Annotated in this window: 100 protein-coding genes (2 of these 100 cut by a window edge); 39 read left to right on the top strand and 61 right to left on the bottom strand. The window is 62.5% G+C overall.

The window, feature by feature from the left end; all coding sequences use genetic code 11:
- Nucleotides 1–1,308 carry the 5' portion of a diguanylate cyclase gene (locus R3175_RS00780; RefSeq protein ID WP_318941600.1) on the bottom strand. The gene continues 501 nt to the left of window position 1, outside the view, so 1,308 of the gene's 1,809 nt are visible here — the first part of the coding sequence; its start codon is at nt 1,306–1,308; the stop codon falls past the left edge of the window.
- 592 nt (nt 1,309–1,900) lie between these two features.
- On the opposite strand from R3175_RS00780, the gene R3175_RS00775 reads away from it, so the two are divergent.
- On the top strand, nt 1,901–3,787 hold the full coding sequence (locus tag R3175_RS00775) for a sensor domain-containing phosphodiesterase (RefSeq protein WP_318941598.1): 1,887 nt from the start codon (nt 1,901–1,903) through the stop codon (nt 3,785–3,787).
- Here R3175_RS00775 and R3175_RS00770 read toward each other — a convergent pair whose 3' ends face one another.
- Nucleotides 3,788–4,546, bottom strand: a complete 759-nt coding sequence (locus R3175_RS00770) for a pseudouridine synthase (RefSeq protein ID WP_318941597.1) — start codon at nt 4,544–4,546, stop codon at nt 3,788–3,790. It abuts the gene before it with no gap.
- A gap of 215 nt (nt 4,547–4,761) precedes the next feature.
- On the opposite strand from R3175_RS00770, the gene R3175_RS00765 reads away from it, so the two are divergent.
- The 8 genes from R3175_RS00765 (at nt 4,762) to R3175_RS00730 (ending at nt 15,364) form a co-directional block, all read left to right on the top strand.
- The gene (locus R3175_RS00765; protein ID WP_318941595.1) at nt 4,762–5,535 is read left to right on the top strand and encodes an ABC transporter ATP-binding protein; all 774 of its coding nucleotides are present in this window, start codon (nt 4,762–4,764) and stop codon (nt 5,533–5,535) included.
- A 10-nt stretch (nt 5,536–5,545) separates the two neighbouring features.
- Complete coding sequence (locus R3175_RS00760) at nt 5,546–6,472, top strand: iron-siderophore ABC transporter substrate-binding protein (protein WP_318941593.1); 927 nt, start codon at nt 5,546–5,548, stop codon at nt 6,470–6,472.
- Nucleotides 6,462–8,474 carry a Fe(3+)-hydroxamate ABC transporter permease FhuB gene (gene fhuB / locus R3175_RS00755; RefSeq protein ID WP_318941592.1) on the top strand — a complete coding sequence of 671 codons (2,013 nt, stop codon included), beginning with the start codon at nt 6,462–6,464 and terminating at the stop codon, nt 8,472–8,474. The genes R3175_RS00760 and fhuB overlap by 11 nt, the downstream gene beginning before the upstream one ends.
- Nucleotides 8,461–9,222, top strand: a complete 762-nt coding sequence (locus R3175_RS00750) for a (2Fe-2S)-binding protein (protein WP_318941591.1) — start codon at nt 8,461–8,463, stop codon at nt 9,220–9,222. The genes fhuB and R3175_RS00750 overlap by 14 nt, the downstream gene beginning before the upstream one ends.
- A gap of 325 nt (nt 9,223–9,547) precedes the next feature.
- Nucleotides 9,548–11,173 carry a methyl-accepting chemotaxis protein gene (locus R3175_RS00745; protein ID WP_318941589.1) on the top strand — a complete coding sequence of 542 codons (1,626 nt, stop codon included), beginning with the start codon at nt 9,548–9,550 and terminating at the stop codon, nt 11,171–11,173.
- Nucleotides 11,174–11,355: 182 nt separating this feature from the next.
- On the top strand, nt 11,356–13,062 hold the full coding sequence (locus tag R3175_RS00740; protein WP_318941588.1) for a neutral/alkaline non-lysosomal ceramidase N-terminal domain-containing protein: 1,707 nt from the start codon (nt 11,356–11,358) through the stop codon (nt 13,060–13,062).
- 329 nt (nt 13,063–13,391) lie between these two features.
- Complete coding sequence (ilvG, locus tag R3175_RS00735) at nt 13,392–15,098, top strand: acetolactate synthase 2 catalytic subunit (RefSeq protein WP_318941587.1); 1,707 nt, start codon at nt 13,392–13,394, stop codon at nt 15,096–15,098.
- Nucleotides 15,095–15,364, top strand: a complete 270-nt coding sequence (locus R3175_RS00730) for an ACT domain-containing protein (RefSeq protein ID WP_318941586.1) — start codon at nt 15,095–15,097, stop codon at nt 15,362–15,364. Before ilvG ends, R3175_RS00730 begins: the two co-directional genes overlap by 4 nt.
- Nucleotides 15,365–15,404: 40 nt before the next feature.
- Here the strand turns inward: R3175_RS00730 and R3175_RS00725 are convergent, their stop codons facing one another.
- The 7 genes from R3175_RS00725 to R3175_RS00695 all read right to left on the bottom strand — a co-directional run bounded on the left by R3175_RS00725 (nt 15,405) and on the right by R3175_RS00695 (nt 24,467).
- A complete protein-coding gene (locus R3175_RS00725; protein ID WP_318941585.1) occupies nt 15,405–17,570 on the bottom strand; it encodes a TonB-dependent siderophore receptor in 2,166 nt (721 codons plus the stop codon).
- Between the two features lie 175 nt (nt 17,571–17,745).
- Nucleotides 17,746–18,777 (bottom strand): proline racemase family protein, encoded by a 1,032-nt coding sequence (locus R3175_RS00720; RefSeq protein WP_318941584.1) that lies wholly within the window; start codon nt 18,775–18,777, stop codon nt 17,746–17,748.
- Between the two features lie 115 nt (nt 18,778–18,892).
- The gene (gene mmsB / locus R3175_RS00715) at nt 18,893–19,786 is read right to left on the bottom strand and encodes a 3-hydroxyisobutyrate dehydrogenase (protein WP_318941582.1); all 894 of its coding nucleotides are present in this window, start codon (nt 19,784–19,786) and stop codon (nt 18,893–18,895) included.
- A 60-nt stretch (nt 19,787–19,846) separates the two neighbouring features.
- Nucleotides 19,847–20,926, bottom strand: coding sequence for an enoyl-CoA hydratase/isomerase family protein (locus R3175_RS00710; protein ID WP_318941580.1), 1,080 nt, complete (start codon nt 20,924–20,926; stop codon nt 19,847–19,849).
- A 36-nt stretch (nt 20,927–20,962) separates the two neighbouring features.
- A complete protein-coding gene (locus R3175_RS00705) occupies nt 20,963–21,742 on the bottom strand; it encodes an enoyl-CoA hydratase (protein ID WP_318941579.1) in 780 nt (259 codons plus the stop codon).
- A 43-nt stretch (nt 21,743–21,785) separates the two neighbouring features.
- Nucleotides 21,786–22,952: an acyl-CoA dehydrogenase family protein gene (locus R3175_RS00700; protein WP_318941577.1), complete on the bottom strand. Its 1,167-nt coding sequence runs from the start codon at nt 22,950–22,952 to the stop codon at nt 21,786–21,788.
- Between the two features lie 24 nt (nt 22,953–22,976).
- On the bottom strand, nt 22,977–24,467 hold the full coding sequence (locus R3175_RS00695; RefSeq protein ID WP_318941575.1) for a CoA-acylating methylmalonate-semialdehyde dehydrogenase: 1,491 nt from the start codon (nt 24,465–24,467) through the stop codon (nt 22,977–22,979).
- 159 nt (nt 24,468–24,626) lie between these two features.
- On the opposite strand from R3175_RS00695, the gene R3175_RS00690 reads away from it, so the two are divergent.
- The 8 genes from R3175_RS00690 (at nt 24,627) to R3175_RS00655 (ending at nt 31,545) form a co-directional block, all read left to right on the top strand.
- Nucleotides 24,627–25,502: an AraC family transcriptional regulator gene (locus R3175_RS00690; RefSeq protein WP_318941574.1), complete on the top strand. Its 876-nt coding sequence runs from the start codon at nt 24,627–24,629 to the stop codon at nt 25,500–25,502.
- Between the two features lie 279 nt (nt 25,503–25,781).
- Nucleotides 25,782–26,780, top strand: a complete 999-nt coding sequence (locus tag R3175_RS00685) for a zinc-dependent alcohol dehydrogenase family protein (RefSeq protein ID WP_318941572.1) — start codon at nt 25,782–25,784, stop codon at nt 26,778–26,780.
- Nucleotides 26,781–27,129: 349 nt separating this feature from the next.
- Nucleotides 27,130–27,552 (top strand): SRPBCC family protein, encoded by a 423-nt coding sequence (locus tag R3175_RS00680; protein WP_318941571.1) that lies wholly within the window; start codon nt 27,130–27,132, stop codon nt 27,550–27,552.
- Between the two features lie 487 nt (nt 27,553–28,039).
- Nucleotides 28,040–28,348 carry a hypothetical protein gene (locus R3175_RS00675; RefSeq protein ID WP_318941569.1) on the top strand — a complete coding sequence of 103 codons (309 nt, stop codon included), beginning with the start codon at nt 28,040–28,042 and terminating at the stop codon, nt 28,346–28,348.
- A gap of 189 nt (nt 28,349–28,537) precedes the next feature.
- Nucleotides 28,538–29,185: a hypothetical protein gene (locus tag R3175_RS00670; protein ID WP_318941568.1), complete on the top strand. Its 648-nt coding sequence runs from the start codon at nt 28,538–28,540 to the stop codon at nt 29,183–29,185.
- Between the two features lie 147 nt (nt 29,186–29,332).
- Nucleotides 29,333–30,049 carry a YebC/PmpR family DNA-binding transcriptional regulator gene (locus R3175_RS00665; RefSeq protein WP_318941566.1) on the top strand — a complete coding sequence of 239 codons (717 nt, stop codon included), beginning with the start codon at nt 29,333–29,335 and terminating at the stop codon, nt 30,047–30,049.
- 136 nt (nt 30,050–30,185) lie between these two features.
- The gene (locus R3175_RS00660) at nt 30,186–30,761 is read left to right on the top strand and encodes an NnrU family protein (protein WP_318941564.1); all 576 of its coding nucleotides are present in this window, start codon (nt 30,186–30,188) and stop codon (nt 30,759–30,761) included.
- A 67-nt stretch (nt 30,762–30,828) separates the two neighbouring features.
- A complete protein-coding gene (locus R3175_RS00655; protein WP_318941562.1) occupies nt 30,829–31,545 on the top strand; it encodes a glutamine amidotransferase in 717 nt (238 codons plus the stop codon).
- Between the two features lie 62 nt (nt 31,546–31,607).
- On the opposite strand, the gene R3175_RS00650 is transcribed toward R3175_RS00655, so the two are convergent.
- The 5 genes from R3175_RS00650 to R3175_RS00630 form a co-directional block, all read right to left on the bottom strand.
- Nucleotides 31,608–34,052 carry a metallophosphoesterase family protein gene (locus R3175_RS00650; RefSeq protein WP_318941560.1) on the bottom strand — a complete coding sequence of 815 codons (2,445 nt, stop codon included), beginning with the start codon at nt 34,050–34,052 and terminating at the stop codon, nt 31,608–31,610.
- Nucleotides 34,053–34,334: 282 nt separating this feature from the next.
- Nucleotides 34,335–34,676, bottom strand: coding sequence for a zinc ribbon domain-containing protein YjdM (locus R3175_RS00645; RefSeq protein WP_318941558.1), 342 nt, complete (start codon nt 34,674–34,676; stop codon nt 34,335–34,337).
- Nucleotides 34,677–34,837: 161 nt separating this feature from the next.
- Entirely contained in the window at nt 34,838–36,046 is a 1,209-nt protein-coding gene (locus tag R3175_RS00640) for a M48 family metalloprotease (protein ID WP_318941556.1), read from the bottom strand.
- A 194-nt stretch (nt 36,047–36,240) separates the two neighbouring features.
- Complete coding sequence (locus R3175_RS00635) at nt 36,241–37,365, bottom strand: patatin-like phospholipase family protein (RefSeq protein WP_318941554.1); 1,125 nt, start codon at nt 37,363–37,365, stop codon at nt 36,241–36,243.
- A gap of 110 nt (nt 37,366–37,475) precedes the next feature.
- A complete protein-coding gene (locus R3175_RS00630; protein WP_318941552.1) occupies nt 37,476–37,871 on the bottom strand; it encodes a DUF2784 domain-containing protein in 396 nt (131 codons plus the stop codon).
- A gap of 115 nt (nt 37,872–37,986) precedes the next feature.
- Between R3175_RS00630 and R3175_RS00625 the strand changes: the two genes are divergently transcribed.
- Genes R3175_RS00625 through R3175_RS00615 form a run of 3 tightly spaced genes read left to right on the top strand, consistent with a single transcriptional unit; the run spans nt 37,987 to nt 41,092 of the window.
- Complete coding sequence (locus tag R3175_RS00625) at nt 37,987–38,664, top strand: TetR/AcrR family transcriptional regulator (RefSeq protein WP_318941551.1); 678 nt, start codon at nt 37,987–37,989, stop codon at nt 38,662–38,664.
- Nucleotides 38,661–40,157 (top strand): NAD(P)/FAD-dependent oxidoreductase, encoded by a 1,497-nt coding sequence (locus tag R3175_RS00620; protein WP_318941550.1) that lies wholly within the window; start codon nt 38,661–38,663, stop codon nt 40,155–40,157. The genes R3175_RS00625 and R3175_RS00620 overlap by 4 nt, the downstream gene beginning before the upstream one ends.
- Nucleotides 40,154–41,092 carry a patatin-like phospholipase family protein gene (locus tag R3175_RS00615; RefSeq protein ID WP_318941548.1) on the top strand — a complete coding sequence of 313 codons (939 nt, stop codon included), beginning with the start codon at nt 40,154–40,156 and terminating at the stop codon, nt 41,090–41,092. The genes R3175_RS00620 and R3175_RS00615 overlap by 4 nt, the downstream gene beginning before the upstream one ends.
- 8 nt (nt 41,093–41,100) lie before the next feature.
- On the opposite strand, the gene R3175_RS00610 is transcribed toward R3175_RS00615, so the two are convergent.
- The 8 genes from R3175_RS00610 to R3175_RS00575 all read right to left on the bottom strand — a co-directional run bounded on the left by R3175_RS00610 (nt 41,101) and on the right by R3175_RS00575 (nt 46,823).
- On the bottom strand, nt 41,101–41,532 hold the full coding sequence (locus R3175_RS00610) for a GFA family protein (protein WP_318941547.1): 432 nt from the start codon (nt 41,530–41,532) through the stop codon (nt 41,101–41,103).
- Between the two features lie 72 nt (nt 41,533–41,604).
- Complete coding sequence (locus tag R3175_RS00605; RefSeq protein WP_318941546.1) at nt 41,605–41,931, bottom strand: TfoX/Sxy family protein; 327 nt, start codon at nt 41,929–41,931, stop codon at nt 41,605–41,607.
- The gene (locus tag R3175_RS00600; RefSeq protein WP_318941545.1) at nt 41,924–42,316 is read right to left on the bottom strand and encodes a VOC family protein; all 393 of its coding nucleotides are present in this window, start codon (nt 42,314–42,316) and stop codon (nt 41,924–41,926) included. Before R3175_RS00600 ends, R3175_RS00605 begins: the two co-directional genes overlap by 8 nt.
- 59 nt (nt 42,317–42,375) lie before the next feature.
- Entirely contained in the window at nt 42,376–43,035 is a 660-nt protein-coding gene (locus R3175_RS00595) for a class I SAM-dependent methyltransferase (RefSeq protein WP_318941543.1), read from the bottom strand.
- A 23-nt stretch (nt 43,036–43,058) separates the two neighbouring features.
- Nucleotides 43,059–43,595, bottom strand: coding sequence for a copper chaperone PCu(A)C (locus tag R3175_RS00590; protein WP_318941542.1), 537 nt, complete (start codon nt 43,593–43,595; stop codon nt 43,059–43,061).
- 65 nt (nt 43,596–43,660) lie between these two features.
- A complete protein-coding gene (locus tag R3175_RS00585) occupies nt 43,661–44,770 on the bottom strand; it encodes a dihydrolipoamide acetyltransferase family protein (protein WP_318941541.1) in 1,110 nt (369 codons plus the stop codon).
- Entirely contained in the window at nt 44,767–45,744 is a 978-nt protein-coding gene (locus R3175_RS00580; protein ID WP_318941539.1) for an alpha-ketoacid dehydrogenase subunit beta, read from the bottom strand. The genes R3175_RS00585 and R3175_RS00580 overlap by 4 nt, the downstream gene beginning before the upstream one ends.
- Complete coding sequence (locus R3175_RS00575; protein WP_318941537.1) at nt 45,741–46,823, bottom strand: thiamine pyrophosphate-dependent enzyme; 1,083 nt, start codon at nt 46,821–46,823, stop codon at nt 45,741–45,743. Before R3175_RS00575 ends, R3175_RS00580 begins: the two co-directional genes overlap by 4 nt.
- 199 nt (nt 46,824–47,022) lie before the next feature.
- On the opposite strand from R3175_RS00575, the gene R3175_RS00570 reads away from it, so the two are divergent.
- The 3 genes from R3175_RS00570 to R3175_RS00560 all read left to right on the top strand — a co-directional run bounded on the left by R3175_RS00570 (nt 47,023) and on the right by R3175_RS00560 (nt 50,578).
- Nucleotides 47,023–47,475: a YaiI/YqxD family protein gene (locus tag R3175_RS00570; RefSeq protein WP_318941535.1), complete on the top strand. Its 453-nt coding sequence runs from the start codon at nt 47,023–47,025 to the stop codon at nt 47,473–47,475.
- A gap of 79 nt (nt 47,476–47,554) precedes the next feature.
- Nucleotides 47,555–49,363, top strand: coding sequence for an ABC transporter ATP-binding protein (locus R3175_RS00565; protein WP_318941533.1), 1,809 nt, complete (start codon nt 47,555–47,557; stop codon nt 49,361–49,363).
- Nucleotides 49,364–49,456: 93 nt separating this feature from the next.
- Entirely contained in the window at nt 49,457–50,578 is a 1,122-nt protein-coding gene (locus R3175_RS00560) for a PQQ-dependent sugar dehydrogenase (RefSeq protein WP_318941532.1), read from the top strand.
- Here R3175_RS00560 and R3175_RS00555 read toward each other — a convergent pair.
- Nucleotides 50,572–50,985, bottom strand: a complete 414-nt coding sequence (locus tag R3175_RS00555; RefSeq protein WP_318941531.1) for a GFA family protein — start codon at nt 50,983–50,985, stop codon at nt 50,572–50,574. The two genes, R3175_RS00560 and R3175_RS00555, sit on opposite strands and share 7 nt — an antisense overlap.
- 140 nt (nt 50,986–51,125) lie before the next feature.
- Here R3175_RS00555 and dkgB point away from each other — a divergent pair, with 140 nt between their 5' ends.
- Nucleotides 51,126–51,935 (top strand): 2,5-didehydrogluconate reductase DkgB, encoded by an 810-nt coding sequence (gene dkgB / locus R3175_RS00550; protein ID WP_318941530.1) that lies wholly within the window; start codon nt 51,126–51,128, stop codon nt 51,933–51,935.
- Nucleotides 51,936–51,942: 7 nt separating this feature from the next.
- Here dkgB and R3175_RS00545 read toward each other — a convergent pair whose 3' ends face one another.
- Nucleotides 51,943–52,713 carry a glutathione S-transferase N-terminal domain-containing protein gene (locus R3175_RS00545; RefSeq protein WP_318941529.1) on the bottom strand — a complete coding sequence of 257 codons (771 nt, stop codon included), beginning with the start codon at nt 52,711–52,713 and terminating at the stop codon, nt 51,943–51,945.
- 112 nt (nt 52,714–52,825) lie between these two features.
- Complete coding sequence (locus R3175_RS00540; RefSeq protein ID WP_318941528.1) at nt 52,826–53,299, bottom strand: sterol desaturase family protein; 474 nt, start codon at nt 53,297–53,299, stop codon at nt 52,826–52,828.
- A 443-nt stretch (nt 53,300–53,742) separates the two neighbouring features.
- On the opposite strand from R3175_RS00540, the gene dacB reads away from it, so the two are divergent.
- Nucleotides 53,743–55,221 (top strand): D-alanyl-D-alanine carboxypeptidase/D-alanyl-D-alanine-endopeptidase, encoded by a 1,479-nt coding sequence (dacB, locus tag R3175_RS00535; RefSeq protein ID WP_318941527.1) that lies wholly within the window; start codon nt 53,743–53,745, stop codon nt 55,219–55,221.
- A 63-nt stretch (nt 55,222–55,284) separates the two neighbouring features.
- Here dacB and R3175_RS00530 read toward each other — a convergent pair whose 3' ends face one another.
- Genes R3175_RS00530 through R3175_RS00510 form a run of 5 tightly spaced genes read right to left on the bottom strand, consistent with a single transcriptional unit; the run spans nt 55,285 to nt 59,894 of the window.
- Nucleotides 55,285–56,055 (bottom strand): SDR family oxidoreductase, encoded by a 771-nt coding sequence (locus R3175_RS00530; RefSeq protein WP_318941526.1) that lies wholly within the window; start codon nt 56,053–56,055, stop codon nt 55,285–55,287.
- Nucleotides 56,056–56,066: 11 nt separating this feature from the next.
- Entirely contained in the window at nt 56,067–56,756 is a 690-nt protein-coding gene (locus R3175_RS00525) for a histidine phosphatase family protein (protein WP_318941525.1), read from the bottom strand.
- Nucleotides 56,756–57,820, bottom strand: a complete 1,065-nt coding sequence (locus R3175_RS00520; RefSeq protein WP_318941524.1) for a phosphotransferase family protein — start codon at nt 57,818–57,820, stop codon at nt 56,756–56,758. The genes R3175_RS00525 and R3175_RS00520 overlap by 1 nt, the downstream gene beginning before the upstream one ends.
- Before the next feature lie 31 nt (nt 57,821–57,851).
- Complete coding sequence (locus R3175_RS00515; RefSeq protein WP_318941523.1) at nt 57,852–58,667, bottom strand: SDR family oxidoreductase; 816 nt, start codon at nt 58,665–58,667, stop codon at nt 57,852–57,854.
- A gap of 18 nt (nt 58,668–58,685) precedes the next feature.
- Nucleotides 58,686–59,894, bottom strand: a complete 1,209-nt coding sequence (locus R3175_RS00510) for an acyl-CoA dehydrogenase family protein (protein WP_318941522.1) — start codon at nt 59,892–59,894, stop codon at nt 58,686–58,688.
- A gap of 123 nt (nt 59,895–60,017) precedes the next feature.
- Here R3175_RS00510 and R3175_RS00505 point away from each other — a divergent pair, with 123 nt between their 5' ends.
- On the top strand, nt 60,018–60,923 hold the full coding sequence (locus R3175_RS00505) for a LysR family transcriptional regulator (protein WP_318941521.1): 906 nt from the start codon (nt 60,018–60,020) through the stop codon (nt 60,921–60,923).
- A 13-nt stretch (nt 60,924–60,936) separates the two neighbouring features.
- Here the strand turns inward: R3175_RS00505 and R3175_RS00500 are convergent, their stop codons facing one another.
- Complete coding sequence (locus R3175_RS00500; protein ID WP_318941520.1) at nt 60,937–61,293, bottom strand: hypothetical protein; 357 nt, start codon at nt 61,291–61,293, stop codon at nt 60,937–60,939.
- A 177-nt stretch (nt 61,294–61,470) separates the two neighbouring features.
- Here R3175_RS00500 and R3175_RS00495 point away from each other — a divergent pair, with 177 nt between their 5' ends.
- Nucleotides 61,471–62,631: an isocitrate/isopropylmalate dehydrogenase family protein gene (locus tag R3175_RS00495; RefSeq protein WP_318941519.1), complete on the top strand. Its 1,161-nt coding sequence runs from the start codon at nt 61,471–61,473 to the stop codon at nt 62,629–62,631.
- Between the two features lie 156 nt (nt 62,632–62,787).
- Nucleotides 62,788–64,047 (top strand): aspartate aminotransferase family protein, encoded by a 1,260-nt coding sequence (locus R3175_RS00490; protein WP_318941518.1) that lies wholly within the window; start codon nt 62,788–62,790, stop codon nt 64,045–64,047.
- A gap of 244 nt (nt 64,048–64,291) precedes the next feature.
- Here R3175_RS00490 and R3175_RS00485 read toward each other — a convergent pair whose 3' ends face one another.
- Complete coding sequence (locus tag R3175_RS00485) at nt 64,292–65,272, bottom strand: D-2-hydroxyacid dehydrogenase (protein WP_318941517.1); 981 nt, start codon at nt 65,270–65,272, stop codon at nt 64,292–64,294.
- Nucleotides 65,273–65,443: 171 nt separating this feature from the next.
- Here R3175_RS00485 and R3175_RS00480 point away from each other — a divergent pair, with 171 nt between their 5' ends.
- The 4 genes from R3175_RS00480 to R3175_RS00465 all read left to right on the top strand — a co-directional run bounded on the left by R3175_RS00480 (nt 65,444) and on the right by R3175_RS00465 (nt 68,309).
- Complete coding sequence (locus tag R3175_RS00480) at nt 65,444–66,667, top strand: pyridoxal phosphate-dependent aminotransferase (protein WP_318941516.1); 1,224 nt, start codon at nt 65,444–65,446, stop codon at nt 66,665–66,667.
- A 10-nt stretch (nt 66,668–66,677) separates the two neighbouring features.
- Complete coding sequence (locus tag R3175_RS00475) at nt 66,678–66,869, top strand: CPXCG motif-containing cysteine-rich protein (protein ID WP_318941515.1); 192 nt, start codon at nt 66,678–66,680, stop codon at nt 66,867–66,869.
- A 129-nt stretch (nt 66,870–66,998) separates the two neighbouring features.
- Nucleotides 66,999–67,553 (top strand): DUF1439 domain-containing protein, encoded by a 555-nt coding sequence (locus R3175_RS00470; RefSeq protein WP_318941514.1) that lies wholly within the window; start codon nt 66,999–67,001, stop codon nt 67,551–67,553.
- A 60-nt stretch (nt 67,554–67,613) separates the two neighbouring features.
- Nucleotides 67,614–68,309, top strand: a complete 696-nt coding sequence (locus tag R3175_RS00465) for an esterase/lipase family protein (RefSeq protein WP_318941513.1) — start codon at nt 67,614–67,616, stop codon at nt 68,307–68,309.
- A gap of 114 nt (nt 68,310–68,423) precedes the next feature.
- Here the strand turns inward: R3175_RS00465 and R3175_RS00460 are convergent, their stop codons facing one another.
- The 5 genes from R3175_RS00460 to R3175_RS00440 form a co-directional block, all read right to left on the bottom strand.
- A complete protein-coding gene (locus tag R3175_RS00460; RefSeq protein ID WP_318941512.1) occupies nt 68,424–69,521 on the bottom strand; it encodes a fatty acid desaturase family protein in 1,098 nt (365 codons plus the stop codon).
- Between the two features lie 355 nt (nt 69,522–69,876).
- A complete protein-coding gene (locus R3175_RS00455; protein WP_318941511.1) occupies nt 69,877–70,542 on the bottom strand; it encodes a response regulator transcription factor in 666 nt (221 codons plus the stop codon).
- A 39-nt stretch (nt 70,543–70,581) separates the two neighbouring features.
- On the bottom strand, nt 70,582–72,525 hold the full coding sequence (acs, locus tag R3175_RS00450; protein WP_318941510.1) for an acetate--CoA ligase: 1,944 nt from the start codon (nt 72,523–72,525) through the stop codon (nt 70,582–70,584).
- Nucleotides 72,526–72,877: 352 nt separating this feature from the next.
- Complete coding sequence (locus R3175_RS00445) at nt 72,878–74,413, bottom strand: fatty acyl-CoA reductase (protein ID WP_318941509.1); 1,536 nt, start codon at nt 74,411–74,413, stop codon at nt 72,878–72,880.
- A gap of 316 nt (nt 74,414–74,729) precedes the next feature.
- Nucleotides 74,730–76,070: an AAA family ATPase gene (locus tag R3175_RS00440; RefSeq protein WP_318941508.1), complete on the bottom strand. Its 1,341-nt coding sequence runs from the start codon at nt 76,068–76,070 to the stop codon at nt 74,730–74,732.
- Between the two features lie 347 nt (nt 76,071–76,417).
- Here R3175_RS00440 and R3175_RS00435 point away from each other — a divergent pair, with 347 nt between their 5' ends.
- Both R3175_RS00435 and R3175_RS00430 read left to right on the top strand, forming a co-directional pair.
- A complete protein-coding gene (locus tag R3175_RS00435; protein ID WP_318941507.1) occupies nt 76,418–78,403 on the top strand; it encodes an HDOD domain-containing protein in 1,986 nt (661 codons plus the stop codon).
- Nucleotides 78,404–78,433: 30 nt separating this feature from the next.
- A complete protein-coding gene (locus tag R3175_RS00430; RefSeq protein WP_413231695.1) occupies nt 78,434–80,602 on the top strand; it encodes a putative bifunctional diguanylate cyclase/phosphodiesterase in 2,169 nt (722 codons plus the stop codon).
- 22 nt (nt 80,603–80,624) lie between these two features.
- Here the strand turns inward: R3175_RS00430 and R3175_RS00425 are convergent, their stop codons facing one another.
- The gene (locus R3175_RS00425; protein ID WP_318941505.1) at nt 80,625–81,461 is read right to left on the bottom strand and encodes a transporter substrate-binding domain-containing protein; all 837 of its coding nucleotides are present in this window, start codon (nt 81,459–81,461) and stop codon (nt 80,625–80,627) included.
- Between the two features lie 356 nt (nt 81,462–81,817).
- Between R3175_RS00425 and R3175_RS00420 the strand changes: the two genes are divergently transcribed.
- Together R3175_RS00420 and R3175_RS00415 are read left to right on the top strand one after the other, a co-directional pair.
- Nucleotides 81,818–82,471: a class I SAM-dependent methyltransferase gene (locus R3175_RS00420; protein ID WP_318941504.1), complete on the top strand. Its 654-nt coding sequence runs from the start codon at nt 81,818–81,820 to the stop codon at nt 82,469–82,471.
- Between the two features lie 52 nt (nt 82,472–82,523).
- Nucleotides 82,524–83,531, top strand: a complete 1,008-nt coding sequence (locus R3175_RS00415; protein WP_318941503.1) for a DUF2156 domain-containing protein — start codon at nt 82,524–82,526, stop codon at nt 83,529–83,531.
- On the opposite strand, the gene murI is transcribed toward R3175_RS00415, so the two are convergent.
- A complete protein-coding gene (gene murI, locus R3175_RS00410) occupies nt 83,509–84,348 on the bottom strand; it encodes a glutamate racemase (protein ID WP_318941502.1) in 840 nt (279 codons plus the stop codon). The genes R3175_RS00415 and murI overlap by 23 nt on opposite strands.
- The gene (gene nudC, locus R3175_RS00405; protein ID WP_318941501.1) at nt 84,345–85,151 is read right to left on the bottom strand and encodes an NAD(+) diphosphatase; all 807 of its coding nucleotides are present in this window, start codon (nt 85,149–85,151) and stop codon (nt 84,345–84,347) included. The genes murI and nudC overlap by 4 nt, the downstream gene beginning before the upstream one ends.
- Before the next feature lie 164 nt (nt 85,152–85,315).
- On the opposite strand from nudC, the gene plsB reads away from it, so the two are divergent.
- Complete coding sequence (gene plsB, locus R3175_RS00400) at nt 85,316–87,781, top strand: glycerol-3-phosphate 1-O-acyltransferase PlsB (RefSeq protein ID WP_318941500.1); 2,466 nt, start codon at nt 85,316–85,318, stop codon at nt 87,779–87,781.
- Between the two features lie 20 nt (nt 87,782–87,801).
- On the opposite strand, the gene R3175_RS00395 is transcribed toward plsB, so the two are convergent.
- The 7 genes from R3175_RS00395 to ppc form a co-directional block, all read right to left on the bottom strand.
- On the bottom strand, nt 87,802–88,608 hold the full coding sequence (locus tag R3175_RS00395) for a class I SAM-dependent methyltransferase (protein ID WP_318941499.1): 807 nt from the start codon (nt 88,606–88,608) through the stop codon (nt 87,802–87,804).
- The gene (locus R3175_RS00390; RefSeq protein ID WP_318941498.1) at nt 88,608–88,955 is read right to left on the bottom strand and encodes a UDP pyrophosphate phosphatase; all 348 of its coding nucleotides are present in this window, start codon (nt 88,953–88,955) and stop codon (nt 88,608–88,610) included. Before R3175_RS00390 ends, R3175_RS00395 begins: the two co-directional genes overlap by 1 nt.
- A gap of 120 nt (nt 88,956–89,075) precedes the next feature.
- Nucleotides 89,076–89,873, bottom strand: coding sequence for an undecaprenyl-diphosphate phosphatase (locus R3175_RS00385; protein ID WP_318941497.1), 798 nt, complete (start codon nt 89,871–89,873; stop codon nt 89,076–89,078).
- A 30-nt stretch (nt 89,874–89,903) separates the two neighbouring features.
- Nucleotides 89,904–90,614: a tRNA (adenosine(37)-N6)-threonylcarbamoyltransferase complex dimerization subunit type 1 TsaB gene (gene tsaB / locus R3175_RS00380; RefSeq protein ID WP_318941496.1), complete on the bottom strand. Its 711-nt coding sequence runs from the start codon at nt 90,612–90,614 to the stop codon at nt 89,904–89,906.
- A 14-nt stretch (nt 90,615–90,628) separates the two neighbouring features.
- Nucleotides 90,629–91,282, bottom strand: coding sequence for an adenylate kinase (gene adk, locus R3175_RS00375; RefSeq protein ID WP_318941495.1), 654 nt, complete (start codon nt 91,280–91,282; stop codon nt 90,629–90,631).
- 230 nt (nt 91,283–91,512) lie between these two features.
- A complete protein-coding gene (locus tag R3175_RS00370) occupies nt 91,513–92,883 on the bottom strand; it encodes an HDOD domain-containing protein (RefSeq protein WP_318941494.1) in 1,371 nt (456 codons plus the stop codon).
- An 85-nt stretch (nt 92,884–92,968) separates the two neighbouring features.
- Nucleotides 92,969–95,611: a phosphoenolpyruvate carboxylase gene (gene ppc / locus R3175_RS00365; protein WP_318941493.1), complete on the bottom strand. Its 2,643-nt coding sequence runs from the start codon at nt 95,609–95,611 to the stop codon at nt 92,969–92,971.
- 83 nt (nt 95,612–95,694) lie between these two features.
- On the opposite strand from ppc, the gene R3175_RS00360 reads away from it, so the two are divergent.
- The gene (locus R3175_RS00360; RefSeq protein WP_318941492.1) at nt 95,695–95,928 is read left to right on the top strand and encodes a hypothetical protein; all 234 of its coding nucleotides are present in this window, start codon (nt 95,695–95,697) and stop codon (nt 95,926–95,928) included.
- A gap of 75 nt (nt 95,929–96,003) precedes the next feature.
- On the opposite strand, the gene R3175_RS00355 is transcribed toward R3175_RS00360, so the two are convergent.
- From R3175_RS00355 to cysM, 5 genes are all read right to left on the bottom strand, one after another.
- Nucleotides 96,004–96,348 carry a pilin assembly protein gene (locus R3175_RS00355; protein ID WP_318941491.1) on the bottom strand — a complete coding sequence of 115 codons (345 nt, stop codon included), beginning with the start codon at nt 96,346–96,348 and terminating at the stop codon, nt 96,004–96,006.
- Between the two features lie 131 nt (nt 96,349–96,479).
- Nucleotides 96,480–97,337: a nucleoside triphosphate pyrophosphohydrolase gene (mazG, locus tag R3175_RS00350; protein ID WP_318941490.1), complete on the bottom strand. Its 858-nt coding sequence runs from the start codon at nt 97,335–97,337 to the stop codon at nt 96,480–96,482.
- On the bottom strand, nt 97,334–99,571 hold the full coding sequence (gene relA / locus R3175_RS00345; protein ID WP_318941489.1) for a GTP diphosphokinase: 2,238 nt from the start codon (nt 99,569–99,571) through the stop codon (nt 97,334–97,336). The genes mazG and relA overlap by 4 nt, the downstream gene beginning before the upstream one ends.
- Before the next feature lie 59 nt (nt 99,572–99,630).
- Nucleotides 99,631–100,962, bottom strand: coding sequence for a 23S rRNA (uracil(1939)-C(5))-methyltransferase RlmD (rlmD, locus tag R3175_RS00340; protein WP_318941488.1), 1,332 nt, complete (start codon nt 100,960–100,962; stop codon nt 99,631–99,633).
- A gap of 65 nt (nt 100,963–101,027) precedes the next feature.
- Nucleotides 101,028–101,921: a cysteine synthase CysM gene (gene cysM / locus R3175_RS00335; protein WP_318941487.1), complete on the bottom strand. Its 894-nt coding sequence runs from the start codon at nt 101,919–101,921 to the stop codon at nt 101,028–101,030.
- Between the two features lie 259 nt (nt 101,922–102,180).
- Between cysM and R3175_RS00330 the strand changes: the two genes are divergently transcribed.
- Nucleotides 102,181–105,048: a response regulator gene (locus R3175_RS00330; RefSeq protein ID WP_318941921.1), complete on the top strand. Its 2,868-nt coding sequence runs from the start codon at nt 102,181–102,183 to the stop codon at nt 105,046–105,048.
- Nucleotides 105,049–105,058: 10 nt separating this feature from the next.
- On the opposite strand, the gene pdxJ is transcribed toward R3175_RS00330, so the two are convergent.
- The 9 genes from pdxJ to R3175_RS00285 form a co-directional block, all read right to left on the bottom strand.
- Nucleotides 105,059–105,799: a pyridoxine 5'-phosphate synthase gene (pdxJ, locus tag R3175_RS00325; RefSeq protein ID WP_318941486.1), complete on the bottom strand. Its 741-nt coding sequence runs from the start codon at nt 105,797–105,799 to the stop codon at nt 105,059–105,061.
- Between the two features lie 10 nt (nt 105,800–105,809).
- The gene (gene recO, locus R3175_RS00320) at nt 105,810–106,517 is read right to left on the bottom strand and encodes a DNA repair protein RecO (RefSeq protein WP_318941485.1); all 708 of its coding nucleotides are present in this window, start codon (nt 106,515–106,517) and stop codon (nt 105,810–105,812) included.
- A gap of 7 nt (nt 106,518–106,524) precedes the next feature.
- Nucleotides 106,525–107,442: a GTPase Era gene (gene era, locus R3175_RS00315; protein ID WP_318941484.1), complete on the bottom strand. Its 918-nt coding sequence runs from the start codon at nt 107,440–107,442 to the stop codon at nt 106,525–106,527.
- Entirely contained in the window at nt 107,442–108,131 is a 690-nt protein-coding gene (rnc, locus tag R3175_RS00310; RefSeq protein ID WP_318941483.1) for a ribonuclease III, read from the bottom strand. Before rnc ends, era begins: the two co-directional genes overlap by 1 nt.
- On the bottom strand, nt 108,128–108,517 hold the full coding sequence (locus R3175_RS00305; protein ID WP_318941482.1) for a DUF4845 domain-containing protein: 390 nt from the start codon (nt 108,515–108,517) through the stop codon (nt 108,128–108,130). The genes rnc and R3175_RS00305 overlap by 4 nt, the downstream gene beginning before the upstream one ends.
- Before the next feature lie 28 nt (nt 108,518–108,545).
- Complete coding sequence (gene lepB / locus R3175_RS00300; RefSeq protein ID WP_318941481.1) at nt 108,546–109,352, bottom strand: signal peptidase I; 807 nt, start codon at nt 109,350–109,352, stop codon at nt 108,546–108,548.
- Between the two features lie 9 nt (nt 109,353–109,361).
- Nucleotides 109,362–111,164: a translation elongation factor 4 gene (lepA, locus tag R3175_RS00295; protein WP_318941480.1), complete on the bottom strand. Its 1,803-nt coding sequence runs from the start codon at nt 111,162–111,164 to the stop codon at nt 109,362–109,364.
- A gap of 148 nt (nt 111,165–111,312) precedes the next feature.
- Nucleotides 111,313–114,039 (bottom strand): EAL domain-containing protein, encoded by a 2,727-nt coding sequence (locus tag R3175_RS00290; RefSeq protein WP_318941479.1) that lies wholly within the window; start codon nt 114,037–114,039, stop codon nt 111,313–111,315.
- Between the two features lie 151 nt (nt 114,040–114,190).
- Nucleotides 114,191–115,343: the 3' portion of a DegQ family serine endoprotease gene (locus R3175_RS00285; RefSeq protein ID WP_413231704.1), read on the bottom strand. 221 nt of this gene lie beyond the right edge of the window; the window shows 1,153 of its 1,374 coding nt (coding positions 222–1,374); its start codon lies off the right edge, out of view — the gene reads right to left on this strand; it ends in the stop codon at nt 114,191–114,193.

Below are 115,343 nucleotides of genomic sequence, written 5' to 3'. Positions count from 1 at the left end.
GTTCTTCAGGCCAGTCAGGCTGTCGGTGGCGCTCATTTCCATCAGCCTTGCATTCAGTTTCTCCAGATCCCGGGTCCGCTCTTGCACCCGATCTTCCAGCAGACTGTTAGCTTCACGTTGAATCCGGAGGGATTTCTCCTGTGCCCGCCTGGCCTTACGTTCTTCCATCAACAGGCGTTGCTGAGCCTGAAAGGCGGTCTTTTTCTCCCGGTTGAGCCGATCCGCCAGGGCAACGGACAGCAGGATCACCCCCAAGGCGGACCCGATCTGCGTGGCGTTCTCGGTCAGGAAGTGACGGGGCAGCACCGTGAACTTGCTCAGCGCCAGGACAATGCCGCCAAACAGCATGAAGACCCACGCCACGGTGTAATAGCGCGCGGCCGGATCCCGGCGCATCAGCCTGATCACACTCATCAACAGCATCATGCCACAGCCCAGGGTGGCCAGGGTGATGGTGGGTAAGATCAACAGACGGTAAGGCGTGATCCAACCCGCCATGGCAAACAGCCCGGCAACCGCTATGCCCGCCTGGGTTATCCGGCACAGCCAGTAATGGCTCTGCGGATTGACGCTCAGGAAGCGCAAGGTGAAGGCGCCGCCAAACACCACCACCAGGTTCAGGAAAACGATGATGGCCTGATCATTCCAGCGAGTCGCATTCGGCCAGAGGTACTGGAACGCCAACCCGCTGAGGCTGGCAATGAACAGGGGCATGGCCGTGATGTAGCCCACGTAATACAGGAAACTCCGCTCCCCGACGGCCATGAAGACGAACAGGTTGTAGAGAATCATCACCAGCACGATGCCAAAATACAGGCCTTCAAACAGGTTGCCGGCCTGGTCCGAGGCGTGGAAGGCCTCCTGCCGCCACAGGGTCAACGGAACCTGCATGGAACTTGTGGTTTCCACCCGGAGAAAGAGCGTCTGCACCTGGTTTGGCGGCAACAACAGCGGCACCAGGAAATTACGGTGCAGAACCGGGCGTTCATAGAAAGGCTGCTTGTCCCCCAGCCGCCAGGACTTGCGCAGTTCCCCGCCATTGACAAGATACACATCCACCTGGTCGAGAACCGGGTAGGCAATTTCCAGATAGGCAGACGCCTCCAGGTTCCCCCCGTATTGGACAGCAACCCGAAACCAGTAGGCCTGGTCGCCATAACCAAAACTGAGGTGGTCGGAACCGTTCTTCTGCCACTGATCATCGGAGAGTGCCCGAACCTGTGCCAGCGTCAGACCGCCGGCCGGCTCCACCAGATAATCCACCGATTTCACAACGTCCATCCGCTGGCTGTGGGGTTGCCAGGTCACGGGCGAAGCCTGGGCATGCAAGCCCCCCAGAAGACTCAGGATAAGACAAAGTACTGGCCTGATTGCAGCCACCGTGAGAGCACCTCTGACGCTTATTATTGTATTGACCCCCGAACCTGCGTAACGATCATTGCAGAGCGGCCCGCCTCACAATTCAGCCACCGGGTGGTAATCACAGTATGCGACAACCTGGCCTGAACTGCTGCCCATAAAGTAAAAAGATTCAAATATATAACAAAACACTACAGAGCAATTCGGTGACAAACCACATTGCCCGGTTACTCCCCGGTCAATTGGACAGGCCCAAAACCTGTTGCCATTATTAAGGAGCCTTTGCATATTTTCGCTTCGCCGCTGTGTGTTCTGAAGGCTGTCGCTGCAGGTGATTCACCACCGATGCGGCTCACCACCAGTAAGCCTGGGCTACGCGTGGATTGCCCCTGGCAAGAGCCGCAAGCCAGCAGAAGTGGCTTTCAGGGCGTGCCCTTCGGGGCTTCAAGAGCTGACCCGGAGATATGCAAAGGCTCCTTAAACAAACCAGGTCGGTCCGTATTACCAGCAACCTGTTAACCCGGAGCGGCAACCACCCAACATGTCAGACAGCCGAATCTTTACCAGCTTTCATGAAAAGCTGATGATGCTCAGTCACAGCACTGACTTCATCAATGAGCGCCGTGACCGGAAACTGGCCGCATTGGCCGAACTGTGCGCCGAAGCGCTGGGGATCGAGCGGGTGAGTGTCTGGCTGTTGAGTCATGGTCACGATCGGATAACCTGCGAGTACCTGTTCGACGAGAGTCTGCGGAAGGCCGGCGCCGCCGAGTATGATCCGACCGAACCGCTAATCCTGTATCGGAACGATCACCCCCGTTATTTCGAACTGCTCGGCAAGGCCAGGCTGATCGACGCCTCCAACGCCCGGGAAGACCCGGCCACCCTGTCCTTCCGGGACAACTACCTGATCCCCCTGGGCATCCATTCCATGCTGGATGCCCCCATCTTCGACGGGGCACGGCCCAGCGGCGTGATTTGTCTGGAAAGCCTGCGACCGCACAACTGGACCCTGCCCGAGCTGTCCTTCGTGGTGGCGGTCGCGGATACCATCAGCCTGATCAATACCCACGAGGCGTGGCTCGACTCCAAGCGCAAGCTCGACTACATCACCCATTTTGACAGCCTTACCGGCCTGGCCAACCTGAACAGCCTCCGTGACCGTATGGGCTACCTGGTCAGCAAGGCCCGGCACCTGAATCACAGCGCCTTCCTGCTGGTGTGGGTAGACCTGGACCGGCTGAAGGCCATCAACGACGGCCTGGGGCCCCAAGTGGGTGATGCGGTCATTGCCGAAACCGGGCGACGTCTGAGCGAGCTGAAGCTGCCGGGCAAGGACCTGCTGGCCCGCATAGGTGGCGACGAGTTCGCCCTGATCCTCGATAGCGCGGCCCAGTCAGAGGCGGTGGACAGGATATCCGATCGCATTCGGCGGGAAATCCAGCGGCCCCTCAAGGTCCATGGCCAGCAACTGACCCTCAGTGCCAGCCTGGGCATCTGCGAGTACCCGACCGACGGTGACGATGCCGAGTCCCTGCTACGAAGCGCCGAAGCGGCCATGTACTGTGCCAAGCAGCAGGGCCAAAGCCAAGCCTGTCGCTTCGACACCTCAATCCAGGCCACCGCCCGCTCACGCTTCGCCCTGGAACGGGAGCTCCGGCAGGCCATACACAACGACACCCTGAACGTTTACTACCAGCCGATCTACAACGGCGACGCCAGCGCCATGGTCAGTGCGGAGGCGCTGGTGCGGTGGGAGCACCCCGAACGGGGCTTGCTGTCACCGATGGAATTTCTGGAGGTGGCGCGCGGGGCCGGTCTGATGTACGAGCTGGGACGCTGCGTGCTGCGACGGGTCTGCCTGCACCTGCAGCAGGCCCGGTCACGGCACGTCCAGATGCCGGTGATCACCGTCAACCTGGCGGCGGAACAGGTGCTGAAGCCGGAGCTGCCCGACGACATCAACGCCGTCTGTAAGGACTTCGGGGTATGCCCCAGCACGCTGCACTTCGAGGTCACCGAAGACGCCATCCAGGGGGACTCCAATGCCTTGCGCACCATACTGAAAAGACTGGTCAAAGCCGGTTCGGAGCTGGCCATTGACGACTTCGGCACCGGCTACTCGTCGCTGTCCCGCCTCAAAGCCCTGCCGTTCTCCAAGATCAAGATCGACCGCTCCTTCATCATGGACCTTCCGAACGACGAGGACGACTGCGCCATTACCCTGTCCATCATCGGGCTGGCCAAGGGGTTGGGACTGTCCGTCGTGGCAGAGGGGGTGGAAACCGAGGCCCACGAGCAGTGGCTCCAGGCCCAGGGATGCCAGTTCCTGCAAGGGTATCGTTACAGCCGGCCAGTGCCGTTTGCGACGTTGCTGGAACGGTTTATCTTCAACGCCCGTGTTCCCATCGCGCCCTACCGCGATTAGTCAGCTCGACACCAGCGCCGCCCTGCCGCCGGGAAAGATGTCCAGCACCTGTTGGAAACTGGCCTCCGGCGCGGCTTCAATGCTGAACCATTGACCATCCACTGGGTGACGGAAGGCTATTCTTACCGCAGCCAATAACAGACGGCCCTGCCCATAGCGCTGTGCGAAATAGCGGTTATGACGGCCACGGCCGTGGTTGGCATCGCCGATGATGGGGTGGCTGATGTGTTTCAGGTGCCGACGCAGCTGATGCTTGCGTCCGGTTTTCGGGGATAGCTCCACCAGCGCATAACGGCTGGTGGGGTAGGTCTCGATGGCCACCGGCAGCTCAGTGGTGGCCAGGGTACGGTACAGCGTCCGGGCCTCCCGCACGGTTTGCTCGTGGTCTTTGAGACGCCGGTCCTCAGGCTCGTCCTTCAGGGGATGGTCAATTTCCCCACAGGCCTGGGGCCAGCCCCTCACCACCGCCAGGTAGGTCTTGTCCACCGCTCCGGCCATCATCTGCTGCCCCAGGACACGGGCGATTTCGGGATGACGGGCAAATACCAGCACCCCCGAGGTGGGTCGGTCCAGACGGTGAACCGGGTACACATGCCGCCCCCGGTTCAGGGCCCGTGCGAACTGCAGGGCAAACTCAGTCTCGTGGCGATCAATCGGGCTGCGATGCACCAGCAGACCCGCGGGCTTGTGCACCACCAGCAGGGCATCGTCCTGGTACAACAATGTCAACGGATTGTGGGGAGGAGTCACGGTGGCCATCCGGGGGTTCCAGTGAAGATCCGGCTATCTTAAGGGTTTTCCCGAAGCCGCCCAATCCTCGCCGTCACGACGGCGTTATTGATAATTGTTCGCATTTTTATTAACCTCCTCACCTTGTTAGGCGAGCATCGCTACAACTCTGGCCCACCCCTGGTTCCCAGAACGTCTCAGCGGCTCCCTGGCATTCCATTTAGCCCGTTTCGGTGGGATTGCCCATGTCACATTTTTTCCAGATTCGCGAACTCGGCGTCGATATTGGCTCAACGCCCATTCTCCGTGACCTCAGCCTCGACTTCCATGATGGCCAGGTAACGGGCCTGCTGGGCCACAACGGCTCCGGCAAGTCCACCCTGCTGAAGGTGCTGGCCCGCCAGTTGGAGCCCTCCCGCGGGCAGCTCACGGTCAATGGCGACGATTTCCAGTCGCTGGGGCAACGGGATTTCGCCAAGCTGGTGGGCTACCTGCCCCAGTATCCCCCGGCCACCGACGGCCTGACGGTTCGCGAACTGGTGGCGCTGGGGCGCTACCCCTGGAAAGGCCCCCTGGGCCGTTACCGGGACGAAGATCACCGCATCATCGACCAGGCCATTGCCGACACCGGGCTGGAAACCTTCCGCCACCGCTGCGTCGACACCCTGTCCGGTGGTGAACGCCAACGGGCCTGGATTGCGATGTTGCTGGCCCAACAGACCCGCTGCCTGCTGCTGGACGAACCCATCTCGGCCCTGGACGTGCTCCATCAGGTGGAAACCCTGCGGCTGATTCACCGGCTGGCGGAACAGCGGGCGTTAACGGTGGTGATGGTGCTGCACGACGTGGACCTGGCCGCCCGCTTCTGCGATCGGCTGGTGGCGCTCAGGGGCGGCGAGATCAACGCCGACGGGACGCCGGACGAGATCATGAACGAACCAACCCTGGAGTCCATCTATCGGGTTCCAATGGGGGTGATGGAGCGGGCACCAGGCCAGTGGGTGTCCTATGTCTGCTAGGAACCAAACGATGGCCATGGCATTGCTCAAGTCCGCTTCACTGTTGTTGCTCACCCTCGCAACCGGCCTGGCGCAGGCTCAAACCTGGCACCACGAACGCGGCACCATCACACTGGAACAGCCCCCACAACGGGTGGTGGCGCTGAACTGGGCCGCCACCGAAGCCCTGCTGCTGCTGGACATCACCCCGGTGGGCGCGGCGGACAAGGACTATTACAGGGTCTGGGTGCAGGAGCCCGAACTACCTGACAGCGTGGCCAACGTTGGCACCCGCAGCTCCCCCAGCCTCGCCGCCATCAGCGAGCTGCAACCGGACCTGATCGTCACCAGCGGGCAGCTGGCTCCAGCCTATGAGCAGTTGCAACGCATCGCCCCCACTTACGTGATCAGCGTGTACGACGAAGGGGTGGTTCCCAGTGAGCAGGCCACCACCATGCTGAAAACCCTGGGCCAGATGTTCAACCGCGAATCCCGGGCCGAGGCTGTGCTGGCCGGGATCAGCGCCAAACTGGCCGCCAACCGCGAACGCCTGGCAGCTGCCGGCCTGACCGACAAGCCGGTGGCCATCGTCAACTTCATGGATGATCGTCACGTTCGGGTCTACGCACCCAATGGTCTGCTCCAGGCCGGGCTGGAGGGACTGGGCCTCAGCAACGCCTGGACCAGCGATGGCAATTTCTGGGGATTTTCCCTGGTGGGCCTGGAGGCCCTGGCCCCACTGGGAGATGCCCGGCTGGTGGCCATCTCCCCGACCCCACCGGGGTTGAGTGAGCAGCTCAGCCGAAGCCCCTTCTGGACGCACCTGCCCATGGTTCGCAACCGGGAGGTCTACCAGATCAACCCGGTCTGGACCTTCGGCGGTGTCCACTCCATCAGCCGCCTGGCGGACGAACTGACCGATCAGCTACTGCAGGGCGGGGGCAGCAATGTACGCTAGCGAGCCCCCCATCCGCCCCGCCAGACTGCCGGCCATCGCCCTGCTGATCTGGGCCACAGCCCTGGTGGCCTCCAGCCAGCCCTGGCTTGGCGAGCTTTCCGTACCCGCCATGCTGTCGGCGCTGTGGGCCCCGAACACCAGCAACTTCAGCGAGCTGGTGGTGCATTACAGTTGGGCGCCCAGACTGGCCATGGCGGTGTTGATTGGCGCCGGGCTGGGGCTGGCCGGTGCCGTACTGCAACAGGTGCTGCGCAACCCCCTCGCCTCCCCCACCACCCTCGGCGTGGAATCCGGGGCACAACTCGCCATTGCAGTCGCCACCATGTACCTGCCCGGTATCCTGGCCTTCAGCCCGGACCTGATCGCCGTGGCCGGCGGGGTCACCGGCACCGGACTGGTGATCGCCCTCACCTGGCGCCTGGGCTTCTCCCCGGTAACCGTGATTCTCGCGGGCATGGTGGTCAGCTTCTTCCTGGGCGCCGTCAACGCCGCGTTCATGCTGTTCCACGGCGAGTTCCTGGGCAACCTGTTCATCTGGGGCGCGGGCTCGCTGGTGCAGAACGACTGGTCCCAGTTCCAGAGTCTCTGGCCCCGGGTGGCGCTGTTGAGCATCGCCATGATTCTGTTGATGCGCCCGCTCCAGCTACTGCAGCTTGGCGCCGACAACGCCAAGGCGCTGGGCGCCAGTGTGACCGCCCTGCGCTTTCTGGCACTGGCCCTGGTAATCGTCCTGACCGCCAGCGTGGTCAGCCGGGTCGGGGTGATCGCCTTCGTCGGACTGGCGGCACCGGCCCTGGCCCGCCTGCTGGGTGCCCGAACCCTGCAGCAGCACCTGCACTGGAGCACCCTGTTTGGCGCCGGGCTGTTGCTGTTGTCCGATGCCCTGGCACAGTGGGCGACGGCCTGGTCCGCCGGCGACCTGGTACCCACCGGCACGGCCACGGCCCTGATCGGCGGTCCCATCTTGCTGATGGCTCTGCGTCACCTGAAGAACGATGATCACATGCCCGGCCAGGCATCCGGCCCGGCCAGCTTCAATCCAACCCGGACGCCGCTGCTGCCGGTACTGGGCGTCATCGGACTGCTGCTGGCCGTGGTCGTCATTCTCGCCATGTCCTGGTCACCCTCTCTCTCCGGCTGGCGCTGGACGCCGTTCAGCGACTGGCCCGACGCCTGGGACTGGCGCGGTCCCCGCTTCCTGGCAGCGGTGACCGCCGGCCTGGTACTGGGCGTGGCCGGCACCCTCATCCAGCGCCTGACCGGCAATGTCATGGCCAGCCCGGAAATGCTAGGTATCAGCAGTGGCGCCGCCCTGGCCATGGTGGTGCTCACCCTGCTGGGCCTCAATCCGGGACGGGGCGGTCAGTTGCTGGCCGGTGCCGCAGGGGGGGCGCTGGTGTTGGCCCTGCTGTTCCTGCTCTCCCGTCGTCACCGCTTCTCCGGTCATCAGCTACTGCTGGGCGGGGTTGCGATCTATGTCTTCATGGACGCGGGCATTCGCATGGCACTGGCCGGAGGCGGCACCGAGGCGATGAAACTGCTGAACTGGCTCTCCGGCTCCACCTGGCTGGTGACCGACCTGGAGGCCATTGGCCTGGCTGCGGTTGCGTTGGTGTTGGTGGGCCTGACGGGGCTCAGTCAGCGGGTCCTGACCATTCTCCCCTTGGGCGAGGCCACCACCCAGGCCCTGGGCATCCCGGTGGCACCGGCACGACTGCTGATTCTGCTGCTGGCCGCCCTGCTGACCGCCGCCGCGACCATCATCATCGGCCCGCTCAGTTTTGTGGGCCTGATGGCGCCGCACCTGGCCCGCATGCTGGGCCAACAGACTGTGGGACGACAGATGCTGATTGCCGGCCTGGTGGGCGCCGTATTGCTGGGGCTGGCGGACTACCTGGCCCGGGTGGTGCTGTTCCCGAACCAACTGCCGGCGGGCATTCTCGCCGCCATCGTGGGCGGCACCTACTTCCTGTGGGGACTGAGTCGTCATGAACGCGGCTGAACCTGTCCTGTTCGAACCGCCCCGCAACCCTCTGGCCAGCTACCGTCTGCTGCTGGAACAGAGCGGTTGCGACCGTGACCTGTTGCGGCCTGAGCCCCAATCCACCGCGGGTAAGCCGGGAAAGTCAGTGGTGAGTCTGGCGAACATCCTGGTACATCCCGAGCGCTTTCGGCTCCTGTTACAGGGGGCCGCCGCCCGCCAGGGCACGGACACCCGGACCCTGGCCTCCGTACTCCATCAGAACCTGGCCCTGCAGGTGATCGGCCCATTGGTGGTCGACCTGTTCCTGGATCATCAAACCACCCTGGCCCAGCCGGCGTCGATCTGGCTCGAGCTGGGTGACAGCTCTGGCCAGTGGCATTTTGAACGCAGCGGCGACCTGGTGGGAGAGAAAGTCTTCACCGAGCGAACCGCGGCGCAGGCCAGGGACTGGTACCGGACCTTCCGAAAGGACCTGGGGGTGAGCGCCGGGGCCTACTGGAGCAGCACCGGCCTTGCCTTTTGCGCCCCCTACTCGGCGCTGTACAACCTGGCGCCCCCCGACGCCTTGTGCCGACAAGCCACCGACTGGCTGGCACGGTTCGATTGTGATGCGAAACGCTTTATCGACTGGATCCCGTTCAGCTTCAACCAGCAGGCCTGCGCCATTCCCCAGCGCCGGGGCTGCTGCCAGAAGTACCGCCTGCCTGACGGCGCTTACTGTGGTACTTGTGGCATCTACCGCAAGGAACGTCTGCAACCGCGCTAGCCGGCAGGCCCGACGACCGGTGGTGCCGGCTAACCGGCCACACCGAACAGCAACACCACGCCAACAACAAAGGTCGCCACCCCCAGGCCGATGGCCGCCAGTTTGAGTCCCTCCAGTACCTCGGCATCCGTTGTCATCGCTCCCTCCATTAGATCAATCACCGATGGAGCCCCAAACACTAAATGATAACCATTATCAACTGCAAGTCATTTTAGGCACCGTTACAAATGTCACACAAGCGTCACATTTAACCTACTGACTACAAATATACTCATGGTAGGTTGTTCAACTTTTTCCACCGACCGACCCTCCGATGGAGACGCCCATGAACTGGTATTCACGCAGCATTCTCAATCGGGTACTGACCATTGTGCTAGCGGCCAACCTGGTTGTGGCGGCTGTGGCAGCGTTCTACTTTTCATACTCGCTGCAGGCCAAGGACGATTACGACCATCTCGCCGGCAGACAAATGGTCAGCGCCCTGGAGGCCCAGGACATCCTGATCACCTTCAAGACCCAGGTCCAGGAATGGAAGAACGTCTTGATCCGCGGCGCTGACCCGGACCAGTTGTCCAAATACTGGGGCCGCTTCCAGGAACGGGAGGCCGAAATTCAAGCCCAACTGGCTGAGCTGATTCCCCAACTGGAGACCCCGCAGGCGATCGCACTGATGTCCGAATTTCAGCGGGCCCACCAAACCATGGGGACCGCCTACCGGCGGGGATACCAGGCTTTTGTGGATGCCGGTATGGACGTGTCCGCCGGCGATCGGGCCGTCGCGGGCATCGATCGCGAGCCGGCCAAGCTGATCGATGAAGCCGCAACGGCAATCCGCAGCCAAACCCTGGCCGAAGCCGGGCGGATCAGCACGAATGTGGCCACCAACACCTGGCGGGTGGGCGTCATCCTGCTGCTGGCAATCGCCCTCGGCACCGTCGCGTGTCTGCTGGTGCTGATGCGTGCGGTAATCAAGCCAACCCAGACCATGACGGCTCAGCTGCAGCAGCTGAGCAACGGTGATCTGTCGGAGCGGGTGACCCTGGAGCGTGAAGACGAACTCGGCCAACTGGCCGAGGCCGCCCGTCGACTGCACGACTTCCTGTCCGCCACCGGGCGACAGATGACCACCACCGCGGAACAACTGAAGCACACCCGCGACATCATCTCCGGCAATGCCGACAAGGTCTCGTCGCAATCCAGCGACGCGCACCTGCGCATCGACCAGGTGGCCACGGCCATGAACGAAATGTCTGCCACCGCCCAGGACGTGGCGCAGCACGCAACCTCCGTGGCCCACCAGGTGCAGGAAACCTCCCAGCAGACCAGCCAGGCCGACCAGGAAATCAACCGGGCCATGGACAGCATGACCCGACTGGCCGAGCAGATCCGCACCTCGGCGGAAACGGTCAACCAACTGGCCGAAGACGGCCGCCGGGTCAGTGATGTGATGAAGGTGATCCGTGAAATTGCCGACCAGACTAACCTGCTGGCCCTCAACGCCGCCATCGAAGCGGCCCGTGCAGGGGAAGCCGGCCGGGGGTTCGCCGTGGTCGCGGATGAGGTGAGAAACCTGGCCGCCAAGACTCAGGATGCCACCGTGGAGATCGACCGGATCGTCGAGGCCATCGCCTCCGGCTCCCGGGACGCTACCGAGTACATGCAGGCCAGTGAGATCGTGACCCAGGAGACCACCGATGCGGTGTCCACGGTGCGGGAAACCCTGCTCAGCATCAATCGCAGCATGGCCAGCGTCAGTGACGCCACCACCCAGGTGGCCACCGCTGCGGAAGAGCAGACCAGCGTGAGCGAGGACATCAACCGCAACATCACGGAAGTGGCGGATATTTCCGGGCGGATGAACCAGGCCGCCAGCGAGAACCAGAAGACCGTGCCGGAACTCGACCGCATGGCGGGCGAAGCGGAGGGCATCGCCGCCCGCTTCCGCCACTGATCCCTGCAAACCAATGAGTCGTTACCCACCGGGGCGGACAGCCAGTCCGCCCCGCTCCTTCCAGGACCGACTGCTCCACCAGGCCGATTGGGCCGATCCCACCCCATATAGTGACTAGTTATCACGTTTGATTTACTGTGACCAACGCCCATTCGAAAGGACAACAACAGGATAGCGCCACTATGTACACTGCCGGTTGGAGCAAACGGGAAATGGTCCTCACCCCCCGGGGCTACGCCATGCACGGCTATGGCCAATGGCATCACAGAGCCTTCGGCAGCCAGTCCCCGCTGTATAGCCGGGTCCTCTACCTTGAGGATCGGCACGGCAAGGCACTGATCTTCTGCTGCCTCGACCTGGGCTACATCACCCATGCCATGCGTTCGGGCATTGTCGAACGATTGGCTCAGCAACTGGGCGACACTTTCTGTGAAGAAGCCCTGGTGCTCACCTGCACCCACACCCATTCCGGCCCTGGTGGCTGCAGCCACGAGGCGCTCTACAACCTGGTGACGCCAGGTTACGTGCCCGCCCACGTCGAGGCTATCGTGGCGGCCACCACGGAGGCGGTCAGCGAAGCCCATCAGTCAGCCTCTGCCACCGAGATCAGTTTCGCCGAAGCGCAATTCGCGCCGGAGACGCCGGTGGCCTGGAACCGGTCGGTGGCGGCCTACAACCGCAATCCGGACGTGATCCAACGGAACGCCCGCAGCACCCACCTGGCCCTGGACCGCACCATGCCGGTGATTCAGTTCCGACGCCAGGGTCGGACCGAAGCGCTATTGTCGCTGTTCGGCGTCCACGCCACCTGCGTGGGCAGCCGTCAACACCGCTACGACGGCGACAACAAGGGCTATGCCGCTGCCGAAGCGGAAGCCCGGCTCGAGCGTGATGGCGCCCAACGCCCCGTCGCCATCTTCGCCCAGGGTACCGCCGGCGACGTTTCCCCCCATTACCATGGCCCAGGCGACGCCAGACGGCGCCGGCGACTGCGGGGACACGCCGAGTACGCCTACGCCCGTCGTAATGGCAGTTACCAGACCGACCTGGCCTTCCAGGCCCTCCAGCGAAGCCAGATGCCGGTCAGTGATACGGGAATCGACGCCCTGCTGAGCTACCTGGACTTCTCCAACCGACAGGCCGATTCCCGGTTCGCCAACGGCGTCCACGAGGCCTACACCAGCGAGCCCTGTCACGGGGTCGCCTTCTTTGCCGGCGCTCCCATCGATGGCCCTGGCCTGCCGGCTCCGCTGGCAGCGGGCGCCCGCTGGCTGGCGCGCCGGCTGCGCAAGCGGCGGCTCAAGGGACCGGACCGGTCCCGTTATCAATCCCTCTACCGGTCCCAGGGCGGCAAGGACATTCTGCTGGAGGCCGGAAGCAAACGGATCCTGGGCATGCCGCTCACCCGACTGAAGCTGCCGGATCTGGCCGACCCGACGGTGGCGGAACTGAAACGCCAGGCTCGCACCGGCGCCATCGACCGCAGCGCCCTGGTGCCATCGGTACTGCCGCTCCAGATCGTCATCCTCGGCCAGTTGGCCCTGGTGTGCTGCCCGGGCGAATTCACCACCGTGGCCGGGGCCCGGGTGCGGGACACCGTGGCCCACGCCCTGGCCGGCACCGGTGTCCAGCAAGTGCTGATCTGCACCTACTGCAATGACTACATGGGCTACGTCACCACCCGCGAGGAATACCAGCTGCAGCGCTACGAGGGCGGGCACACGGTGTTTGGCCAGTGGACCCTGGCGGCTTTCCAGAGCGAGTTCGCCCGGCTCGCCGCTGAGCTCAACAAGCCCGGCTCCCAGCGGAGCTACGACCGGACCACACGGCCCGAACCTGCGCCAGCGGAGGAGCTGGCGTTGCGTGCCAACCTGACGCCACCCCGTTGAGGCCCTGGCAACAAATTTTCCTTCGAGGTCAAAAAAAACTTGAAAGCCTGTCACGGCGTGGGGTAAATTTTCGCCATTGTTGTCCAATTACTGTTGTTAACCGATTACAACCGAAGCCCGTAATTCCATGAACTTCAACGCTGTCATCGTCCTAGTGAAGCTTGTCCTGGTGGTCGTGGTGCCATCCGGGGGCTTTTGCGTGGACGAGCGGGTGAGATAGCGACAACACCTGAACCGAACACCCAAAGCCCCCGGCATCGAAAGATCCCGGGGGCTTTTTTTTTACCCGGGAAAAAGCATCGCTGCCAACGACGATTTAAGGAACTGACATGAACGGCGCACAACACATCCTCGAGGCGTTCCAACGCCACCAGATCGATACCGTTTTCGGCTACCCCGGCGGCTGCATCATGCCGCTGTACGATGCCCTGGTGGACTCGGAGGCTGTAGAGCATGTGCTGTGCCGCCATGAACAGGGTTGCGCCCTGGCCGCGGATGGCTACGCCCGCGCCAGTGGCCGGCTGGGGGTGTGCATCGCCACCTCCGGCCCCGGTGCCACCAACCTGATAACCGGCGTGGCCAATGCCCACCGTGATTCCATCCCAATGCTGGTGATCACCGGCCAGGTCCCCTCCGCCCTGATCGGCACCGACGCTTTCCAGGAGACCGACGTACTCGGCATGGCCCTCGGCATCGTCAAGCACAGCTACCTGGTCACCGAGGCCGACGACTTGCCCGCCATCATGGAGGAGGCCATCACCCTGGCCCAGCATGGTCGCCCCGGTCCGGTCTGGGTGGACATCCCCAAGGACGTATTACTCCACGAGGTTACCACTCGGGCGCCCCAGCCTGACCGAGCCACGGCAATCGAGACTGCCGACATCGGCACCGCCCTGGAGCTGCTGCGCAGCGCCGAACGCCCGCTGCTCTACAGCGGTGGCGGTGTAGTGCTGGGCAACGCCGAATCGGCGTTCCGTCGCTTCGCCGAATCCTCCGGCCTGCCGGGTGTGGCCACCCTCAAAGGCATAGGCAACCACCGCAAGGGCGACCCCAACTACCTGGGCATGCTGGGGATGCACGGCTCCCGCGCCGCCAACGAGGCGGTGGAGGCCTGTGATCTGTTGTTCATTGTCGGTGCCCGCCTCGATGACCGGGCCACCGGCAACCTGGCCGGCTTCGCCCCGGGCGCCAGAGTCATCCACCTCGACGCGGACAACGCCGAATTCGACAAGCTGAGGGCCGCGGACGTCGCCCTGGGCGGCGATCTCCCCGCCCTGCTCGACCGTTTCACCGAGGCAGTGCAGACGCATCCCCTGACAATCGCCCCCTGGCGGGAGCAGTGCCGGCGCGAACGCACCACCAAGGGCTTCCAGGCGGCCGATAACGAAGAGGCCCTGGCTCCGATCAGCGGCCCGGCGTTCATTCGCCAACTGTCCCGGATTACCCCGGATGACGCCATCATCGCCTGCGATGTGGGTCAGCACCAGATGTGGGTCGCCCAGCATTACCAGTTCGATCACCCCCGCCATCACCTGACCAGTGGCGGTCTCGGCACCATGGGCTTCGGGCTGCCCGCCGCCATCGGAGCCCAGTTCGCCTGCCCCGACCAGGCCGTCATCAACGTCAGTGGCGATGGCTCGTTCATGATGAATGCCCAGGAGTTGGCCACCGTCCGTCGCTACCGCCTGCCGGTGAAGCTGATCATCCTGGACAACCAGTGCCTGGGCATGGTGCGCCAGCAGCAGGAGCTGTTCTATGGCAACCGGGAAAGCCAGATCAACCTGGACGACAATCCGGACTTCGTGGCCATGGCCCGGGCCTTCGACATCCCCGCCCTGCACATTGAACGCACCGACCAGATTCGTCGGGGTATCGAGACCATCCTCGCCTACGACGGTCCGATGCTGCTGCACGTGGCCATCGCCCGGGAGGAAAACGTCTGGCCCATCGTCAAACCCGGCGCCAGCAACCGGGACATGCTGGACGCGAGCCAGCAACGACAGGAAAACACCAACCACAAGGAGACCGCGGCATGAGCCAGCCAACCGCCCAGGAGTACCAGATCGACTGCCAGATGACGTCCGAACCAGCCGCGTTGGAGCGCCTGTGCCAGGTGGTTCGGGTTCGGGGCTTCGAGGTCACCGATGTCAACGCTTCACTGCGGGACCAGCAGTGGCGTATCGCCCTGACGGTGCGGGGCAGCCGGTCGGTGGAGATGCTGCGCAAGCAGCTGGAGAAACTCCATACGGTGGAGCGGGTGATAGCAGACGCCGCCCTGCGGGTTACCCAACGCAGCGCCTGAGAGCAGGAGTGAGCCCCCTGGGATGGGGGCTCGGGCTGGATCAGTAGGTCCAAGACACAGTCAGGTCGGCGCTGACCGGCTCGCCGTAGTACCCCTGGTTGGCCCAATACAGGCTGGTGATGTACTTCTCGTCGGTGACGTTGTAGACGTTGACGGTGGCGTTCCAGTTGGGGGTGAAGTCGTAACTGGCCATCAGGTCCACCAGGGCGTAGCTGTCCTGGCGGGTCACGATGGACTCACCCGCGTTGGGCTGGCCCTCGGCCACCACACCCTGGTCCCGCTCGGTGTCCGACTGCCAGCGCACCAGCGCGCCCACTTTCAGGCCGTCCACCGCCGGCAACTGATAGGTGCCGCGGGCCCGGATCAGGTGCTCCGGCACGAATTCGCGGGCCGGGTTGTTGTCGGCGTCCTCGATGTCCACGTAGCTGTAACCGGCCATCAACTGGATACGCTCGCCAACGGCGCCCACCACTTCCATCTCAATACCGTCACTGGTCAGGCCGTCGGATTCCTCGTAGATGGTGTCGCCATTGGCTGCCGTTCCCGTGGCGCTCGCCACGTTCTTCTGCTCGGTGTGGAACAGCGCCACTGTGGTCTGCAGACGCTTGTCCAGGAACTCGCTCTTCAGACCAAGCTCATAGTTGTCACCCTCAATCGGGTCGAGGCGATCACCGTTGATGTCTTCCTCGGTCTGCGGGGTGAAGATCTGGCTGTAGCTGGCGTAGACCGAGTGCTGGTCGGTCAGGTCGTAAACCAGGCCGCCGTAGGGGGTTTCCACCGCGTCGTAGCTGGTGTCCTTGCTGGAGCCATAGTTGATGCCATGGCTGTCCAGCCAGGTCACCCGCAGACCGGTGATGGCGCTCAGACGGTCGGTAAGGGACCAGCGGGCCGCGGCGTAGGTGCTGTAGTACTTGTCGGTCCAGTCACTGCCGTCCTGGAAGGCGTCGAACGCGGGCTCCGGATAATCACCATCCCAGTCCTCCAAGGCAGGCAGCGGCGTGCCAATGCCCTGACCGTAGTCGGACACATCGTCCAGTTCGGAGTAGGACCAGTTCGCCCCGACCACCAGTTCGTGGTCACGTCCGGCCAGTTCAAACGGCCCGGAAGCGTACAGGTCGGCAATCCATTGTTCTTTATCCAGAGCGTATTTGCTCGGGAAGGAGAACAACCCTTCCCCGGTGGCGCTGTCCGGCTGACCAAACTGGTAGAACAGCTTGGAGTCGCTGTTGATTTCCAGCCGGGTCACGTTCAGCTTGGCCTGCCAGCCACCCGCCAGTTCCTGGGCCAGTTCCACGAAGGTGTTGTGGTTGCGGCTGTTCCAGTAAGCCCAGTCTGCGGAAGTGCTGGTGGAGCGCTTGTAGTCGGTGGCGGTGCCGTCGCTGTAGTACAGCGGCAGCGCCCCCCACAGCGGGCTGTCGGCGTCGGAGGTCTGGGTGAGGTGGCCGACGGTCAGCAGGGTGGTGTCGGTCAGGTCCGCCTCGATGATACCGGAGAACAGCTTGCGGGTGCTCTCATAGCGGTCCAGGTGGCTGTCCCGGGTCTGCCCGCCGACCACCAGGCGGCCGCGAACATCGCCGGACTCGGACATGGCGCCGGAGACGTCCGCCACCAGCCGACCGTGATTGAACGAGCCCGCCGTTGCCTTAATGGACGCCTGGGTGTCGGCGGTCGGACGCTTGCGGATGAAGTTCACGGTGGCGGATGGGTTACCGATACCGGTCATCAGCCCATTCGCGCCGCGCAGGACTTCCACCCGGTCAAAGAACGCGGTATCGATCTTGCCCAGCACGTTGCCATACACCATGGGCAAACCGACACCATCGTACTGGAAGTTAGTGATGTCAAAACCTCGTGCGGTGTAGTAGGTGCGATCCGTTTCCGGCTTCTCCACCGTGACACCCGTTGTGCTCTGCAGCACATCGTTGACGTCGTCCTGGGCGAAGTCGTCCATCTGTTGACGGGTCACCACGGACACCGACTGTGGCGTTTCCCGGTGGGTCAGGTTCAGCTTGGTGGCGGTGCGGGTGGAACCCACGGTATAGCTGCCGGTGGATTCGGAGGCCGGCTCACCACGCTCGCCATTGACTTCAATGGCCTCGAGGCTCCTTGCTTCGTTTTCCGCGGCAAAGGCGGCGGGACTCATGGCCAGCAGGATGGCGGTCGCCAATCCGCAACGGCGGAAGGCAGGGGTCTGGACATTGGACATTACAGCGCTCCGTAAAATGACGACTAACTTTCGGGCGCCAATCTTAATGAGAGTAATTTTTATTTACAACTTCTTTATGAATTGATGTTCACAAATGCCCCGCCATCTGCCGGTCCGGGCCCGGCAGACGCCCGCAGAGATTGCCTGCGGCCCCTACCATGAATGAGCTGGTAACTTATTGGCCATCCAGCTTTTTCAGGATGGTCTCCAGCTCGAAACTCTCCACCAGCGGATCGTCCAGATCGAGCATGATGTTGGAATAGGCCAATGTCCAGGCCCGTCCGGTGATCTCACTGTTCATCGCCCGGAATCCCCCGACCGAGGCCTCACCCAGCACGGTGCCAAGGAACGAACTGCCCCGGGGCGAGATGGTTTCCAGGGTTTGGCCATCGTGGATCTGGCCGCTCTCGTACATCAAGGCCAAGCGGGCGGAGGTTCCGGTGCCGGTAGGACTGCGACAGATCACGCCAGGGTGAACGTACGTCGCCGAGCGGGACCGGAACCCCATCGCGGTTTCTTCCAGTGGGCCCATGAAATGGGCAAACGGCAGCGGTCCAACCCGCCCCAGGTCAGGGTGGTCCTGAGTCACGGCCGGTCGCGCTTCCTCAACGAAGGCCAAGCCAAATTTGGCCAGTTCAGGCATCTCATCCGCAACCAGTTCAAATCCAAGACTGGCCGCATCCACCAGCGCAAAATAGGCGCCGCTCCAGACCAGGGAAAACGGTACCGTGCCATAGCCGGTCACCGACGCCTTCAGGTGGCGCTCGGCCACGAAGGCGGGCTCACTGCGGGTGGTGATGGACTCTACCCGTCCGTTGCGATTGATGGCGGTGACGTGGGCCAGTCCGGCCGGAGATTCCAGCACCAGTTGCTGCTCCCCTTCTTCCATCGGGACCAGGCCGTTCTCCAGGATCGCAGTGGCGGTGCAGATGGTGTTCGATCCCGAGTACAGTGGGTAGCCCATCGCCTCCATGATGATGTAACCGGCCTGGGCCTTGGGGTTGGAAGGCGGCACGATCAGGTTGATGGACATGAACGGGTCGCCGTAGGGTTCGTTCAGCAGCCAGCGCCGAAATTCATCGCCATAGGCCTGGAGGTAGCGCATCTGCTCCAGCACACTGCTCCCAGGCAAGGGGCCAACGCCGTTGACGACAATGCGGCTGACATCGCCGCCGGACTGCAGGTCCACCAGATCGATTTTTCTCATCCGGTGTCCTGGCGGGAAATGGGGTTTAGTCCATGGCATGACGGGATCCTTCTCGGAACACTGAATGAATTCGGGTGTTTCGAGAAGGATAGGTCAATAATCGACCAACCGTGAACTACTTGTCCTGCTCCAGGAACAGCCGCTGGATGCTGGAGAAGTCCAGGGTGCCGTTGCCCTTTACCGCATGCAGGGAGAACAGGTTACGCGCCAACGAGCCCATGGGGATCGGTGCCTGGTTTTTCACCGCATTGTCGTAGGCCAGGCCCAGGTCCTTGTTCATCAGGTTGACCAGGAATCCGCCCTCGTAATCCCGGGAGGCCGGTACACCCTCCATGACTCCCGGCCAGGGGTTGTAAACGTTAAGGGCCCAGTTGCCGCCGGAACTCTGCTTCATGATCTCCGACAGCACCGCCGGGTCCAGCCCGTTCTTCACACCCAGCGCCAGGGCCTCGCAAGTGCCGGACATGAGGATCGCCAGCAGCATGTTGTTGCAGATCTTGGCCACCTGACCCGCACCGTGCCCGCCGGCGTGGAAGATGTTCTTGCCCATGCCCTGCAGGATCGGCTCGGCCCGCTGGAAACCAGCATCGTCACCGCCACAGATGAAGGTCAGGGTGCCGGCCTTGGCGCCGCCTACCCCACCGGATACCGGCGCATCCAGGAAGGCGATTCCCCGCTCCCCGGCGGCCTCGGCCACCTTGCGGGCGGTTTCCGGGGCGATGGTGGACGAGTCAATCACCAGGGTTTCCGGCGACAGGTTGGCCAGCAACCCGCGGTCCCCCAGATAGACTGCCTCCACGTGCTGGCCTGCCGGCAGCATGGTGATCACACAGTCCTTGTCCGCCGCTGCGGCCTGCCCCGACTCAGCCTCTGCCGCTCCGGCGTCCACCGCGTGCTGGATGGCCTCCTTGGACAGGTCGAACACCGTGACCTGGTGGCCGGCCTTGACCAGGTTGGCCGCCATGGGCCCGCCCATGTGGCCCAAACCAATAAACGCTATCTTCGCCATAATCCGTTCTCCTTGTTGTTGTCTCGATGGTATCTTGGCTTCGCCTCGATGGCGCTTCGGCTACCTGAAAAAGTCGTCAATCCAGTCCGGATCGATATCGTTCAGGGCCGGATAACGCCAACGGGGCTGCTGGTCCTTGTCGATCAACAGGGCCCGAACGCCCTCGGCAAACTCGCCTTTCTTCAGGCACTGCAACGACAGCCCCAGCTCCAGCGAGAAGACCTCCGACAGGCTCATGTGCCGCGCCAGTTTCAGGTGGCGCCAGAAGATGGCCTGCGAGGTGGGTGACGCCCCGTCCAGGGCCCGCACGGCTTTGCGCAACCATTCATCATCCTCGTCACAGCGCTTAAGCTGCTCGACGATCTGGGCCAGGCTGTCGCCGTCGGTGAGCCGATTGATCACATCCAGGTGAGCCCGCACCGGCGATTTCGGCATCAGCTCGCTGGACGCCGCTTCACAGTGACGCAGGACCCGGTTCACCACCGTACTTGCATCGGCCTCCTGCCAGTCCGCCGCTTTCAGCTGGTTGACCACTTCGGCCTTGAGTTCATGGCTGACGAACCGGTCCGCCAGTCCCAGGAACAGGGCATCGGCGGCGTTGATCCGCGCGCCGGTGAGGCCCAGGAACAATCCGGTACGGCCCGGCATGCGGTTGAGGAACCAGCCGGCGCCCACATCCGGGTACAGGCCGATGTTCACTTCCGGCATGGCCAGCATGGAGCGCTCGGTGACCACCCGGTGGCTGGCTCCGGCCATGATGCCGATCCCGCCGCCCATGATGATGCCGTGGCCCCAGCAGACGATCGGCTTGCCAAACTGGTGGATCAGCAGGTCCAGCTCATACTCCTCGGTGAAGAAGGCCTCGCCGAGCCCGGCCCCCTGGCCCGCAGGCGGGGGCTCCACCATGTCACGATACAGTGCGACGATGTCACCGCCGGCACAAAAGGCCTTGTCCCCTTCCGCCTCCAGCCAGACCGCCAGGAGCTCGTCATCCCGCTGCCACTCGGTCAGCTGGGGGGTGAGTTTCCGGATCATGTCCAGCGACAGGGCGTTCAGGGCCTTGGGGGCATTCAGCCGGGCAACCCCGATGCGGCCGCCCGCGACCGGCCACTCCTCAAATACAATGGCTTCGTTACTCATAGTGCCTTCCAATATTCACAGTGCCTTCCAATCCGGTTACCGGTTCTTCCACTGGGGACTGCGCTTCTCCAGGAAGGCATTGACCCCTTCCCGCTGGTCCTCGGTGGAAAACAGTTCAACAAACAGTTCCCGCTCCAGGCGCCAGCCATCCCGATGGCTACGCCCATCCCGGGCACTCATCACCAGGGACTTGCACCGGGCGGTGGAGGACGGGCTCTGCTGGCAGGCCATTTCGGCCAGCTCCAGTGCCTTGCCAAAGGCCTCGCCCTTGCCGACCACTTCTTCGACCAGGCCAATCTGTTGGGCCCGCTCGGCCGTCACCCGCTCACCGCACAGGATCATCCGTTTGGCCCAACCTTCTCCCACCAGCCACGGCAGGTTCTGGGTGCCGCCGGCACAGGGCAAGAGACCGACCCTGGCTTCCGGCAGAGCCATCTGGGCCTGTTCCTCGGCAATGCGGATGTCGCAGGCCAAAGCACACTCCAGCCCCCCACCCATGGCGTAGCCGTTGATGGCGGCGATGGAGACCCCGCGGAAGTTGGTCAGGGCCTCGAAGGCATTGCCGAAGGCCTTGGCCATGATGGCCGCCTGGCCGATATCGCCGTCGGCAAAGGCATTGAGGTCCGCCCCCGCCGAGAAGAACTTCTCACCCTGGCCGGTCACCACCAGCGCAAAAATGTCCTTGTCCTGGTTCAGCCGCTCGACGGTCTCCGCCAGGTCCGCCAGGGATTCCCGGGTCCAGGTGTTGGCCGGTGGGTTGTTGATGGTGATGATGGCAACGTGACCGCGCTCTTCCAGTTGAATCGGTGCGCTCATGTCTTGGTTCCTTCTGTTGTTCTTCGCCGTTCGTGTTGGCCGATTACTGGATGGCTTCTGCCACGCCCGGCTCCAGCAGACGCCGGGCCACAATCAGCCGCATGATTTCGTTGGTACCCTCGAGTATCTGGTGCACCCGCAGATCCCGCACATAGCGCTCCAGCGGGTACTCCCGGATGTAGCCATAGCCGCCATGCAGCTGCAGCGCCTCGTTGCAGACCTCAAAACAGGCGTCGGTGGCAAAGCGTTTGGCCATGGCACAATGCAGGGTGGCTTCCGGGTCGCCCTGATCCAGCTTGAAGGCACCCAGGCGCACCATCTGCCTGGCCGCCACCAGGTTGGTGGCCATGTCCGCCAACCGGAACTGCAGGGCCTGGAATTCCGCCAGCGGCTTGCCAAACTGGGTGCGTTCATGCAGGTAATTGCGGGCCCGCAGCAACGCCGCCTGGGCGCCGCCCAGGGAACAGGTGGCAATGTTCAGGCGACCGCCGTCCAGCCCCTTCATGGCAATCTTGAAGCCCTCGCCTTCCTCGCCCAGGCGGTTGGCCGCCGGGACCCGGACATCTTCGAAGGTGATCTGCCGGGTGGGCTGACTGCGCCAGCCCATTTTCTCTTCGTTCTTGCCGTAGTGAATGCCGTCGCTGTCCGCCGGCACCACAAAGGCGGTGATTCCCCTGGTGCCACTGTCCGGCGCACCGGTACGCGCCATTACCACCAGCACCTGGGTACCACCCGCGCCAGAGATGAACACCTTGCTGCCGTTGAGCACATAGTGATCGCCATCCCGCACCGCCCGCGTGCGCAGGTTGCCGGCATCGGAGCCGGCGCCCGGCTCGGTCAGGCAGTAGGAACCCAGCCATTCGCCGCTGGCCATGCGTGGGGCGAAATCGTCCCGCACCTGGCCGTTGGCAAAACAGGCCACCATCCAGGTAGCCATGTTGTGGATGGTGATGTAGGCGGCGGTGGAGGGGCAGGCCGCCGCCAGCTCCTCCACGATCACCGAGGTGTCCAGCCGTGACAGCCCCATGCCGCCCTGGGCCTCCGGGGTGTAGATCCCGCAGAAGCCCATTTCACCGGCAGCACGGATCACCTCGACCGGGAAGATATGTTCGTCATCCCACTGGGCGGCGTGGGGAGCCATCTCGTTGTCGGCAAACGCCCGGGCCGCCTCGCGGAACGCCAACTGGTCTTCACTGAGGTTGAAGTCCATGCAACTACCCTCTCGCAGTCCGCATCAGCGCAGGTGGATGGAGAAGTTGGCGTCCACCTCCATCTCGCTGTGGAACCAGCGCGCGGTGATGGTCTTGGTCTCGGTGTAGAAACGCACCGCCTGCTTGCCGTAGGCGTGCTGGTCACCGTAGAACGAGCCCTTCCAGCCGGTGAAGGAGAAGAACGGCAGGGGCACCGGAATGGGGATGTTCACACCCACCTGGCCCACATCGATCTCATGCTGGTATCGACGGGCGGTGCCACCACAGTTGGTGAAGATGGAGGTACCGTTGCCGTAGGGGCTGTTGTTCACCAGCTCGATGGCATCGCCCAGGCTGTCCACTTCCACGCAAGACAGCACCGGACCGAAGATCTCTTCGTCATAGACGTCCATGCCCGGCTTCACGCCGGCGAACAGGGTGGGCCCCACCCAGTTGCCATCAGGCAGTCCGTCCACGGTGCAGCCCCGCCCGTCCAGCAGCAGCTTGGCACCCTGGGCCTCGCCGCTGGCGATCAGGGATTCCACCCGATCCTTCGCCTGCGGGCTGATCAGCGGACCGTACGCCGCGGACTTGTCGTTCCAGGCGCCCGGCTTCACCTTGGCCAGGGCCTCCTTCAGTTCCGGAATCCATTCCTGGGACGAGCCGACAAACACCGCCACGGATATCGCCATGCAGCGCTGCCCGGCGGCACCAACGGAGGCGCCCACCAGGGCGTTGATGACCTGCTGCTTGTCCGCATCCGGCATGATCACCATGTGGTTCTTGGCGCCGGCGAAGCTCTGTACGCGCTTCATGTTGCGGGTACCGGTTTCGTAGATGTAGCGGCCCACGGGGACCGAGCCCACGAAGGAGACCGCCTTGATGACCGGGTCGGTCAGCAGGACATCCACCTGCTCCTTGGCCCCGTGGACCACCTGCAGCACACCCTTCGGCGCGCCGGCCTGCTCGAACAGTTCCACCAGGCGGGTCGGGGTCAACGGGTCCTGCTCGGACGGCTTGAGGATGAAGGTGTTACCGCAGGCAATCGCCAGCGGGAACATCCACAGCGGAATCATCGCCGGGAAGTTGAACGGCGTGATGCCGGCGCAAACCCCCAGCGGCTGGGTGTAGGAATAGGTATCCACTTCCCGGGCCACGTTCTCGACGGTCTCGCCCATCATCAAAGAGGGGATGTTGGCGGCGTGTTCAACCACCTCGATGCCCCGCCAGACATCGCCCTTGGCGTCTTCGAAGGTCTTGCCGGTTTCCTGGGACAGGATCTCGGCAATCTCGTCGTGGTGCTCCTTGAGCAGCGCCTGGTAGCGAAGCATGACCCGGGCCCGCTCAGAGACCGGAGTCTCTTTCCACGACTTGAACGTCTCTGCCGCGTTGCTGATGGCCCGCTGCATTTCCTCATCGGTGGCGCAGGGCACCCTGGCAATCACTTCGTTGGTGGCAGGGTTGGTGACGTCGATCCATTGGTCGGTCTGGCTCTGGACAAACTCACCGGCGATGTAGAGAGGCACATTCTTCATGGCTGTATCCTGTGTTTGTTGTTGTGGAGATATCCCCGAAGCCGGGGCCATTCGTGTGAACATGATTTGATGCTAGCAGAGGATATCCCAGGCCATGATTGACTAAATTTCGCGCGTGATGGATTATTTTTAGATCGCAAGCAACCCAATCCCAAAGCCATGACGCAAACCTCCCAGTGGCCGGTGCCGGCCGACAGTGTCCGCTATGTACTGCCCGCTCCGGCCATCAAGGCCCTGGCTGAACACCCGTTGACCCGGGAACTGTACCCCCTGGCGTTCGGCCATTACCGCAACGCCCTGGGCCACCACATGCACCGGGAGCACCATCGCGACAATCTTTTGATCTACTGCACGGACGGCCGCGCCTTCCTCAATGTCGAAGGCAAGCCCTACACGGCCGAGGCCGGCGACCTGATCCTGCTGCCCCCCGGCGTGTCCCATCGCTACACCGCCGACCCGGACAAGCCCTGGACCATTCACTGGGTGCACTATGCCGGCCCCCTGGCGTCAGCCTTCCAGGACTACATGGGGTTTGATTCCGATAACCGGCTCCTACACCTGGGTAACCAGCCGCGGCTGCTGGTGGACTTCAATGGGCTGCTTTCGGTGCGTCAGACTGGTTTCCGCACCAAGGGCCTGGTGCACGCTGCCAACCGCCTGCGCCAGCTGCTGACCGCGGTCCCGCTGACGCTGGATGCCTCGGCCATCGCCCGGCAACCAGACCTGGAGATCATCCACAACTTCATGCGGGAACACCTGGAGGAGCGCATCACCCTGGAGCAACTGGCGGAGCTGGCCGGCCTCTCGCCGGCCCACTTTGCCACCCGCTACCGCACGCAAACCGGGACCACACCCATCCAGCACTTTATCCACCTCAAGGTGGAACGGGCCTGCCAGTTGCTGGACACCACCGGGCTCAGTTTTGCCCAAATCAGTACGCAACTGGGGTACGACGACTCGTATTACTTTTCACGCCTGTTCAAGAAAGTCATGGGGCAATCGCCGAGTCACTACCGGCATACCAACCGACATTGAATGCACTGAAGCTGTGGCGAAATTCAGACAAATTGATGGCATTTGAATCAATACGATCAAACAGTCAACAACCCTGCCAACTCTGGTCATTTCCTCGCCATAAGGCCGTAACGGTTGCCTTACGTGGTCTTGATGACTGTGTCCTTACGTTGCCAACAAAGTTATCCACAGTTTTTGTGGACAAGGGGATAACTTGCCCGGACATCGATCCGGCGATGTTGCAAATATGGCCAAGACGGCCAGACTGATCAGAAAGCGAGCGCAAAGGGAGATCTGTCCATGCGCGCGATGGTGATGCACCGGCAACAACAGCCGCTCACGCTGGAACAGGTGGAAATCCCGGAGCCTGCCGCCAACCAGCTCCAGATCCGGGTGACGGCCTGCGGTCTCTGCCGCACGGACCTGCATGTGGTGGACGCCGACCTGAAGGAGCCCAAGTTGCCCCTGATTCCGGGCCACCAGATCATCGGCGAGGTGGTCAAGGCTGGCGACGCGGTCACCGGCTTCCACCCCGGCCAGCGCCTGGGCGTGCCCTGGTTGGGTGGCAGCTGTGGCCACTGCTGGTACTGCCAGCACGACAAGGAAAACCTGTGCGACGAGGCCCGTTACACCGGGTATCAGCTCAACGGCGGCTTTGCCGAATACACCGTGGCCGACGCCCGTTACTGCTTCCCCATTCCGGCCGGCTACACCGATCTGCAGGCGGCTCCCCTGCTCTGCGCGGGCCTGATTGGCTACCGCGCCTATCGGCTAGTGCAGGACAGTCAAACCATCGGACTCTACGGTTTTGGCTCGGCGGCCCATATCCTGATTCAGGTGGCCCGGCACCATGGCCAGGACATCTACGCCCTGACCCGGGACGGCGACCACGAAGCCCAGGCCTTCGCCCTGTCCCTGGGGGCCGCCTGGGCAGGCAATTCCTCGGTCGCCCCGCCCGTGGAGCTGGATGGCGCCATCATTTTTGCCCCTGCCGGGGAGCTTGTGCCGGCTGCGCTGCGGGCCGTCCGCAAAGGCGGCCGCGTGGTCTGTGCGGGTATCCACATGTCCGACATCCCTTCGTTTCCGTACGAACTACTTTGGGGCGAGCGGGACGTATGCTCGGTGGCCAACCTGACCCGGCACGATGGCGAGGAGTTCCTGCCCCTCGCCGCCCGCATTCCGGTGGAAACCACGGTACACACCTACCCCCTGGAACAGGCCAATCAGGCCCTCGACGATTTGCGCCATGGCCGCTTTACCGGCTCTGCCGTCCTGGTGACCCAGGAGACCGCCGTGTAACGACGAATCTGGCCGGGCCCCAGGGCTGCTGAGAGATTCCCCGACGCCACCTGTGGATAAAAAACACTCAAACTGGCGACAAAAGGGGCTGTTCGTATACTTTATCTACAGCTCAAAAGGCGGTTGACCAATATCGCACCAGTTTCCAAATCCCTTGTGCCCCAACGCCTCTAACATGATCTCCTCGGCTTCCCCACACAGTTATCCACAGTTTTTGTGGACAAGACGACATCCTGGGGCCAAGCCGCCATCAGGGCCAATCTTCGGTTACCCCCGAAATTCGGCTTTCGAAATGGCGATGAACCGATTAGGCTGAGCCTACCCATTTGCCAACGAAAGAGACGTATCCATGTATACCATTGAAATTGAAGAAACTTTTGACGTTCCCCGGAACAAGGTCTTTGCCCTGTTTGCCGACCACGACCGCTTTGGCAAACTGCTGGGCGCGCCCGCCAAACGCATCAAGGACAGCACCCAGGCAGACCCCAACGGCCTGGGCTCGGTCCGCAAGATCGGTATCGGGCCCATTGGTCTGGAGGAGACCGTGGTGGGATTTGAGCCGGATTCGCTGATTGAGTACACCATCACCAGTAAAAGCCCGCTGAAAAACCACATGGGGCGTATTCGCTTCGAAGACACCGAAGACGGCAAGACCCGGGTGAACTACACGATCACCTTTGACGACATCGTGCCGTTCACCGGCAAGGTGATCCAGGCAGCCCTGGAACAGGGCATTCGCAAGGGCATCAAGCGCGTTCCCCGTTACGCCTGATGCTCCGGGAAAACGGTGCTCTGCGGAGGCCGTTTTCCGCCTCCCAAACGTCTCAAGCCGATTCCTGAACAAAACGTAACAACGGTTCATCGACAAGCCATCGTTACGCCCCTCCGATCTTCCCTCCAGCCCGCACTGGGCGCGGCAGCCCCCACTCAACAGGCTACCCTATTGAAAGAATGGACTTTTCCAATTGGGAATGACGTCATGGGGGAAGCACAGAAAATCAGCTCCGCGAAATCTGGAGCCAACGACCACTCCGCCCCGGAAACGCTATACGTACAAACCACTTTGTCATAAAGGGTCATCCCAGCAAAACGCTCTGTTCAAGATCGCAGCTTTCTGTGTACATTCGTGCACAACAATGACAAATGAGGTCAGGATGACCCGTAATTTTAAACGAGCAATGGGGTATCGTTTGGGAACGGAAGAATGGTGACTTAAGCCTTCGGAGGTTCCTGGATTACAGTTGAAAAGGAGGCTCACTATGGGCATCAGTTCAAACCGCATCATTGGCCTGACGCAGGAGCTGTCGATCGAGAAGTCCTGCAACGTTGTCGATCTGCACATCGGCTGGCAAAACGAGTACGAAGCCCAGCAGCAGAAAGACCCCAGCGGACATTATCACCGGGCACCGGTGGTGACTTGGCAGCGGGACGGCATCACCTACCAGTTTGTGCCGACGCTGACCTTCGAGGAGACCGCCAAAGGCTACAAGGTCGACGCCGATCAACTGGTCGCTGACATCGAAGAGCAGCTGTTGACCCGTGGTGTAAAAGAGACTGAAGCTGCCTGAGGCAGCAATACGGGGCGGTATTCCGCCCCGGCTCATCCTCTCCCCGCAATCATCCCCTCACCCTGTTCGCCTTCACAGGCCCCCCCTGACTGGTTCTCCCGCTACTTTTCCCCTCCCACTGTTTTGCATCCTCCACAATCCTTTCTACCCTGAAAGCAATACCGCCAGGTCAGCAAGGGTTTTACCTTTATGAACAGTAAACTGCGAAATACCCTGTACGGCTTGTTGGCACTTGTCTTCACGGGGTGTGCGGCCAGCCAGACCGAGCTGCTCTCGGTATCCCTGGACAAGGACAGCCGTGGCAATTTCCAGAAGGTTCTGGTGTTGGCCATCAGTGGCGACCAACTGGTCCGGCAAACGGTGGAAAGGTCCCTTGCCGAGCACATCAGTGCAACCGGCACCGCCACCGTCATTGCCAGCCAACACATCCCCGGCGACCTGGAATCCCTCGGCAAGGAGGAACTGCGGCTGCAGGCACAGCAGGTGATGCTGAACACCCGCGCCGATAGTGTGCTGGTGGCGTCGCTGATTCGGGATGACGTACGGGAGGAGTACGTTGCGCCCCAGACGAGTCAGGTGGCGGTACCCACCCTGGAGCCGCGGTTTGGTCCCTACGTGGGCTACCATTACGATACCGTGGTCACGCCCGGCTATTTCACCTCCCACCGTGAGGTGTTCGTGCAAACCTCCCTGTTCGATGGCAACACCGGTCATGTGGTATGGCGAGCCCAGTCCAAGACCATCAATCCCACCAGTTTGCGACAGGGCGTGGAGGATTTCAGCAGCGTCATGACCGACCGGCTGTGGAACGATGGCATGCTGGCGGGTAGACACTAGTATCCCGGAACATCAGGCAAATACCCCTGTCCCCGGTTTCGATAGTCCAGTAAAATTCCCCTTTTTCCTGACGGGCCGGCATCGGGATACTCCCGATGGCTGCCCCGTATCTGAGTATCCGTTTTTGGGAACCAATGAGGCATCGCAATGGGCAGAGCCTATCAGAACCGCAAAGAATCCATGGCCAAGACGGCCGCTGCGAAAACCAAGGTCTACAGCAAGTACGGCCGTGAGATCTACATGTGCGCCAAACAGGGCGGTATCGATCCGGACGCCAATCTGTCCCTGCGTGGCCTGATTGATCGCGCCAAGAAGGACCAGGTGCCCACTCACGTCATAGACAAGGCCATCGAGAAGGCCAAAGGCGGCGCTGGCGAGGACTTCAACCCGGCTCGTTACGAGGGCTTCGGTCCCGGCAACTGCATGGTGATCGTCGACTGCCTGACCGACAACCCCAACCGCACCTTCGGCGACGTTCGCTTCTGTTTCACCAAGACCAAGTGCAAGATCGGCACCCAGGGCAGCGTCAGCCACATGTTCGATCACTGTGCCATCCTGGCCTTCAAGGGCGATGACGAAGAGGCCGCCCTGGAAGCGCTGATGGCGGCCGATGTGGACGTCACCGACATCGAGAACGAAAACGGCCTGATCACCGTGTTCGCCCCCAACACCGAATACGCCAAGGCCAAGCAGGCACTCACCGACGCCTTCGAGGGCATCGAGTTCGAGGTGGATGACATCCAGTTCCTGCCCCAGACCACCACGCAGGTGGAAGGCGAAGACGTGGAGATGTTCGAGAAGTTCCTCGACATGCTCAACGACCTGGACGATGTACAGAACGTGTATCACAACGCCGAACTGTAATCGTCACCCCGTCCGTTCCGGAGACACGCCCTGTCTCCGGAGCCTTTTCCCCGCGCCCCCTTCCCTGTTTCACCGTTCTGGACTAAGCTCCTGAAAACCCGAACTTTCCATACTCACCGGCTGAGGGAGCGCCATCATGACCATACTGGTTCTGGGCCTGGTCCTGTTTCTCGGAATTCATTCGCTGTCCATCGTCAACGAGCCCTTCCGGGACCGGATGGTGGCCCGACTCGGGGAGTGGCCCTTCAAGGGCCTGTACGCCCTCATCGCCCTGGTCGGGTTGATTGGCATCGTCTGGGGATACGGCCTGGCCCGTCAGGAGCCCACGCTGCTGTACGTCCCGCCCACCTGGCTGAGCCACGTGGCCATGATACTGTTGCTGCCGGTGTTCCCCCTGCTGCTGGCGGCCTACCTGCCCGGCGGCATCCAGCGCAAGCTCAAGCGCCCCATGCTGGTGGCGGTCAAGCTGTGGGCCCTGGCCCACCTGCTGGCCAACGGCATGCTTCACGACGTGCTGCTGTTCGGCGGCTTCCTGGCCTGGGCGGTGGCGGACCGAATCTCCCTGAAACGGCGCCAACCCCGCAGCCTTCCCTCCCTGCCTGCGTCGAGCCTGAACGATTGGGTGGCGGTGCTGGTGGGGCTGGCCATCTATGGCGCCTTCATTACCGGCGGGCATTACTGGTTGATCGGCGTTGAACCGGTTGCCTTTTGAGCAACCATTTCCGATCATGGCCTTTTAGGCCACCCGATTGGTTGGCCGAGTGTGTCAAGGAGCGCCTGTGAGTCGTGTCGTCATCCTCAAGACGGGGAGTACCTATCCCGCCATTGCCAGCACCTTCGGTGATTTCGAGGATTGGTTTGTGGCTGGCCTGGCGCCAGAGCTGGACCCGACCGTTATCGATGTGAGCCGGGAGCCGCCACCCGGCGATGTGGGGGACTGGGACGGCATCCTGGTGACCGGATCACCCGCCATGGTCACTGAACAGGCGCCCTGGAGCGAACGGACCGCCGCATGGCTGGCCCTGGCCGTGGACCAACAGGTACCGGTGCTGGGCGTCTGCTACGGCCACCAGTTGCTGGCCCATGCCCTGGGCGGCAGGGTGGGCGATCACCCCAATGGCCGGGAATCCGGCACTTTCGAGGTCCGCCTCAATAGTCACGCGGTTAACGACGCCCTCCTGGGCACCCTGCCGCCCGCTTTCCCGGCCCAGCTCACCCATTTACAGTCGGTACTGGAGTTACCGGCCTCTGCCACTCTGCTGGCGTACTCCGACCACGAGCCGCACCAGGCCTACCGGGTTGGCGAATGCGCCTGGGGCGTACAGTTCCACCCCGAGTTCACCGCCCCAATCATGCGTGCCTACCTGGAAGTCCAGACACCGGCCCTGCGCAAAGAGCGATTGGATGCCCAGGCCTTGATCGACGGGGTCCAGGACACGCCCATCGCCAGCTCGCTACTGCGCCGTTTCTCCGATCTGGTGCTGGCGAGGAACTGATCCAGAACACAGAAAACCCAGGGCGCCGGGAACGGCGGCCTGGGTTGTTTGTTGAGGCCCCCTTAATACAGCAAGTTCAGGGACAGGTTGTCGAAGTAAACGTCGTTGTCATTGCCCGCTTTGCGCTCGCCGCCCATGTAGACCTTGATGCTACGCACCCCCGCCGGCAGGAAGCCGTCCACGGTCACCGATTCCCAGCTTTTCACCGAGGTGACGGTACGCGCCGCCGAGCCATCCCAGGCAACCGTCTGGTCACTGGCATCCAGCAACTCCACCCGCAGTTCCGGCACATCGTCGGCCGACCAGGTGGTCATCCGGGCGGACAGCTCCAGGTAGACCTTGCCGGCGTCGATGTCGGTGCCGTAGTCCGATACATCCACCACCTGGTAGGCGGTATCCGTGCAGCATTCCCCGGGAGAACCCTGGCCAAAACCACGGCCGGCGAAGTAGTAGTCGCCTTGGTCGGCGGCAAATCCGCCGTTGTTCGCGCCGGTGATCGCGCTGATGAGCCCGTCGGTCAAGGTCCAGCCGCTTAGGTCGCCGGCTTCGGCGTCACCATTGACCAGCAGGTTGGAAGTCCGGGTGCCTTCCAGACTGAAACTGTAGCCGTTGCTCCAGGTGGACCAGTTCATTTGGGCGTCCCGCACCCGGGCGCGCCAGTAGTAGGTGGTGCCGGGTTTCAGGCTCAACGTTGGGCGAGGCTGTCCGTGGTAGTCGTCGAGAGCCGAGGTATGGGTGTTCTGGGAGGAGAAACGCTTGTGCCAGCGGTAGTGGTCGTCCGCACCCGGTCGTACCGATTTGCGGGCCAGCAATGCCGAGAGGTCGAGCCGGAAGATATCCACCCCCTGTTGGGTGTCGATGGTCTCATAACCCAGGTATTTGTCCCCGCCCACCCGGTCGGCCTGGTCGTAGAACAGGTTGTGACGGCGGGTGTCGTTGCCCCAGACATCGAAGACCGTGCCGTCAAAGCTTCCGCTCTCGGAGATCTGCCACTGCACCTCGTGGACCTGATCCGGCGCCCCCACCTGGATTGCCAACTCGACCTCCGTCGCCGGCAGCTCGCCGGTGCCGGCGGTGGCCTGCGGCAGGTTGTCGTTGGTAGCCCTGGCGAGAGTCACCTCATCCACCACCTCGAAGTCGGTGTCGCCGTCATAACCCCCTTTCTTTCGCCGCAGGATGACCGAGGCCTCCGGCCCGAATCGATAGCTCAGCACGCTGTAGCCGAACTCACTGCGGCTCACCTCGAAGGTGTCGTAGTCGCTGATCTGGTTTTGCTGGTGCCCGGCGTCGTCCAGGGGCTCTATGTAACCGGAAGCACTGGCAGCGTTGAGCCACAGGTGCGGAGTATCCAGGGACTGACCGCGGGAATAGGCGTGGGTGTGACCGAAGAAGTGACCGGTCACGGCCTCGGTTCGATCACTGTACTGCTCCAGTTCAGAGACCATTTCACAGGAGCCGATGCTCTCACCCACGTTCCACATCTCCGACAGACAGCCGTGGTGGAACATCCCCATCACGAACTGCTTTTGCTGGATCTCTGCGTCTTTCAGGGTCTCCCGCAACCACTGCCGCTGCACCGCCAGGGTCTCACGGTTAAAGTGGCCATGTGCGCCGGAGATCGGGTAGCTGTCCAGGCCGACCAGGCGCAGGCCGAGGTAATCGAGATAATACCAATGGTCCTCGTAGCCCACCGAGCCATTGTCGGGCGGTGACATGTAGGTGCGGTAGAGTTCCAGTTCAGCGTTGTTGTAATAATCATGATTGCCCGGCACGGTCACCAGCGGCACGTAGGGAGTAATCTCCGCCATCCGGCCGAACAGCTGCTCGCGCCAGTGGGCCCGGTTGCCTCCGGTCTGCACCACATCCCCGGAGATGGTGATGGCGGCGATGTTCTCCGCGCAGGTCTGGGGCTGGCTGCCGTCGCACTCCTCGGTCATGAAGCCGTCAGTGACCACGTTGTTGAGCACGACTTCGTAGATCTCACGGTCGAGCTGGGTATCACTGAGGGCAATGAAGGTGGCCTCGGTGACATCATCACCGGCGTCCGGCCAGGTCTTGAAGGCGAACGGTTGGCTCACCCGCTGACGGCCCACGCCGTCTTTGGTGAGCACGTAGTACTCGTACAGGGTGTTGGACACCAACCCCGTTAATGGTGCGCGATACACCAGACCATCGTTCGAGTGGAACTCCCCCCCGACCTTTCGGAATTCCTCACCAGAGCCAAACGGGCGGACCCACACTGCTGGCTCACTGTCCTCCGTTTCGAACATCACCGTCATGGCGTCACTGGCCGGGGCCTGCAGGTAGGGCCGGACGATGAAATTGGGTGTCGCCTCAGCCTGTGGAGCCAATACGAGAGCAGGATCACCTGGGACTTCGGTGCCGGTGCTCCCCCCGGTGTTCGGACTTCGGTCGGGGTTGGAGCCGGTTGTGCCAGAATCGTTACAACCTGCCAGCAGCAACATGGTCGTGCCAAGCGCCACCAAGACGCGGTATGTGTGGGACATCAGACCCTCCTTTTTGGTCTATACCAGAATTGGTAGATACCAAACTAAGGCGAGCAGGTGTCAGTCCCGTGATCGATTTGTTGCCGAATTCTTAAAGATTTTTGACAAATGGCGGGCGCCAGCCCTGCCCCATTCTGACGTCCACATTCGTTGCCACGCCCCCATCCCGTACTTGCCACGGCGTTGTGGGGCGCCTGTAGAGAAGGATCAACTTGGGGGGAAGTACCCGCGGCGACGCACCACCGGATAGGACGCGCTCACCCTATCCGGTGCCATGCCGGGCTAGGCTTTCTTGACGAATTCCGATTTCAGCTTCATGGCGCCAATACCGTCGATCTTGCAGTCGATGTCGTGGTCGCCCTCCACCAGACGGATATTCTTGACCTTGGTGCCAACCTTCACCACCGACGAAGAACCCTTGATCTTGAGGTCCTTGATCACGGTGACCGTATCGCCATCCTGCAGCTCATTGCCATTGGCGTCGCGCACGACCTTCCCGGCTTCAGTGGCGGATTCGGGTTCGTTGGCGGACCACTCGTGGGCACACTCGGGGCAAACCAGCATGGCGCCGTCTTCGTAGGTGTATTCGGAGCCGCATTCGGGACAGGGAGGGAGTGTGGACATGGGAAACCTTCCAAGGGGTTGTCAAAGAAGTGCGTATCATACCAGCTATCCACGGCCATCGGTCTCAAGCCGCGACACAGTGGTGGCGATGATGCTCGACAGCAAAGCACCAGCCCGGTGCTGGAAGGGGCTGGTGCTCGCTCAGGCGTGGCTGAACGGATTCAACGGCAGGGAGCGGGAAGGTGTTTCGCGTCCACATTCTGACCTTGGCAGTTCCAGTCCAGCCCGGACTTGGTCCGGATTGGCTCAACGACCAGATAGCGGGGCTCGCCCAGCATATCCGCGCCCAGGTTGGCGACAATTGCACCACTGTCATACAGGGTGATGTCGTAGTTGTCGTCGCCATTGACCAACGACGACTCTGCATAGCCCAAATCCTGCAAGGTGCGCGGCCACTGCTGATGGCGCTGCCAGTAGTCCTGCGCTGCAACCTGAATTTCCTGGGCCAACTCATACGCCGAGGCCAAGCGAGCCCGTTCGGTGTAATCCTGATAGGCAGGAACGGCAATGGCCGCCAGGATACCGATCATGGCAATGGTGACCATGATGGACACCGCGCCACCGCCGGCACCGACTCGGGGCACAAACAGGGACAGGAACCAGGCAAAGCCATGGCGACGGGGGTGCCGAATGGCCTTGCCCTGACTCAAGGCCACGGCTTCGGCCATGCGTTTGGTGAGCCAGGGGTAGTCGGCCGTGAGTTCGTTGAACGACATCCAGAAGCCGTTGGACGCCTCGGCCTGACGCAGATAAGCGTTCACATTCAGGGTCTTCCAGCGGGTGTCGCCAGCGGCGATGGCGGCAATGGCGGCCTTGATGTCATCCTCGGACTGACAGCAAGCCACTCCATAGCGGTCACAGGTATATTCCTCCGCCCGTCGCAGGGCTGTTCCCAACACCGGCAGGATCGAGGCTGGCATCAGAAAGGTCCGCCAGAGGAGGTGCTTGCGGTGGATATGGCCCAACTCATGGCCGATGTAGAAATCGATGGCCCCAGGCCGATCCTCCAACGCGTCCACCACATCGGTAAACAGCACCACAAAGTGACGCCCACGGAACCGGGTCGCCAGGGCATTGAAGAAATCTGCCCGCAGCAAGTAGGCCTCGGGAACCTCTTTCAAGCCCACCCTCTGGCAACCTGCCACCAGCTTGGCATGCAAGTCGGGATACTGGTCCTCGCTGATGCGAACGCCAGACCCCTTCAGGTGAGAGATAAAGGCTGAGTGAGCAAACAGGAAAAACAGATAACCCAGCAGCAGGTAAACCAACAGGACACCGAATGTCCCGATCAGCAGTGCCAGCCAGAACACGCCGGACAGCACGGCCGCAATGGTAAACAAAGGTTTTTCATTCTTATAGACAAGATTCATTCATGATCCCTCAATGATGGTGTTCCGTGCCATTGCTTGAAACGCATCGCCAGGACACCGGTTTCATTCTTATTCCATGGACACCCCGACTCCAGTGCCGCAGTGTCCCGTTCAAGACTACGGAATTTCCCGACCGTTGCCACGTTTACGGCGTAACATTTTGAAAATTTGGAGTACCCGATGGGGAAGGCTATTCAGGCATGGAAAAACCGATCGATCTGCCTGGCGTGGGCCTGGGCGTCCTTGTAGCCCAGTTTGATCAACGCGGCGGAGAACCGGTGATCGAACAGCAGGTAGCTGGCGAGACTGCCGCCGGTCATGGAGTTACCGTCACTGCCACCGACCAGGTTGCGCAGCACCAGCGGCATGCCATCCATGAACTGGGCGGCAATTTCGTCCACCCGTTCGCTGGGCGAGATTTCCAGGAGTTTTATCGGCTTGAGGTCCATCCGCGCCTCCGCCAGCCGCTCGGGGGGGATCAGGTCGACCAGTTGATTGATCATCCGCAGTCGGTCGATGTCATAGTCCAGGGTATCCAGGAACATGCCGTTGAAGACATGGGCAATGATCTGGGAGAAGGCGGGCAGGTCCTGTTTTTGCGGTCGCCGGGATGGGCACATGCTGTTGGCACTGACCCCGATCACCATCACCCGTTCCGCCCCCAGTCTCAGGGCCGGACTGAGGTGGGCCATCTGTCGGGTCACCCCGTCGCCAAAATACTCGCGGTTGACCAGCACCGGCGGGAACACGGTGGGGATAGCGGAGGAGGCCATCACGTGCTCCAGCGTCAGTTCGGTGCGCGAGCCGGCACGCTGCCCCACGCTCCAGCTCCTCAAGCCGTCGTGCCCATCGAAAAAGCAGACGTTCTGGCCGGTGGCATAGCCACAGGCATTCACCCCCACCGCTGAAACCTTACCCTCAAGAATGGCTTGGCGGACGGCCGCAAAGTCGATTTCACGCTCCAACAACTCCCGCAGCGGGCCATTGTTGAGCAGGGACAAGGGCGCACGGCCTGCGCCCCCGGCGAGCAGGCGTCGGGCCACGCCGGTCATGTTACGGAGAATTTCGTAGGAATTGCTCCGGTAGACGTGGTCCGACTCCAACTCCCCCCAGAGCCGCTCCAGCCGGGACACACTGTGGCGAAAAATCTCTCCGCCACCGGCCAGGGCCAGGGCATTGATCGCCCCCGCCGAGGTACCGACAATGACCCGGAAAGGATGGGACCAAGCCGGAAACATATCGGAGATCGCTCGCAACACACCCACCTGGTAGGCGGCCCGCGCGCCGCCCCCGGTGAGCACCACGCCAACGTCAGGCATGTCACCTCACTCTTGCGCCTTTGAACCGAACGTGTGCCTTGGGGAGCCTCCGGAGGCTCCTTAGCTTAAGACGCCACTCATTTAATAGTAGCTCATCACACCAGCGGTACTCAGCGCCGCGGCGGAAAGCGCCACCAAGCCAGCCCCACCACACCGGTAAAGAGGGTGTAGAGCAGCACGAACACCCAGGCCGGGGCCTGGTAGTACAGCAGTGCCTGCAACCAGTGCTCGATAAAGCTGCCGCTGTATCCCCCGGCTCCCGCCCGCTCACGCAGCCACATTTCCAGGGTGGTCAGCGGACAGATCACGCCCAGCCAGGCCTGGAGCACGACCACCAAAATGGCCGCCAGGTGGCCAAAGCGGAACCAGCGATTACGGACCCAGCGCCATCCCCGCACGCCCCCGGCCAGAATCAGCACCAGCCCCAACACCACAAACATCACCACTGCAACGTGCAGGGTCAGGACACCGTCGGCCATCCATTGATAGATTTGCGCCTCAGTCATGGCACCTCCCACTTGTAGCTTCGCACAGGGATCGACGGACGCCAGTGTCGCAGGTTCGTTTCTTGGCCTGTCCAGACATTCCCAGACTTCATCCCCCGGGCCAGAATGATAATGAATGAACATTCATTCACAGCCAGACCGGGCCCAGGGGAGTCGCACCGCCATGACCGCCCAGCCAGCCGAACGCCAGCCCCCCTCGGACAAGCACCAGCAAATCCTGGACGCCGCACTCAGGGTGTTTGCGGCGCGTGGCGTGCATGGCACGCCGGTGCCACCGATCGCCCGTGAAGCGGGCGTCAGCGTGGGCAGTCTGTACCGGTACTTTGACAGCAAGGAAGCGTTGGTCAACGCCCTGTTCCAGGCCACCAAGGCCAAGCTGAGTGAACACCTGCTGACCGGCCTGCCCGTGGCCAGACTGGACCGCTCGGTTTTCGACGAACTCTGGCACCGCCTGTGTACCTTCGCCAGACAGCAACCGGACGCCTTCCGGTTCCTGGAGATGCAGGACCATCACAGCTATCTGGATCCCCAAAGTCGCGACAGTGAATACCGTCTGCTGGCCCCGCTCCGTCAAATCATCGAGCTGGGCCAGCAAACCGGGATGCTGGGGACCCACCTGCGCGCAGAAGTCGCCATGGCCCTGTTCTGGGGGGCGTTCGTGGGGCTGTTCAAGGCCGAACGCCTGGGCTACCTCACCCTCTCTGACCAGGATCTGGCCGAGGCCCGGGATGCCTGCTGGCGGACCCTCAGCCCGCAACGCGACACTGCACCCAACAACAGGATTGAACCATGACCTCGCAAGCATCACCCCACACCCACGATGTACTGATCATTGGCGCCGGCATCAGCGGTATTGGTGCCGGCATCCGCCTGCTGGAGTCCAACATTCGCAATTTCGCCATCCTGGAGAAGGCCGGCGACCTCGGCGGCACCTGGCGTGACAACACCTACCCGGGCTGCGCCTGTGATGTGCCCTCCGCACTTTATTCCTACTCCTTCGCCCAGAAGCCGGACTGGAGCCGGGCCTTTGCCGGCCAGGCGGAGATTCTGGACTATGTACGGGGTGTGGCCGACCGCCATGGCATCGGCGAGTATGTTCGCTTTAACCAGGCTGTGGAACGGGCCCAGTGGCGCGAAGCCCAGGGGCTCTGGGAAGTCCAGACAGCGGATCAGCTCTACTTTGCCCGCGCCATCGTCGTCTGTTCCGGCTACCTGCACGAACCCATCGTCCCGGATATTCCGGGCCTCAGGGATTTCCAGGGCAAGGTGTTCCATTCTTCCCGCTGGGATCACGACCATGACCTCACCGGTGAACGGGTGGCCGTCATCGGTACCGGTGCCTCCGCCATTCAGTTCATTCCGGAGATCCAGCCCAAGGTGGCCAGTCTCGCCGTCTTCCAGCGCACCCCGCAGTGGATCCTGCCGAAACCGGACCATGCCATTCCGGACATCGAACGTCGTTTCTTTCAGCTACCGCTGACCCTCAAGGCATGGCGTGCCCTGCTCTTTGGCGGCTTTGAAACCTTCGGCGTCGGCTTCCGCAAGCCGGCCCTGCTGAAGCAGCTCCAGAAGCTGGGACACGCCCACCTGAACTGGGCCGTGAAGGACCCGGAGTTGAGAGCCAAGCTGACCCCCGACTACACCCTGGGCTGCAAACGGGTGCTGCTCAGCAACAACTATTACCCCGCCCTGAGCCAAGCCAATGTGGACGTCTTCGCCACCGGCCTCAAGGAGGTCCGGGGCCAGACCGTGGTTGGCCAGGACGGTTCCGAGCAGGAGGTGGACACCATCATCCTCGGCACCGGTTTCCACGTCACCGAGCCGCCGATTGCCGAGCGCATCTTCAACGACGCAGGCCAGTCCCTGTCCCAGCTCTGGGCGGACGGTATGCAAGCCTACCGGGGCACCACCATCAGCGGGTTGCCCAATGCCTTCATGGTGCTGGGGCCGAATCTCGGCATTGGCCACAATTCCGCGTTCATCGTGATTGAATCCCAGCTCAACTACATCGTGGATGCCCTGGCCACCATGCGCGACCGCCAACTCTCACGCATCGATGTTCGACGGGACGTGCAGGAGAGTTACAACCGAAAGGTACAGCGGGACCTCCAGGGCACGGTCTGGAATACCGGTGGCTGTTCCAGCTATTACCTGGACAAAAACGGCTTCAACAGCGTCGGCTTTCCCTGGAGCACCCTGGAAATGCAACGGCTACTGAAGCGATTTGACAGCGGCAGCTATCAGCTAACTCCGGCCAGCGACACGGTGTTTGGAGGTCGGTCATGAGCGGTCAGGTTCGTCGGGCGTTGGTACTGGGTTGCGGCGGGGTGGCCGGCGCCGCCTGGTCCATTGCCATGCTCTCGCAGCTGGAACAGCAATTGACCTGGGACGCCCGCCAAGCCGATATCCTGTTGGGCACGTCGGCCGGCGCGGTCCTGGCCGCCCTGCTGGGGGCCGGGGTGCCGGCCGCCACCCTACAGGCCTGCCAGCAGGGCACCGCCAGCGCCTGCCAATGGCGTCATGACACCGACACGGGGGGCGCGCTGCCGCCGTTGCCCGCCGCCAGGATGACGGACTCCCGTCTGTTGGCGCGCGGCCTCAGGGGACAGGTGTCCGCGCTCACCGCCTTTAGCGGCTTGCTGCCGGCCGGACGGTGCGACATGACCCCGTTCCGGCGCCTGCTGGACGGTGTCGTCGCTCCAGGCGAATGGGTCTCCCACCCCGCCACCTGGATCATGACGGTGGACACACACAGCGGCCAGCGGGTGGCGTTTGGCAGGGCACAGGCCCCGAAGGCGGCCCTGAACGATGCGGTGTGTGCCTCCTACGCGGTACCAGGCTGGTGCCCCCCGGTCATCATTGGCGGACGCCAGTACATCGATGGTGGCGTGGCATCGCCCACCTCGGCCGACCTGTTGGCACAGCAGCCGGTGGATGAGGTCATCATGCTGGCGCCCATGGCCACCCGCCATCCCGACCGGCCGCGATCCCCGCTGAAGCTGCTGGAACGTCAGTTCCGCCGCTACATGACCGCCATCGTGGACCGGGAGGAACAGCAACTGCGTGCCGCCGGCAAGCGGGTCATTCGCCTGGAACCCAATGCCGCCGACCTGAGGGCGATTGGCTACAACATGATGGACCCGGCCCGGCGGACCAAGGTGCTGTCCCAGGCCCTGCTCAGCGCGCCGGATACCGTTTCAAGAGCCATCGCTCTGGCCTAACGGGGCAGCTACTTCGGCGGCGGAGCAAACTGGGCAATCACCTCCGTCTCCGTCAGATTGCTGGTGGCGTTGGCAAACTCATAGAAAGCCGGCTTGTGATCGATGAAGATTTGGTGGGTGAACTGGAACCGGTCCTCCGCATCGGAGAACAGCCCCGCCGGCATGATGTACCGATCCAGGTCCTTCAGGTGGTAGAACAGGTGGGTGCCACAGCGGTTGCAAAAGCCCCGTTCCGCCCACTCCGAGGAATTGAAGACGGTGACGTGCTCCGCACCCTCGATGGTAACTTGAGAGCCTCCATCCACCGCCAGCAGGGGGCCGCCGCCCCACTTTCGGCACATACCGCAGTGGCAGGCGTCCGCCTTCGTGCTCAACGCCGCGGCCTGGATGGTGACGGCACCACAAAGGCAGGTGGCTGTTGCTGGAAACTTTTCGGCCATAACCTTCTCCCTGTTCTGACGTTCCAATTGGTAGCAATGCCCTGACAGCTTAGCCCACTGGCCAACGGCGCACTACCTGCCACGGGCCCTCAGGGCCGCCTCAAACGACCGCCTCGCCCACTCGACCGCCGCTTCCGGGTCTTCCAGGATTTCCTCCGGCGCCTGATAGTAGGACAGGCTCACCGGCTTGCCCTGCTTGGTGTAGGCAAACCGGGGCAAGCCCAAGGTCTCGAAAGCGCCACGGCACTGGTCGTCCGCTTTCAGGTAGAGGGTCTCATCGCTGACCAGGGCGAACATCAGGCCATCATGAAAGATCCCGTGGCCACCGAACATGCGCCGGGCCTGAATCGGGCCAAACTGGGCGAAGACTTCGTGGAGATGGTCAGTGTACTCACTCATCCGCGGCACCTGTGATCGACGGCGACTCCGTCACCAAGTGGATCACATCGGACGGGCTGGCGATCCAGAAGCCCCGGACCCCCTCTGGCAGCGGCTCGATCTCGTCCCGGCGAATGCACTGCTGTTGGGCCAGGTAGCGGGACGCCGCCTCCACATCGTCAGTCAGCACCTCCAGCCACAACTCTGCCTGACTGAGGCCGTCGACCCGGTCGATCCACAGGATCTTGTCGCCGAAACGAAAGCGGACCGACTCGCCTGCCTCGCCCTCCAGGGGTCCCAGGGCCTCAAACCGCAGCACGTCCCGGTAGAACGCCACCGTCTGGTCAAACCGGCGGGGTGGCACTTTCATGGCCAGGTTAGCGCCTGGCCGGAACGTCGGTGTCATCGCGTGTTCCTCCTTGATCGCGGACCCGGGCAGCCCGGACCCCAGACTTCTGGCAATAACTATAGCGGCTTCTGGAACAACGCCACATCCTTCACCGGTATGTGCAGCGTCCAGTCGAATCGGCGGGCGATGTGGGCCAGGGTGGACTCCCGGTAGAACACCACGTGGGTGGGGTCACGGCGGTAGTGCCAGTTGGCAAAGCGGGCATCGTCGGTCTGGAAGCAGGTCATGATGCCCAGCCAACCGCCCGGCTCGAGCAGTTGATCGAACTGGGCAAAGGTACTCCAGGGGTCGTGCAGGTGCTCGATCACCTCGGTGCAGGTGACAAACTGATAGCGCGACTCCAGCACCGCCTGGTTCGGGTGGTAGTAGGGGTCGAACAGGGTCATGGCGAAACCCTGCTCGGTGAGCATGGTCGCCAGGGCCGGACCGGGGCCACAGCCGAACTCCAGCCCCCGGGCACCGGACGGCAGCCGCTCGATCAGCGGATCGGTGAGCTTGGCGAGAAAGCGCCGGTAGCCCGGGTCCGAGGGGTCATTGTGGTGCAGGTCGTAGACCTGCTTCTCGGCGACGGCATCCAGCCAGCAGGTCGGGTCCATCAGCGTCGCCTCGCAGGTCGGACAGCGCCAGTAGGGCACCGCCCTGACTGTCAGCAAGTGCCTCAGGCCGGGCTGGCGGCACACGGTGCAATGGCGAGATTCGGAGGGGCTCTCTGGCATGGCAGGAAACACAGCCTTTGGGCTTAGTGGTCGTGATTCATCTGACCATGATCCATGCCACCGTGATCCATGGCCTGACCCATGTTGCCCTTGCCCATGGCCGGGGAACTGGCGTCCAGCGGGTCCACCGCCAGCTCCACCTCCACTTCCGGCGCGCCCTCGAAGGTCAGGGTGAGGGGCACACGCTCCCCTTCCACCAGTTGGCCCTGGAGCTGTTCCAGCATCAGGTGGTAACTGTGCGGCTTGAGCTCAACCTGTTCCCCGGCGGGGATGGTCAGCCCCTCCGGCAGTGCATCCATACGCATCACACCGTCCTGCATCCGGCTGTGGTGGATGCTGACGTGTCCGGCGCGGGGACTCTGGGCCGCCACCAGGGTGACGGGGTCGTCGCCGTCATTGCGGATGGTCATGTAACCGGCGCCCATCATCGCGCCCGGCGGTGTGGGCCGGGTCCAGGGGTGGTCAATGTGGAGTTGGCCGGCCGGGTACTCGTGGGCACCGGCAAGCACTGGGATCACCAAGCCAGTCACACTCAGCATCAGGGTAATCAGGCGTTTCATGGGCACTCGCTTCTGGCAATTGAAAGATGCCGTATGGTGTCCCGTCTGGCCCCTGTGCGCAAGTATCAGGGCTGGCCCAGCGCCGCCAGCATCGCCGCCATGAACCGGGACGCCTCACCACCGGTGGCGGCCCGGTGGTCGAAGGTCAGCGACAGCGGCAAGACCCGCCGCACCGCCGGCTTGCCCTGATGCGGCACCACCTTCTCGCGAATCCGCCCGGCCCCGACGATGGCCACCTGGGGTGGCGTCACGATGGGATTGGCGTACTGGCCAGCCATGGTGCCGAAATTGGACAGGGTGATGGTCGCCCCCTGCATCTCCTGGGGCGGAATCTTGCGGGAGGCCACTGCTTCCCGCAGGTTCTCCAGGCCCTGCCGCAGGTCCGGCAGACTGCGGTGATTGACGTCCCGCAGCACCGGCACGAACAGCCCTTCCGGGGTGTCCACCGCGATGCCCACATGCACCTCATCCAGCAACCGGCGGCTCAGGTGATCGCCGTCGAACCAGGCATTGATGACGGGCACCGCCTCGCATGCCTGGGCGATGGCCTGGACCAGGCGCATGGTAATGTCCGCTCCCTTCTTCCAGTCGCCAATGTCCGCATCTTCAAAGATCGAGACTGGCACCACCTGGGCGTGGGACAGGGACATGTTCTTGGCCATGGTGCGACGAGGGCCCCGCAGGGCTTCGGCATCGCCCAATGCCTTCTGTTGGCTGGCCTGTTGATGGACGTCATCATTGGTGATGAGGCCGCCGGGGCCACTGCCGCTGATCGACTCCAGGTTCACCCCGAGCCTTTCCGCCAGGGCCCGGACACCGGGGGTGGCCCGCTGGTGACGGGCCTGTCGGCTGGACTGGGCGGCGCCGATGATGAACTGGTCCTGACGCGTCTCGGTGTCGGCCCGCTTGAGCTCACCGACCACGGTGCCACTGTCGTCGCCCTCGCCTTCGAAGCCCAACAGGGGCTCACCGGTGTGAATGATGTCCCCCGGTTCACCAAACAGCTTGGCCACCACGCCGGCCTGGGGCGACGGCACCTCCACAATCGCCTTGGCGGTCTCCACCGAGACCAGCACCTGGTCCACTTCGACGCTGTCGCCGACGTTGACGCGCCACTCCACAATCTCCGCCTCCGGCAGCCCTTCTCCCAGATCCGGCAACTTGAAGTACTTCATAGCGCGATCACCTGTTCGACGGCTTGGAGGATATCGGCCACCCTGGGCAGGTAGGCCTGTTCGTTACGGTAGTAAGGCATCACCGTGTCGTAACCGGTGACCCGCACGATGGGAGCCTGCAGGTCGAGGAAGGCCGCCTCGGCCAGGGAGGCGGCGATTTCGGCGCCGACTCCGCCGTTGCGGCAGGCCTCGTGAATGATGACCGCCCGGCCGGTCTTGGCCACCGAGCACAGCAGGGTTTCCCGGTCCAGCGGGCTGATGGTGGCCACATCGATCACCTCCGCCGACACCCCTTGCTCGGCCAGGCTACTTGCCGCTTCCAGGGTTTCCAGGATGGACGCCCCCCAGCTGATCAGGGTGACGTCATCGCCCTCCCGCAGGGTAAAACAGGTGTCCAGCGGCAGCGCCTCACCGTTGTCCTCCACCGACTGGGTCACCGCCCGGTAGATGCGCTTGGGCTCCAGGAACACCACCGGATCCGGATCGCGGATCGCCGCCAGTAACAGGCCATAGGCCCGCTGCGGCGAACTGGGAATGACCACCCGCAGGCCCGGGATGTGGGCAAACAGCGCCTCGGTGCTCTCCGAGTGGTGCTCCGGGGCGTGGATGCCACCGCCGAACGGCGCCCGGTAGACCAGTGGGCAATGCAGCCGGCCCCGGGTCCGGTTGCGCATTCGGGCGGCATGGCAGATGATCTGGTCCATGCCGGCGTAGATGAAGCCCATGAACTGGAATTCGGCCACCGGCTTCAGTCCCTGTACCGCCATGCCCACCGCGGTGCCGGCAATCAGGGTCTCTGCCAGCGGCGTGTCCATCACCCGCTTGTAGCCAAACCGGTCCTTGAGCCCCACCGTGGCCCGGAATACCCCGCCATTGGTAGCCACATCCTCGCCGAGCACCACCACCTCCTCGTCGTGGGCCATTTCCCACGCCAGCGCCATGTTGACGGCTTCCACCAGGGTGACATCGCTCATGACACACCTCCCTGCCGGTACTTCTCGGCCAGGTGTTCCCGCTGGGACCGCAGGGCGACGGGCAGGGACTCGAACAGGTAATCCACCATGGCGGTGGGCGGCTCCGGCTCGGAGGCCAGGAAGGCTTTCACGGCGGTGTCCACGAATTCCTTGCACTCGGCCTGCAGTTTCTGTTCTTTCTCGGCGTTCCACAGGCCGGCCTGGTGCAGGTAGTTCTGCATCCGCTTTACCCCCTCGCGATCCCAGGCCCGCTTCAGTTCCTCGGCACTGCGGTAACGGGTGGCATCGTCTGCGGTGGTGTGATCTCCCAGGCGGTAGGTCTCCGCCTCGATCACCGCTGCCCCCTTACCCGCACGGGCACGGGCCAATGACTGGCTCAGCACCTCGGAGAGGGCAAAGTAATCGTTGCCGTCCACCACATGGCCGGGCAGGCCACCGCTGATGGCCTTCTGGGCAATGGTTTCGCTGCCGCTCTGTAGGGCGCGGGGGGTGGAGATTGCCCACTGGTTGTTGCTCACCACGAACACCACCGGCAGGTGCCAGGCCCCCGCCAGGTTCACACTTTCCAGGAAGTCGCCCTTGGACGAGGCGCCATCGCCCAGACAGCAGACGACCGCCCGATGCTGCTCGCGGATGCGCATGGCGGAAGCCACCCCCACCGCATGGCAGCACTGGGTGGCAATCGGCACCGCGATGGGCAGGTCTTGCGGGCAATGGGCCCAGGCGCTGCCCCGCTCGTCGCCGCCCCAGTAAAGCAACAACTCGGTCAGGGTAACGCCACGCTGGATCTGGGCGGCCTGATCCCGGTAGTAGGGCACCAGCACGTCGTCCTTCGCCATGCACTGACCGATCACGGTGCCGATGACCTCATGGCCCAGCACCGACGGATAGGTGCCACACTGGCCCGTCCGCTGCAGCGCAATCACCTTGTTGTCGAAGGTACGGGTGAGCACCATGTTGGCGTAGGCCGCCAGCAGGCGGGCGGTATCCTTGGACAGTTCCGGAAGCGAATCCAGTGGGGCGCCGTGTTCGTTCAGGTAACGCACACGGTCAACGTGGAAGTCATAGCGGTCTTTCATCAAAGCCTCCCGTATTTGGCCGTGCGATGGACGTCGGCTTGTGGCGGACGGACTCGCAGTGCGGTTCGCGGATCACGCGGGGGATCGGGGACGTACTGTTTAATGTTTAGTCGCCGGTCAGGGGATAATCAACCCGATTTCCTTTCGACCGGTGTCCCGGTTATTCTGGTGCCTCCAACCACACCAGGACCAATTCATCATGGCAATCTGGGTCGATGCCGACGCCTGTCCGGTGGCCATCAAGGAGATTCTCTGCCGCGCCGCCGATCGCTGGAAAGTTCAGACCACCTTCGTGGCCAACCAGGCCATCCGGGTGCCCAACAGCCCGTTCATCCGCACCCGCCAGGTGATGAAGGGCTTTGACGTGGCCGACCAGGAGATCATGGACCTGCTGACACAGGGCGATCTGGTGATCACCCAGGACATTCCGCTGGCCGCCGAGGCCATCGACAAGGGCGCGGATGTGTTCAACCCGCGGGGGCAGGCGTTCACCCGGGAAAACATCCGCCAACGGCTGGCGATGCGCAATTTCATGGAGGAGCTGCGCAGTGCCGGTCAGGTCACCGGCGGCCCCTCGGCTTTCTCCCAGGCCGACCGCAAGGAGTTTGCCGACCAGTTGGATCGGTGGCTGCAGAAAAACGCCCGATCGTAGCCCCACTTCCTGAAAATGATTCTCTTTTAACCGACAGGCGAATTGGGTACTCTTGCGGCTTTTGCCGCAGGAGGCCGACATGTCGCACCCCCACCCCTCGCCCGGCAGCAGCTTTGCGGCCCTGGCCCGTCTGCTCCGCTACGCCCGTGGCTATCGCCGCCAGATCCTGGCCGCCACCGTCTGCTCCATCGTCAACAAACTGTTCGACATCGCGCCGGAAATCCTGATCGGTATCGCCATCGACGTGGTGGTCAACCAGGAAACCAGCTTTGTCGCCTCCCTCGGGTTCGAGTCGGCCCGGGAGCAGATCGTGGTGCTGGGCACCCTGACCTTTTTCATCTGGGCCGGCGAGTCGCTGTTTGAGTACCTGTTCCAGATACTGTGGCGAAACCTCGCCCAGCGCCTGCAGTCGGACCTGCGTCAGGACGCCTACGAGCACGCCCAGAAGCTGGACATGAGCTTCTTCGAGAGCCGCAGTTCGGGCCAGCTGGTGGCCACCATGAACGACGACGTCAACCAGTTGGAACGGTTCCTTGACGGCGGCGCCAACGCGATGATCCAGGTGGTGGTCACCATCCTGGCGGTGGGTGCGGTGTTCTTCGTGATTTCCCCGCTGGTGGCGCTGCTGGCCTTCACCCCCATCCCGGTGATCGTGTGGGGGGCCTTCTACTTCCAGCGCAAGGCGGGGCCGCTCTACGCCGATGTGCGGGAAAAGGTGGGCGACCTGTCCAGCCGGCTGTCCAACAACCTGGCGGGGATCGCCACCATCAAGAGCTTTACCGCCGAACAGCGTGAAGCCGAGCGACTGCGGGCCAGCAGCGAGGCGTACGTGGACGCCAACCGCAAGGCCATTCGCATCAGTTCGGCCTTTATCCCGGTCATTCGCATGGCGATACTGGCGGGCTTCCTGGCCACCTTCACGGTGGGCGGAATGATGGCCCTGGAAGGCCAACTCAATGTGGGTGCCTACGGGGTGCTGGTGTTCCTGACCCAGCGCCTGTTGTGGCCACTGACCGGCCTGGCCACCGTGGTGGACCTGTTCGAGCGGGCCATGGCCAGTACCCGCCGCATCCTGGACCTGCTGGAAGAGCCGATTCAGGTCACCGATAACGCCGGCCAGGCCCTGCCCTCGCCGGTGCACGGCAATGTGGCGTTCAATGAGGTGTCCTTCCGCTATCCCGGCGGTCAGTCCGGTATCCGTAACATCAATCTCTCGCTGCCGGCGGGGCAGACCCTGGCCCTGGTTGGCGCCACCGGCTCCGGCAAGTCCACCCTGATCAAACTGCTGATGCGGTTTTACGAGCCCCAGCACGGCTGCATCACGGTGGACGGTCTGCCCATTGAACGGGTCAGCCTGAAATCCCTGCGGGAGGCCATCGGCCTGGTGAGCCAGGACGTCTACCTGTTCGAAGGCACAATCCGCGAGAACATCGCCTACGGTCTGCCCGGCGCCCCGGACGCCGCCATCATCGAGGCCGCCCGGACTGCGGAAGCCTGGGAATTCATCGAAACTCTGCCCGAGGGACTGGATACCCCGGTGGGCGAACGGGGCGTCCGCCTCTCGGGTGGTCAACGCCAACGCCTGTCCCTGGCCCGGGCGCTGCTGAAGGACCCGGCCATCCTGATTCTGGATGAGGCCACCAGCGCGGTGGACAACGAGACCGAAGCTGCCATCCAACGCTCGCTGCACCACATACGCCACAACCGGACGGTCATTGTGATCGCCCACCGACTGTCCACGGTGGTGGACGCGGACACCATCGCCGTCATCGACCGGGGCGAACTGGCGGAGCTGGGCAATCACCAGAGCCTGCTGGACCGGAACGGCCTGTACGCAACTCAGTGGCGGGTGCAGACCGGCCGGGCGGAAACGCCGGAAACCGCCTGAGCCCACTGGAGTCTTCCGGCGGGGGTGCTATCTTGTTCCATATGCCCCTTTGGGGTGGGCCCAGCCCACCCTGTCCACGATTGGAGGCTCCCCATGTTGCGCTCCCTCAAGGCGGCCACCGCAGCGGCCACGCTCAGCCTCACGCTGGCCTGTGACGCCGCACCGGAAGTGTTCCATTCCGACAAGGCTCGCTTTCGGCTGGAAACCGTGGCCAGTGGCCTGGAACACCCCTGGAGCCTGGCCTTCCTGCCCGACGGCTCACAGCTGGTGACCGAGCGGGCGGGCCGCCTGCGCCGGATACGGGGTGGCCAGCTGGACCCGGACCCGATTGCCGGCGTCCCGGAGGCGGCGGTGGCCGGCCAGGGGGGGTTGCTGGACGTAGTCCTGCACCCGGATTTTGCCAATAACCAGTTGCTGTTTCTCAGCTACGCTCACGAGAATCACCAGGGCAAGACCACCCGGGTCAGCCGGGCCCGATTCGCCGGTGATCGCCTTGAGTCTGTCGAGGTCATCTTTGACGCCCTGCCCCGCTCCAGGACCAACCGCCACTTTGGCGGGCGCATGGCGTTCGATGAGGACGGTTATCTGTACCTGGCGGTGGGCGACCGGGGCGATCGCCCCCGGGCACAGGACACCCGCGACGATGCCGGCGGCGTCCACCGCCTGACCATCGACGGCGACCCGGCCCCCGGTAATCCCTTCCTCGAGCTCACGGACGTCCAGCCCACCTTCTTCACCTACGGCAACCGCAACATCCAGGGAATGACCCGACACCCCATCACCGGAGAGATCTGGACCCATGAACATGGTCCCCGTGGCGGTGACGAGATCAACCTGATTTCGGCGGGGACCAATTACGGCTGGCCTACCATCACCTACGGCATTGGCTACTCCGGCCTGCCCATCACCGACAAGACGGCCATGCCGGGCATGGCCCAGCCCCTGCATTACTGGGATCCGTCCATAGCGCCATCGGGCATGGCGTTCTACACCGGTACCGATGTGCCGGAGTGGCAGGGCGACCTGTTTGTGGGCGCCCTAAAGCTGCAAAAACTGGTTCGATTGAAGATCCGTGAGGGCCAGGTGGTGGAAGAGGAAGACCTGATCACCGGGTTCGGCAAGCGCATCCGAGACGTTCGCATGGGCCCGGATGGGGTGCTGTGGTTGCTGACGGACGAGCGCGACGGTGAGGTGCTCCGGCTGGTGCCTCAGTGAGGGTCGTTGGTCCGCTCGGTCTTGTCATAGCGGGGCAGGTCGTCGGTGATCTCGAACCAGTCGGATTTGGAGCCCACGTAGATGTGTGAGGCCGGGCCCTTGCCCAATGGCTCGTTGATCACCCCCACCCGCAGGCGCAGGATACCGGGGATGGCATCCACCCGGCCGTAGAGCGGGCTGCCACAGTTGACGCAAAAGGCCCGGTATTTGCCCGGCCGGGATTCGAATTCCCGAACCTGGTCCTCGCCGGCGGTGATCTGGAAATGCACCTTCTGCGCCGGGGCGCTGGCGGAAAAGGCACTGCCCTGGGCGCGCCGGCACAGGCTGCAATGACACAGGGAGACAGGCCCGAGTGGCCCCCGATATTCGAATTTGACGGCGCCACAGAGGCAGTGGCCGGTGAACATAAGCGTCCTCGTCTGTCGGCTGTTTGGCGGGGGAGCCCCCCAACATTACGGAGCCAAAATGATACCCGCTGAGTACTTGAAGAACTACCGTGGAAGTAGCACCGTATACAACAGCGACTGCAGATTCTCAGGAGGTCACCATGGCATTTGACGCGCTTCCGCCCATCGGGATAGGGACCTTTCGCCTCCAGGGCGACATTGCCCGGGATGCGGTGAAGACCGCCCTCTCCCTCGGCTATCGGCATATCGATACGGCCCAGATGTACGAGAACGAAGCGGAAGTGGGCGACGGCATTACCTCCAGCGGCATTCCCCGGCGCGAGGTTTTCATTACCACCAAGATCTGGTTCGACAACCTGCACCGCGCCAAGTTGCGAAACAGCCTCAAGCGGAGCCTGCAGCGGCTAAAAACCGACCATGTCGATCTGGCTCTGGTGCACTGGCCCTCCCCCAATAACGAAGTCCCCATGGAGGAGTACCTCCAGGCGCTCCAGGACGCCCAGCACGAGGGGCTGGCGGATCACATCGGGGTGTCCAACTTCACCACCGCCCAGCTGGATCAGGCCCGGGAGATTCTGGGCGAGACACCGATCCTTACCAATCAGATCGAGGTGCATCCGTTCCTGGCCAACCGCAAGGTAGTGGACCACGTGCAAACCCTGGGCATTACGGTGACCGGTTACATGCCCCTGGCCGTTGGCCGCGTGATGGAAGCCGAGTGTTTGCAGGGCATCGCCCGTCAGCACGGGGTAACACCGGCGGAAATTGCCATTGCCTGGGTGGCCTCCCGGGGGATTGTGCCAATTCCCTCCTCCACGCGTCCCGAGCACCTGAAAGCCAACCTCGACGCGCTACAGATCGAGCTGACCGCGGAAGAGCTCGCCTCTATCGACCAGCTCGACCGGGGCGAGCGGATTGCCAACCCGGAGTTCGCCCCGGCGTGGGACTGAGGGAGCCTCACGCACCGTAGGTACGGTCCAGATAGTTCAGTATCGCGGCAGACTCGAACAAGGCCTCGCCGGTGTTCGGGTCCTCGAGGTAGGGTACCTGTACCCGCTGATGTTTCTGGTAAAACTCATCCCGCTTACCGCCGGATTTCGGCACATAGGGCCCCGGTTTGAGCCGCTGTTTGGCCGGCCCCACTTCGGTCCAGTGTTCCTTACCGATGTTATGCAGGGTGTAGGGAATCTCATATTCACACAGCCGCTCGCGCACCAGCCGGGAAAACGGGCTGCCTTCAAAGCTCCACAGATGCAGCGGCTTGTCCGGCCTGCGTGCCGGCCGGGCCCGGAGCCCACGCAGCGCACTGGCGGCGGAGGCCACCGAGCTCAACAGTGGCTGGTAAACCCGGCTGCGGTAGAAGCCCGGCACCTCACGGTTGGCATACTGCCGGAACAGGTAGGACACGATCTCGCTGGACTCGTACATGACCGTGCCGGTGTTCTCATCCACCAACAACGGGAACTGCTGCTTCCCGCCCAGGGTTTCGGCATCCTGGCGAAACGCCTTGCCGCCCTTGGGGCAAGGACGAACCTCCACATCCAGATGCAGGGCCGTCAGCGCCTCACGCACCCGACGGCAGTATGGACACGCTTCCATATCGTACAGCACAATCGGCTTCTCCGGCTGTGGCGCCCGCTGCACAACCATACAGCCGCGCCACGCGGTGAGTGAGGAGGTGGCGACGGAACCAAGTACCTTGAGATTGTGACTTACCACATTGGTCATCCATTCGGTCCTTCTTGCTTAGTTGATGGGCCCGCACATCAGCCATGTGTAAGCGCAAGTGGATACACACGGCCTTACCCGCGAGCGTTTGTCGTCGAGGCCACCGCCATTATCACTCTAACTGGCGATTTGCCATTGGCTCGCGGGTCCCCATGACGATGTCGAACCAGGGCCGGGTGACACACCAGTTGGCGTCCGGGTTCTTCCCCATGTGGTGGTCGTAGTGCCAGGGCAGGTGCTCCCGGGCCCAGTCGGGGTCCAGATGCGCCCGCTTATGCACCCGGTAGTAGTTCCAGGCGCAGTAGTAGAGCGTTCCCACATAGAACGGCGCCACCGGTAGCATGGGTGTCACCACCGCCGCGCCAGCCACGAGCGCCGCCACTTCCTTGGTCTGCGCATTCCAGGTTAACGGCGGGTGGCGGTAGTCTGCGTCGATAAAACCATTCTTGCGGACATGGCGATGATGTTCATGCCAATGGAACGCCCAGAAACTGCCGCGCCTGCGCCCCAGGCCATGCAGGACCCGCTTGTGAAAAACCCATTCCACCGCATTGGCGGTGATCAACCCCAGCGGTATGCCAATCATGACGACCTCCCTTGCCCGGCCCGCTACCGGCGCCCTTGGTTTGTTGCTGTCGCGAGTTCGTTGCGTAATTCAAGCTAACGCCCCGATTGGACACCTGACTATGGCCTTAGTGTCCAAGAAATGGGCAATATTTCCCTGGTGGGGGTCATTGACACGCTGGCACCGGCGCGCCGGGACTAACTTACTGATTCCCAAAGGCCAGTTACAAGGGGATACAAAAACGTTGTAGAAACAATGCCTCTGCAGGCAATTTTTAACGTCATGTAGAACTTTTCTGCATAGAACAACCGCTCATTTTGGGCTACTGTAAAAGTCGCATACAGCCCCCTTCAACCCAGCGTGGATGTGACAACATGTTGCGTAGCTCCTGCTCGAAGCCGCACAGCTCCAATACGTCCGGGACCTGCCGTCGGTTCAACGGTCGGTTAAAGAAATGGTGTCTCATGCCCCTGGTCTCGGCCAGCCTGGTCGCCTCCACCTTTCCCGCCCTGGCAGGGGAACCGGTGACCGAACGCACCTGGAGCAACCAGATGCGTGATTACGCCGACCGATCCCTGACCGGCCAGGAGGCGCTGAGCCTGGCGGCCATTCCGCTCACCGGCCCCGGGGTTGAACAGTACATCAACGCCGACCAGCAGATGAGCCCCGGCTCGATCATGAAACTGGTCACCACCTATGCCGCCCTCGAACTGCTGGGCCCGTCCTACCGCTGGGACACCAACTTCTATACCGACGGCCAACTGGCCGGCAGCACCCTCGATGGCAACCTGTACGTCCGGTTTGGCGGTGATCCGAAACTCACCATCGAGCGGATCTGGACCACCCTGCGGGAACTGCGGGGCATGGGCATCGGTACCATTACCGGCGACCTGGTCCTGGACGGCAGCGTGTTCCAGCTCTCCGGGGGCCTGCCCTCGTTCGAGGACAATGGCGACAACCCCTACGCGCCCTTCCTGGTGGAGCCTTCTGCCTATCTGAGCAACCTGAACCTGCTTCACTTCCAGGTCCGGGCCGATGAACGGGGCACCCAGGCCTGGAGTTCGCCGGACTTGCATAACGTGACCCTCGACAATCAAGTCACGGCGCTGGCCGAAGGCCCCTGCCCCTCCCGCCGGCGGTTCCAGTGGGAGCCCGTTTTCCATGAGGACGGCCAGGTGACCGTGCGTGTAAGCGGCCGACTGCCCCAGGGCTGTCGTACCACTGCCTACCTGTCGCTGCTGCCCCCGGAACGGTACAGCGCCTCGCTCATCCGTTCACTGCTGACGGAGATGGACATTGTTTTGCAGGGTGAAGACCGAATGGACACCACCCCTGAAGATGCGCGCCTGATCCTCAAGATGACCTCGCCGGATCTGGTGAGCACCATCCGCGACATCAACAAGTGGAGCAGCAACGTCATGGCCCGCCAGCTGTTGCTCACCATTGGCGCGGAGCATCGGGAAGAAACGGATGACGACGACCGGGTGGCCGGCATTCGCACCATCTACCAGTGGCTGGAAGACAAGGGCATCAACACCGACGGCATGGTGATCGACAATGGCGCAGGGCTCACCCGCCATGGCCGGATCACCGCCCGACAGGGTGCCCAGATTCTGCTGAACGCCTGGAACAGCCCCTTTGCCGCCGACCTGATGGCTTCCATGCCCTTGATCGCGATGGACGGCACCATGGCGAGACGGCTACGCAATACCGGCCTGGAAGGCCAGGGAAGAATCAAGACCGGGTATCTGGAAAACGTGCGCTCCATCGCCGGTTTCAGCCGGGATGAGGCCAACAACACCTGGGTGGTGGTCGGGATGATCAATGACGACCCGGCCTGGAACGGTCAGGCGGTGCTGGACCGGGCGCTGTATTCCCTGCACTACAAGCCGCCGGTGGGCACCGCCCTGTCTAAGGCGGATGTCGCGCAAACCAGCGAGTAGCGAATTAATCAGGGGACGGCTTTCAAATCGGTCCCCTAATCCAGTGTCACAGAGTTTGCACGGTTATACCGTCAAATACCCCCCATCCGCGTTGATGCAGGCGCCGGTGGTGTAGCTGGACGCCTCCGACACCAGATACAGCACGGTTCCCGCCATCTCGTCCGGGTCCGCTACCCGCTTCATGGGAATGTGGGCCATGGCCTTCTGCTTGATCGCGTCGTTGGTGGTCAGCGCGCTGGCAAACTTGGTGTCGGTCAGGCCGGGTAACAGCGCGTTGACGCGGATGTTCTGCTGGCCCAGCTCCATGGCGAAGGACTTGGTCATGGAGATCACCGCCGCCTTGGACACCGAATAGATGCCCTGGAAATGCCCCGGATTCACGCCATTGACCGACGCCACATTGACAATGGCGCCGCCGCCCTGCTCCTTCATCAACTGCGCACCCCGGGCACACATGAAGAAATAGCCCCGGATGTTCACATCCACCGTTTTCTGGAAGGCCCCCAGGTCGGTCTCCTCCACCGGACCAAAGTACGGGTTGGCGGCGGCGTTGTTCACCAGGACGTCCACCTTGCCATGGGCCTGCTTCAGGTGGGTCCAGACCGCCTCAATCTGTTCCATGTCGCCGATATGGCAGGCAAAGGCCTCGGCGCTGCCGCCGGCTTCCCGGATGCTGGCCGCCACCGCCTCGCAGCCTTCGATCTTGCGGCTGCTGACAATCACGTGGGCCCCGTAGGCGGCCAGGGTGCGGGCGATGCTTTCCCCGATGCCACGGCTGGCCCCGGTGACCAGGGCCACCTTACCGTCAAGATTGAACAGGTCTTTGTTACTCATCTGGATACCTCTTAACGAAAGGTCACCAGGGCGGGGTCGGCCGCTTCCAGGTGACTGTAGTTGTTGAATACGGACAGACTGCGACGAGCACCGGAGTAGAGCACCCGGGTCACGCTGGTATTGGCGATCACTTCGTTGAGCTTCAGGGCTTTTTCGTCCGTCAGCCCCAACAGCTGCTGGACGATCACCGAGATGGGGCCACCGGAGGTGACCACCAGCACATCGGAGCCGTCGGCAAACTCGATCAGCTGATCCAGGGCCGCCAGCACCCGCAGCCGGAACTCCGGCCAGGTTTCCCGGTAGTCCTCGTCGTGCTGACCGGAAGCCCAACGCCGAACCGCCTGCACAAAGGCCTCCTGGAAGGCCTTGGCCGGCTTGGGGAAGGCGGACAGGTCACGGGCCATGACCGCACGGTCGGCCCAGGCGGGCCGGAAGGCCTCGATCACCGAGCCGTGGTCAAATTCGTTCAACCCCGGCAGGATCTGCATATCCGGCATGGCACTGCCATAGCCGCTGGCGATGGCCTCCGCGGTTTCCCGATGCCGCTCCAGGGAACCGCCCAGCACCGCCTGCGGCCTGACCTTGCCAGCCAGCCAGCGTCCTAACACCCGGCCCTGCTTCCAACCCATCTGGGACAACTCGTCGTAGTTGTCCTTGCCGAAGCTGGCCTGACCGTGACGGATCAGATAGATAGTTGCCATTACAATGAGCTGCCCTTGATCAGTTGCTGACAACGCTGCTCCAGGTAGTTTGCCGCCTGGCCGAAACCGGCAAAGCGCGGGTCTTTGGTCTGGCCTTGGGAGTAGCGGTAGTAGATCTGCTGGATGATGACCGCCAGCCGGAACAGGCCATACACCTCGTAAAAATCAAAGCTGGGGACCTGCAGTCCCGAGCGTTCCAGGTAGTACTCGACCACTTCGTCACGGCTTAGCATACCCGGCCGATGGGTGGGCTGGCGGCGCAGCATCTGCATGCCCGGATCGTCGTCGGCCTGGACCCAGTAAGCCAGAGTATTGCCCAGGTCCATCAATGGATCACCGATAGTGGCCATCTCCCAGTCCAACACCCCGATGACCTCGAACGGGTTGTCCGGGTTCAGCACCACGTTGTCGAACCGGTAGTCGTTGTGGATGACACACTGGGCCAGGTCCTCGGGCATCTTGGCCTCCAACCAGGCCATCACCGCCTCGAAGTCGCCGACATCCTCGGTGCGGGCCTTGCGGAAGCGGTTGCTCCAACCGCCAATCTGGCGCTGCACATAACCGGCGCCCTTGCCCAGTTGATCCAGTCCGGCGGCCCTGGCATCCACCCGGTGCAGCTCTACCAGCTTGTCGATGACGCTCAGGCACAGCTTGCGGGTGTCCGCTTCGTTGAGGGTCAGATCCTCCGGGAAGTCCTGCCGCAGGATAATGCCCTTGAAACGCTCCATCACGTAAAAATCACACCCGAGAACCTCATGATCGTCACAGATCGCGACAATGTCCGGCACGTAGGGATACACCGGCCGCAGCGCCTTCATCACCCGGGCCTCCCGCAACATATCGTGGGCAGACTTGGCGATGGTGCCGAACGGCGGGCGCCGCAATACGTAGGAGCGCTCGCCATAGTCCACCTGGTAGGTCAGGTTGGACGCACCGCCAGGGTATTGGCGAATGGAGGGCTCGCCCTGCAAGTCCGGGACGGCCTGCTTCATGAACCGGTCTACCGTGGTGGCATCCAGCTCTTCGCCGTCACGAATGGCCACCGCCTGGTCAATCTGTGTCATTCACGGGTCTCCTGTTATGTGCGGGTAATCGTCAGGCTGTCTTGGCGATCTTGGCCAGCCAGCGTTTGCTTTCCTGGTGCATCAGCCAGTCGAAGGCCCAGGGCGCATGACGCTTAAGCACCCACAGCCGGCGTTCCCTGGCGTGGGGCAGGACCCAGAAGTCACCACCCTGTGCCGCCCGGAAAATGTCATCCGCCACCTGCTCGGCAGTAACCGACGACCGCTTCATCAGCTTGTTGACGCTCTGCTGCATGCCGGCGATGCCCGAGCGCATGGTGCTGGCCAGGTTGGTCTGGAAAAAGGCCGGACACACGCAGCTGATGCGAATGCCGTCATCCCGCAGCTCCTGGTGCAGGGTTTCCGAGAGCGCGATCACCCCCGCCTTGGATACATTGTAGCTGCTCATCATCGGGGCCAGCATGAGCCCCGCCATGGACGCCACGTTGACGAAGACGCCGGCCCCCTGGTCCTTGAACAGTGGCGTAAAGACCTTGCAGCCCCGCACCACGCCCAGGACGTTGATATCGAGAATCCACTCCCAGTCGCTCAGGGTGCTGTCCTCGATGGAACCTGCCGAGGCCACACCGGCATTGTTGACCACAATGTCGACACCGCCCCAGCGCTCCTTCAGGTTTTCCCGCACCTTCTCCAGGTCCGAGATCCGGCGCACATCGCAATCGAGGTAGTAACCCTCGCCCCCGGCCTGCCGAATCTCGGCTTCTACTGTCGCCCCCTGTTCCGGGTTGATATCGCCGATGCAGACCCGGGCCCCTTCCCGGGCGTAGCGCAGGGCGATGGCGCGGCCCAGGCCGCTGGCACCGCCGGTGATAAAGATGCGTTGTGTCATGCTCTCGCTCCCCGCCGATCAGGCGTATTTCTTGAGTTCCAGCCGCGCCACCGTGGCGCGGTGCACTTCGTCCGGCCCGTCCGCCAGTCGCAGAACCCGGGCATAGCTGAACAGCTGGGTCAGCGGGAAGTCGTCGTCGCTGACGCCGGCACCGCCATGGATCTGGATTGCCTGGTCGACGATGGTCTGCAGCATGTGCGGCACTACCGCCTTGATCATGGCCACTTCTGCCAGGGCGCCCCTGACGCCCTGGGTATCCAGCAGCCAGGCGCACTTCAGGGTCAGCAGCCGGGCTTGCTCAATGGCCATACGGGCGTTGGCGATGATGTCCGGATTGCCGCCCAGCTTGGCCAGGGGACGGCCAAACGCCTCCCGGGACATCGCCCGCTTCATCAGCAACTCCAGCGCCCGCTCGGCGGCGCCGATGGCCCGCATACAGTGATGCACCCGCCCCGGCCCCAACCGGCCCTGGGCAATCTCGAAGCCCCGACCGGGCCCGGCAATAAAGGCGCTCTTGGGCAGACGGACGTTGTCGAACACCACCTCGCCGTGGCCATAGGGCTCGTCGTAGGCGCCGAACACCGGCAGCATCCGCTCGATCCGGACGCCGGGGGTGTCCAGCGGCACCAGCACCATGGAATGACGACGGTGTTTGTGGGCATCCGGATCCGTCAGTCCCATGAAGATGCCCACCTTGCAGTCGGGGTGGCCAACGCCGGTGCTCCACCACTTGCGGCCATTCAGCACCACCTCGTCCTCCTCAACGGTGGCGGTGGCCGCCATGTTGGTGGCATCGGAGGAGGCAACGCCGGGTTCGGTCATGAAGAAGGCGGAGCGGATCTCACCGCTGAGCAACCGCGGCAACCACTGGGCCTTCTGTTCGTCGGAACCGTAGTGGATCAACACCTCCATATTGCCGGTGTCCGGCGCGTTGCAGTTGAAGATCTCCGGGGCAATCCAGCTCTTGCCGGTTTCCTCGGCAATCAACGCATAGTCGGCGTTGAGCAGGCCGCAGCCATACGTTTCATCGGGAAAGAACATGTTCCACAGGCCCTGGGCCCTGGCCTTTTCTTTCAGCTCCCGGATGATCGGCAGTACGACCCAGCGATTTTCCTGGGCCGCCAGGTCGCGGTGGTATTGCGCTTCAATGGGAAAGATTTCGTCACGCATGAACGCTTTCACGCGATTCAGGTAATCCTGGCCTTTGTCGGATGGGGTGAAGTCCATGAAGCAATCCTCTTATTCGTTCAGTACCTGAAAACCAGTCTAGATTCGCCAAATGTATTAAGCGACTGAATCTTATTAATCGTTTACTATAAGTTCTGCTTATTCAAAGAAGGAGCGCTGGTGATGGCCCTGAATCGACTCGATCTCAACCTGTTGCACGTATTCGACACCATTTACCGGGAGCGCAGCCTCACCCGGGCGGCCAGGGCGCTGCATCTGACCCAGCCGGCCATCAGTCATTCCCTGGCCCGGTTGCGGGATCAGTTTGGCGATCCCCTGTTCGTGCGCCAGGGTAACCAGATGGTACCCACGCCCCTGGCGCGCCGATTCCTGGAAACCATGCGCCCGGGGTTGACCCAGATCCAGAGTGCGGTCAACCAGTTTCACAGCTTCGACCCGGCCAGCCAGCGCAAGGTCTATACCCTGGCGCTGCGGGATATCCTGGAATCCACGTTTCTGCCCTCGCTGATGGCCCGACTGGAGTCCTATCCGGAACTTGAAATCTCCAGCCAGCGAATTGCCAGGCGGGAAATGGAGACCCAGTTGGCCGCCGGACGGCTGGATTTTGCGGTGGACGTGCTCCTGCCGATCTCGCAGCAGACCGCCCACGAACTGTTACGCCGGGACCGGCTGGTGGTGATTGCGCGCAGGGACCATCCCCTGCTGGATGGCGAGTTCACCATGGACCGCTACCTCAAGGCGCACCACATCCTGGTGTCGTCGCGGGCCGAGGGCCCTGGAATCGAGGACTTCGAGCTGTCCCGGCTGGGAGTACAGAGAAAAATCCGCCTCCGGTGCCAGCACTACTTCGCCGCCTGTCGGGTGGTGGAGCAGAGCAACCTGCTGCTGACCATGCCCGAGACCTACGCCCGCATCATTGCCGAGCAGGCCCGGGTGCACCTCCTGACACCACCGACGGACATGCCGGGAGTGGATGTTCACCTGTACTGGCACCGGGCCTATGAAAAGGAGCCCGCGCTGCAGTGGATGCGGGAGCAACTGCATGCAGTGGCGGGGGAAAAAGCTTAGGAAGGATGCTGACTCAGACAGCCCCCACCAGATAGAGGAAGGCGGCGAACCCCAGCCCCGTGATGGCCATGGCGGCCGCTACGATGGCCAGCCCCCACCAGACCGCGGCGGCGTCGGAGATGTCCACGCCATGGCCCCGCAGGGTCCGATAGAATGCCCAGGGCCCCAGTACAAACGCTCCGACACCCGCAAAGATCAATCCGACACTGATGCCGGCAAAGGTCCAGGTCGCGAGCACCGTGGCGCGGTCGGTGACCTCGTCCGTGACACCGTGACGCTCGAGAAACTTCCGGCTAAACAGCCACAGCAATCCAAATAACACCGCCACAAAGACAATGCCGCCAATCAGCGTTACGATCCGGTATATCACCCTGTCATTTCCCCAATGGTTTCAAACAATTGAATGACGCTAATCATAGACATCCCCGGGCGGTGGGTAAATGTTTCGACACTGGCGCCCTGTCCGGGGCTGGCTACACTGAATCCAGGATGCATTCGATCGCAATCCGGCGACCTTCGAACTCAACCCAGTAACAGGAGCGATGCCATGGGCCAGAGAACCCGTATAGCGATTACCCCCGGCGACGGTATCGGCCCGGAGGTGGTGGCCGAGGCGGTTCGCTGCCTGCAAGCCTTACGGGAGAAACATAAGCTCGCCCTGGAGTGGATACGCTTTCCCTGGCCCTCCCATGCCTGGCACGAGGAGAATGGCGAATGCATGCCCGAGGACGCCCTGGCGCAACTCAAGGCGTTTGACGCCATCCTGCTGGGAGCCCTGGGCGACCCCGGGCCGGTGGACGACCCCGAGCGCTACCTGCTGCCAGACAGTGTATCCCTGGCCCCGCTGCTGCAGATGCGCAAGGGTTTTGACCAATGGGTGTGCGAACGACCGGCACGCCTGCTCCCCGGCGCTCGCCAGTACCTGGCGGACGATCGGGCCAGGGACATCGACATGCTGGTAATCCGTGAAAACAGCGAGGGCGAGTACGTGGCCCAGGGCGGACGGCTGCGTCAGGGCACCCAGGATGAAATTGCCACCCAGGTGGAAGTGTTCACCTATCGCGCCACCGAACGCATCATCCGCTACGGGTTCGAGCAGGCCCGGCTCAGGGCCCAGTTCCGCACGCAGGAAGACAAGGAGCGGAGCTTCCGCACACTGGATGGCCGCAGCTGCGACAGCCAGGTATGCCTGATCACCAAACGCAATGCCCTGTGCCACTGGGGCGACCTGTATACCGAAGTGTTCGATGCGGTTGCCCGCGAATACCCGGATGTGGCCACCCACCATGAACTGGTCGACGCCGCCTGCATGAAGTTTGTCCAGAGCCCCTGGGCGTTTGACGTGGTGGTGGCCAGCAACCTGCAAGGCGACATCCTCACCGACCTGGCCGCGGTGCTGTCCGGCGGCATGGGGGTCGCTCCCTCGTGCAACCTGAATCCGGACAACCCCAACGTGCCCTCCATGTTCGAGCCCACCCACGGTAGCGCCCCGGACATCGCCGGCCAGGGCATTGCGGACCCGACGGCTATGCTGTTCACCACCGCAAGAATGCTGGACTGGCTCGGCCGGAAGGACCCGACCCTGGCCCTGGCCGGTCGCGAGCTGTTTGACGCGGTGGCAGCGGACCTGGCGGAAAATGGCAGCCAGCAACGGGATACCCGGGAGGTGGGCACCGCCGTCTGCCAGCGCCTGACCGATGCCACTTGAGCCCCAGAGCGAACCGATACCATTGCCGGGCGCATTTAAAAACCCCGATCCAGCGACTAGGCTGGACAGTACCCGGTTTAACAACACATCCGTCAGTAAGTACGGATCCATAACGTACTGATCAACAGCCATCCAGCACATTTCGGGAGGTGCATCGTGACCGACCATAAAGGCAAACTGTCCCCGCTGCTCAAACAGGCGACCGGTATCGTGGCCGCCAAAGGTGAAGGCGCCTACGTGATTGACCCGGAGGGGCGGCGCTACCTGGATTTCACCTCGGGAATCGGTGTCACCAGCACCGGTCATTGCCACCCCAAAGTGGTGGAGGCGGCGCAAAAACAGGTTGCCACCATGATCCACGCCCAGGCCACCACCGTGATGAACCCGCGTCTGCCGGAACTGGCGGAGAAACTGGGCGAGCTGACACCGGACCCGCTCAATGCCTTCTTCTTTTCCAATGCCGGTACCGAGGTGGCCGAGGCGGCCATTCGCCTGGTCCGGCAGGTTACCGGGCGCCCCAACATTGTGGTGTTCCATGGCGGTTTCCATGGTCGCACCATGGGCTCGCTGTCGCTGACCACCTCCAGCGTGGGCCTGCGGGCCGGCGTCAGCCCGATGATGGGCGGCGTGGTGGTGGCGCCCTTCCCCCATGCCCACCACTACGGCTGGAGCGAGGAGGAGACCACCGATTTCTGCCTGCGGGAACTGGACCGCATCTTCGTCACCTATTCCGCCCCCCGGGAAACCGCCGCCATGCTGGTGGAGCCGGTGCAGGGCGAAGGCGGTTACGTACCCGCCAACAACCGCTTCATGCAGGGGCTGCGGGAGCGTGCGGACAAGCACGGCATCATGCTGGTGTTCGACGAGGTGCAGGCAGGCTTCGGCCGCAGCGGCAAATTCTGGGGCCACGACCACTTCGGCGTGAAACCCGATGCCATCATGATCGCCAAGGGTCTGGCCAGCGGCTTCCCGATCTCCGCCCTCGCCGCCTCGGAGGAAACCATGGCCAAGGGCTGGCCCGGTTCCCAGGGCGGCACCTACGGCGGCAACTCGGTGGCCGCCGCCGCGGCCATGGCCACCATTGAGGTGATCCGGGAAGAAGGCCTGGTGGCCAATGCGGAGACGATGGGCAGGCACCTGCGTACCGGCCTGGAGAAGCTACAGCGGGATTACCCGGAGATGGACAATGTCCGCGGGCTGGGCCTGATGTTGGGGGTCGAGATGCGGCGGGACGGTGTGCCCGATGGCGAGCGGGCCGGCAATATCCTCAAGGAATGCGAGAAGCGGGGGCTGTTGATGCTCCGCTGCGGGCCCTATCAGGAGATAGTGCGGTGGTTGCCGCCACTGATCGTCGATCAGCAGCAGATCGACGAGGCCCTGGGGATCTTTGAGGAGGCGCTGAAGGCGACGGCCTGATATGTCCTCCCTAGCCTGGTGAGAAGGTGCCGGTGGTGGGTAGTGTAGCTGTTCAGCCAGTCTCACCAAGCTCAACGAATTATCTTTTTGCGGATAGCGGCCAAGCCTGAAAGCGGACAGTAGGGGGCCTTTCGGAGCAGCGGCAGGGACGCCGCGAAGTCCCGACAGGTACAGGGATGTACCTTGGAGGGCGGCGGAGAAAGGCCCCCCACTGTCCGCCGACACGGATTAAAAGGCTACTGCGCTACGTACCCGCATACCCCAACGCCTTATTCACCTGATTGAACAACGCCTCCCCCCGATGCCATCGGTCAAAATTCTCCAGGAACTGATCGGTTAACGCCCGCCGCCAACCGATAAAGTCCCCAGCCATATGGGCCGTCATGATCACGTTGTCCATGTCCCACAGCGGGTGATCCTCCGGCAACGGCTCCTCCTCGAACACATCCAGGGCCGCCCCGGCGATCTCGCCGTCCTGGAGGGCGGCAATCAGATCATCGGTCTTCACAATAGGCCCGCGACCAATGTTGATCAGTCGGGCGGTCTTTCGCATTGCCGCAAAGGCGTTCCGGTCAAACAGCCCCTCGGTCTGCGGCGTCAGGGGGGCGGCAATCACCACATAGTCTGCCAGGCGCAACTGCGCTTCCAGGTCCGCCTGGCTGTGCACGGCGATGAAGTCCGGGTCGTCCTCACGGGCGCTGCGGGCGATGCCGTGCGCGTGCAATCCTACCGCACTGACCAGCCGGGCAATCTGCCGGCCGATGGAGCCGGCCCCCACCACCAGCACCTGCTGTCCCGCCGCCCGCTCGGTATCCCGATGCTGCCAACGATGCGCCAGCTGATAGCGGATGGATTGGGGAAAGTCCTTGGCGAACATCAGGATGGTGCAAAGCACGTATTCGGCAATGGTGCGATCGAAGATGCCACGGGCATTGGTCACCGTCACCGGCCCCTCGATCAGCGCCGGAAACATCAGGGCGTCCACCCCGGCGCTGGTGGCGTGTATCCACTGCAGCTTGTCCGCTGCCGGCCAGGCCGCCTCCAGGGCCTCGGTGCGGAAGTCGGTCACCATCATCACGTCGGTACCGGGCAGGGTCTCCCGCAGGGACGCCTCATCGGAGGCGAAGCGCACTTCCGCCCGCGCCAGCAGCGCCTCCACACCCGGCGGCTCCGCCTCCCCCGGCGCGGTCAGGACGGTGATAACAGGACGTTGATGTGCGGGCATGGGAAACCTCCAGAATCTGCATGACTCTAACAGTCTGGAGGCTTGGTCTGGGACGGTCAAATGCCTCACCGCCAGGGGCAAAAATGGCTCAATGAAATCGCTTGTCCCGCCCGAATTTAGTAACTAACCTGCAAAAGTGGTCAGTGCATTTGTCTCACTCAGGAGGTGCGTATGCCAGAAGCTGCAAGAGATGTGGGCAACACCCAACCGCGCAAGGTCAAGTACCGCAAGACCAAGGCCCGTTGGCACCCGTCCATGCAGGCCATCCCCGTGCCGGGAATTCGGCGGATGGTGAATATGGCGGCCACCATGAAGGACGTCATCCACCTGTCCATCGGCCAGCCCGACCAGCCCACACCGCAGCATATCGTCGACGCCTACATCGATGCCCTGAACGCCGGACAGACCGGTTACACCATGGACGCCGGGTTGCCGGAACTGCTCGTTGCGCTGCGGGACTATTACGGCAAACGCTACAACCGCAAGTTGACCCGGGATAACATCCTGATCACCAGCGGGGCCACCGAGGCCATGTACCTGGCGCTCTCCGCCACCGCCGCACCGGGTCGCCAGTTCATCATCACCGACCCGTCGTTCCTGCTGTATGCCCCCCTGATCCGGATGAACGGCGGCGAAGTGAAGTTCATTCCCACCCACCCGGAGAACAATCACCAGCTCGACCCGGACGATGTCATCAAGGCCATGGGGGAGCGCACCTTTGCCATTATCCTCAATTCCCCCAACAACCCCACCGGGGCGGTGTATCCCCGCAGCACCATCGAGACCATTGTGGAGGAATGCGCCTACCGGGGCATCCAGGTTTACAGTGACGAAGTCTACGACCACCTGATCTTCGACGAGGAAGAGTACGCCAGCGTGCTCAGCTGCGCCCTCGACCTGGACAACGTGATGTGCATCAGCAGCTTCTCCAAGACCTACAGCATGGCGGGGCTGCGGGTCGGCTGGGTGATCTCCAGCCAGGCCGCCATCAAGTCCCTGCGCCGCTATCACATGTTCACCACCTCCGTGGCCAACACCCCCGCCCAGTTCGCCGGGGTGGCCGCGCTGACCGGTGACCAGCAGTGCGTACAGGACATGGTCAACATCTACCGGGAACGTCGGGATCGGATCATGACCCTGATTGACGAAACGCCCCATTTGACTGGTTACAAACCCGGCGGCGCCTTCTTCTCCTTCCCCAACCTGCCGCCACACGTTGACGGCTCTGAGCTGGCCCTGCGCATGTTGAAGGAGACTGGCGTCTGCGTGGTGCCCGGGGACGCCTTTGGCGAGGACACCTCCAACGCCCTGCGCTTCAGTTTCTCCACGTCCTGCGAAAAGCTCGAGGAAGCCTTCGACCGGATCATTCCCTGGATGGCCAAACAGCCGATATGAGGACCCCACCATGTCTGCCCTGGAAACCACCGAGATTCAGTGCCCGTACTGCTGGGAGATGCTGGATATCAGCGTCGATCCCTCGGTACGTGACCAGACCTACGTGGAAGACTGTCAGGTGTGCTGCCAGCCGATCCTGATCTCGGTGTCCTACAGCGACAACGGCGAGCTGTCCGTGTCCGCCGACCAGGAGAACAATTAAGGAGCCTGGCGGGCCAATTCGTCTCCCTCTCAGCGGCTTACCGATCATTAATGCCTCCGCGGGCCGGGATTGTCGCTACAATGGGATAACTTTCTCAGTCCCCATTCGATCCGACAGGGAGACCTCACCATGCAACGCCTGGCCCTGCTCCTGCTGTTGTCACTGGGTTTCAGTGGCTGCGCCAGCTTTTCCCCCTACTCCATCAGCGAACAGACCCTGGAGAATCACCTACAGAAAAGTATCGCGGATTTTGACCGGCAACAGCTTCAAGCCGGCTCACCACTAAGCGTCAGCCTGAGCGATGCGGACATCACCCTGGGGCCGGACGGTCGTGACGTCGCCGTGATCGATCTCACCGGCCAGGTCGCCGTCAACGCCCTGATGACCCGGATTCCGGTGGATATCGTGCTCAAGGTGGAAGGCGCCCCGGTGTATGACAGCCAGGAAAAGGCCGTCTACATTCGCCGCCTGCAGCTGCTGGATAGCCGGGTGGAATCCACCCTGTTCAACCAGGATCTGAAGCCCCTGACCGACACCGTGATGCGCAGCGTGGCGCAGTTGCTGGAGACCGTGCCGGTCTATCGCCTGGATGAGACCGACCCCAGCCAGAAGCTGTTTGGCATGGTGCCCATGGACATCCGGGTGGCACCGGGACGGCTGGAATTTGTGATGGCGGATCAGTAACGTCGGTCTAACCTTGCTATGCCCAGGTTCAAACCCCTTGCCCTAGCCGCACTCCTGAGCGTGACCTGCTCAGGAGTCGCCGCCAACGAGTCCCCCGCCAGAACCGTCGTTCTCCTGCACGGCCTGGCCCGCTCCGCCGATTCGATGACCGAGATGGAAGAGGCCCTGAAGGCGGCGGGCTACCGCACCTGCAACATCGACTACCCGTCCACTGACCACCCGATCCAGGAACTGGCCAGCGCCCATGTTTTGCCCGCCCTCCGGGCCTGCACCGAGAACGCGCCGTCCCCCCTGGACTTCGTGACCCACTCCATGGGCGGCATCCTTGTTCGCCACTTACGGACAACCGAACCCACCCTGCACTTCGGCCGGGTGGTGATGCTGGGGCCGCCCAACCAGGGCAGCGAGGTGGTGGACAAGCTGGGGGACCTGGCGCCCTTCGAATGGATCAACGGTCCGGCCGGCCAACAGCTGGGCACCGAAGCAGGCGACCTGCCCCAATCCCTCGGGGCGACGGACCTGGAAGTGGGCATCATCGCCGGCGAGGATTCCATCAACCCCATTCTGTCACTGCTGATTCCCGGCGAAGACGACGGCAAGGTCTCACTGGAGAACGCCAAGCTGGAGGGCATGAGCGACTTCCTGGTGGTGCCGGTGAGTCACCCCTTCCTGATGAACGACGAGGATGTGATCGCGCAGACGATTCACTTTCTGGAGCACGGCGAGTTCGAGCACGACACCGACACCAGCGAGTGACCCCGAATTTTCAACCCTGCTCCTACCACGCAATCCCGCCTTGAACCAAGGCCCAGGAACGCGAAAGGCACGCCCTCGGGCGTGCCTTTTTGTTCGCCAAGCAATCATCCTGCCTTACGACGCCTTCAGGTAGTTCGTCGCCGAGTACTGCTTCTGCAGAGGCATCAGGTCGAAGGTGCGCTCCGGGTTAATCGGATCAACCAGCTCGGTGGCGTTCTTGTACACCCGCGGTGTGGTGTACAGGTACTTGATGGCGGTGCTATGGGGCATGGCCATGTAGCGGTCACCGTGATTCTGTTCCAGCCACTGGCGAACCCGTGGTGCCTTGTTGGAGGACATCTTCGGGAAGAAGTGGTGCTCCACGTGGTGGCTGAAGCGGTAGTGCAACCGGTCCAGAATCGGATTACTCCGCAGGCTCATGGAGTTGTCCAGCGGGTTGTTGGACACCGTCTGGGGACGCAGGAAGTGGTTGGTCAGGATATAACCCTGGCCCAACGCGTTCGCCACCATGAACGGGATCACTACGGTGAACAGTGCCAGCGGACCGGAAATGGCCGCCAGGACCAGCCAACCGCCGAGCAGCATGAACGACTGACGAATCGCCTTCTTGCGGTCCATGCCCTTGAACTGCTTGCGACGCCGGGCCTGGAACCACAGCACCAGTTGGGCGTGCATGGTGAAGGAATAGGTCAGGAACAGGTAGCTGTACCAGGTACGCCCACCCGGGGCCAGCTTGGTGAACTTCTTCTGCTTCGGATCGGTCTTGTAGCGACGCAGGGTACCGAAGCTGTCCGGATCGACGTCACCGATGTTGGTGTTGCCGTGGTGCACCACGTTGTGCCACTTCCGCCAGAACTCCGGCGGCACGATCATCGGCCCAAAGCCCAGCCAGCCGAAGAAGTTCTGCCAGCGCTTGCTCATACCCAGGGCGCCGTGCAGCACTTCGTGGGCCAGCAATGCCTGACTCCCGATGGTGTGCCCCACCACCAGGCCCAACAGCAGGTTGGCGTACCAGGGCAGCCCGGCCATCAGGATGGTGGCGATGCCGCCCCAGATAATCAGTTGCAGCGGCAGAAACCAGACAACCCGCCAGGTCTGGGGCTGGAAGGTATCCGCAGGCAGATCCTTACGCATCTGATCGCGCAGTTCGCGCTCATCGGGCAAGCCAAAACCACTGTTTCCGAGAGATTCAGGTTTGACAGCAGCGTTCATCCATTCACCTTTGAAGTTCAGCGTACATTTGTAAGCTGAATTTACATAAACCTCGATGACAAGGCAATGGCAGTTTTATAAATTTTTGGTGACAGGCCCATAAATCAAATTCATACCCACAGTAAATCTGTTTAATTTCAATGGACAGGAGATTTCAGAAACGAGCACCAGTTAGCCGGCGAAAAATCCAGAAAGCGGATTTGTGCGCACAGCCGTACCGATTTATCGATCGAACGAGTTCTGAGAGGGAGAGAGGCAACCATCGAACCGGAGCCCGGCACGCCGAAGGGAGGCAATGGCTGGACAAAAAAAGGGGCAAGCTGCCCCTACTACCTGAAACCTCAACGGCTTCGAATCAACCGCCCGACAAGGAGGTGTCGGACGGATCAATTTCCATTTGCTGGATCGCAATCACCGCCTGGGTCCGGTTACGCACCCCCAGTTTGCGGAACACCGCCGTGATATGGGCCTTGATGGTGGCTTCCGACACCTCCAGGTCATAGGCGATCTGCTTGTTCAACAGGCCTTCGGCCAGCATCCCCAACACCCGGAACTGCTGCGGGGTCAGTGACGCCAGCTTCTCGGAGAAGTCGGTGGTGTCCGCCTGCATCCGCTCGATCTTCTCGGCCACCCCTTCCGGAAGCCAGACATCGCCCTCCAGCACCGCCTGGATGGCCTCGGTGATGGTGGGCAGAGGCGCCGACTTGGGAATGAAGCCGGACGCCCCGTAGTCGATGGAGCGCCGCATGACCTGCAATTCCTCCGAACCTGACACCACCACCACGGGCAATCCCGGATACTGCCCCCGCATGAACACGAGCCCGGAAAATCCATGGGCCCCCGGCATATTGAGATCCAGTAGGACCAGATCCGCATCCGGGTGGGATTCCACCGCCGCCTGGAGCGCCTTGATGCTTTCCACTTCCACCGTGTCAGCATCCGGAACCGCTTGATTGACCGCCTGCTTCAGGGCTGCCCGAAACAGCGGATGATCATCGGCGATGATTATTTGTTGTGCCATTCAACAGAGTCCTCGCAGGGTTTGGGCCACTGGCCGTCCTTACTGGAACGCACGATGACTGATGAGTTCGTCCACCACGCTGGGATCGGCCAGGGTGGAGGTATCGCCCAATTGATCGTGCTCGTTAGCTGCAATCTTACGCAAAATCCGGCGCATAATCTTCCCTGAACGGGTTTTGGGCAGGCCGGGGGCCCACTGGATGACGTCCGGGGAGGCAATCGGTCCGATTTCCTTGCGCACCCACTGCACCAGCTCCTTCTTGAGCTCATCGGTGGGGGTTTCGCCGTGTACCAGGGTGACGTACACGTAAATACCCTGTCCCTTGATGTCATGGGGATAGCCCACCACGGCGGCCTCGGCCACCAGATCATGGGCCACCAGGGCGCTTTCCACTTCCGCGGTGCCCAGTCGGTGACCGGACACGTTCAATACGTCGTCTACCCGGCCGGTGATCCAGTAGTAGCCGTCCTCATCGCGACGGGCGCCGTCGCCAGTGAAGTAGCGGCCCGGATAGGTGCTGAAGTAGGTCTGCACGAACCGGTCGTGGTCGCCGTAAATGGTGCGCATCTGTCCCGGCCAGCTGTCGAGGATGACCAGGTTGCCTTCGGCGGCCCCGTCGAGGATGTTGCCGTCGTTGTCCACCAGCGCCGGCTGCACTCCGAAGAACGGCAGCGTGGCCGAACCGGGTTTGAGATCGAAGGCACCCGGTAGCGGAGAAATGAGGATGCCGCCGGTTTCGGTCTGCCACCAGGTATCGACAATCGGGCACTGGCTGTTGCCAATTACCCGGTAGTACCACTCCCAGGCTTCCGGGTTGATGGGCTCCCCCACCGACCCCAGCAGGTGCAGGCTTTCGCGAGTGGTGCCGTCCATGCAGGACTCACCTTCCGCCATCAGCGCACGAATGGCGGTCGGTGCGGTGTACAGCACGTTGACCTTGTGCTTGTCGACCACCTGCCCCATGCGGGAGGTGTCCGGATAATTGGGCACCCCCTCGAACAGCAGGGTGATGGCGCCGTTGGCCAGCGGGCCGTAGAGAATGTAGCTGTGGCCGGTCACCCAACCGAAGTCGGCCGTGCACCAGTAGACGTCGCCATCCTGGTAGTCGAACACATACTGGTGCGTCATGGAGGCGTAGACCAGGTAGCCGCCGGTGGTATGCAGAACGCCCTTCGGCGCGCCGGTGGAGCCGGAGGTGTAGAGCATGAACAGCGGATCTTCCGCGTTCATCGGCTCGGGGGCGCAATCGGCAGACGCCTTGGCCATCAGGTCTTCGTATCGCGCGTCGCGGCTGTCGTCCCAGGGCACCTCGCCACCGGTACGACTGACCACCACCACCCTGTCGACATTGAGCTTGCCGCCGGACAGGGCCGAGTCCACGTTCTTTTTCAGTGGAATCTTGCGGCCGCCACGGACACCTTCATCGGCGGTGATCACGAAGCGGGATTTGCCGTTGTCGATGCGGGCCGCCAGGGCCTCGGGCGAGAAGCCGCCAAACACCACCGAGTGGATGGCCCCAATGCGGGCACAGGCCAGCATCGCCACCGCGGTCTCGACAATCATCGGCATGTAGATGGTCACCACATCGCCCTTGTTGACGCCGATGGACTTCAGTACGTTGGCAAACTTACAGGTTTCGGCGTGCAATTCACGGTAGGTGACGTGGCGGGATTCGGCCGGGTCGTCGCCCTCGAAGATGATCGCGGTCTGGTCCCCCCGCTTCTCCAGGTGGCGGTCGAGGCAGTTGGCGGAGGCGTTCAGCTCACCGTCCTCGAACCACTTGATAGACAGGTTGTCCTTATCGTAGCTGGAGTTTTTGACCTTGGAATAGGGCTTGATCCAGTCCAGGCGCTTGCCATGCTCGCCCCAGAAAGTGTCCGGGTCTTCGACTGACTGGCGATACATCGTGTCGTACTGGTCCCGGTTGATCAATGCCCGCTTGGCGAACTCCGGCTTCACCGGGTAAACATGTTTCTCAGTCATTGTGCTCCCCTCATTGTAATTAGAGATCTGTTAGTGATTGTCGGAATTGTAGAAACAGAACTTCGCGGGCCGGCTCTGGCCCCGGAAGGCCGCAATTTTGGGTATTGGATGATGGTTAGCGACTTCCCAAAGACGGATTCCCTATAGTTCAACACGCAGGCTGACAATCAATGAATTAGACTAATGTCCTAACTCAGTAACACTTCCGCACCGGTCCTTTGGCGCGCTTGTATCTTCCTGATACTTGTGACATTCCAGCCAAGGTACCGGTAAGCATAGTCAGGGAAACAACAGAGCGAAAGCGCGGAACAGGCCCGCGAATGCGGGACCTGTTCCTCGAGGGGAGAGAGCCTTAGGCCGCCTGGCGGGTCCGGCGGGATTTCAGGCTGTACAGCTTGCGTTCCTTTAGGGCGTACTTGTTCAGGCCAGCCAGATGGGTCTTGCGCAGGTACAGGGCCCAGTCGATGCGGGCGGCGTCCACCGGGAACAGCGCCTGGTCGGCGGCGCCCATGCGCTTGGACAGCTGCATCAGCTCGTCACTCTGGAACACGTAATCCGGCGCGGTATAGAAGCCGAAGATAGTGGCCAGGGACCGGGTGGTGTCGAGATTTTTCAACAGCTTCAGCTCGCGGGTATGGCCAATGGCCTTCAGCACCCGGTCCGCCACCGACAATGGCAACTGGGCGCCACTGATGACCGCGTCGAACAGGGTACGGTTGATCGCCATAAACGGCTTGCGGGGCTGCCGGTAGAAAAGCTGGTCGTACTGCGCGTAGTTGCTCTTGGCCTCATCCATCAGGTGATCGATGAACTCGCCCAGGGAAATGGGATTACGACCGCCGCTGCAGCACTGATAAATGCGGCGTTTACCCGGTTTGGCCAGGGCTTCTGCCAGCGACAGGATGATGCTGTTGGCCACCAGGTCCGCCGGGATGACATCGATGATCCCGGACCGCTTACCCGGGAACAGCGTCACCTTCTCACGGGCATAGGCCAGGATAATGGCGTCGGCCACCTTGACCCCTTCGATCCAGCCCGGGGCCGGTTCCTCCATCGCACTTTCGATGATGGACGGTCGGAGTATGGTCAGTGACTTGCCGGCCAGGGACTTCAGCAGCAACTGCTCGCCCAGCCATTTGGTAAAGGTATAGGTGTCACTCCAACCGTAATGGTTCGCCTCGCGAATGCCGAGGTCCACCAGTTTTTTCTCCAGCACTTTGCCGCTGTAGCGGGAACGGACATCGGCAATCTTGTCCTGCAACAGGTGCACCAGCTCGTCGATTTCGTAGTGGCCTTCCTCGCTACGGGGAATGGAAGCCCCCGCCGGCCGCACCACCACTTCGTGGGCCTTGCCGGAGTTTTTGCCGTTGACGTAGCAGGTGGAGACCTGGATCACCGGAATGTCCCCTGCCTGGGCGGCAAACTCGGTTACATTGTTGAGGCACAGGGTGTTGATGGCCAGGGCCTTGTCCAGCTCCTCGCGGAAATTCACGCTGGCAGCGGAATTGATGATGGCATCCACCTTGCCCGCCAGGGCTGCGAACGGGTCCGGGGCCAGGCCAAACCGTTCCTGGGTAACTTCACCGGTGACGCAGTGAATGCGGGTATCGAGAAAATCCTCGAACGCCTCACCGTCATCCAGCCGCAACCGCTCAAAAACCGATGAACAGGCAATTTCGTTATCGAACCGCTCCCGGGCATTCGGATGGCGCTTGTTGCCACGGATAAGCAGGTGAATGCCGCCGATATCCGGAACGGCGCGGATTAGCTTCTCGAGTACGACCTTGCCAAGAAAGCCCGTCGTGCCGGTGATGAGCACATGTTTGCCACGCAGTTGCTTTAGCACCTGTGACTCTGATTCCCCAATTTCGAGCTGTTGTTCAGCCATGAGTAGGAACTCCTTCTCTGATTGTGTCTCTGATCTTGTTTCATTCGTGGTCCATGCATTCCGGCTTTCCATGAGTCTGCGCTCTGCCGGTGGGCCCAAGCTATTTAGTTGGCAATCCGGGTTTTGGCAAGCCGCCGCCACCTGTCGCTGCCGTTGTTATATGCTTTGCATTTACCGGGCCAGGCCCGTCATTTCGGGCCAATCATTGCACAGTGTGCATGACAAACCGGTGACATACAGCAAGGAATCGCAACATTCAGATTAAATTTGTTACACGAATTGCTAACCGGCTGATTGCCGGAAAATTGCCGGTCGCTCAGGGACGGCGGCCGGCGGAGAGGGAACGCAACAGCTGGTCCACGGAAATATCCGAGGGCTGCTCCTTAAGTGCCTGGATGAGCTGATTTTGGTCGCCGAAGCTGACTCGGTCATAGCGGGGCTCCGGAGGGGCTTCCGAAGGGGCCCGGCCGGCGTCCTGCCCAGCCAGGTCGGCACCGACCTGTTCGGCGAGCTGACGAAGGTGTGAGGCAAAATGGAGACGCTGGGTCGGCGAAAGCGCTTCCCAGTTCAGGGAAGCCAGACCGGTCTGGATAATCTCGATCGCGTCTTCGTCCAGGTTGCGCCCCAACAGGGCAAAAATGGCGTTGAATGCCTCATAACGAAGCATCGCCGAATCGCTGTTGTCGGCGAGCAATTCCGCCAGCTCGGTGACCAGCTGCTGACACCGTGTCGATGGTGTCGCCGGATCGGGGCTGGCCTGCGACGGGGTCGGTGACGGAGCCTCCGCCCGGTCATCGCGGGCCCGGGTGGATACCCGGTGCCAATAGGCGGCGATGCCCGATTTCCGCGCTGGCAAATGGGCAAACCGAACCGCCAGCATATCGGCCAGGGTATGAAACTGCCGGCAGGAGGGATCCGTTTCCGGCAACAGCCCCACCGGGCGCTGGCTCTGGATGGACTGCTCGATGGTCTCATCCCGCCAGACCGCGCCGAGGTAATGCAGCCCCATGCCCAGGTGCCGCCGAACCGCTGCCTCGAAGCGCTGATACACCGCCTGGGCCTGACTGGCTCCCCGCGCCATGTTGACTACCACACTGGGGGTCCGCCGATAACCCTTGCGCTGCATGACCTTCAGCAGGGAAAAGGCATCGGTGAGCGAGGTCGGATCCGGTGTGATAACCAGACAGGCCATGGCTGCCGCCGCAATCATGTGCAGTCCTACGGGCTGAAGCCCGGCCGCGGTATCGATGAACACATAATCATACTGGCGCTCGAGGTTGGCCAGGGCTTTCAACAGGCCAAGGCTCTGCTCCGAATCCAGGTTCAGACACGCCTGCACCCCCGAAGCACCCGGCACGATGTCCAGGCCATAGGGCGCCGACATGATGACGTCTGCCAGGCCACACTGCCCCTCCACCACCTGCGCCAGGGTCCGCTCCGGATAGCGGCCCAACATGATACTGACGTTGGCCAGGTCGGTGTCGCCATCCAGCAAAAGCACACGCTGACCTTCCCGGGCCAGGCTCAGGGCAAGGTTGAGCGTGATGGAGGTTTTGCCCACGCCTCCCTTACCTCCGGTGACAGCCACAATTCTGGGCTGGCCCGCTTCATGCTTGGAGGGTCGTTCCTGCTGATGGGATTGGCGGTACTGATCCATAGTGGCGGCACGGGGTATCGGGCTGTCGACGGCGTACGAGGCAATGGAAGCTTGCCGGCCCCCACTGCTCTGTCACTGTGAAAGGAGTGTAGCGCGAACCCCGTCCAGGATGTAGATACAGGTGGCCCTTAAACCGCCCTGTGTGGCATGAAATGACAGAATTTTACCGTGAGAAACCTTGCACTGTTCACAAAACAACCTATAAAGAGCATAAAATGTTGGCAATAAACTTTTAATAAACAGGTAGTATTGTCTATTATTTTAACCGAACAACAAAAATGAATACTGCGTCATAAATGTGATCCTCAACGATTCACACGGAAGTGTATGACACGGCTGCGCGACGAGTGACCAAACAGCAATCCATGCCCTACCCCGACATCCAGCTGCCCAGCTTACCCGAGATCACCCTGCGGGCGATGGAAGCCTGTCGCCGGGACCTGAGTTACCGACAGATCGGCGACATCCTCTCGGTGGACGCCGCCCTGGTCACCCGAATACTGGCCCTGGCCAACTCGTCACTGTTCGGTCGGACCGGTGAGGTTCACTCGGTGGAGCAGGCCCTGCTGCGACTGGGCACCGAACAGGTCCAGACCCTGGTCCTCACCGCGGCGCTTCGTCAGGTGCTGTTCGAGCTCGGCGCCGACCAATGGCAACAGCTCCGGGATTTCTGGCGTCACGCCCTGACCACCGCCCTGATGGCCCGGGCCCTGGCCACCCTGACCCGTTACCCCAGCCCCGAGGAAGCGTTCACACTGGGCCTGTTGCACAACGTGGGCGAGCTGATCGCGCTGAAGACCACGGACGAATCGCACCGTGAATACTACCTTCGCCACCATGCCGATATTGCCGCTGACCTGGTGCTGTCCTGGGGGTTTGGCGACCTGGCAGCCGACGCCATGCGCCATCAACAGGCTTCCCCCGACGCCCTTCAGGATGCCAGCCATCTGGTCAAACTGATCAACCTTTCAACGCGGCTGGCGCTGTCCGACGCAGCGGGTATCTCCGCAACCATCACCGTTTTCGACCTCAATGAGGAACTGACCCGCGAGCTGAAGCTGCGCATTGACCGAGAAGTCTCCGCCCTGGCGGATTCCCTCAACATACCGCTGACGTCCCACTACGACGCGGCACCCGCGATGCAGACGCTGGAGTCCAAATTGATCGGCCAGGCCCGGGTCAATCAGGTGCTGACCGGGCTTCCCACTCACCACCGGGACCTCCAGAGTATGCTCGCCGCCGCCACCGGCAGCCTGACTATGCTCACCGGCCTTCCGGTGCTGGGCTTTGCCGCCAGCGCTGCCGAGCTGACCCTGGTCGCCAGCAGCCATGGCCCGCTGCCTGATCTATCCATCGTGAGTACCCCGGCTCGCGGCGTCCTCAGCCGGGCCTATAGCGACAACACCACCCTGGGTGTTGCCGGGCCTACCGACAGTGTCCTGGATCGCCAGCTACTCAACCTGTTGGCCACGCCGGCCATGACCGCCGTCCCCATTCCCTCCCGCCATGCCTGCCCGGGCGTCATGGTGCTCGGCAGTGACACCCCGGAGCCGGCAGTCATGGATCTGGTTCAACTGTTTGTCGACCAGCTCGGCCAACGTCTTGATGCCGCCCAGGCCGACAACCTTCAGCACCCGCAATGGCAGGCCGAATTGGAACACCAGCAGCTGCACCGTCAGATTCATGAGATCAACAACCCCCTGACCATCATCCGGCAATACCTGTTCCAGCTCCGGCAGAAGCAGGAAGATCCCCAGGTGCTGGATAATCTGGATGTGATTCGGGAAGAGTTGGACCGGGCCGGCGGCCTGCTGTTTGCACTGGCCACCCCCGATCGCCGCCCATCCATAGAGGGGCAGCCCCAGACTTCGGTCAATGACAACGTTCGAGCCCTGGCCGAGCTGTTCGAAGAGAGCCTGTTCCACCAAGACGGCAAACAGCTTCGCCTGGAGCCGAGTCGCGGCCGCACCGACGTCGCCGCCTCGGCGGGCCAGATACGGCAACTGCTCATCAACCTGATCAAGAATGCTGCGGAAGCCATCGATGACGCCGGTACAGTCTCCATTCAGACGGCAGCTCCGGTGTGGCAGAACGGACACCCCTGGGTGGAGCTGGTGATCGCCGACGACGGCCCCGGCTTGCCCGCGGCCGTCCAGCAGCAACTGTTTCAACCCGTAGTATCGAACAAAGGCGCGGGCCACAGCGGCCTGGGCCTGAGCATCGTTAAACAGCTCACTGATGACATGGAGGGCATCATAAGCTGTCGCACCGGCCCGTCAGGAACCCTGTTCCGAATCCTCTTGCCGGCGATAGTTGACGAACCAGATCACTAAACCAGACAACATGGGCTTAGCAAGATGACCATGGATAACCCTCAGCCGTTCCAGCCCCACCGCCAGGCAGCGGAGATACTGGTGGTTGACGATGACCAACGCATTCTGAACACACTGGCAGCCCTGCTACGACAACATGGTTATCGGGTCACGGAAGCCCTGGGCGGCCATGCCGCCTGCGAAGCCCTGCAGACCAGAGTTTTCGACCTGGCCATGCTGGACTTGCGCATGCCGGACCTGGATGGCTTCGATGTCATGGCCTATGCCGCGTCGGCACAGCCGGAATGCGGTGTGGTGGTGGTCAGTGGCGAGAGCGGTTTCACGTCGGTGAGCCGTGCCCTCCGCCGGGGAGCGCTCGACTACATAAAAAAGCCGTTCGACCCGGAGGAGTTGCTGGAAACCGTGCGCAGCGTGCTTGGCCAGCAAACGTTGCTGCGGGATCATGCCGATATGCAGTCACGTCTGGAGAAGTCCGAAGCCCTGCACCGCTACATCGTCAACAGTTCCCCCGACATCGTGTTCATGCTGGACCAGGATGGCCGGTTCTGCTTCATCAACAACAAGGTCCAGTCCCTGCTCGGGTATGTGCCCAGCGAGCTGGTCGGTAAACATTTCAGCTCGATGCTGGACGACCAGGACGTTGCCCGGGGCAGTTACGCCATCCTGGATGCCAACGTCAGCTCCGACAACCCCCGCACCCTGGAGCTGCGGATGAAAACCCGCGGCAGTCGCAAGGCCAACCGACACTTTGAGGTGACCGCTTTTCCCATCGACCCGAATACCTGGCCACACCTGTCCGGGGCCAGGGAACGGGCATCCAGTCACAAGGCCCGGTTCTACGGCACCGCCCGGGATGTCACCGAGCGCAAGGAAGCGGAAGCCTTCATCAATTTTCAGGCCTATCACGACCTGCTCACCCGTCTGCCCAACCGGGCCCTGTTCAAGGACCGCCTGAACCTGGCCATCACCCACGCCCGGCGCAATGGCCAGAAGCTGGCGGTGATGTTTCTCGACCTGGACCGCTTCAAGGTGATCAACGACACCCTGGGCCACGCCATGGGAGATCGCCTGCTGCAGGCGGTCACCCGCCGCCTGGAATCCTGCCTGCGCAAGGGCGATACCCTGTCCCGCTTCGGCGGCGATGAGTTCACCCTGCTGCTGCCGGCGATCCACAGCGAAGAGGACGCCAAACGGATTGCCCTGAAGCTGATCGACGCGCTGAAGTCACCGTTCCAGCTGGGCGAGCACGAGGTATTTGTCGGCGTCAGCATCGGTATCTCAGTGTTTCCGGATGCCGGCGACTCCCTCGACCAGTTGATCCAGAACGCCGATATCGCGATGTATCACGTCAAGGGCCGAGGCAAAGGGGACTATCGCTTCTTCTCCGATGCCATGAGTACCGACACCGCCAACCGCTTGAGCCTGGAACGGGACCTGCGCCAGGCGCTGGAGCGGGACGAACTCCGGGTGTTCTATCAGCCCCAGGTCTGCGCCAAGACCAACCGGGTAGTGGGCCTTGAAGCCCTGGTGCGTTGGCAGCACCCGGAGCGGGGCCTGCTGTATCCGGGGGAATTCCTGCCCCTGGCCGAGGAAACCCGGCTTATCGACAATCTCAGCAACCGGGTGATCACCACGGCCTGCCGGGAGGTAGGCCAATGGATCAGAAACGGTCACAGGGACCTCAGGTTGGCGGTGAACCTGTCCCCCATCCAGGTGGAACATCCCCGGTTTGTGGACAGCCTGATACAGCAGCTGACCCGCCACGACTTCCCCACCCGGAACCTGGAGATCGAGATCACCGAGAACGTGATCATGAACGACTTGGAACAGATCAGCCAAAAGCTCCAGGAGCTGGCGGAATATGGCGTGCGCATTGCCATCGACGACTTTGGAACGGGCTATTCGTCTCTCAATTACATCCATCGACTGCCGATTCACACCCTCAAGGTGGACCAGTCATTCGTGCGGGACATCCGTAACGGTGACGACGGCGCCTGCATCGTCAATGCCATCATTGCCATGGCGCACGGCCTGAAACTGGAGATCGTGGCGGAGGGGGTGGAAACCGATGCCCAACTGGCCTACCTCCGGCAACTGGGTTGCCACCAGGTCCAGGGCTTCTTCTACGGGCCGCCGCAACCGGCGGAACGCATTGCCCTGCTGCTGGGCGAGGAAGCCCGACCGGCCATCCTGGCCTAGGCAGCCCCGGGGAGAGACACGGCTATCGTCCCACCTTGACGCTGATATCCTCGGGCAGTTGCGGGGGCACGTAACGTCGCCAGATCTCGGTGAGCCGACCGTTTCGCGCCATGCTGTCCAATTGCTGGTTGATCCGATGCTTGAGGTCGGCGGACAACTTGCGGTCCATGCTCAGGTACACCGAATAGTTCGGAATGACGGCGCTGACATCCACCTCCCGCATGCACGATTTGTCACCGTCAAAGCCGCTCAGGTAAAACCGCAGCCGGGAGGCCATTTCCACAAAACCGTCCACCCGCTTCAGACTGACCAGCGCCAGTCCGGTCTCGAACTCGTCCACCGGCACCGAGCGAACCGCCCCCTGCTGGGCCGCACGACTGAGATCCAGATACTCGAAGCCCCGTAATGTCACGATGGCGAGCCCCTGCAGGTCCGCCAGGGAATGCACCGGGCTTTCGATATCTGGATTGCAGGTGAGCATGACATGCCGGGTACGAAACAGGGGCTGATCTGCGTACTCCCCACGCCCCGGAAAGGAATCCCAAACTGGTGCGTCATAAGCGACCCAGTTCTCGTAGTCGCCCTGGGCCACGCCGTAGGTGATTCGGTTCACCGGCAGAACGTGATGACGCACCGGAATGTCGAGCCGGCGAAACAGTTCATCCACCATGTCGGTGATAATGCCGCCATCACTCTTTCCTTCCCGAATCAGTTGAAACGGCCCGACTCGACTATCAACCACCAGGTAATTGATGGTGCCAGGCACAGCCTCTTCGGCGGCGCCTCCCTCTCCAAAGCCCGCCAATAACACCAGGGCCAGCATAAGCTGCCGGCGCCCCTTATACAGTCTCGCTCCCACCAGCAATGCATCCTCCCTGCCCATAACGGTGCAATGCCTTCAGTATAGATGGTGCCCCGGATAACTCAGCCGCTTCGAACGCCCAGCCCCGAATCAAGTGTCCGCAGCGCACGCTGTCACTACCAAACGATAACCGGATTGTTCGACAGTAGGATGAAAAACATTGAAGCAGTTTGCAAAGCATTGCGAAACGTAACGGTATGTATCTGAAAATGCGGTCTACTGCACATAAATTGCCCGACCAGTTCTCTAAGCTCGAAGCCATCCCCTGCCCCCAGGCCGGTTTGCCCAATCGGCCAAGCCAACAACGACAACAGGGTGGCAGGGCAAGCAGATCAGGACAGGCGGTAATCATCATGCGCGATAAGTATAAGTATATTGGCCCGGTTTACGATTTTCTGAGCAACCTGTACAGCGGCAAGAGCATTCATCACTGCAAGACCGCCATGCTGGACGTAGAAACCGTCCGGCCCGGCTCCCGTATCCTGTTTGCCGGGGTCGGCCATGGCCGCGATGCCATTCGCGCCGCCGAGCTGGGGGCCGAGGTAACGGTGGTTGACCTGTCGGAAACCATGCTGCGCAAGTTTGCCGAAGCCCAGCAGGCGGAAGCCCCCAACCTGACTATCCACCGTATTCACAGCGACATCATGAAGGTGGAGGACTACGAGCAGTACGACATGGTGGTCGCCAATTTTTTCCTCAACGTCTTCGACGAAGCGATGATGGTGCGGGTACTGGAACACCTGATCCGCCTGGGCAAGGCGGATGCTCAGGTGGTGGTGGGAGATTTCAGCTATCCCAGCGGCAATGCCATCGCCCGGCTCTTCAAGAAGGCCTACTGGTACCTGGCGGTGTTCATCTTCTGGCTGTTTGCCAACAACGCCTTCCACAAGATCTACAACTACCCCGAACACATGCAGCGTCTGGGCCTGCAAATCACCCGCAAGAAGCACTTCAAGCTGCTGAACATGAACTGCTACTGGTCAATCCTGGGCCAGAAACAGGCGTAATCCGCGCCCCCGGGAACCACCCAATAACAACAGCCAATCGGGGAAAGGTGACATGGCAGACCAGATTCTCTCTCTCAACCGCACCGACGCGCTGGTCGGGAGCTCGTTCAGCTTCTCCGAGCGCGTGGCCTACCTGAAGAAATACGGGATCCACTCCCAATCCTTTTCCACCCTGCAGCCGGAAATGGAATACTTCGACCTGCCCGGGGTGGGCTACATTGGCTACATGCGCAAGTGGGGCATGACGTTCGTGCTCTCGGACCCGGTGGCGTCCCCCGATCAGTTCGAGGGCATTCTGGAGCAGTTTCACCTGCGCCACCCCAACGCCTGCTATATCCAGGTCTCCAGGCCGGTGGTGGACTACCTGCATCGCCGCTTTGGCCTGTATGGCACCCAGTTTGGCAGCGAGTCAAGAATCCGGCTGGCAAACTGGTCCCTCAGCGGCAAAAAGAAGCAGGTGCTGCGCACCGCCATCAATCAGGCCGAGAAGAACGGCATCACCGTCAAGGAACGGTTCAGCGATGACCACACCCGGGAAATTTCGGAAGCCTGGATTCGCACCCGCAAGTGCAAGAACAATGAAATACGCTTCCTGATCCGGCCCATGCAGATGGATTACCGGGAAAATGAACGACACTTCTATGCCTACCAGGATGGCAAGGCAGTGGGCTTCATCTACTTCGACCCGATCTACCAGAACAACCGGATCATCAGTTACGTGCCCAATATTTCACGGGCCAATGCCAACTTCCGTCAGGGGATCTTCTACACCCTGATGGCCCATGCCATGGCAGTGTTCAAGGAAGAAGGGGTGCCCTACCTGGATCTAGGGCTGATTCCGCTGTCCCTGGATCCGGCCACCGAGCATCAGGAAAGCCGGTTGCTAAAGCAGATTCTGCACGGCCTCTACAACCACGGTAATTTTCTGTACAACTTCCGCGGCCTGGAATTCACCAAGTCGCGTTTCCGGGGCGACGTGTTCAAAACCTACTGCTGCCACCGGCGCAGCATCCCGGCCCTGGAATTTCTGGCGATGTTCAAACTGACCCGATTGCTGTAGCGGGCTCGCCTTGGCCAGGCCAGCCCCCCCGCAACAGGCCGGCACTCAATCCCAGCCGGGGCAGAAACTGCTCGATGCCGTGCGGTATCTGACCACTGAACAGCATGGCGTCCATTGCGGGCTCCCGTCCCCGGTCGCCGGAAGGGTAACCGGCGCGCTCGAGCAGATCCGCCGTTCGGCGGGCGATTGCCTGACCGGAATCAACCCAGTGCTGCACGCCGGGCAGCAGAGTCTGCAGCTGTTCGACGATCAGCGGATAATGGGTACAACCCAGCACCACCGTATCCACCTGTGCCTGCTGAAACGGCGCCAGAACGGCCTTCAGAGCCGTTTCGGGCAAGGCCGCGCCCGCCACCCAGTCCTCGATCCAGCGCACCAACTCGGGGTGGCCCACCCGGTGCAGCTGACAATCGGCGGCAAATTCATCCGCCAGACGGTCCAGATAGGCCCGACGGATGGTGGCTGGCGTGGCCAGCAGCCCGATGCGGCGATTCTGCGAGACCGCTGCTGCCGGCTTGATGGCGGGCACCACGCCCACCACCGGTAAATGGGTCATCGCCCGCAACTGGGGCAAGACGACGGTACTGGCGGTATTGCACGCCACCACAATCAACTGCGACGGGTAAGTCTTGAGGGTGTCTTCGATCAGTTTCAGACAGCGCTCGGTGACCAGCGTCTCCGACTGGTCACCGTAGGGAAAGCAGGCGTTGTCCGCCAGGTAGACAAGGCGGGCGCCGGGCACCGTCCGACGAATGCACTGGGTGATGCTTAAGCCCCCGACGCCGGAATCGAAGACCAGTATCCGGGGGGCACTCAATCCGCAATCTCCTGTGCCATGGCCCGGATGAGCCGGCCGGCGATGGTGGTCTGCGGGGGCACCGGCGGCAGCTCGCCGGGTCGGTACCAGCCGGCATCCGCCAATTCGTCCTCCTGCAGGTTCAGCTCGCCGCCGGCGTAGTCGGCGAAGAACCCCAGCATCAATTGGTGGGGAAACGGCCAGGGCTGGGAGGTCTGGTAGCGAATCCCGGTGACTGTCAGCCCGGTCTCTTCCAGCACTTCCCGCTGTACCGCCGCCTCCACGGTCTCGCCGGGCTCCACAAAGCCGGCGATCAGACTGTAGTAATGGCCCTTCGCCCGGCTCGATTGGGCCAGCAGCATCCGGTCGCCGTGTCGTATCACCACAATGATGCAGGGAGCCAGCCGGGGGTACCACGGGATCTCACAATGCGCACACCAGCGGGCGCGCTCCTGCGGATGGGGACCGGTGGCCTGCCCGCAGCGGCCGCAGTAGCGGTGGTCCCGCCACCACTGTTGGACCTGGTAGCCCGTGCTGAGCAGGTCGGCGGGGACGTCGGCCTCAAACAGCAGGGCATCCCGTAAGGGCACCGGATCGGTCGCCGCTTCCAGTCGCGCCGGTTCCAGCTCTGCCACATACACCGCCCGCTCGCGCCATCGGCCGACGTAAACCGGTGTCGATTCGGCGGCCAGGGCCCGCTGTGCGTCCGACCAGGGCAACAGCCACTGCTCCCCACGCCGCAGCACCGAATGCCCGGCCACCGCGAGAACTGCATCGTCCTGTCCCGGTGGGGTAGTGGTCCAGCCGGGCTGCCACTGGCTCATGCACGCATCCTCTTGTTCACAATGCCGGTACTCCGCATCTCACCTTGCTGAAGTATTGGGAATGTACCACACAGCCTATCCGGCCAGAAGCCGGCGGGCTGCTTTCCGCAGGCCGTTGAAGCAAGTAAACTTAGCCACTGTTTTGTGAACCGGAGCAATCACGTATGCAACTCTTCCCGAAACTTTGGGGCCTGATCCTGACCGTTTTTCGAAAGATACTGTTCCTCTGGGTCAGGACCGATGTCAGCGGTGCCACTCGGGAAGACCTGGCGTTGGACCCTGACAAACCGGTCTGCTACGTCCTGCAATACAGCTCCATGTCCAGCCGGCTGGTCCTCGAGCAGGAAGTCCGTCGTGCCGGTCTGCCCCGGGCGGAAGTGTCCGTTCCCGTAGAGCAGGCTCCCAGCCAATCGTTCTTCTTCCTCTACCGGCGGGTGGGGGGCCTGTTCCGCCGCCGTCAGGCCCCGGTTCTGACCCCCCAGGTCCACCAACTGATCCAGTACGGCATCAAGCACCCGGAACAGGATATCCAGATTGTCCCGGTGTCCCTGTTCTGGGGGCGCTCCCCGGACAAGGAAAAATCCCTGGTCAAACTGCTGCTGTCGGACACCTGGTCCGTGGCCGGTCGATTGCAGAAGCTGCTGATCATCCTGGTCCATGGCCGCAATACCTACGTCCAGTTCAATAAGCCGCTGTCCCTGCAACAGGTGGTGACGGAATACCAGGACAACGAAGCCCGGGCCACCCGCAAACTGGCCCGGATTCTGCGCACCCATTTCCGACGGGTACGCCAGGCGGTCCTGGGGCCGGACCTCTCCCACCGTCGCACCCTGGTGGAAGGCTTGGTTCGAACCCAGGCGGTCAAGGACGCCATCCGCGAAACCGCCCGCAAGGACGACCTCCCGCCGGAAAAGGTCAAGGCCAAGGCCCGCAAATACGCCGATGAGATTGCCGCCAGCATGTCCATCGTCACCATCCGTTTTCTCGAGGTGGTGCTGAGCTGGCTGTGGAACCGGATCTACAACGGCATCGCCGTCAACAATATCCAGGAGGTCAAGGACGTCGCCCAGGACAACGCGGTGGTGTACGTGCCCTGTCACCGCTCCCACATCGACTATCTGCTGCTGTCCTACGTGCTGTACAAGAATGGCCTGATGCCGCCCCATATTGCCGCCGGCATCAACCTCAACATGCCGGTTGTGGGCCCCATCCTGCGCCGGGGCGGTGCCTTCTTCATGCGTCGCAGTTTCCGCGACAACCCGCTCTATGCCACCGTGTTCAACGAGTACATGCACGTCATGTTCTCCCGCGGCTACTCGGTCGAGTACTTTGTGGAGGGGGGCCGCAGCCGCACCGGGCGCATGCTGCCGCCACGTCCCGGCATGCTGTCGATGACCGTGCGCAGCTACCTGCGGGATCACCGCAAGCCCATCGTGTTCGTACCGGTCTACATCGGCTATGAGAAGGTGATGGAGGGTCGCTCCTATCTGGGCGAGCTGCGCGGCAAGAAGAAGCAGAAAGAGAGCATCTTCGCGCTGGCCAAGACCGCCCGTAAGCTGACCAACTCCTTTGGCCGGGTGGCCGTCAATTTCGGTGACGCCATTCACCTGTCCGATGTGCTCGACGAGTGCCACAGCAGCTGGCGTCAGGAAGCCTACGACAACGATTTCCGCCCGCCCTGGCTCAACGACGTGGTCGAAAAGCTGGCGACCGAGGTCGCTACCCGCATCAACGCATCCGTAGCGGTGAACCCCATCGGCATCACCGCCACCGTGCTGCTGAGCACCGAGAGGCTGGCCATGGACGAGCAGCAGCTGATTCGGTTGATGGACCAGTTCGCGGCCCTGCTGCAGGACTTTTCCTACGCCGAGACCGTCACCCTGCCCGAGGGCTCGGCGAAGGACTGGCTGACCTACTGCGAAGGCATGGGCCTGATCACCCGACAGCCCCAGAAGCTTGGCGACATTATCGGCCTGGAGGGCAGCAATGCCATCCTGATGACTTATTACCGCAACAACATCCAGCACCTGTTTGCCCTGCCCTCGCTGATTGCCTGCCTGTTCGAGAACAACAGTTCCCTCAGACGGGAGAAGGCGGTCTCCCTGTGCAGTGTTGTCTACCCCTACATCCAGTCGGAGCTGTTCCTGCGCTACCCCGCCGACGAGGCCGAGGCGGTGATCGACCACTGGATCGACGTGCTGCTCAAGCACGGCCTGCTGCAAACCGAGGGCGACCGGATCTGCCGGCCGGAGGAAGGCACCGACGCCATGCTGCGTCTGCGCTCCCTGTCCCGCTTCATCATCCAGACCCTGGAGCGTTATCACATCGCCATCGCCATTCTCCGTAAGTATGGCTCCGGCAAGATCAACGCGGCCGAGCTGGAGGAACAGAGCACCATGATGGCGGAACGCATGTCCATCCTGTTCGGGTTGAATGCGCCGGAGTTCTTCGACAAGACCCTGTTCCGCAACTTCATCGCCAACCTGCAGAAGAACGAGGTGCTGACCACCGACGACAACGGCCTGTTGTGCTACACCGAGGGACTGGATGAAGTGGCGGAAGACGCCCGCCTGGTACTGAATGTGGAGAAACGCCAGGCAATCCAGCAGGTGACCATGCTGGGCGCCTGACGCCGGACACCCTCGCAGACTCAGCCCGGTGGCAGGGCCTTGATGGGGTAAATGTCGTAACGGCTGCTCTTGCCCTCCACCCGGGTAGCGGGCTCGATGCCGTCAATAGTGGGCGCCTTGCGGGGCCGCTTGACCACCACCCGGTAGGTGGCGGCCTCCAGCGCCGCCGCCAGCAGCGCCGGGGCATCGTCATCATCACCGACGATGGGCCGGAACACCTGCATTTCCTTCTTCACCAGGGCAGACTTGTCCCGATGCGGGAACATCGGGTCCAGGTAAATGATATCCGCCACCTGCGGTCCTGCCGAACGCAGCCAGTCGATGCTGCTACCCACCCGAAGCGCCATCCGGGCCATGATCGACGCCGTTGACTCACTGAGCCGACCCCGGGCCAGGCCATCGGCCAACAGGGCGTGGATCACCGGCGAGCGTTCAAACAGGGTCACCCGGCACCCCAGCCCCGCCAACACAAAGGCATCCTGGCCGAGGCCGGCGGTCGCATCCAGCACGTGCAGGGGAACACGGGTCTTTTGCAGCCCCACCGCTTTGGCAATCAGCTGGCCGGTTCCGCCACCGTGTTCCCGGCGGTAACCGGCCTTGCCTGAGGTGAAGTCCACCCGTACCGGGCCGGGGGCACCCTTGCCGGTCACCTGCAGGGCCAGGCCCCGGTCGTCAAAGAACATCAGGACACCGTAGTCCCGGACCTGACGCGGTTTCACCACCCCCAGGTACGGCAACTGCAGCTGTTCAGATAGGTGGCGGGCGGCCTCGATATCCCCCAGGGGACTGCAGGCCACCGCCAGTGGCAAGGAATCGGATACCACCATTAAACCCGGATCGACAGCCCAGCCAGCTCGACATCCTGATCGTCCCGCTGGGCCGCCACCTGGGCGAAGGTGGACAAGGCCTGGCTGGCCGCCAGTGGCAACTCATCGGCACGGAACCGTTCCAGGCGAACGTCCTCGGCCGCCCGACGGGCTTCCACCCGGCGCTGAGCCAATTCACCGGCACTGCGCTCCTGCGACGGACGGGGATCCGCCAGATCCTGACGGACCTGCTCGCCGCCCCGGTCCGGGCTGGCCGCGGGGCTGCGGGCCACATCGCTGCGGTCACGGGCCGCCGCGTTCCCACTTTGCAGGGGATAGCTACCGCTGGAATTGAGAGGACTGATCATCAACGTCGATCCGCTTGCTGCCTGCGTCGGTCAAATGGGAGTACGGACAAGGTTCCAAGTATGATTGGAACGGGCAAAAAAACAAACCCCTCTGTGCATTTCTTCACCAAAAACTACCAATCACCACAACACCAGCAAGAGCAGCCCCCCCAGCAGCAGCCGGTAGATGACGTAGGGCATCAGGCCGATACGCTCCAGGAACTTCAGGAACAGGTGAATGCAGGCAAAGGCGCTGACAAAAGACAGTAGCGCCCCCAATGCGATGGAGGTCCAGTCCGCGGCGGCCCCCTGCCCGATCAGCTCGGCAGTCTTGAGGGCGCCGGCGGCAGTGATCAGCGGGATGGACAGCAGGAAGGAAAAGCGGGCGGCAGCCTCCCGCTGGAAACCGAGGAACAGGGCGGCCGTCATGGTGATGCCGGAACGGGACGTGCCGGGGATCAGAGCCAGGGCCTGGGCCAGACCGATGATGACCGCGTCGCGGATGGTCAGCGTCGCCAGGCCTCGGTGTCGCCGGCCGGTGGCATCGGACCACCACAGCACCAGGCCGAAGCCGATGGTGGAGGCGGCAATCACCAGTCCGGCGCGAAGGTGCGATTCGATCAGGTCGTCCAGCAACAGGCCCGCCAGGCCCGCCGGAATGGTGCCGACGATGATGGCCCACGCCAGCCCACTGTCATCGCCGACCCGCCCCCGGGCGGTATCCCCCAGCCAGGCGGTGATCAGTCTCAGGACGTCACGGCGAAAATACCACACCACCGCGGCCAGGGTGCCCACATGCACCGCCACGTCGAAGGCCAGGCCCTGATCGGGCCAGCCCAGCAGCTGCGACGGAAGGATCAGGTGGGCCGAACTGCTGATGGGCAGAAACTCGGTGAGCCCCTGAATAACAGACAAGACAATGATGTGCCACAGATCCATGGCGAGGGTTTCCAGTGACAGGTGAACAGGCTAGCGACCGGGCAGTTTCTTCCAGGCCACCGTGTTGCGCAGATAGACCGGCTGGGCCTGGGCCGCGGGGACGGCCCGGCCCTGCCGATAGGCTTCCGCCGCCAAACGCGCGACATGGCGGGCGCTGGGCACCAGGTTCTCATCGATCCCCTGGAGGCGGCTAATGACCGCGTCGGGCATCTGATCGCGATAGCCGAGGCCCGAGCCTACCCCACACCAGCCCTCTGGCTGATTCGGCAGGCTCACCAGTTCCGGGGCACAGACCCGCTCGTCGGCGACCGCGACTGGCAGGCCATCGCGATCCTCGAAACAGCCCCAGTAAACTTCCCCCATACGGGCATCGAAGGCCACGGCCACCCCGTGACCGACGGCGATGGCTGGTGAGGCAAGGGCGTCGGCGGCGACTGCCGCCAGGGAAGAGACCGGCACTACCGGGACATCCAGACCATAGGCCAGGCCCTGGACCACACCGGTGGCAATCCGGAGGCCGGTGAAGGAGCCGGGGCCGCAGGCGAACGCCAGGGCGTCCAGGTCGGAAGCCTGGAGCTGCTGGTCCGCCAACAGCTGGCGAATCATCGGCATCAGCAACCGGGTGTGCCCCCGCGGGGCCAGCTCAAACCGGTCGTAAAGCTGGCCGTCGACCAGCAGGGCCGCCGAACACCCCTCCGAGGAGGTGTCCAGCGCCAGCAGCTTGAGGTTGCTCTGTGACACGGCTCGGCGTCCGATTACTTCAGCTGACCCAGGATGCGGTCGCGAATCTCGTCCAGGGAGCCCACCCCTTCAACCCGCACGTATTTGGGGGCAGCAGCGGCGTCTTCAGCCGCCCAATCCTGGTAGTAGCCAACCAGCGGGGCAGTCTGGCTATGGTAGACCTCAAGCCGCTTGCGAATGGTGGCTTCCTTGTCATCCTCACGCTGAACCAGCGGTTCGCCGGTTTCGTCGTCCTTCCCCTCAACCTTGGGGGGATCGTACTTGACGTGGTAGGTCCGGCCACTGGGTTCGTGGACGCGACGGCCGGACAGCCGGCTGACGATCTCTTCGTCATCGACCGCAATCTCCACCACGTAGTCGATGGCGATGCCTTCGTCCTTCAGGGCCTCGGCCTGGGGGATGGTACGCGGGAAGCCGTCCAGCAGGAAACCGTTGGCGCAGTCGGGCTGCTGGATACGCTCCTTGATCAGGCCGATGATGATGTCATCGGAGACCAGGCCGCCGGTCGCCATGATTTCCTTGACCTGCAGGCCCAGCTCGCTCTCGGCCTTGACGGCCGCCCGCAGCATGTCGCCGGTGGAAATCTGGGGAATGTCGAAGCGCTCGGTAATGAACTGGGCCTGGGTCCCCTTACCGGCGCCCGGTGCGCCTAACATGATCACTCGCATAACGTTGTGCTCCCATTTTCGTGATTATCGTAGAAAAGATGTTGCAAAATCCCCAAACTTTGCGACAGCCTCTCGGTAACGCGACCGCGAAACGAAGCGGGCATTATACGAAGTCAGCCCCCCAAGAGAAAGTGGACCTCGGTAGCATAGTCGGATGACCCGGATCGGTGGACGTCTCAGGCTACCCGGGCCCTGTGTGGGGAGAAGGACCCTGAGCGGACGAATGCCTCTCAGGCGGTGAGGGAGCGGGCCAGATCGTCCAGCTCCGCCCCCACCTTGCCGATCTCGGCGCTCAACGACTCAACGTCGTCTTCCGAAAGCCCCAGCCGGCCGGACAGGGCCTCCAGATCATCGGGATTGAATTCGTCCCCGATGCCCTGCTGTTTCAGCAGGCCATTGGCCAACTGGACCATCAGCACGTAGACCTCGTGATCGCCGTGGTAATCCGGTTGCTGGTGTACTCCGGCCGCCTTGACCACCGCATCCGGTAACTGCCAGAGGCGATGCAGAATACCGCCGATGGCACCGTGGCCCACCGCCAGTACCTCCTGACCGTCCGCGTCGCCGAACACCTGCTGCTCCAGTGAGCGCATACTGACGTCCTGATTGACCTCCCGCAGTCGGTTGAGCTCTTCGAACTCGCCAGGGAACAGGTGACCGATCAACAACAGGCCAAAGTTGTGCAGCAGGCCACAAAGGTACGCCAGGCCCTTGTCGGCGTTGCACATTTCCGCCATTTTCTGGCACAGGAAGGCGTTGTAGAGGGAGTGGCGCCAGAACTGATCCATGCCCAGGGCGCCCTCCCGGGGCACATCGAAGGCACGGACCGAGGCGATGCCCAGGGCCACATGGGCCACCCGGTCGAACCCGAGAACCCGGGTGACGGCTTCCTGCACCGACTGAATCTGGCCGGGGTAGTTGAACAACGCAGAGCGGGCATAGCGCATGATCTGGGCCGTGAGGCTGGGGTCGAACTCGATCAGCTCCGCCAGTTCCCGGGCGCTGGCCTCGGGATTGGCGGTCAGCCGAAGGATGCGTAGCGCCAGGGCCGGCATGGGCGGCAACCGATAGAGTTTCTGCAGTTTGGCCGCCACCTCCTCCAGGGTCAGGGCCGTGCCCTCCGAGCCCCCCTGTCCCTTGATCACCAGATGCCCGCGACGGGCACCGGCCAGGGCCAGGCGGAGATTGCCCCCCTCCAGTCTCAGCAGACTGCTGTCGGTCCCCGATGACAGCACCGCCTGGGGCCATTGGGCGACCTCATCCTCCAGCAGCACCGGTACGTCATAGGCCCCGCCGATGGCCGGATGAAAGCCGGGGTCACAATCGCTGAACAGACGGTCCGCCTGGCGGGCCGTCAGGGGTTGCAGGCGTCGCCCGGTGAGCTGCTGGATGGCCTCCAGGTCGAGGGCCGAGTCAAAGGGATGAACCACCATCAGGGCCCCTTCCAGATCGATCAGCAGCGACGCCCGCAGGATGCTGCCCCGGTCTTCCCCGGAGGCCATGACCGCGGCCTCGAAACTGGTCACCGTTTCGATTGGCCGTTCGCTGAAGGCGATTGCCTTGCGGTTGAGATACTGTTCCAGTCGCGGGGCCAGAGCCACGGCGTTCTCCTGTTCTTGAATCCTGTTGATGTCCTGCCCCCTGGTGCGACGACCCAGGGCACTGCCACGCCCTGTACAATACCGCTTATCCGGTATTGCGCATGCCGGCGGCTATCCCGGCCATGGTGACCTTGAGGGCCTGCTCGACGTTCTCCGGCACCTGGACGCGGCCCTCGCACTCCCGGTCCCGACGCAGCAGTTCCGCCTGCATGTAGTGCAGCGGATCGGTGTAGGGGTTGCGCACCCGCATGGAGTGGGCAAAGACCGGATCACTGGCCAGCAGCTCGTCCTGCTCCTTGAGCGCCTTGACCTGGGTGATGCAGGCAGACAGCCGCTCCCGCAGGTTCGCGCCCAGCTCCCGCAGCGGAGCCTCCACCAGGGTCTGTTCGTAATAGCCGGCAATTCTCAGGTCCGCCTTGGCCAGTACCATTTCCAGCATGTCGATGTAGGTGCGGAAAAACGGCCAATGGTCCATCATCTCACGCAACAGCTCCATGCGACCACTGGCGGCGGCTTCGGTCAGGGCCACATCGCTGCCCAGCCAGCTGGGCAGCATCAGGCGCATCTGGGTCCAGGCAAAGATCCACGGTATGGCCCGCAGGCTCTCAACCCCACCAGAGGCCTTGCGACGGGCCGGACGACTGCCCAGCGCCAGCTTGCCCAGGGCCTGCTCTGGGGTGGCCTGGCGGAAATAGGGAACAAAATCGGGGTGCTCGCGAACCACCTCGCGATAGGCCTTCAGCGAACGCTCGGTAAGCCAGTCCATGGTTTCCCGCCAGGCCGGTTCCGGCGCCGGCGGCGGGGCCAGGGTTGCCTCCACCACCGCCGTGGTGTACAGCGTCAGGCTCTGCTCCGCCAAGCGGGGCAGGCCAAACTTGAAGCGGATCATCTCCCCCTGTTCGGTAATCCGGAAACTGCCGTTCACCGAACCCGGTGGCTGAGACAGGATCGCCCGATTGGCCGGCCCCCCACCCCGGCCGACGGTGCCACCACGGCCGTGGAACAGGGTCAGCTGAACCTGGAACCGTTGCGCCACCTCGGTCAGCTTTTCCTGGGCCTGGTACTGGGCCCAGGCGGCCATCATCTGGCCGGCGTCCTTGGCGGAGTCGGAATAGCCGATCATCACTTCCTGCCGCCCCTGGCAATACTCTCGATACCAGTCCAGTTCGAACAACGCCGACATGGCATCCGGCGCGCCGCTGAGGTCATCCAGGGTTTCGAACAGGGGCACCACCCGCATCGGGAACTTCATGCCCGCCTCCCGCAACAACAGGATCACGTGCAGTACATCGGAGGGTTTGCTGGCCATGGAGATGACGTAGGACCCCAATGCTTCCGGAGTCTGCTCGGCGACGATGGCGCAGGTGTCCAGCACTTCCTGCACCGGCTCGGACGGCTGCCAGTTACGCGGGATCAACGGGCGTCGGCCACTGAGCTCCCTGACCAGGAACGCCTGGCGCTGCTCTTCCGGCCAGGACAGGTAATCGCCCATGCCCAGGTAGTCCACCATCTCCGCCACAGCCTCGGCATGGCGGGCGGCTTCCTGGCGAATATCGAGCCGGACCAGCGGCAGCCCCAGAGTATGGGCCCGGCGGATGGTGTCCAGCAACGGGCCGTTGGCAATGGTGTCGAGACCGCAGGCCATCAAAGATCGATAGCACAGCTCCAATGGCGCGGTCAGGTCTTCGTTCTCGAACAGAATGCCGGTGGCATCCGCCGGCTCCCCGTTGACCCGGGCTTCGGCCCAGTCCCGGGTCCGGATCAGCCGGTCGCGAAGCTCCGCCAGCACCTGACGGTACGGCTCCCGGCTGTCGCCGGCCACCGCCCGCAACTCATCAGTGGCCTGGCCCATCGATAACTCCGCGCGCAACGCGTTGATATCCCTCAGGTACAGGTCGGCCGCCATCCAGCGTCCCAACAGGAACACCCGCTGGGTGACTCTGTGGGTGACGTTGGGATTGCCATCCCGGTCGCCGCCCATCCAGGAGGCCATTCGAATGGGGGCCGCGGTCAGCGGCAGGCCGCGCCCGGTCGAGGTCTCCAGGGCCTGATCCAGGCTGCGCAGGAAACGGGGCAGCGCCTGCCACAGGCTGTTTTCGATCACCGCGAAGCCCCACTTGGCCTCATCCACCGCCGTGGGACGTTGGTGGCGAATCTCGTCGGTGTTCCAGGCCTCCGCCACCAGCTGGCGCAGACGCTGGACAATCTCCTCCCGCTCCGTGGGCATCAGGTCATCGTGGTCAAGCCGGGCCAGGCACTCGGACATTTCGTCGTACTTCATGATCAGGGTGCGGCGCGCCACCTCGGTGGGATGGGCGGTCAGGACGAACTCGATGCGCAGGTCCGCCACCCGGCGATGCAGCTCCTCGGGGTCAATGCCATCGGCAATCAGCCGGTCGAACACCTCCCCCAGCGACTCCACCATCAAATCGGTGTGGTGCCCTTTCTTGCGGCGGATACCGTGGTACTGCTCCGCCAGATTGGCCAGGTTGAGGAACTGGTTGAACGCGCGGGTAACCGGCAGCAGTTCATCGTCCTTGAGGTTGCTGAGCAGCTGCAACAATCTCTGCCCGGAGCCACTCTCCTGGCGACGGTCCGCCTTGGCGGCGGCGCGGATTTGCTCGATGAGTTCGTAGACCTCCTGACCGGGACTCTGGCGAATGGCTTCCCCCAGCAGTTCACCCAGCATGCGGACATTCTCTCGCAGTTCGGGATGTAGCTCAGTCACAACGGCATCCTTTTCAATTGACGAAGACCAACGGTTGTACCGATACTAATAACGATTAACGTCAGTGGCCGCAAGGAGTAATCATGAAAGTAACCGAATTGCCCAAGTACTGGGAATCAAAGCGAGAAACGGTGGAGCGGAGCCACGATTACAACCTGCGGCTGCCGCTCGAGGATGCCGCCCGGATCGCCGCCCTGGCCGAACTCTACCCGGACCGGTCGGAAACGGACATTCTCAACGACATGGTATCCGCCGCCCTGGACGACCTGGTACGGCAAAGCCCGCTGAAGGACAAACTGGCGGCAAAGGATAAGTAACGCGACGACAGGGGCTCAAACAGGGTGTGGAGAATACCACACCCTGGTCAGTGGGAACTGCCCGAGAGGCCGAACTCAGGCGACCGATTCGAGCTGACGGGCCTTCAGTTTCTGGATGTGCTTCTGGCTCAGGCTGACGAACTTCGGCGTCAACCCTTCATCCTCATAGATTTCAAAGCCATCCTCATCAAACGCCACCACCTTGGTGCCCTGCACGTAGGGGAAGCTGGTCTCCATCTCGTCCAGCGACGCCGAGATCAGGTCCCGCAACAGGTCCTGGGGGGTCTTCATGGGATACAGGGCGGCCAGTTTTTCCAACCGCTGGTGATGCTGATCTGACAGCGCCATAAAATAAGCATCACGGGTTAGCCGGCCCCGCGCGTGCTTATCCCAATAATTGACCAGATCTTTAATCTTCATAGTACCGTAACTCCCGCCGATTCTTGCCCGGATAGGCCGCCCTTCACTGGTGCAACCCTATTGAAAAGTTTAGCCGAGTTCGTTGTTCCGGGGGCCGACAAATGGTTACGGATTGTACCTACCGCGCTGCCCTATCGATCGCGCTGCTTCTCGACGCCCTTGACCGACTGCCAGATCTCATCCAAAGCCTCCAGGGATTCCGCATCCAGATCCCGCCCTTCGCGGGCCAGTTGCGCCTCGATCGCCCGGAACCGGGCCTCGAACTTGTGGTTGGTGCCGTTCAGGGCCTGCTCGGGATTGACCTTCATGAACCGGGCCAGATTGACGCAGACAAACAGCAGGTCGCCCAGTTCGTCCGCCACCGCCGCCGGATCGCCGGAACCGGATTGCGCCGCGTGCCAGGCCTCCTTGAGTTCGTCGATTTCCTCGTGGAGCTTGTCAAACACCGGCTCGACGGTCGGCCAGTCAAAGCCGTGGTGGGAGGCCCGGCGCTGGAGTTTCTCCGCCCGGGCCATGGCGGGCAGCGTACGGGCAATGCCATCCAGCCGGCTGGCCGGGGCACTGCCGCTGTCCTGTTGCGGGGCAGCGGCCCGCTCCTCGGCCTTGATGCGCTCCCAGCTGGCCTTGATTTCCGCCTCGGTGGGCCGGTTGTCGGGATCCACCTCGCTGGCCAGGGTGCCCTCGGGGAACACGTGCGGATGGCGCCGCACCAGCTTGCGTACCAGGTTGTCGACAATGCCGTCAAACTCGAAATGGCCCTGCTCCGCGCCCAACTGGCTGTAGAACACCACCTGGAACAGCAGGTCACCCAACTCGCCCTTCAGGTGCGGGTAGTCCTCGCGCTCGATGGCGTCCGCCACCTCGTAGGCCTCCTCCAGGGTATGGGGCACGATGGAGGCAAAATCCTGCTTGAGATCCCAGGGGCAGCCGGTGTCCGGCTTGCGCAAGCGGGCCATCAGGTACTTGAGGTCGTCCAGGGTATAGTTCATCCGCGTCTCCGCCTGACTTCGACAATGTTTGGCAGGTTCCGGATCTGGGCCAGCAGCCGGGCCAGTTGCTCCAGGCTGCTGATTTCCACCGTCACCGTCATGGTGGCGGTGTTTTCATCCGGGTTGGAGACCGTGTTGAGCGCCAGCACGTTGCTCTTCGACGACGTCAGCACCTGGGTGATGTCCCGGAGCAGGCCGGAACGGTCGTAGGCCTCGATCTCGATATCCACCGGGTAGACCGCCTCCGGCCGGGTGCCCCAACTGACCTCGATGATCCGGTTGGGCTCGAGCTCCCGCAGGTTGAGGAAGGTGAGGCAGTCCTGGCGGTGCACGGTCACGCCACGACCGACCGTGATGTACCCCCCGATGGGGTCTCCGGGCAGGGGCTTGCAGCACTTGGCCACCTGGGTCTTGAGTTTGCCCACCCCCTGGATCTGGATGTCCGACTCGGTGTCGTAGGTCTTCTTGCCACCGCGCACCAGCTTCAGGTCCAGCTGGCGGCTTTGCGGCTCCAGCAGCTGCTGGGCAATGTTGGCCACGTGCGTCGGACGCAGGTCACCGGCACCGACCGCCGCGAACATGTCCTCCGCCGAGTGGTAATTGACCTTGCGGGCCAGCTGATTCAGGTCGAGTTCGTGGATCGACAGTCGCTTGAACTCGTCCTCCAGGATGGCCCGGCCATCGATCACGTTACGGTCGTGATCCTGCTGCTTGAACCAGTGAGTCACCTTGGCCCGGGCCCGGGAGGTCTGGATGTAACCCAGGCTGGGGTTGAGCCAGTCCCGGCTCGGGGCCGGGTTGTTGGAGGTCAGGATGTACACCTGCTCGCCGGTCTTGAGCGGATAGGTCAGCGGTACGATGCGACCGTTCACCCGGGCCCCGCGGCAGGCGTGGCCCACCTCGGTGTGCACCCGGTAGGCGAAATCCACCGGCGTCGCCCCCTGGGGCAAGTCCACCACGTGGCCTTCCGGGGTGAACACGTAGACCCGGTCGGAGGCAACATCGGACTTGAGGTGGTCGGCCAGGCCGGAGAGGTCACCCAGCTCTTCCTGCCACTCCATCACCTGACGCAGCCAGTTGATCTTGGCGTCGTAGCCGGAGGACTTCTTGCCGTTGTCCATGCCCTTGTACAGCCAGTGAGCGCATACCCCCAGCTCGGCCTCTTCGTGCATCTGGTGGGTGCGGATCTGCACCTCCATCACCTTGCCCTCCGGTCCCACCACCGCGGTATGCAGGGACTGGTAGCCGTTCTCCTTGGGGTTGGCGATGTAGTCGTCGAATTCATTGGGGATATGGCGCCACAGGCTGTGCACGATCCCCAGTGCCGCGTAGCAGTCGCGCACCTCCGGCACCAGGATACGCACCGCCCGCACGTCGTAGACCTGGGAAAAATCGATGCCCTTGCGCCGCATCTTGCGCCAGATGCTGTAGATGTGCTTGGCGCGACCAGACAATTCGCCGTCGATGCCCGCCGATTCCAGTTCGCCCTTGAGGGTCCGCAGCACCCGGCCGATATAGCTGTCCCGGTCCAGCCGGCGTTCGTCCAGCAGCTTGGCGATCTTCTTGTAGGCGGAGCCATGGAGATAGCGGAACGACAGGTCCTCCAGCTCCCACTTGATGTGACCAATGCCCAGCCGGTGAGCCAGCGGCGCGTAGATATCGAACACCTCCCGGGCCACCCGCATGCGCTTCTCCGGGGAGGCATCCTTGACCGCCCGGATGGCACAGGTCCGTTCCGCCAGCTTGATCAGCGCCACCCGGACATCGTCGATCATGGTAACCAGCATCTTGCGGACGTTGTCCAACTGGCCCTGGCTCTGGCCCAGCACGTTGCCCTTCAGCGGGTGATGGATGGCGGAAATGGCGGCCATCTGCTGGACGCCGTCGATCAGGCCGGCGACCTCGTCGCCAAACTCACGACGCACCTCCTCCAGGGTGGCCCGGCCTTCCCGCACCGCCCGGTAGAGGATGGCGGCCACCAGACTGGCCTGATCCAGGTGCAGCTCCACCAGCACCTGGGCCATATCCACCCCGGTGCGGAAGCTGCTGGCCCCCGGCGCCCACAGCCGGTCCTCCTGAACCGCCTTGAGATCGATCTCTGCCGCCTTCTCACAGGCGCGACGGAACTGCGCCGCGTCTTCCAGATGGGTTTGCGACTCGATCTGACGGACCCAGCGCTCGATGTCGATCTGGCCGTCCTGATTCACCACGTAGTCTTCGCGAACTTTAACCATGCTGTTTTTTGTTTTTTCCGGTTCCTGGATCCAATCATCCCTGATTGGACGACTGGGAGTTAGTTCCTCTCAAATAACGCAATCGACTCCACATGGGTGGTGTGGGGAAACATGTCCATGACACCGGCCCGTACCAGGCGATAACCGTTGCGCACCATGACCCCAGCATCCCGGGCCAGGGTAGCCGGGTTACAGGACACATACACGATGCGGTTGGCGCCAAATGCCGTCAGGTACTGGCACACTTCCTCGGCACCGGAACGGGGCGGATCGATCAGGATCTTGTCGAACCCTTCCTTCGCCCAGGGTTCGGCGGTGAAGTCGCCGTGGAGGTTGGCGCCGTGAAAGGCCACGTTGTCGAGGCCGTTCAAAATGGCGTTCTCCCGCCCGCGGACCACCATGGCATCGTCGCCTTCCACCCCGACTACCTGACCGGCCCGACGCGCCAGCGGCAGGGTAAAGTTACCCAGCCCGCAGAACAGGTCCAGTACCCGCTCCCCGGACTGGATATCGAGCCAGTCCACCGCCCGGTGAACCATCTGCTGGTTGATGCCGGCGTTCACCTGGGTGAAGTCCATGGGGTGGAACTTCAGGGTCAGGTCGAACTCCTCCAACCGGTAGCTCAGACGCTCCTCGCCACCCTCGGGCCAGATCCGGTGCACGGTGTCCGGCCCCTTCGGCTGCAGGTAAATATGTAAATCATGGGCCTGGCCGAATGCGACCAGGGTCTCCCGATCGCTCTCCACCAGCGGGTCCATGTGGCGGATCACCAGTGCCGCCACGTCGTCGCCGCAGGCCACTTCCACCTGGGGAATGCGCTGATAGGCCGCCAGGCCATGCAGCATGTCCCGCATCGGCGTGATGCACTCGCCAATGCGCGGATCCATCACCGCGCAGCGGTCGATGTCGGTGAGGAAACTGTTGCGTTTCTCCCGGAACCCCACCAGCACGGATTCCCGCTTGCGGACGTAACGCACGCCCAACCGGGCCTTGCGCCGATAGCCCAGGTCATCCGAGCGCATGGGGGCCACCCACTGCTCCGGCTCGATGCCGCCAAAATGGGCAAAATGCTCACGCAGGGTGTCTTCCTTGAACCGGATCTGTGCCTCGCTGCTCATGTGCTGCAGGCTGCAGCCGCCGCACAGGTCGGCGAATTCACACGGCGGCTCGGCCCGCTCGGGTACCGGATCGATCACCTGCTCGGCCCGCAGTTCATCGAACTTGCTGCGGGAGGAGATGTACTTGGCCATGACCGACTCACCGGGCAGGGCGCCGTCGACAAACTGAATCTTGCCATCGAGATGGGCAATCCCGCGGCCATCGTGGCTCAGTTTCTCGATCTCACACCGAACCGGCTCCGTGGGCAGGCTCTTCCTGCGACGTTTACTCATACTGCATTCTCTGAAAAGGCGTTATTAGCGACCGTGCCGAGGTCCCGGAAGACGGCCGCCACGGGTCAGGCGCCGGGAAACACACCCGTGGACAGGTAACGGTCACCCCGGTCACAGATAATGGCCACGATTACCGCGTTTTCAACCTGCTCGGACAACCTCAGGGCGCCGGCGATGGCACCCCCGGAGGACACGCCGCAGAAGATGCCCTCTTCCCTGGCCAGGGCACGCATGGTGTCTTCGGCTTCCTGCTGGCCGATGTCCACCACCTGGTCCACCCGCGAGGCGTCGAAGATCTTGGGCAGGTAGGCCTCCGGCCAGCGGCGGATGCCCGGGATGGAGGCCCCTTCCTGGGGCTGCAGGCCGACAATCTGGATATCGGGATTGCGTTCCTTGAGGTACTGGGACACGCCCATGATGGTGCCGGTGGTCCCCATGGAGCTGACAAAGTGGGTCACCCGCCCCGCGGTCTGCTCCCAGATTTCCGGGCCGGTGCCCCGATAATGGGCCAGCGGGTTGTCCAGGTTGGCGAACTGGTCGAGCACCCGGCCCCGGCCCTCGGCCTGCATCTGCTGGGCCAGATCCCGGGCACCTTCCATCCCCTGCTGCTGGCTGACGGTGACAATCTCGGCACCGTAGGCCCGCATGGAGGCGCGGCGTTCCTCGCTCATGTTCTCCGGCATGATCAGGATCATCCGGTAGCCCTTGATGGCGGCTGCCATGGCCAGGGCAATGCCGGTATTGCCGCTGGTGGCCTCGATCAGGGTGTCCCCGGACTGAATATCGCCACGGCGCTCGGCCTCCTGGATCATGCTGAGGGCGGGACGGTCCTTGACCGATCCCGCCGGGTTATTGCCTTCCAGCTTGGCCAGCACCAGATTGCTGGTGTCGCCGGGCAGGCGTTGCAGGCGAACGAGCGGGGTATGCCCGACGAAATCTTCGATGGTTGGGAAATGCATGTTGGCAATTACTCCTGTCAACCGTATCCGCCAGGCGGTCATCGGCTCGTGACCAGACCGGCCTGTGATACACTCAGGGTTCGCATCATACGCGTTAATGGGGCGGTCGCCCAATACGGCTTCTCGCTATAACCATGACGGTTCGCTATAACCGGGGGAAAGGTCACAGCCATTCTTTGCGGTTTCATCTATTCTGACAGGGAAGCACGCCAGAATCCGGACAGAAGAGGCCGGAATGGCACAACGGCAGGATCAGGACATGCGTCGCTGGGGCATTCGCAAAAAAGTACTGGTGGTGACGCTCGTCCCCACGTTACTGACCACATTGATGCTGGGGCTGTTTTTCTCCCTGAGCTGGGTCAAGAACATCGAGCAACTCCTGCAGGACCGGGGTGACTCACTGTCCCGTCAGCTTGCCGCGGGCGCCGAGTACGGCATGTTCACCGCCAACCGGAGCCTGTTGAGCAGCCTCTCCAACGCCCTGCTGGAAGAGCAGGACGTTCGCTCCATCACCTTTTACGACGCCAACCACAGGCGCCTGCTGCACACCGGCCCCGGCGCCCGAGAAGCACTGCCGGAGGGCAGCCTGACCGGCGGCCAGGCGGTGCGTCAGGAGCGGAAGAACAGCACCCTGTTCATCACCCCGGTCTACCTCCAGGACCTGATGATCGAGAACATGCTGGACCTGGACGCCGGCCATGCGGCCTCCGCCACCCGCTCCCCCATCGGCTGGGTAGCCGTGGAGATGTCCCACATCCGCACCGAGAAGGAGACCTACAAGGCGCTGCTGATCTCTTTGCTGCTGGTGCTGGCGGGGGTGATCGTGAGCCTGCTGATCGCGGTCAAGCTCAGCCGCGCCTTCACCGATCCGATCTTTGAACTCAACAATGCCGTCGCCAAGCTCAAGGAAGGCAAACTGGACACCCGGGTCTACACCGAGGCCGGCCCGGAATTCGAGCAACTGGAGTCCGGGCTCAACGCCATGGCCGCAGAACTGAGCAAGGCTCAGGCGGAAATGCAGCAGAACATCGACCAGGCCACCGAGGACCTGCGGGAAACCCTGGAAACCATCGAGATCCAGAACATTGAGTTGGACTTTGCCCGCAAAGAGGCCCTGGAGGCGAGCCGGATCAAGTCCGAGTTCCTCGCCAACATGTCCCACGAGATCCGCACCCCGCTCAACGGCATCATCGGCTTTACCGAGTTGTTGCTGAAGAGTCCGATGGCCAAACAGCAGCGGGATCACCTTAGCACCATCCGCAAGTCGTCGGAAATCCTGTTGACCATCATCAACGACATCCTCGACTTCTCCAAGATCGAGGCCGGCAAGCTCATGCTGGACCGGGTCCCGTTCCAGCTTCGCGACATCATCGAAGACGTGATGGTCATGCTGGCCCCGGCCGCCCACAGCAAGAACCTGGACCTGGTGCCGCTGGTCTACAACGACGTGCCGGACAACATCATGGGTGACCCGCTGCGGGTCAAGCAGGTGATCACCAACCTGGTCAACAACGCCATCAAGTTTACCCAGACCGGCGAAGTGGTGCTGCGTGCCAGCCTGGAAGAGGAAGACATCGAGCATCATCGGGTCACCCTGCGGCTGAGCATTACCGATTCCGGCGTGGGCCTGTCCCGGGCGCAGCAGCAGTCGCTGTTCAACGCTTTTAACCAGGCCGACGCCTCCACCGCCCGGCAATATGGCGGTACCGGGCTGGGGCTGGCCATTTCCAAGCGGCTGGTGGAAGAGATGGGCGGCACCATCGGCCTGGAGAGCGAACTGGGCAAGGGCTCTACCTTCTGGTTCACCCTCACCTCCGACCTCTCCGCCAGCAAGGAGCCGGCGGCTCCCAAGGACGCCCTGCGGGGCGAAAAGGTGATCTACCTGGAACACCAGAAAACGTCCGGCCTGGCCATTGAACACCTGATGCGGGACTGGGGCCTACTGGTGGAACGGGCCGCCTCCCCGGCGGAGCTGATCGACAAGGTGGAAGAGGCCCAGATGCACCAGGCCGGCTATGCCCTGGCGATGGTGGGAATCACCCGCCACCTGCTGCATTCCAGCCAGTACTGCGGCCTGCTGCGGGAGCTGGAAGTGGAGCGGGATTGCCGTTCGCTGCTGCTGACCCCCACTCTGGAAACCCACGACGATCCGCTCTCCAGTCTCGCCAGCGGCCACATCACCAAGCCAGTTTGCCGGGACACCCTGTACGACGAGTTACTGCTGCTGATCCACGGCATCCACCAGGGCGAACCGGCAGAAGCCGACGCCAGCGGCAGCGCCAGCCAGGTAGGTGGCGTCCCGCGGGTATTGGCGGTGGATGACAACGAAGCCAATCTGAAACTGGTGCTCACCCTGCTGCGGGACCACCAGATTCAGGCGGAAGGCGCCGCCAGTGGCTTCGAGGCCCTGAGCAAGGCACGCCAAACCAGCTTCGACCTGGTCTTCATGGATTTGCAGATGCCGGGGATGGATGGCGTGGAGACCACCGAACGACTGCGCAACCTGGATGGCTATTCCCGCAAGCTGCCCATCATCGCCCTCACCGCCCACGCCCTGGCGGATGAGCGGGAGCGTCTCACCCAGCAAGGGTTCGACGGTTACCTGGCCAAGCCCATCAGCAGCCAGCAACTGATGGAGACCCTCTACCAGCACACCGGCTACCGGGAGTCGCCCCCCCAGGGCATGAGCGGCCCGGTTCAGGAAATTCGGGACACCCGCCGGGGCATCCGTCCATCCACCCGACAGAAGCAGCGGGAATGCGTCAGTATCCAGGAAAGCATCCAGCTGGCCGCCGGCAAGACTGACCTGGCCGAAGAGCTGTTCAGCATGTTGCTGGAGCAGGTGCAGAGCGACCTGCCCCGCCTGCGTACCCTGTGGGAAAAGAGCGACATGGAAGCTGTCCTGGAATGTGTCCACAAGCTGCACGGGGCAGCACGCTATTGCGGGGTTCCCGAACTGCGGGAGGCGGCCAACCTGCTTGAGACCGGCCTCAAGCAGTCCTCACCGGAGCTCGAACAGCTCAAGGACCAATTCCTGGCCGCCATGGAGCGGCTGGAAATCTGGGGCGAGCAGAGCGACTGGCAGGCCCAGTTCCGGGCCTACCAGTCCCAGGCGTCGCTGAACTGAAGGCTGGCAATCAGGCCAGTTCCCGGGCCTGATCGAGGATGTGCCGCATCTCCCTCACCGCCTCCTTCAGGCCGGTGAAGACCGCACGGGCAATGATGGCGTGACCAATGTTCAGCTCGTTGAGGCCCGGAATCGCCGCGACCCGCTCGGTATTGTGGTAATGCAGGCCGTGCCCGGCGTTCACGATCAGCCCCTGCTCGCGGGCGTAGCTCACCGCGTCCACCAACGTCCCGAACGTCGCCTCGGCGGCGACCGGGTCAGCGGCTTCGGCGTATTCCCCGGTGTGCAGTTCCACCACCGGCGCGCCGCACCGCACGGCGGCATCGATCTGATCCCGGTGCGGGTCGATGAACAGCGACACTTCAGCCCCGATCGCCGCCAGGCGTTCGCAGGCCCTGGCAATCCGGGCTTCCTGGCCGATCACGTCCAGCCCGCCCTCGGTGGTCAGCTCTTCGCGCTTTTCCGGCACCAGACAGACGCAGTGGGGGCGGACCTGCTCGGCAAACGCCAGCATGGCATCGGTCACCGCCATTTCCAGATTCATCTTGGTATTGAGCATCTCCCGCAGCAGCAGGACATCCCGGTCCTGAATGTGACGACGGTCCTCCCGGGGATGGATGGTAATGCCGTCGGCGCCCGCCTCTTCCGCCAGCAGGGCGGCCTGCACCGGGTCCGGGTAGCGGGTGCCACGGGCCTGACGCAGGGTCGCCACGTGGTCCACATTCACTCCCAGCAGTACTCTCTGCTTCATTGCGTTCTCCTCAGCCTTTCTGGAACAGGGTGCGGCTGTGCAACGGCCGCCCCTGCAGCAAATGATCGATCAGCACCCGCATCACCCGCTTCGCCACCTGCCGGCACTCCGGCGACTGATAATTGCCTTCGGCCAACTTCAACAGCGTCTGCCCCGACAGCCCGCTGAGCCGGACGGCCGGGCTGGGTGCCAGCACAATACCCTGTTCCGGATCATAGCAGTAGCTGCCCCGGGGCTCGACCGGCAGGCCGGTATCGTTGGCCTGGGCCCAGTCGAACCCCATCCCCAGGGTCTGGGCAAAGGTGCGCTCGAAGCGGCGCAGCAATGGCTCGACATCGACGGCGTTGACCAGATCGTTGAGCACTTCGATGTAGGCGGCAAACAGTTCCGGACAGGGGTCCCCGGACGGCAGGATCCGTTGCAGCAGCTCGTTCAGGTAGAGGCCGCTATAGAGCTGGAGGGTTCCTGTGATGGCCGGCGCATTGCGCACTTCCAACCGCAGCAGGGTCTTCAGTTCACTCCGCCCCTGCCAGTCCACCAGCAGCGGCTGGAAGGGCTGCAGCTGCGCCTTGAGCGGGCTCTTGGGCGAGTTCGCGCCCCTGGCAATGACCGTCAGGCGGCCGGCATTCAAGGAAAACAGGTCGACCAGCAAACTGGTCTCGCGATAGGGGCGACGATGCAGGACATAGGCGGGTTCGCCATGGGTGGGCCGGGACATGACGGCCTCAGAAGTCGTTCATGCCCAGACTTTTCAGGGCCCGGTCACTGTCGGCCCAGCCCCGCTTGATCTTGACCCAGAGCCGCAGCATGACCTTGCTGTCAAACAGCCGCTCCATGTCCTTGCGGGCTTCCTGGCCGATCAGCCGCATGCGTTCGCCCTTGTCCCCGATGATGATTTTCTTCTGTCCGTTGCGTTCCACCAGGATCAACGCCGAGATATGCAGGGTGGTGCCTTCCCGCCGGAACTCCTCGATCTCAACCGCAGTCGAGTAAGGCAGCTCGGCCCCCAACTGACGGGTGATTTTCTCCCGGACAATTTCCGCCGCCATGAAACGCTCGCTGCGGTCGGTGATCTGATCGTCCGGGTAAAAATGAACGCTCTCGGGCAGGAAGCGCCCCACCGCCTCTTCCAGCGGTTTCAGATTCTCACCCCGCAGCGCCGAGAGAGGAATGATTTCGGCGAACTCCCGTTTTTTCGACAGCATCTCCAGATGGGGCAGCAGGGTCTCCCGCTTGTCCGCCTTGTCGACCTTGTTGACGGCCAGGATCACCGGACAACGCAGGCTCGCCAGCTTGGACAGCACCAGTTCATCGGCCTTGGTCCAGGCCATGTGGTCGACCACAAAGATGACCACATCCACGTCCACCAGCGCGGAACTGGCCGCCTTGTTCATGTAGCGGTTGAGGGCCCGCGGCTCATCCTCATGCATGCCCGGGGTGTCGACGTAAATGGCCTGTACCGGGCCCTGGGTCTTGATGCCCAATACCTGGTGACGGGTGGTCTGGGGTTTGCGGGACGTAATGCTCAGCTTCTGGCCGAGGATATGGTTGAGCAGGGTTGATTTGCCCACATTGGGACGCCCCACGATGGCGACAAAGCCGCAACGGCTGTCGGGGTTGTCCGGACGGGTAATATCCATCACTAATCGGTCTCCACGCCCAGGGCTTTCAGGGCGCTGCGGGCCGCCTGCTGTTCCGCCAGTCGCCGGCTGCTGCCTTTACCGGTGGTGGTGCGGTCCAGCGACGGCAGGTTACAGGAAACATGGAAGGTCTGGGCATGGGCCTCACCATCCACCGAAATCACGTCGTACCTGGGCAACGGGAACTGCCGGGACTGCAGGTATTCCTGCAGCCGGGTCTTGGGATCTTTCTGGGTATCCTGGAGGTTGAGGTTCTGCAGCCGTTTCTCGAACCAGCTCAGTACCTGTTTGCGGCAGGTGTCAAAATCGCTGTCCAGGTAAATCGCACCGATGATGGATTCCACGGTGTCCGCCAGGATCGAATCCCGCCGGTAACCGCCGCTTTTGAGCTCGCCGGACCCCAACCGCAGGTATTTGCCGAGGTCAAACTCCCGGCCGATTTCCGCCAGGGTCACACCCTTGACCATGCGTGCACGAAGTCGGCTGAGCTGGCCTTCCCGGGCCTTTTCGAAATGCACGAACAGATGCTCGGCAATCACCATGTTGACGATGGAATCCCCCAGGAATTCCAGCCGCTCATTGTTCTGGTTGCCGTGACTGCGGTGGGTCAAAGCCAGGAGCAGATGCTCAGGCTGCTTGAACTGGTAGCCGATACGCCGTTGTAACTGTCCCAGGTCTGGTTGCGAACTCACTGGCCCTTCATCTCATACTCATGATTAAAACTGACAACCGCATCCAGGTTGCGGAATAGGTTGGTGCGTTTCTCGTAGTTAAGCTTGATGATGACCAACTCACCATCCTTCTCAACCTTGAAGCTGTCCGTGTCCAGGCTGCGCACATTGTTCACCGTCAAGCGCTTATTGATCAGCGACATCACCTGCGCCGGCCCCATCCTGGACAGGTCTTCCACGTCGTTCAGGCTTTCGACGGCCTCCTGGACGGTCAGGTCATCCAGGTAGAACGGCCCCACTTTCACAATCAGGGTCAACAGGGCTCCAAAGAACAGGACCATCACCAGCATGGTGATGGTCGAGGCACCGCGCTGATTGCGGAAGCCGGACAGGCCGTTTGTTCTCATGATACGCACGCCTTCTTTATGGTTGGTTTTATTCAATACGACCCACTCGGTCAAAGGTGGGCAGGCTAGTCAGGGACTTCCAGTGCATCCAGATGGCAAACGCCTTGCCCACCACCAGCTCATCGGGGACAGTGCCCCAGAAGCGGCTGTCGTTGCTGTTGTCCCGGTTATCCCCCATCATGAAGTAGTGGTTCTCCGGCACGACCCACTCCCCTTCGCCAGCGCCGCTCCGGCGACCCATCGTCAGGTAAATGTCGTGTTCCACCCCGCCGAGTTCCTCCCGGCGCAACTCCACCGGCGGCAACTTCGCGACAAACTGGGTTTCCACGACCTGGCCGTTGATGTACAACGTCTTGTCACGGTAGCGGATATGGTCACCGGGCAGCCCCACCACCCGCTTAATATAGTTTGTTTCCCCATCTTCCGGAAACTTGAACACCATGACGTCACCGCGCTGGGGCTCGCCGATGTCCACAATCTTGGTGCCAATCACCGGCAGGCGCAGCCCGTAGGCGAACTTGTTGACCAGGATGAAATCGTCCACTTCCAGGGTGGGCAACATCGACCCGGAGGGAATGGTGAACGGCTCCACCAGGAACGAGCGCAACACCAGCACAATCGCCAGCACCGGGAAGAAGGAGCGGCTGAGATCGATCAGCCAGGGCTCCGCGGGCTCTTCTTCCCCGGATGATTCCACCGCGTCGCCGTCACTGACACCGCCCTCGGCGCTTTGCCGGGCGAGCCGGCGGGAACGAAGGAACAACACGTCCAGCAACCAGATCATCCCGGTCGAAAAGGTCAGGACGACCAGAATCAGGGGAAAATTGATATCCATTGAAGGGCCCTAGTTATCCACTTTCAGTACGGCAAGGAACGCTTCCTGAGGCACCTCAACGTTACCCAGCTGCTTCATCCGCTTTTTGCCTTCTTTCTGCTTCTGCAGCAGTTTCTTCTTCCGGCTGACGTCGCCGCCATAACACTTGGCGGTGACATTCTTACGCATCGCCTTGACCGTCACCCGGGATACCACCTGGTTGCCGATGGCCGCCTGGATGGCAATATCGAACATCTGACGGGGAATCAATTCCTTCATCTTTTCCACCAGGGCCCGGCCCCGGTAGTGAGCCTGCTCCTTGTGAACGATCAGCGCCAGGGCGTCAACCCGCTCGCCATTGATCAGCACGTCCAGACGCACCAGGTTGGCGGGCTGGAAGCGAACAAAGTGGTAGTCCAGGGAGGCAAAGCCCCGGCTGGCGGACTTGATGCGATCAAAGAAATCCAGCACCACTTCCGCCATGGGCAGCTCATAGGTCAGTTGAACCTGGCTGGAGAGGAAGTGCATGTTTTTCTGGACACCCCGTTTTTCCTCACACAGGGAAATCACGTTGCCCAGGTGTTCCTGGGGCACCAGGATATTGGCTTCCACGATGGGCTCGCGCATCTCCTCGATGGAACCAATGTCCGGCAGTCGTGACGGGTTGTCCACCGACAGGGTCTCATTCTGCTTGGAGACCACCTCGTAGATAACCGTCGGCGCGGTAGTGATCAGCTCGAGGCCGTATTCCCGCTCCAGTCGCTCCTGGATGATCTCCATGTGGAGCATGCCCAGAAAGCCACACCGGAAGCCGAAGCCCAGGGCATCGGAGTTTTCCGGCTCGAAGAACAGTGAAGCGTCGTTCAGGGTCAGCTTTTCCAGGGCATCACGGAAGTCGTCATAGTCATCGGACCGGATTGGGAACAACCCGGCGTAGACCTGGGGCTTGACCTTCTGGAACCCGGGCAGGGCCGGGGTCTCTTCGGCAAATTTCTGGTGGACGATGGTGTCCCCCACCGGCGCACCGTGAATGTCCTTGATCCCGGCCACCACAAAGCCCACATCGCCGGTACCCAGCTCACCGGTATCGGTCAGCTTGGGCGTAAATATCCCCACCTTGTCAGCATTCCAGGCCCGACCGGTGGATTTGATCACGATCTTGTCGCCTTTTTTGAGGGTGCCCTGGGTCACCCGTACCAGGGACACGACCCCAAGGTAGTTATCAAACCAGGAGTCGATGATCAGCGCCTTGAGCGGCGCGCCGGTATCGCCTTGCGGCGGCGGAATCCGCTTGATCAGATCTTCCAGTACATCCTCCACCCCAAGCCCGCTCTTGGCGCTGCAACGGACCGCCTCGGAGGCTTCGATGCCGATGATGTCTTCGATCTCGGCGGCCACCCGCTCCGGTTCCGCCTGCGGCAGATCCATCTTGTTCAGTACCGGCACCACCTCGAGCCCCTGCTCGATGGCGGTGTAGCAGTTGGCCACCGACTGGGCCTCCACGCCCTGACCGGCATCCACCACCAGCAGGGCGCCTTCACAGGCGTACAGTGAGCGGGAAACTTCGTAGGAGAAATCGACGTGACCGGGGGTATCGATGAAGTTGAGCTTGTACTCGTTGCCGTCCCGGGCGGTGTAATTGAGCGTCACGCTCTGGGCCTTGATGGTGATGCCCCGCTCCCGCTCCAGGTCCATGGAATCCAGCACCTGCTCCGCCATTTCCCGGTCGCTTAGTCCACCACAGATCTGGATGAAACGGTCGGCAAGGGTGGATTTGCCGTGGTCGATATGAGCGATGATTGAAAAATTGCGGATTCGGCTAAGATCAGTCACAGACAATGGGTACTCACGTAAGACGAAAAACTCAATCCTGAATGTGCGAGTATCGGCGTAACAACGCTTTTGCAAACGTGCCCGCGCAATCAGCCACCAGGTGCAGCAACGCCGTGATTCTACCGGTTACCGGCGGCCATTGCCATGTTCACGACATCAGCGGTCGTTCGTACTGGCGCACCAGAAAGCCGATCAGCGCATCCTCGTCCAACGGGTAGCTGAACAGGTTACCCTGGCACTGGGCACAGCCCGCCTCCTTGAGGAAACTGAGCTGTTGCGGGGTTTCCACGCCTTCGGCCACCACCGTCAGGTGCAGCTTGCGCGCCAGCGCGATGACGGCCGAGGTGACATCGGTGGCACTGACGTTGTAGGGAATGTCACGAATGAAGCAGTGATCGATCTTGACCACATCCAGTGGTAATTGCTGCAACGACACCAGCGAACAGGCCCCGCTGCCAAAGTCGTCGAGGATCAGGCAGACGCCGATGTCGTGCAGGGCCCCGAGAAGCTCACGGAGCATGCGGGGATCCTCGTTGAGCAGTTCCGCCGGCATCTCCAGCTCCAGCCGCTCGGGCGCAACCCCGGTCTCGGTGACCACCTGACGGAACATGTCGAGGAACCCACTTTCCATGATCTGCTTCACCGACAGGTTGACCGCCACCTTGAGCTCCTCGAACCCCGCCCGCTCCAGCGCCTGAATCTGGATACACGCCTGACGCAGGGCAATTTCCCCCAGGCGGATGATCAGCCCGGTTTCCTCCGCCAGATTGATGAACTGCTGCGCCGAGACCAGCCCCTTCTCCGGATGTTGCCAGCGCAGGAACGCCTCCACACCCAGGACCCGCTCCGTGGCCAGATCGATCTTGGGCTGATAGTGCAGGACGAAGCGCTCCGCCTCCAGCGCGGCAACCAGCTCCTCCTGCTGAAGCAGGCGACGGGCGGCCTTGATGTTCATTGCCGGGGTGAAGAACTGGTAGTTGTTGCGGCCACACTCCTTGGCCCGGTACATGGCCAGGTCGGCGTACTTCATCAGCACACCGGGATCTTCGCTGTCGTGGGGAATCATGGTGACACCGATGCTGACCGTCACCCCGATTTCGTGCTCGTTTAGCCGGACCCGCTGGCACAGCCGGCGCAGGATGGTTTCCGCCACCTTGGCCACGGCATCCGGCCCACTGATGCGGGACAGCAACACCACGAACTCGTCACCGCCGAGGCGGGCCACCGAGTCCTCTTCCCGCACACACCCGGTCAACCAGCGCGCCACCTGCTGGAGCAGTTCGTCGCCCGCATCGTGCCCCAGGGTGTCGTTGATCCGCTTGAAGCCATCCAGGTCCAGGAACATCAGCGCCGCCGGTTCGTCGGTGCGCTTGCCGCGCCGCACCACATGGGTCAGGCGGTCGCGGAACAGCTGCCGGTTGGCGAGCCCGGTCAGCGGATCGTAGAACGCCAACCGATGCAGCTCGGACTGGGCCGCCTTGAGCTGGGTCAGGTCCCGCAGGCTGAGCACCACCCCACTGACCCCGGGCACGTCCAGCATCGAGGTGAAGGTGCCTTCCATATCCCGCCACTCCCCGCTGGCATCGCGTACCCGCGCCCGCACCACGGGCATCTGGGTACCGGGCTGCCGCCTGGCGGCGTCAAACTCCGCCCGCAGCTTGGACCAGTCGTCACGGTGGACGATGCTCTCAAGGGCCATCTCCCGCACCTGCATCGCATCGAACCCCAGAATGTCCTTGCAGGAGGGACTGGCGTACAGCGGTGCCGCCTCGTCACCCAGCACCAGGGTCACGTTGGCGGCACCCTCGGTGATCGCCCGATAACGCCCAGCGCTCATTTGCGCCAGCAAACGGGACCGCAGCAGCACCAAGGCGAAGGCAAACATCAGCACACTGATCAGCAGGCCGGCCCCAAGCACGATCGTGGGCCGGGGGTCCGACGCCAGGTAGTCGAAGGCCGGGGTAGAACGGGTCTGCAGCAACCAGGTGCGACCACCGTGAGTGATGGTCTGGGTTTTCTCGAAACTGAAGTCGTTGTCCAGGGAACCGAGGTTGGAGCCATACATCAGCGTTTCCCGGCTGACGTCCTCGTTGTCATAGATTCGCACGTCCAGGAACGGCGAGATCAGCCCGACAATGCCATCCACCAGGTTGTTCATCCGAAAGGCACTGAACACGAAGCCCCGTAACATCATCCGCCGTTCGGCCAGGCTGTCCGGCACCTCACCACCCTGGTACACGGGGTAGTACATCAGGAAGCCAGCCTGGTCCTCGGCCACTTCCTCCTGCACCAGCACCAGCTTGCCAGTCACCATGGGCACCCCGGTATCCCGCGCCCGCCCCATCGCCAACCGGTGGACCGGCTCGCTGAAGGCATCGTAGCCCTGGGCACGACGGTTCTGGTTGCTGCTGGGTTCGAGGAAGACAATCGGGTGATACTCGTCCCGGCTGCCTGCCGGGCTGATCCGGTAGTTGGGCATGCCCTGACTCCGCGCCCACTGCAGGTGGCGCTCTACATTCTCCGCAGTGACCCGCGCAGTAAACCCGATACCCTGGATACCCGGATAGTAGCGATCGATGTCCACGCTCTCGATGTAGGTACGCCAGTCGTTGCGGTTCACCTCGGGGGCTACGGCAAACAGCCCCGCCGAGCCGGCCAGCACCTGCTCGTAGTTGAGCAGACGCTCTTCGATGGCGGTTTTCAGCTGCAGGGACTGAGTCCGGAAGCGGGCTTCGGTACGATCTTCCACCAGCCGCACCGACACGTGCCATAGCACGGCGGTTACCACAATACAGGCCAGCAGCAATAGCCAGGCAATCCAGGCGTTGTTGAAGCGCAGCAATTGCCCGAGGGGGACGTCCTTTTTGTTCATCATATTGTCGGATCCGATCCTTGGCCTCAGCAGGAGGGCGTCTGAACCATTCTATAGTTGTAATTAACACTAAATCATAACAAAAACCCCGCAAGGTGTCGTACCTTGCGGGGTTGGCCGTGCCTGGCTGTTGTTACGGAGTTACGGAGGAATCCTAGGGTTTCATCACCAAATAGGTGGCACGCCCCTGACGGATGACCCGGACCGACACCGCCTTACCCTCCGGCAATGCCCGTACCGCCGCCATGAACTCGCTCACGCTGCGGATGGGCTTGCGATCCAGCTCGGTGATAATGTCCTTGGGCCGGATGCCAGCGTTCAGGGCGGCGCCGCGGCCGACATTGGTGACCAGGACCCCACCGTCAATCCCCAGGGTATCCTTCAGCTTCGCCGGCAAGGGCTCGACCACCAGCCCCAGGGGTGCGGTGGTGGACTCCTGCGGGGTTGCTTGCTGTGCCTGCTGACTGCCCTCGTCCGGCAACTCACCGATGACCACCGGCAATTCGATTCGGTCGCCGCCCCGCAGCACCTCGAGGGTGGCGGTCTCGCCCACCGGCGTACGACCAACCTTCGGCGGCAGGTCCGACGACAGACTGATCTCCTCGCCGTCGTAGGCCAGCACGATGTCGCCGGCCTTGAGCCCGGCTTCCTCTGCCGGTGAGTTGGTCATCACCTCGGCCACCAGGGCCCCCCGGGGGCGGCGAAGGCCGAAAGACTCCGCCAAATCACGGTTGACCTCCTGAATCAATACCCCGAGCCAGCCACGGGACACGATTCCATGGTCACGAATCTGCCGGAACACGTTCATCGCATCGTCGATGGGGATGGCAAAGGACACCCCCATGAAACCGCCGCTGCGGGTATAGATCTGGGAGTTGATACCGACGACTTCGCCATCCAGGTTGAACAGCGGCCCACCGGAGTTCCCCGGGTTGATCGCCACGTCGGTCTGGATGAAGGGCACGTAGTTTTCCGACGGCAATGAACGACCAAGGGCGCTGACAATGCCCGCGGTGGCGGTGTAGTCGAAGCCAAAGGGTGAGCCGATGGCCAGCACCCATTCGCCGGTTTTCAACTCGCTGGAACGGCCCACCTTGACCACCGGCAGGTCGTCGCCGTTTTCGATCTTCAGTACGGCCAGATCCGAGCGGGGATCGGTGCCGACCAGGGTTGCCATCAGTTCACGGCGATCGCTGAGCCGAACCACGATTTCGTCAGCGCCCTCGATCACGTGATTGTTGGTCAGCACATAGCCATCGGCGGAGACGATGAAGCCGGAGCCCATGGAATGACGTTCCTGGGGAGCG

The organism is Marinobacter sp. (genome assembly GCF_033722735.1).
In the GTDB taxonomy this organism is placed as follows: Bacteria; Pseudomonadota; Gammaproteobacteria; order Pseudomonadales; family Oleiphilaceae; genus Marinobacter.
Note: the sequence above shows the minus strand (reverse complement) of the source record. Positions and strands in the feature narration are given on the sequence as shown.

Coding starts and splice junctions, on each gene's coding strand:
- R3175_RS00765 (WP_318941595.1), top strand. CDS start 4,762: ATGTCACATTTTTTCCAGATTCGCGAACTCGGCGTCGATATTGGCTCA.
- R3175_RS00585 (WP_318941541.1), bottom strand. CDS start 44,770: ATGAAGTACTTCAAGTTGCCGGATCTGGGAGAAGGGCTGCCGGAGGCG.
- R3175_RS00305 (WP_318941482.1), bottom strand. CDS start 108,517: ATGAGAACAAACGGCCTGTCCGGCTTCCGCAATCAGCGCGGTGCCTCG.
- R3175_RS00355 (WP_318941491.1), bottom strand. CDS start 96,348: ATGAAGATTAAAGATCTGGTCAATTATTGGGATAAGCACGCGCGGGGC.
- R3175_RS00640 (WP_318941556.1), bottom strand. CDS start 36,046: ATGAATCTTGTCTATAAGAATGAAAAACCTTTGTTTACCATTGCGGCC.
- R3175_RS00530 (WP_318941526.1), bottom strand. CDS start 56,055: ATGAGTAACAAAGACCTGTTCAATCTTGACGGTAAGGTGGCCCTGGTC.
- R3175_RS00330 (WP_318941921.1), top strand. CDS start 102,181: ATGCGTCGCTGGGGCATTCGCAAAAAAGTACTGGTGGTGACGCTCGTC.
- R3175_RS00675 (WP_318941569.1), top strand. CDS start 28,040: ATGGGCATCAGTTCAAACCGCATCATTGGCCTGACGCAGGAGCTGTCG.
- R3175_RS00430 (WP_413231695.1), top strand. CDS start 78,434: ATGGATAACCCTCAGCCGTTCCAGCCCCACCGCCAGGCAGCGGAGATA.
- R3175_RS00475 (WP_318941515.1), top strand. CDS start 66,678: ATGTCTGCCCTGGAAACCACCGAGATTCAGTGCCCGTACTGCTGGGAG.
- R3175_RS00440 (WP_318941508.1), bottom strand. CDS start 76,070: ATGGATCAGTACCGCCAATCCCATCAGCAGGAACGACCCTCCAAGCAT.
- R3175_RS00680 (WP_318941571.1), top strand. CDS start 27,130: ATGTATACCATTGAAATTGAAGAAACTTTTGACGTTCCCCGGAACAAG.
- R3175_RS00770 (WP_318941597.1), bottom strand. CDS start 4,546: ATGGCCACCGTGACTCCTCCCCACAATCCGTTGACATTGTTGTACCAG.
- dkgB (WP_318941530.1), top strand. CDS start 51,126: ATGGCATTTGACGCGCTTCCGCCCATCGGGATAGGGACCTTTCGCCTC.
- R3175_RS00630 (WP_318941552.1), bottom strand. CDS start 37,871: ATGACTGAGGCGCAAATCTATCAATGGATGGCCGACGGTGTCCTGACC.
- R3175_RS00705 (WP_318941579.1), bottom strand. CDS start 21,742: ATGAGCGCACCGATTCAACTGGAAGAGCGCGGTCACGTTGCCATCATC.
- R3175_RS00455 (WP_318941511.1), bottom strand. CDS start 70,542: ATGGCACAACAAATAATCATCGCCGATGATCATCCGCTGTTTCGGGCA.
- mazG (WP_318941490.1), bottom strand. CDS start 97,337: ATGAACTATACCCTGGACGACCTCAAGTACCTGATGGCCCGCTTGCGC.
- R3175_RS00600 (WP_318941545.1), bottom strand. CDS start 42,316: ATGACACCGACGTTCCGGCCAGGCGCTAACCTGGCCATGAAAGTGCCA.
- R3175_RS00595 (WP_318941543.1), bottom strand. CDS start 43,035: ATGCCAGAGAGCCCCTCCGAATCTCGCCATTGCACCGTGTGCCGCCAG.
- R3175_RS00290 (WP_318941479.1), bottom strand. CDS start 114,039: ATGATGAACAAAAAGGACGTCCCCCTCGGGCAATTGCTGCGCTTCAAC.
- R3175_RS00575 (WP_318941537.1), bottom strand. CDS start 46,823: ATGAAAGACCGCTATGACTTCCACGTTGACCGTGTGCGTTACCTGAAC.
- adk (WP_318941495.1), bottom strand. CDS start 91,282: ATGCGAGTGATCATGTTAGGCGCACCGGGCGCCGGTAAGGGGACCCAG.
- R3175_RS00710 (WP_318941580.1), bottom strand. CDS start 20,926: ATGAGTAACGAAGCCATTGTATTTGAGGAGTGGCCGGTCGCGGGCGGC.
- lepB (WP_318941481.1), bottom strand. CDS start 109,352: ATGGATATCAATTTTCCCCTGATTCTGGTCGTCCTGACCTTTTCGACC.
- R3175_RS00670 (WP_318941568.1), top strand. CDS start 28,538: ATGAACAGTAAACTGCGAAATACCCTGTACGGCTTGTTGGCACTTGTC.
- R3175_RS00560 (WP_318941532.1), top strand. CDS start 49,457: ATGTTGCGCTCCCTCAAGGCGGCCACCGCAGCGGCCACGCTCAGCCTC.
- R3175_RS00420 (WP_318941504.1), top strand. CDS start 81,818: ATGCGCGATAAGTATAAGTATATTGGCCCGGTTTACGATTTTCTGAGC.
- R3175_RS00635 (WP_318941554.1), bottom strand. CDS start 37,365: ATGCCTGACGTTGGCGTGGTGCTCACCGGGGGCGGCGCGCGGGCCGCC.
- R3175_RS00610 (WP_318941547.1), bottom strand. CDS start 41,532: ATGGCCGAAAAGTTTCCAGCAACAGCCACCTGCCTTTGTGGTGCCGTC.
- R3175_RS00690 (WP_318941574.1), top strand. CDS start 24,627: ATGACGCAAACCTCCCAGTGGCCGGTGCCGGCCGACAGTGTCCGCTAT.
- R3175_RS00390 (WP_318941498.1), bottom strand. CDS start 88,955: ATGATCAGTCCTCTCAATTCCAGCGGTAGCTATCCCCTGCAAAGTGGG.
- R3175_RS00460 (WP_318941512.1), bottom strand. CDS start 69,521: ATGAACGCTGCTGTCAAACCTGAATCTCTCGGAAACAGTGGTTTTGGC.
- R3175_RS00580 (WP_318941539.1), bottom strand. CDS start 45,744: ATGAGCGATGTCACCCTGGTGGAAGCCGTCAACATGGCGCTGGCGTGG.
- ilvG (WP_318941587.1), top strand. CDS start 13,392: ATGAACGGCGCACAACACATCCTCGAGGCGTTCCAACGCCACCAGATC.
- rlmD (WP_318941488.1), bottom strand. CDS start 100,962: ATGAGTAAACGTCGCAGGAAGAGCCTGCCCACGGAGCCGGTTCGGTGT.
- R3175_RS00395 (WP_318941499.1), bottom strand. CDS start 88,608: ATGGTGGTATCCGATTCCTTGCCACTGGCGGTGGCCTGCAGTCCCCTG.
- R3175_RS00720 (WP_318941584.1), bottom strand. CDS start 18,777: ATGAGAAAAATCGATCTGGTGGACCTGCAGTCCGGCGGCGATGTCAGC.
- R3175_RS00505 (WP_318941521.1), top strand. CDS start 60,018: ATGGCCCTGAATCGACTCGATCTCAACCTGTTGCACGTATTCGACACC.
- R3175_RS00525 (WP_318941525.1), bottom strand. CDS start 56,756: ATGGCAACTATCTATCTGATCCGTCACGGTCAGGCCAGCTTCGGCAAG.
- R3175_RS00740 (WP_318941588.1), top strand. CDS start 11,356: ATGTACACTGCCGGTTGGAGCAAACGGGAAATGGTCCTCACCCCCCGG.
- R3175_RS00495 (WP_318941519.1), top strand. CDS start 61,471: ATGGGCCAGAGAACCCGTATAGCGATTACCCCCGGCGACGGTATCGGC.
- R3175_RS00360 (WP_318941492.1), top strand. CDS start 95,695: ATGAAAGTAACCGAATTGCCCAAGTACTGGGAATCAAAGCGAGAAACG.
- R3175_RS00625 (WP_318941551.1), top strand. CDS start 37,987: ATGAACATTCATTCACAGCCAGACCGGGCCCAGGGGAGTCGCACCGCC.
- R3175_RS00415 (WP_318941503.1), top strand. CDS start 82,524: ATGGCAGACCAGATTCTCTCTCTCAACCGCACCGACGCGCTGGTCGGG.
- acs (WP_318941510.1), bottom strand. CDS start 72,525: ATGACTGAGAAACATGTTTACCCGGTGAAGCCGGAGTTCGCCAAGCGG.
- R3175_RS00605 (WP_318941546.1), bottom strand. CDS start 41,931: ATGAGTGAGTACACTGACCATCTCCACGAAGTCTTCGCCCAGTTTGGC.
- R3175_RS00470 (WP_318941514.1), top strand. CDS start 66,999: ATGCAACGCCTGGCCCTGCTCCTGCTGTTGTCACTGGGTTTCAGTGGC.
- R3175_RS00685 (WP_318941572.1), top strand. CDS start 25,782: ATGCGCGCGATGGTGATGCACCGGCAACAACAGCCGCTCACGCTGGAA.
- R3175_RS00485 (WP_318941517.1), bottom strand. CDS start 65,272: ATGCCCGCACATCAACGTCCTGTTATCACCGTCCTGACCGCGCCGGGG.
- pdxJ (WP_318941486.1), bottom strand. CDS start 105,799: ATGAAGCAGAGAGTACTGCTGGGAGTGAATGTGGACCACGTGGCGACC.
- R3175_RS00725 (WP_318941585.1), bottom strand. CDS start 17,570: ATGTCCAATGTCCAGACCCCTGCCTTCCGCCGTTGCGGATTGGCGACC.
- R3175_RS00665 (WP_318941566.1), top strand. CDS start 29,333: ATGGGCAGAGCCTATCAGAACCGCAAAGAATCCATGGCCAAGACGGCC.
- dacB (WP_318941527.1), top strand. CDS start 53,743: ATGCCCCTGGTCTCGGCCAGCCTGGTCGCCTCCACCTTTCCCGCCCTG.
- R3175_RS00565 (WP_318941533.1), top strand. CDS start 47,555: ATGTCGCACCCCCACCCCTCGCCCGGCAGCAGCTTTGCGGCCCTGGCC.
- R3175_RS00590 (WP_318941542.1), bottom strand. CDS start 43,595: ATGAAACGCCTGATTACCCTGATGCTGAGTGTGACTGGCTTGGTGATC.
- R3175_RS00445 (WP_318941509.1), bottom strand. CDS start 74,413: ATGGCTGAACAACAGCTCGAAATTGGGGAATCAGAGTCACAGGTGCTA.
- R3175_RS00480 (WP_318941516.1), top strand. CDS start 65,444: ATGCCAGAAGCTGCAAGAGATGTGGGCAACACCCAACCGCGCAAGGTC.
- plsB (WP_318941500.1), top strand. CDS start 85,316: ATGCAACTCTTCCCGAAACTTTGGGGCCTGATCCTGACCGTTTTTCGA.
- R3175_RS00760 (WP_318941593.1), top strand. CDS start 5,546: ATGGCCATGGCATTGCTCAAGTCCGCTTCACTGTTGTTGCTCACCCTC.
- R3175_RS00700 (WP_318941577.1), bottom strand. CDS start 22,952: ATGGACTTCAACCTCAGTGAAGACCAGTTGGCGTTCCGCGAGGCGGCC.
- R3175_RS00750 (WP_318941591.1), top strand. CDS start 8,461: ATGAACGCGGCTGAACCTGTCCTGTTCGAACCGCCCCGCAACCCTCTG.
- R3175_RS00660 (WP_318941564.1), top strand. CDS start 30,186: ATGACCATACTGGTTCTGGGCCTGGTCCTGTTTCTCGGAATTCATTCG.
- R3175_RS00545 (WP_318941529.1), bottom strand. CDS start 52,713: ATGACCAATGTGGTAAGTCACAATCTCAAGGTACTTGGTTCCGTCGCC.
- relA (WP_318941489.1), bottom strand. CDS start 99,571: ATGGTTAAAGTTCGCGAAGACTACGTGGTGAATCAGGACGGCCAGATC.
- R3175_RS00515 (WP_318941523.1), bottom strand. CDS start 58,667: ATGACACAACGCATCTTTATCACCGGCGGTGCCAGCGGCCTGGGCCGC.
- R3175_RS00695 (WP_318941575.1), bottom strand. CDS start 24,467: ATGAAGAATGTGCCTCTCTACATCGCCGGTGAGTTTGTCCAGAGCCAG.
- cysM (WP_318941487.1), bottom strand. CDS start 101,921: ATGCATTTCCCAACCATCGAAGATTTCGTCGGGCATACCCCGCTCGTT.
- R3175_RS00555 (WP_318941531.1), bottom strand. CDS start 50,985: ATGTTCACCGGCCACTGCCTCTGTGGCGCCGTCAAATTCGAATATCGG.
- R3175_RS00615 (WP_318941548.1), top strand. CDS start 40,154: ATGAGCGGTCAGGTTCGTCGGGCGTTGGTACTGGGTTGCGGCGGGGTG.
- R3175_RS00645 (WP_318941558.1), bottom strand. CDS start 34,676: ATGTCCACACTCCCTCCCTGTCCCGAATGCGGCTCCGAATACACCTAC.
- fhuB (WP_318941592.1), top strand. CDS start 6,462: ATGTACGCTAGCGAGCCCCCCATCCGCCCCGCCAGACTGCCGGCCATC.
- R3175_RS00540 (WP_318941528.1), bottom strand. CDS start 53,299: ATGATTGGCATACCGCTGGGGTTGATCACCGCCAATGCGGTGGAATGG.
- R3175_RS00650 (WP_318941560.1), bottom strand. CDS start 34,052: ATGTCCCACACATACCGCGTCTTGGTGGCGCTTGGCACGACCATGTTG.
- R3175_RS00620 (WP_318941550.1), top strand. CDS start 38,661: ATGACCTCGCAAGCATCACCCCACACCCACGATGTACTGATCATTGGC.
- R3175_RS00385 (WP_318941497.1), bottom strand. CDS start 89,873: ATGGATCTGTGGCACATCATTGTCTTGTCTGTTATTCAGGGGCTCACC.
- nudC (WP_318941501.1), bottom strand. CDS start 85,151: ATGAGCCAGTGGCAGCCCGGCTGGACCACTACCCCACCGGGACAGGAC.
- R3175_RS00775 (WP_318941598.1), top strand. CDS start 1,901: ATGTCAGACAGCCGAATCTTTACCAGCTTTCATGAAAAGCTGATGATG.
- mmsB (WP_318941582.1), bottom strand. CDS start 19,786: ATGGCGAAGATAGCGTTTATTGGTTTGGGCCACATGGGCGGGCCCATG.
- R3175_RS00520 (WP_318941524.1), bottom strand. CDS start 57,820: ATGACACAGATTGACCAGGCGGTGGCCATTCGTGACGGCGAAGAGCTG.
- R3175_RS00510 (WP_318941522.1), bottom strand. CDS start 59,894: ATGGACTTCACCCCATCCGACAAAGGCCAGGATTACCTGAATCGCGTG.
- R3175_RS00570 (WP_318941535.1), top strand. CDS start 47,023: ATGGCAATCTGGGTCGATGCCGACGCCTGTCCGGTGGCCATCAAGGAG.
- R3175_RS00745 (WP_318941589.1), top strand. CDS start 9,548: ATGAACTGGTATTCACGCAGCATTCTCAATCGGGTACTGACCATTGTG.
- recO (WP_318941485.1), bottom strand. CDS start 106,517: ATGTCCCGGCCCACCCATGGCGAACCCGCCTATGTCCTGCATCGTCGC.
- R3175_RS00730 (WP_318941586.1), top strand. CDS start 15,095: ATGAGCCAGCCAACCGCCCAGGAGTACCAGATCGACTGCCAGATGACG.